This is a genomic window from Haloferax sp. KTX1 (genome assembly GCF_902410085.1).
Lineage (GTDB): Archaea > Halobacteriota > Halobacteria > Halobacteriales > Haloferacaceae > Haloferax > Haloferax massiliensis.
In genome coordinates this window covers 1-93339 of sequence record NZ_CABPRH010000014.1, presented here as the reverse complement: position 1 = coordinate 93339, position 93339 = coordinate 1, and the positions used below count along the sequence as shown (strand labels likewise).

Genomic DNA, 93339 nt, shown 5'->3' with positions numbered 1-93339 from the left:
CCCCACCGGGCGGCAGTCGTCGCGACGCCAGCACCACCGACGTAGGCTCCAGCAGCGACACCGCCGACGAGTGCTGCCCCTTTCGTAGCACCACCGACGACCTTGGCAGTCAGCGGAGTCGCGTATTTGAACGTCTTCCACGTGACATAGAGGGCAATCAGGGGTAGCGAGACTGCTACCAAGTACTTCAGAAACGCGCTATTTGGAGCAATTGCATCTTGCGAGTAGAGCAAATCGTATCCTTTGAACACTACTGCTGCCGGGAGGGGAAGAACTGCGAGCGGGACGAACCGTTTGGTAAATCCCATCGCGATATCGGAGAGAACCGGTATATTGCCGTAGCCAAGTGCGAACGCTATCGGCATTCCATACACGTAGACGTAGAGGAGAATCTCTCGAATGAAGTACAGTGCCTCCAGGGCCCACATCGAGAGACCGCCGAGAAGGGCGAATACGAGTGCAAGCCCGGGATTCGTCAGAGAGACTTCGAGGAAATTGAGCATCGCATCACCTAGTGAACTGAGACTCGGCATCAGAGCAATCGTGAATCCATCCACTATGTAGAGGCCCAGAATACTCACCCAGTACCAGCTGATGATAAGGAACGCTCCAACCCAGGCGGTCTTCTTCGTCCGTCTGGCTTCGTATGCATTCCCGAGATTGAAAATCCGGATCGTGTGCCGTCCTTGGACGCACATCAAAAGGAGGAGCAACGAAATTAGCATGATCTCACCGCCCACCAACGCATCTCGGATTGCCTGCCAGGGAGCGTTGATCGGGTCGCCGAAGACGAATGCCCCATCCGTCTTAGGCGTCGGCGTGCCAAACATTTCCTCTGTCAGGGTCTCGTAGCCAGCCGTCAGCCCCTCCATGAAGAGGCTAATAACCCAGTCGACGGCGTCTTTGAACCCTTCTAAGAAGACATCAATCAGGTCAACCATGGCTACGCCTCATTGATGGTGATATCACAGTTGTCAGACTCTGTTGAAGCCGAATACTGGATAGTGTACGTTTTCGAAACTTGATTTGCTCCAATCTGGGTTTCGAGGATGAGGTCGAACTCCCCGCTCTGTTGTTCGTCCGTGCAGGATGTCCCTCCGCCCGGGACGAAGGCGAACGGCGACCGAGAACTGTAGATCGTGATTTTCTCGCCTGCGGTTATGACAACTTCGTCAACCTCCGTATCCGCATTCGCATCGTATATCCCACTCACTTCCTCGTTGGCAGCATAGTTCGTGCCTTCTTCGTCTGAGGGATACGGCACGTCCCCAATGAAGAGTAGTTTCGTAATCGCCTCCGGACCACTGCCCTGATTCTCAACCGTCACGAATGCTTCTTCAGCTATTTCGTCGCTTGGCCCGTCCCACATCTTATCGGGCTGATTTCTTCCGATTCCCATCTCTACAATTCTAAGATCCGGCTGGATGGGAAGTGATGTTTCGACGATGGTCTCATCTCCCTTCAATGCGAGCACGCGGTACTCACCGGGTGCATAAGCGGTCCCAATTTCGAACGAAACCTGCTGGGAGCCTGTGGCGACTTCGCGCTGTCCGAACAGTTCCCCGTTCGGTTGAATGAGGTTGATCTGATCGACGTCGGCTTCCGCAGTGAGTTCGACGACGAGAGTTGTTCCATCGACGGCAACGCGCTTGAGCGTATTCTGGCCGTCTGGAGAGCCATTACCACCATTAGGCGTCTCGGAGTTCCCACCGTTGTCGAGACAACCGGCAACGCCAGCAAGCGCGGCGCCGGCGACTGTTCGAAGGGCGGTGCGTCTGCTGAGTGAGCTGTATCGAGTCATGGATTGCTGTCGAAGATGTCGTCTGGACCGAGCATCCGTAGGAGACGCTTGCCAGCGTAGAACATCACGATGAACGGGATGAGCTGCCAGCCCACCTCGAAGAGGAACGCAAACCAGCCGTCGATGGTTCCGAGCGAATGCCAGCGGGCAGTCGCTGTATCGCTCACGTACGCCGGGTCGTGCCCGATCCACGAACCCGGATGGTACCGAGCCGTGTAGATGCCTGGCTCGTCGAGGGTCACAATCGCCACCCCCGAGGCGTTGGTCTCGACGCGCTGGTCCGCGACCGTGATGTACCCGTTCCGGGTGGTGCCGCCGATTGGATATTGACGGCTATTGTCGAGCGTGATCGGCGCACCGGTTTGATTGTCGCGAAGTTCGACCCTGAGCGTCGCTTGCGACTGGTTCTGCTGGATGACCTCGGCAGTGAGATTGCTGCGGCGGAGCTGCCGCTCGGAGCCGGCGTCCGGCTCGGCGATTGACGCATTCACGCCCCGGACGATTCCCGCAACGTGGAGGGCCTCACGGTCGACGTTCTCGGCCCGAACGGCGACGCCGTACGTCGTCGTGTACGACTGGTTGACGATGTCGATGTTGATGTTCTCACCGATGGTGCCGACCGGTGACGGGCGGTCAGTCCCCCAGGTATCGATAAGTTCCGGCCCGTCTCGAACCGGCTCTGCACGCGGGCCGATCCGCGAGGGATACGCGTGAACGTAGACCGGAATCGCGTCCGACTGAACAGTAGCACTAGCAGTCCGATTCGACCGGACGAGCGTGTCCCAGTTGGTGTTCCGAGCCGTGTAGAACCGCCATATGCCACGGACCCGTGCCTCACCGTCCTCTGTGAGCGCATATCCCTGCCACGGCCGCGACTGGAAGATGGCCACGCCGGCGTCGCCGTTCGGATACTCAGCGTAGTAGGGGTACGCCGAGAGGTCGTAGATCTCGGCAGCGATTGAATCGGAGACGTTGCGTGAATCCGTCCGGTAGGTGACGTCGACGTCCGTCCGGTTACCCAGGTCGGTCCTGACAGTCTTCTTCAGCCGGACGCTAATCTCTGCTTCCAGTGTGAGATTCGCACTCCAGTCATCCTCGATTTGATAGTCGAGGGCAGGCGTATGGGCCCCGTCACGCTCGGCGATGGTCTCGCCGTCCTTCTTCAGCCGGACTTCTTCGATCTCGTGCTCCGTGAGCGACCACGAGATAGTCGTGTTGCCGGAGGAGCTCCCGTTGGGCACACGAACGCGGTAATCAACGAACCCGCGCATCGTCCCATTCGGCGCGATGTAGAGTGGGGTTTCACCGGACTCCAGGTGTCCACGGGTAGAGGGCTGGACCGCGAAGATCGTTGCGTGAGCATCTTCGATGAAGACGCCGTCCTCGAGATCCGCGTGCGACGGGTGCACGGACGTGTCTGCCCCACCGGCGTCGAGGTCCTCGAAGTCGTTCCGGGTCCACGTTGCCGCGGTCGCCGGCGGGCGTTTGAACGTGATGTCTGTCCCGTTCGCAACTTGGTGGATGGCGGAGCGATTCTCGCCGTACCGCTGGCGGTACGTTTCTTGGCTGATGTAGTTATCCGCATCGCGCGACCACAGCGTCGCCGACTCGTTCTCCGTGAGCCCGTTATCCTCCGTCCCTGGCCGCGGCGGCTCAGCAGCGACGATACCCGTGACTAAGCTCGTCACAAACAGGGCGGCCATGAGCACGGAGAGTTCTCGGTGATCCATAGGGCTCGCGTCGGTGACAGCAGGTGGTTTACCAGGGGACGAGGTCGACGCACTGTGCCAGCGGGAGGCCCATCATCGACCCTGCAACTGTGTACAGCGGGCCGAGGACGACGAGGACGACGGCGGACTTCATCGCCGAGCGCTTGTGGCGCTTGAGCCCCTTCTTCTGATCCGGAGTGATCGTAAACATCTCGATAAGGGAGTCAGCCTGCCACACGATAGCGAGACCGACAATTCCCAGCGTCGTCGTCAACTGGAAGAATCCCTCGATCATACTCGGAAGATTATCCGCGCTACAGACCGCATTACTCTGCGCGGCGACGGGCTGCACAGCAAACAGGCTCAACATGACCACGACAGTGGCTGCCTGTCGTATCACGGGCCGGTAAGACGATTCAACAGTCTCTTGATGGTCGTTGTCTGTCATTGGTGCGTCTCGTTGTGAGCGTTTTCACAGCTCTCGGTAGCTGATGTTTCTGACTGGGTGCCGTCTCTCGAATCGGCTGAGTTGACGACCAGTTCCTGGAGGTCACTCAATCGATTCGTTTCTTCGACGACTTCGTCGAACGAATATCCCCGCTCCTGTGCACGTTCGAGGAGATCACGGAACTCGTGTGGGTCGATATCACGAACATCCATCTCCTCTCGAAGCGCCTGCCGATACAGCGCGGAGGCGTTGATGTAGTCAAACCACTCCAGGAACAACTGATCGATCTCTTCGATAGTGACCTGTCGGGTTTTCATGTGTATGCGGGGTGATTCATATTGGTTGAATCGCGGTTCATAGCATACACCCCCGATTGTCAGGGTGGGTGGTTATACTCATCCGTGTTTACACTGTCAAAGGGTGTGAACACCGGACGCAGCCCTCAATACAGAGAAGGCGATATTAACGGGGAGACAGCTTCAGAGGGATACCTTCTTTTGACTGGGTAGTAACGCGAGGTTCGAGTTCGATATCCCGATTTTTCTCCCACTCAAACTCGAACTGCTGGCCAATCGTCGCGAGCACGACCTTGGCTTCCAAGAGAGCGAATTCTCGCCCGATACAGGTTCGCCGCCCCCCGCCGAAGGGGACGTACGCGAAATCATGGAGCTCTTCTTCAAATTCATCCGTCCATCGGTCGGGTCGGAACGATAACGGATCGTCGTAGAACTGGCCATCACGATGTACGTGGATCACGGATAGGTGAATCTCGTGATCCTCGGGGATTCGGAATCCGTTGACTTCGACGTCAGACTTCGTCCGGCGCGGGATCGTGTGAATCGGTGGGTATAGCCGAAGTGCCTCAGTGATGATGTTCTCCGTGAATTCGAGGTCTTGGAGATCGTCGTAGGTTGGGGGGAGATCACCGAGTACCGTCTCCAATTCCTCATCGAACCGCTCTCGGATGTCCGGGTGCGTGGCCAGCACGTACCACGTAAACGCAAGTGCGGTAGCTGTCGTTTCGTGGCCTGCAAAGACCATCGTGATAAGCTGATCTTCGATTTCTTCAGTCGTGAGCTGCTCACCGTCATCCGAGTTACGAATTCGCTGTAACTGTGTGAGTAGATCGGACGGGTCCATATTGCTGGATGAATCCTCAGGCCTCTGTTGACCGCCTCCAGCAACTCCATCGTCCGCAATTGATGGGCTGACCGACTGACTGCCTTCCTCCGCAAGGAGGCTCTGAACTTCCTGTCGAAGCCGCTCCTTTGAGTGGTCGAACCGACGGCGAGCTGGTGTCGGAATCCAGTGGGGGAGAATCCACGAGGAGGGAGTAAACCACTCGTTGAGACCATCAGCGGCATCGCGAAGCTCTTGATCCTCTCCAGGAACCAATTCACGACCGAACAAGGTTGCGAACAGAATTTCAAGAGTGAGGTCACGCATTTCCGTTTCCATATCCCGGGTGTCGCCCGCCTCCCACTGCTCAAGACGTCGTTCAGTACACGCCACCATCTGCTCTGTGTAGCCTTTGATCTGCTCGCGATAGAACAGTGGTTGCATCATCTCCCGTTGTCGTCGCCACTGCTGGTCCTCGACTGAGAGTAATCCGTTACCGAATGCTCGTCGATAATCCTCGGTTTTCCCGAACGCGTCGACGTCGGCCACCAGAACGCGATTGAAGTAATCCGGATGAGCCAACACGAAGACGTCGTCGACTGCTGGGAGATCCATGCGATAGATATCCCCGCACTCCGACGTTGCCTTGTCTACGAACTCGAACGGATCGCGAGCAAAATCGACTGCATGCTTGAACACCGGGTATCCGGATGGCGCTGGGGGGAGTTGCGAGGCCACAATACCCATACTTTGCGGGAACACGTGTAAAAAGTACTGTCGGAGGGTTCGAGTTCGCATTTCAGATAGGGAGTTGGAATGATGAGATGTTCGTTTCAATACCCGATCTCGTCGATATATTCATACCCTAGGCGACGCTATCTTAGAAAATGGGTGATCCTTGGTGACACGCCACGAGCGTGCGGTCACAAACCCACTCACGGACGAACGAATAATCGTCCGTGAGCTCATTAGTGACCTTGCTGGCTCTACCTGCCTGGATGTGTTACGTTCACTGGACGAACAGTCTATGACAGCGTCGGCAATCGAAGATCAGGGAGAGGTCACTCGACAGACTGCATCAAAACACCTTGCTCAACTCACCGAGAGAGGCCTGACGAACTCCACGGGTAATGGAGAGTATGCACTCACAGCCGGCGGCAAGATCGTTCTCGATGCGTTCGAAATCTGTCTTGCTGAGATTGATCGCAAGCGGCTTACCAAACTAACTCGCTCAAAACACTCCATTCCGCTGTTGCAAAGACTTTCAGATGGGCCTGTACGCCCAAGCGAACTCGCGGGGACGAACACAGGGGCACCCTCACGCGCAACTGTTCAGCGAGCATTACGGATGTACGAGACGGAGGAATGGAGCGAAGAGATCGACGGCAATCACCAGCTCATGCCCGACGGAGAGCGTATATTGGATGCGTACGAAGAATTAGCCATAACCATCGAACAGGTGATGGAGAAAGCACCCTGGTTTCAGCGGCTCAGTCCAACCCGAACAGACATTCCGGTACGAGCCCTCGCTGATGCAAAACTGTACGTCTCCTCCCCGCACTCCCCGGGAATCGTCCTCGCGACAGCCCTCAAACTCTGCGATCCGCGGCTTGATCACTTTCGGGTGTTGACGTCGATTTTCAATCCGACCCTCTTTACGGCGTACGATAAACTCCTCAAGCTCGGCCTCAAAGGGGAGGCCATCGTCGATGCGTCACTATATGACCGTCTCCACGAAGAGGACATGGAGTACTTTCTCGACGATTCCAATTACGGTAACTTTCGGATTATCTATCTCGAGGAGACATTGACGCTTGGGATCGGGATCTACGATGCGGAGCAAATCGCAATTGGGGCGTATAATGAAATGGGAGAGGGTGAACATATCGCAATGCTTCTCAGTTCTAACGAGGCAGTCGTCCAGTGGGGCGAGGATCTCTATAACCGCTATCGTGAACGGGCACGCCATCCTTCAGAGACGACGCAGTAGCGTGAATCCTGTGTATCCGCACTGATTCCTCGACCCAACGTGGATACTGGTGTTGTGGTATCTACCAGTCACCACCCCGAGATCACGATAAGAATTGTTCAATCTCTTACTCAGGTCGGGATACGGAGTATTGGTAATTTTGAGGAGGCGCTGACGGACTGGTGGGGTAAAATATAAGCGCCTAGACACTCATTTGAATACGTATTGCTATGGTGTTTCGCGGAGTCCTCGCAGGATACCTCCTGGGGTCAGCCTGCCGGCATCGATCACACCAACGTGATGCACTCCGTGACTCTGGGACGGATACGTATACTCTGAAGCCGGGCTATCTAGAGCCAACCCATATTCGACTGGATGCTGACGGTCGTATTCGCTACTCGATGGAGGTTCTCGACGGTCCACCCGTAGACTGCGTCCTGATGGACAACCGGAACTTCACGTACTATACCGACGGGCTTGAGTGCGAGTGCTACGAGCGGGGGACCGTTTACTGCGCAACAACAGCGGATATCTCTTTCCAGCTTCCAGCTGGGGACTACATCTTGATGGTGAGGCACGCACCGGAAACGGGCGAAGAGACTGCTGTTCCCGGTGATTCCCGGGTGGAGTTCGCCTACGATATCGACGCAACATAACGATGCAAGAGATCCACCGCAAACCAGCGCCCTCTCGAATCGCTCAAGCCGGTGAGTTTCTCGTCTACCTGCTGGCGATCGTCAGTGGTGTCGTCCTCATCGCCGTCGCGAGCCACGTGTTCATTCCAACGATGATGTGGGCTGCAGTACCGTTCACACTCGGCCTGTACGTCCTACATCGGATCAAAACGATCACCGATACCATAGAGGGGGCCGACAGTGCCAGACCTGGTATTCTCGAACAACCGGCGACGAGAGTCCTGATCGTCAGTACAGGCGTTGCGGCTCTGGGTGCTGGACTCGCGGTAACGGGAACGCCTACAATCGGCTCCCCAATAGTCCTCGTGGCGTTTCCGGTGGCCTTCCTCGCCTTCGGGATCAAACTCGACTGGGTGGCACAACGGACTCAACGTCGGTCTGTGCTCTGGTGGGATCTATTCGGGCGCGGCTCACTCCTCGCTTTCGGGGTCTGGATCGTGCTCGAGATGGTTCTCGTTGTTGCTGGCGCAGCGTCTCTCGGGATGCCCACGGGTGCAGGTGATATCCTAGCCATTGTCGGTATGACTGTTCCACTCATATACACGGTGTTGGAACGCCCCATCGTTCGCACTCCACTGCTCAAGATCGATGTCAGCCCTATCGCCACGATCGTCACCCAGGTTCCGGCGTCCGAATACTGGACACCGCCGGAACCACTAGATGGAGAAGCCCGGCGTCACGTAACGAAACCAGAAGACACCCCTACGATCGGGGACAACCCGTCCAACCGTAGATACAACTCAAACCGGTAGAATATGCTGTAACAGGTGCTAAACTCCCAGTTGATCCGGATTCTGTAAATCTCCACACAGAATTATACACGATCGGTAGCTACAGCGAGGTAGGTGACTCCATGACTCCCGACAACAAGGCAACTCAGGGAGGCGACTTCATAACGATCTTCAAAACCGGGTCGGTTGATCCTGAAGAGAACCCAGAACTCGCCGATCAGTTACTCAAGTCCCGGACACAAGTTGCGAGCGAAACTGGCTACATGATGAAATTCAGCGACCAGTCACATAGCGCCTTAACCCTCTTCGATATCGTCGCCCTTCCGGGACAGAGTTATCCCGTTCCAAGGAGTGCGCTCGAATCACTTCCACCGCACATCACTGCGACACTCGAACAGGACAGAGCAGTTCAAATCGTCGGACAGTATGATCCGGACTCAGGCGTCTATGAGGACGCTGCGATTGCATGGGAAGACCGAGATGAGGTTGACCGGATTGCAGAAATGATTGCCGGCGGAGACCTTTCTCTCCACGAAGCCGTCGACTGGGTGGTCGTTGAGGAGTCAGACCGATACACACCCAGACAGTGGGCCGCTATTCGAAAAGTAACTGAAGACGCGGTTCGATCAAATATGAGTGCGGCCCGAGAACGACTACTCCCCGAGGAAGAGAGCGACTCATCTGATTAGATCGTGAGACCATATTAACCAACAATAGGTGGGTACACCGGCTTTTGTTGGTTAAGATTGTAAGAAAATCGAACTACTTCTCGAGTCCCTGCGATTAAGACTGCGCAGGAGAACTACGGACGGCGCATTCTGACAGAACGTCATCGTCTACCTAATCGACACAGTCTCTGGTGAGTTCGTCGATTGCCTGGGCTGCGTGATGAATCGGTTTCCCGATACCGATCCCCGTGTTCGCGTTGAGTTTCAGAGCCTGTTCCAGCAGCTCCCCTGCTTCCGCCAATACACGCGCCTGTTTTTGCATGTCGACTCCCCGGTCGTGGATAAATCCAGTTCGCTCCGCTGACGCCTTTCGTACGTCCTGGAGTTCGCGAATGACTCGCTGAAACTCGTCGGGTTCGACGTACCGTTTGTAGGTGACGAGTCCAGCTGCTTCACCCGTGTCAGTATCGACGATCGGCCCCCCGGAGTTCCCTCCGTTAACTGCCCCGTCTATGTAGAACCCTGTTTGGCCGCGTCCGGAGACGTGGGCGTGGTGGACGAGTAAATCGCCGATCCCGTGAGGATAGCCGGCAAAGAGTACCTCGTCGCCGCGCTCCACGTCCGTAGTTCGGGGTTGAAGCGCAATCCTGTCGTCATTCAACTCCCCTTGGATTTCGAGGACCGCGTAGTCGTGGCCACCCGCTCGCGACGGAAGGGAGTGGGTGCGAACAGTTGCTTCTGCTTCGTCACCCGTTTCCGTGCGGACGATGACGGGAGCAGTCCCAGTCAGCGCCGGTTCAACAACGTGTGCGTTCGTTACGACGTATTCCCCGCTGTGGAGGTGGAACCCCGAGCCGGTACTGGGAGACGACGAGTCTCCACAACGGATCTGGACGGTTGCTGCCGGAAGGCGCTGAAACTGGGATGCCATAGGCAATCATCAGTAGGCTCAACAGATAGTTCGTCCGCCACAGAGCGCCAGTGCTGCCGACACTGTACTCTATTGACGTACTCGGATTTCAGTAGGCGAATTAGAGGTTGCGGGGTTGGACCGTTTTCCGGTCGTTCGCTTCGGCACGCCAGGCGGCGTCATCGAGCAGTTCGGCCACCTCCTCGTCGAGGGCGTCGTAAAAATCGGCGAGACATTGTGGTCCGAGAGTGCGTCCTTCACAGCCGGGTTTGACGATCAGGTTATACATTCCATCGCGGAGTTCTCCAGTCTATCAAATAAAGGTTCGAATTTTCTCACACGTGATTTTGACCATAGGGCTACCGATACGGACTCTGGACACCAGAGAGAACTTATTCAACCCGTGAAAAGTAGGGAAACAGACGGATGCACGATTTAACCGGATTCCAGCGGGACATCTTGTACGTGATCGCCGGGCTCGAGGAACCACACGGGCTCGCAGTCAAGGACGAACTCGACGATTACTACGAACAAGAGATCAATCACGGACGACTCTACCCGAACCTCGACGACCTCGTCGACAAAGGTCTCCTTGAAAAAGGAGAGCTCGACAAACGGACAAACGTGTACACGGTCACGAAACGTGGACTACGGGAGATCGAGGCACGACGAGAGTGGGAAAATCAGTATCTTGAGGATGAGCAAGTAGCCACGACGGCATAGAGCAAATCCAGTAGATTCCGATAGAAAAAGCAAGACTGCTTTACCGATACCCCGCGAAGATCGAGTGAAATGGACCGGCTCGTCTTCTATCATCATCCACAAGCCGAAAATTTCTCCCTCAAATTTAGTTCGGCGTCACTAGCAGATATCCGTTCTCTGCGAGAGCAGTCTGACGAGTCGGCCAAGCTGATCGGTTATCCGTTTGAAACAGCGGTCTATGTACTCTATGAGGGTGATACAGAGATTGAATCTGCCCAAGATGTTGACTTCGACAGGGAGTGGCTGAGTGAACGTATTCGTGACCTCCCTCGTGCTGGTCAAGTTGTCGCATTCCGACTGGTAGAATTGCTTGAGGCCGCTGTCGATGTTCGTGAAGCGGATGAGTTCCGGCTCTACAAGGAGTTCGAACCGCAGAAGATACAACAGGCACTCGACCACGTCTCGTGGGGAGCATCAGTTCCTGAAGTCGCCGGCGAAGTGATGTCGAATTTGATCCTCCGGCATTCCCTTCCGAACGCAAATCACCGAACCGGCATCGCGATGCTGCAATTCTGTATTGAGAGTGTAGATTCGGATTTTGCGATGCCACGGACTCACATCGACGATGATACTTGGCGCGAGTGGGTCGACCCCTACATCGTCGATTCCAAGCGCATCATCACCGTCCGTCGGAATAATCTCCGATTCAAGAAACTCGAGGAGCTCGACATTGACCTCGTTGAACGGAAAGACGGGATCCAAATCCGATTAGCCGAGTTCGAGTTGGATATGCACTGGCGAGACGCCCTCTCAGAGTACGCTGAGCAACACGAATCACACTGTACGGAGTTCGCTCAAGCCGTACTCAAACGTGCTGAACGGGATGATCTACTCGACCAGCAAGGGTCAACGAAACACGAGTTCATCACGTATCTGGAAGACGGACTCGTCGAACGGGACTTCAGAGAAATGTTCTGATCAGTCGCGCAGCTCTGCGACCGACTGACCGACCTCACGGACGTGCTCACTTCGCTCGAGGTCGAGTTCCTCGGCGAGGTAATCAACCGTCTCTTCGAGGCTCATACCAGAATGAAGTCCATCAAGCGGTATAAACCTAGTGCTGAACGCTCCAGCAGATCTAATTGTGATGAAAATGTTACTTCTACCGAACCCGCGAATATCGATAGCTGTCTTTGATTCGGCGATTGTGGTATTTTCCGTGAGAAAATGCCGACATTAGTCCTTGATAGATCCCCTTCGGAACGTTGTAGTATTGATAGACACGGCCACCATGAAATTCGATCTCTAGGGTATTCGAACTCTGGTCGTAGCCGACACTTCTGAGGTTACTCGATGAAACGGGAGTTCGGTTCATGGATATGGGATGTATTGGGCTACTTTGCTCCTGATACGAGCGAGCAGGCCACGCTGTTTGGACGGTGATTCATCACGTCTGGACCCAACCTGATCCTCAGCTATCTCTTTCTCAACAACAGCATCGAGACCAAGTTCTGCCACTATCCCTATCCCGACATTCGACGGCGTTGTCCGGTACAGTCCCGTCTTCGCTATTGGGACGCCACGATCGCCGGCAGCCGTGAACGCTCCATTACAGAACTGGCAGTCGGGAGCAGCCTCTGCGTCGCTCACAAGGCGGTCTGAAGTTGCGCTGTACGTGCCGGTTCGGAATCCGTGCCGGTCGGCAAGGAGTCCTGTGAGGAACCGGTGCAGCGCGAACGTCAACCGTTGTACCGGTTCCTGATTGATTGTGATGACCGACGGTTGCTCTCCTGCAACGAGTTCAAGCCCGTACTCGAGATTGTCTTCGTCTTCGCCTTCGGCGTCAATTCGATCTTCGTTAATCGCATCCAAGCAGTCCAGACACGCCCGGTTCGCGCCGGACACCTGGAAGCTGGTCGCAATGCTTCGGAGTCCAGCGTCGTCGTCAACGTCGATATCCGTGCCTGCGTTGAATAGTGGCCGAAGGTACTGCTGGGCGGCCTCCGACACGAATCGACGTGACGTGGCGGTATCGGTGCCAGTAACAATTACGTCTGCAGCGACGACCTGTTCCAGAGCTCTCGGAGCCTGTACTTCCTCGTGGATGCCGTGATAGTAGATCGACGGATCAATATCGGAGACAACGCGGCCCAGAACCTCGGCTTTGGGCGTTCCACAGCCGTCGATGGCCTCGGCCCACGCAGCTGGGACGACACCATCCTCGTCGGGCGTCCGTTCGGGATCACCAGCATCGGCTGGTCGCGCACCGACAATACGCGAGCGGTTCGATTCCTCCACGACGTCGGGATCGACGACTGTAATTTCGCCAACGCCGAGGTGAGCGAGTGTCTGGACGGTCGGTGCACCGAGTCCACCGGCACCGACTACGGCGACGTGAGCGTCCCGTAGCCGAGTGTTACCGCCGGCTCCGTGGAGCAACGCCTGCCGGTCGCGCATCTCGTCGCCGCCGTTTGAAACCGGAGAGAGTCGTGAATCCGTCGTCCGAATCCGCTCCAGTTCACGGTCGTGAATGACAACGAGTTCATCAATCGGCGACGCGGCGGCCGTAATCGGCTCATGCCTGATTGTCGGGACGTCAGAGAGCCATGCCCGGCCGGTCAGACCCCCTTGGCCAAAGATTAGGCTTCCATGCGGACCAGCAGTTCGACCGGTCAGCGACGCCATATGGGCCGGTTCGTTCTCGTCGTCGGTGCCCGAGTAGCATGGCTGGCTCGAACGGGGATGGCTATGGCACATTAGAAGTGCCATGCCGTCGAGATACCGATGATCCGTTTCGGTCGCCCGCATCATCGCCCGGATCGTCGTGTGATCGAATCGGACGATTCCGGTCGACTGATCGAGATATTCGTCCCGATCCAGCAGGTGAACCTCACGAACGAGATACTCGAAGACCTGCTGCCCACGATGAGTGTACTCCTGTGTACCGGCAACGAGATAGGCGGCATGCTCTTTCGGACACTTCTGCTCTGGACGCACGAGGTGCTCGCGCAGCCGCTGGTAGTCGGCGCCTCGGATCCGAACCCGTATCCGGTCAGCGACCGGCCACTCGTGATTAGGGTCTTCTAGCACGGAGCGAAGCCAGTGAGATACTCGCGACTTGCTCCCCGTCGCTCGCTCTCTGCTACCGTCAGTCTCATGTCCCTGCATAGATGTAATGTGGGAGGATTGATCGCCAGCGGGAGGGGTCGCGTCAGTCACCCTGTCGGAGTCGTCCGTTTGCGACGGTCTCCAGATACCACTCGAGATCGGTCTCGTAGGGTTCCCACTCGATACCGTCCAGTTTGTTGATGTGCCAGGAGAGAGCCAACCAGCCCCGGACTTGGTCGTCACGAGATTTCCGAAGCTCGCCGCCTCCTTCAAGCCGGAGATCCTCGTCGACGTAGACCCAGTCCGGAGCCTTCTGGGGGTAGTTCTCGTGGACGCGGATCATCACGTCCGTCGTGTTCGTATTGTAGGCATCCGACGGGATCTGGTAGTCCCGAACGATGACGTGGACGAACTGCGCCTCGGCCTCGGTATCGACATCGACATCGTGGTTTTCTTGAAGGGCTTCGATGTCCGCTGCGAGCACGTCGTCGAGCTGGGTGCTCCCGTAGGCGGTGTCAACGGGGATCGCGTCGAAGACGTTCTCTTCGGCGAGGTTGATGTCGCTGTCTTTGGGGACTCGCTCGTCCTCGTCGGGCGGGTAGAGGACGTACTGGTTGGGATCGTACTCGAACGTGCGCAGCAGTTCGATCGGCTCGATGTACTGCTGGTCGAGTACTTTTGTTTCCCCACTGACGGTCACCTCGTAGCCGTCAGTCTCCTCGTCGTCCTCATCACCGTCACCTTCATCAACAGCTTCGAGCGCCTCATCAAGGCCGTCCTCGATCTCTTCGATGGCCTCTTCGAGTGCTTCGAGTTCCTCGGCGTAGCTTACATCGAACCCAGCCGCGTCTTGGAGGGCGTCGATGTCGTCTTGTGCTGACTGAATGTAGTCGGCCGCCCGATGGAGCGCGTCGTAGCGGGATTGACCCTCGTCGGTATCTTGAGCCTCGTCGATGGCGTCCTCTGCGGCTTCGAGTGCGGCACGGAGGTCGTCTGCGGTCTCTTCGTCGAGAGACTCGAGCTGATCGCCCAGTCCTCGGTAGCGGTCTTGGGCATGCTGGGTTGCTTCCTCGAGATCAGTTGGTTGCATGCACTTTCGCCTAACGGCGCCTTCCCCTTAAGTACCACGCGGTCTCTACCATCAGTAGCAGCATTGAGCGCACAATCCGCACCAAACGCATAAATCACAGAATCCCCAACAGCGAGACATGCGCCCCAGTGAACGAGTCCATATCGCGCCGCTCGGGTTCGAGCGCGATCGTGTCGTCGAAGCCGCGAAGCAATTGAAAGCTGATCGATTAATCCTACTCGAATGGGGTGAGGGGGAACGGCCGCCATTTATCGAGGAGCTGTATGAGGATATCGAGGCAGCTGGGATTGGCCGAGAGATCCGATCCTGCAACATTTTCGATCTGTATGAGGTGGTCCGGGTCACAGCACGAGAAATACAACAGCACGCAGACGACGACGTGTTTGTGAACATTGCAACCGGGAGTAAAATATCCGCAATCGGTGGGATGATCGCGTGTATGGTAACCAACGCGGTGCCGTATTACGTCGAGCCAGAACGATATGGTGAAAAAGACGCTCAACGGGTCAAACCGGTTTCACACGGGGTGAAGAACATCAAGGAACTGCCGGCGTACCCAATAGATGCCCCCGAGACACAGCTCATCTACGTGATGGAGTACATTTACCGAAATGGTCCAGTCACGAAGAAGGAGCTAATCGAATTCGGCCAAGGTAACGGTAAATCAATCCCAGCAGGAACGCCCACGAAGGGGTTGCCCTTCATTACTGATCATGAGGCTGATTCGGACCGAGCCCGCTACCGATTACTCGAAACGCACGTACTACAACCACTGACCGAGAAAGGGTTTATACAAACCAAAGAGGTGGGGCGAAGGACCGACGTAGATCTCACCGAAGAAGGGGAAAATACACTTTCCGCGTTCAGACACCTCATAGAAACGTGACCGAGTCGCTCACCCGTCTACCGAATCGATTTCTTCGAGGGCTTCTGTAGCGACATCGCCCAATTCCCCGGCCTCAATATGTGAGTACCGCTCTCGAACCATCTCTTCAGAGTTATCGAGATATCGGGCCGCCACCGTGTACCCGAACGCGCGGACGAGTACCTCGCCCATCCCTCGACGACCGCCGTGCGGAGCAAGGTAATCGTGTTTTGGATGGTCGATATCGATCTCTGCGGTCTCCGAGAGCCGTTGGAGAATTGACCGTGCGCCGTCCGTCGTGATCGACGGCGGCTGAATGTCCTCATCGAGTGATAGCAGTAGGTCGCGAGCGTACTCCTCACGACGCTCAGTAATTGCTTTCGGGCGTTCCCCTCGTTCGGCTAGCTCTTCCTCGACGATTTCTGCAAGCGTCCGCTGGTCGAACGTGGGAAACACCGGCCAGCGCTCCGTCGGTGGGTCCATCAGCTGGCGGTAGCTCCGCAGCGGCGAGATCACCGGGTCGGGGAGACTCGCGGCGTCCCACTGCTGTTTCTTCCGGTAGACGTCCATACTCCCGTCGTCGAGGGACAGATCCTCCCAGCGGACACCGCGCCGGCGTGGATCGTTTGGGTCCCGAAGGAGTTCCCCAACGCGGACAGCTGTGTACGCGAGGACGAACACCAGCGCTCGGTCACGAGCCGCCTTCAGCGCCGCGTAGCGTGCTCGCTGCTTATCGATAGGGCCAGAATCCTCCGGGAGTGTCGTGTACGCCTCAACGGCGTCGCGGGCCCGTTCGTCGACGTGACGGGTGAGGGTGTGGCGCTGTTCGGACGTCCACGCCTGCTGGTCACCGGGTTTGCGGCCGTCGTCCTCGGGTAGCGGCGCCATCGCACTCGCCCGCTGCGCGTAGTGCGCCTCGAGATACCCTTCGTTGACGCACCAGCCACACCACGCAGAGATATAGCGGTAATAGGTTTGTACAGTGTTCTGCTTGAGTCCCCGATCTCCCCCGAGATGCCGGGCATACTCCCGGAAGACCCGTTCATCGAGATCGTCGAAGGTCGGTTCCCGATCGACGTCGTCGGGGACGATCCCGGTCCAGTCGTCGTCGCCGCGGTCGCCGGCGGCCCACTCGGCGAACCGCTCGAGCTCGCGTGCAGCGTTTCGTTGATAGTTCCCGCCGTCGCCACCGCGGCCTTTCCCCTTGTCCTGGAGGTAGCGCTCGAAGGAACTCGCAAGTGACTGATTAGTGCGTTCTCGAGGTGTCATCGTTCCTCGTTCGCGTACTGGTAAGTCGGACGGACGTCCTCGAGGAGCGCTTCGACGATTTCCCAGAGGATCAGGGAAGGAGTCTCGTGTTCAAATGTGAACCCCCAGCGGTCCTCCGTATTGGCGGCAGAGTACTGGAAATGCGCCCGTCCGAGATCGGGATGGTCCTCGTCCTGGTGCCAGCCGGCGTGAAAGCCCGTGTTCGGATCGGTGTAGTTGATACGGAACCAATCGTGTGGGTCCTGTCGATACCACTTGACGGTCAGTTCGGGTGAATCAGGGCCCGTTGGGGGATCAAGGCGGGCTGGATCAAAAACCGCCCGCAGCTGCTTGGCCTCGATATCGTCAGGAACGTACTCGACGGCCGTGATCTGGGGGACACGGTCGAGGACATCTCGCTTCAACTGGGCGTAGAGGTTCGCGTTCGGATCACCACCGGGATGCGGGACCGACATCCGTTAGCTGCTGGCCTCGGCGGGCTCTGTCGTCGGAGCAAGAAAGTCCCATTCGCGGATGGCGAAGCCAACGATCTGGATACGCCGTTGAAGGTGCTCCCACTCGCGGGCAATCTCACGGCGACGGTCTTCCTCGTCACCGTCAAGGGACTCGTCAGCGAGCGTTCCGCGAAGCTGGTTCGGTGACTCGACGCCGAATTCGTCCTCCCAGACGCGGATCTGGGTCTTCATATCGGCGAGCCGGTCCGTAAGTTCCTCGACAGTGTGTCCGCTGTCTCGAAGACGCATCGCCTCCTGCATCGCTTGGCGGCGGTAATCAGGGTAATACGTTCTGTGAGTACCGCTTCCGTCACGGTGGAGGATGCCGTCGTCAACGAGTCGCTCAAGGACGCGCTTAGTTGGTCCGTGTGACCAGCCCGCTTCGGAGGCGATCCAGTTGGCCGTCTGTGGCTCCGTCAGCTGCCGAGCAACCATCCGCACGCGGTCTTCACCCGTGGTCTGGCGTTCCATCAGGCCCTCGGAGTTCGATTCATCTTCGGTCATACAACATCGTTCGGGCTTTGTCTTAATATAGGTTGAGGTCATTAGTCCTATACCGAATCAACTTCTTCGCCATCGCCCCGATCTCAGCTGAGGGTAGTCAGAGCAAACTCGGAGCCCGGTCTTGGCGGCTCTACCCCGGGGGAAGCGGCGTCGTGAGGCGGTTGCATCGTTCGTGCTTACCCGACAGCGGCGGGGTACTTCAATCTGGTCGTGATTATTGGAGTAATCAGGACCAGTTGGTGATTCGGGTGTATTGGCCAAATTCTGTAGTTTCAGCCTATTAGACTCCCTTCTGCGCTATTATAAACCATATATGGCTATACCATTTGTCCAAGCTTGGAAGTTGAGACTACAGGGGGTATAGCGGGCTTGTGATGCGTGAATTTGGTCGAATCGAAGAGCGGAAACTGCTTCAGATCGCTCTCCAAACGGGCGTTCTTGTTGTACTATCAACTATATAGCCGAATTTCGGCGACTTTCGGTAAAGTTGCCACTCAGACGCCGCGCTAACACGGATAGAGTACCTCACTACCCGATTCCTGTTTCCTTCTTCAACAGCGTCAGCGTACTGTCCGCTGTAATCAGCGGCGAATGCTCGTATTCATCAGTCAGTTCGACTTGTACCAGCAGATCGACCGCTCGCCAGATCGAGTACAGCAGACACGCGAATGCGAAGTAGAAGAACCGCAGCCCGAAATTCTTCGACGTAGTGGCGGCCATAAACCGTTTAATCGACTTGTAGCCGCTCTCGATTTCCCAGCGGTAGCCGTACTCCGTGAGGTGTCCGCTCCCCCGATTCGTCATGAACACCGAGTACTGTCGGTGATCTTCGTGTTCGGAGTTCTCTTTCCGTCGGTAGATCAGCGTCGTCTCGTGCCATTTGTTCTTGCCGAGATGGAGCTTCCGGTCGGTCTCGTACCGGTCTTGGTTACGACGGAGCAACCGCTTGGCCTGGGCTTTCTCGCTGGTCTGCATCCGCTTCGGAACGACGTAGGAGAGCCCGCGCTGGCTGATCATCTCCAAGACGTGCTGGCTATCGAACTCCCGGTCCATTAGCACGTTATCGACGTGAACGAGGGCCTCAGCGGAGTTGAGCAGATCTTCGACGATTTCCTTCCGTGACTCGCCCCGTCGAACTGGCCGCGCATCGAGCACGAGTGGGACAGCGTTGCCGACCAACTGGACTGTCGCCCACTGATAGGCGTACTCGTCGGTGTTCTCTTTCGTCCCGATGATCTCGTCTTCGTGGCCAGTTCGGTCGCCTGTGAAGGGATCGGCTTCGGTGATATCGACCGCCACGATTCCCGCACGATAGAACTCCTCCGTCGCTGCTACCCCCTCTAAGAGGCGGCCCACTGCCTGCCGGTACATCTCTCGAATCTGTTCGATTGAGAGATCACGAAGATGGTCACGATGCGCGTGCCCCAGTGGGGTTCGGTCACGAGTCGACTCGTGGATGAAACTGCGAGCCCCCTCGTTCGCAGCGAGATTCTCTCGCAAACCAAGATACGTTTGCAAGTCCCAGTACGCATTCTCGTGAATCTCACAGCCCTCACTACGATTAAGCGAGAAAGCGGGGAAGATGATGCGGCTGACGTGGTTGGTGATCTCGCTCGCCTGTTCGAGAACGGTCCCATTGTCTAGGTCCGGCTGACCGGATTCGGTATCGTAGTGTCGAAGCGTTCGATCCGGTTCACGTGGGACCGTAACACCCGCATTCTGGGCGTTGATGAGAATCGTTCGAGCAACCGTCTCGATAGTCTTGCGGAGATCTTTCGTGAAGCGTATGTGCCAGCTTCGCCACAGCGTCGACTGATCGGGTATCGACCCAATGCCCAGTTGTTCACGGATGACAGATCGACGATCGAGGTACTCAACGAGTGCTGTCTCGTGGTCCCACCCGTGGAGTTCTTTCAGCACGAACACGCGAAAGAGCGTGGCCATCTCATAGCATGTCGAGTTTGCGTAGTGATCGTAAGGGTCGAACCGAAAGTAGGCCAACGGGCACGTACAGACGAACTGCTCGACGGAGGTATGGGCGTCGTGATCGAACCACGCTTCCGAAACAGTACGAACGTCCGACTCCAGTCCGGCTAGCGAACTCCGGTCATACAACGGCGTTGAGTCGTACTCCGGCCACTCGACGTGCGATTTTCGGGCGATCCGACGAAAGACACTCCGGCGAGACTCACAGGTTGGTGTCACTACGAGACGTTGGGCACGTCACGGCCAAGAACTCGTTCTCTTCGACAGACAGTCGAGAGAGCAGATTACAGGTGGCCGTATCCCTTGCGTTCGAGTTCCGCCTCCAGTTCGACGTGCATCGCTTCGACAGTCTCCTCGTCGAAATGCTGTCCCGTCATCGCTCCCGAGATCTCCGCGATTTCAGCGTGCCACTCGCGAACTGCGTCCGCAAGGGCCGCGAGGAGTTCTTCCTCCGTCTTGTCTGCTCCATCAACTTCCTCAACGACCTGCCACCCCGGCTGGAAGTTTTCGAGGACGTATCCCCTCTCTTCGAACTGAATCGCGAACCGCTCGCAGACCGCCCCAAAACCTGTTTCGAGACTGAGTAATGGAATGATGTGGGCGACATCATCACGCTTCTCCAACTCACGAAGATCCGCGACAGGAACTGCGGTTTCAGGAAGCACCGAATAGAGTGGATCAGGGAGTGGCGAATCGCTTTCAGTGGTTCCTGGCGCGTCGTACTGGTCGTCGATGGACTCGCCTTTCTCTTTCACGACCTCCGGTGGTTTGTCGCTCGGCTTGTCGCTGAGAATTTCCTTCAAGATGGCGTAGAACCGCCATTCGTCGCCGTAGTCGTAGAGATAGCAGATGCGATCGTACTGTTCGAGTCCGAGCTGGCGGGTCATCTCACCGACCGTCACGTCGCCTGCGTTCTCGATCCGCTCGGTACGCAATACCGGATCGCCACCAGGCGACTCCTCGTACTCCTGCGAACACTGGTATTTGACAGCGCTGTCCCAGTAGTCCTCGTCGTCGCCGACGAACCAGAGGTGGCTCTGATCGAGCCCGACCGCAGGGTTGATCGCCGACTGGAACTCGGCGATCGTTCTGTCCGCGCCGACGACGATATCCCGCCACAGTGATGTCGGGTCGGGATCGAACTTGACGCGAAAGCGGTAGGCAGTCATCCTTGCATCTCCGTACCTGTGCGGAAACTGGTGAGGTCGTCAATACGCTGTTCGAGCTCCTCGATCTCCGCTCGGAGCTGGTTCGCCTCATCGTCCTCGCTGGCAGCGAGGCGGTCTTTCAACCCCTGGAGCCGGGACTCTTTCACGTCTTCATCGACCTCTGCCTTGCGGACGTACTCGCTTTCTTGGACCTCGTACACATCGGATTCGGAGAGCGTGGTGACCTCAAGTGCTTCATCGACTTTCGAGCGGTCGACACTCAGGACACGTTCGCGGTCGATGCCAGCGTTCTCGAGGTGTTTCAGCACCTCGTCGTCGTCTTTGAGCGAGCGGTTGCGGCGACTCGTCCGTTGGACGGAGCCATATTGCCCGGAGACTGGACGGTCGTGATGGAGTCGAGCGAGGAGGACGTCCGCGACCTCCTTGCGGAATTCGTTAGCATCTCGCTGGACATCCGAAAGTAGTGTGTAGAGATTCACCAACGCGTTCGTCTCCAGTTCAGAGAGGTCAGTCACATCGTGACGTTCGAGTGCATCGATGAGGAGGAGCGCGTCCGAGTAGACATCCAATCCGTCGGGTTCAGTTCGTTCCTCGTCCGTTGATTCCTGCTCGATACCCATCACCTGCGTTGCCGTCGCAACCTCTGATTGTGTGATGATGCCAGCGTCCTCATCGACCTCGAATCGTGGATGGACACTCCACACCGCCGGGTATGGATCGGCATCTGCCGGGAGACGGTCAAGGTCAAATCCGCCCGGAGCGTCCTTGATTCGTCGATAGAGCGTTTCAAACTGGTCGCGCTGGAGCGGCCGGGTCTCGTCTCTATCTTCAAACTGAATGATGACGCGAGCGTCCTGCACGTCAGCAATATGAAATCGCCGATGAGAGAGCGGCGTAATGAGCGTCGCACTCTCGGGGAGGTCGTCGAGCTCCTCGAGAAGCGTGTGCCAGCTGGCGGTGAAAGACATATACTGTGGTTGTACGCCAGTCCGACTAAATCTTGTTCACGACGCGGCCCTGGCAGGCAGTCTCTGTAACAGACAGTCTGATACGTGGCTCTTCAGAACTACCGATATGGCTGAGACGTACGCACTCCGTGTTCAGGTCGAATCACACGAGTACGGCGACGAGTTCTATCTTATCGGTGAAGGATACGGGACCCCAGCGGACGTGTTGGACAACGTCGCTGCCGACCATCTCTTGCGAATTGCGAATGCGCGACGTATCGAAGAGTACCTGCTCGATGTGCTGAAGCACGGAGAGAATACAAGTGAAGTCGAGTATGAGGCGACAGACAGTGACATCGAATGCTGGATTCACGTCGACGTCTCCTATCAGAGATACGCCTTCGGTGTCGGGGACAGAGTATTCGAGTTCTCCGGCGAACCGACCAAAAGCGAAATCGCATCGACTGTCACGCAACTCCAGTCGTAGCTGTGGACTCTCGTTCAGGGATCGAAGTGGTAGATGTAGGGATGATTAGCCTTACCAGCGGGCATAATCTCTTCGAGTAGCTTGCGAACCTCGGATTCGGAGGGGGCACTAGTGATGATCCGATCGTCGTAGATCGCTACATAGGCTTCGTTGAGTTCCAACTCGCGCAGTTCGCGACCCAAACTTCGAGCTCGTGCCTTCCCCATCTCCTGGTGGTAAATCCGCTCTAGTTCGTCGGTTTTCTCCCGCAACTGATCGATCTCCGACACGTATCGCTCTCGGTTGCGCTTGTTCTTCATGTAGAAACGCAACTTCTCGGCGTCCGTCTTATCGTCTTCCTCAGGTACTGGAAGCGAGTCGATGATGCCGAAGCGATGTTTAGCCTCCTCGTATTCGTCGTCGATGTCAGCGCTGAGCGAGCCCCCGAAGATGGTGTTCTTGACCCCGATCCACCCGTCGTAGACGATCTGATCCTCAAACGGCAATAGGACGACACTCGAAACCGGGACTGGAAGTGCAGATTCATCCCACAGTTCGGCGAACAGAAGCCGAGCCGGGCGGACTGCGTAGGCTTGCGGCGGTTCTGTCCAATCGAGGAAGATCGCGTCGTCCTCGCGATAGCGGACGACGACGAACTCACCGGCGACGAAGTCAGTCCACGCTGCGATTTGTTCGAGATCAGCCTCCGACAGGTCGGGAGGATTCTCTTCAACGAAGTCTTCTATCAGGTCCGTCGTCGACTCGTTGTACAGCGTGTTTCGGAGCGGGAGGAGCTTGTCAGTATAGTGCTGTTCAAGATCAGCGACCGTTTCGATCTCTTCGATGACATCGAATCGGTCGTTGACATACACCAATAGATGAGCGTACAGATCCAGAAACCGTTGTTCGCTCTCTTCGGACATCCGTCTGTCGGCTTCACTCATTGGTAATAGACGTGTTCACGGGCACACTAATCAGGCGTTTCGAACTCCGAGCAAGCCCGTCATCGATACTCCGAGATCGTTCGATACGGGACGTAGTAGCCAATCTCATCGATCCACGTCGACAGCCACTCGTCAGCAGTGGCTGCATCGATCTTCCCAGCATCGATTGCAGCCAACAGAACGCCAACCGACCCGACAACGGTCACACCCTGGTCTTTCGCAAACGACCGGGCATCTCCGTCGTCTGTCAGCAGTCGACCGTCGTGTGCGTCGGCAAGGGCGAACGCCTGTGCTTCCCCGGGGTCGAGATGCCCACCAACAACGGCTTCTCTGTTTGCGACAGTATCCGAAATCGTCGCAACTGGGATTTCGTCATCAAGCGTATCGAGTGCTTCCTGGAGATATGGGTGATTATCGACGCCGTGTTCGAGTTCCTCACGAACGACTGGTACCGTACAGATTCCAGAGAGGCCAGCAACTACCCACAGCTGATCGATGTACGCAAAATTCGAGAGGACAGTCGTGTTCAAGACGCTCGGGTTCGCTGGGAGATCGTTACCTGTCATTTAACACGTGACTCCTCATCATCGAATTCGAGTTCACGTGCTGCCTCTACCTCGTAGGCTGCGTCGTCTTCGTCAACGAGCCCGAGGCGAAGTTCAACACCGTGCTCACGGAGGATGTCACGCATCGTCCAGCGGTCGACATCAGCGAGTCTCGCGGCATCACCGAGTGTGATCCGCTCGCGTTCGTAAAGGGCGACCGCAGCTGCAATACGTTCGTTCTCGTGGTCCTCAAAGTATTCACGCACGAACTCGCGCAACGCATCGCTCTTGCCCCCGAACACACCAGCCTCGACAGCCCCCTCAATGAGGAGGTCGAGGTCATCTGGGTAGGAGCCAGTAATTCGTGCCATTGTTCTGTCCGAGACTACGGCTTCATACTATTTATGAACTGCGTCAGAATGCCATATGCATTGAGACCATTAGTCTCAACTACTGTGGGGCCACCGATCGAGCCCAATCCTGAGAATAATCGGAAGACGGCAACCGAATGAGTTCGTACACAATCTACATTATGTACAATATGCCCGAAACTCAGATAATGGAAACAATCAACTACGACCGTTATTAGTCGTTCGTCGCTTGATCGCTCAGCATCTCTACAACTTCTTGAACACGTTCCTCATCAGCTTCGATACTCCGCTCCCGAAGAACCTGGAGTGCGACCTCGTCACCGTGGTCCGCAATCACCCGGAGACACGCATCTTGGAACTCTCTCCCCTCAAACTCAGGGACATCAAACATGGAGCATGCCGCAGTCACCGATGACCGCATCCGAGTGACGCCATCCCACGTCTCCTCCCGGACGTAGAAGCCATGCATATCTGTTTCGTCGAATGAGAAGGCGGGCCCACCGGTAGGCTCGTCAACATCTTCCCCCTCATCCTGATCAGGAGTGGACTCAGGCTCCGGCTCTGGGTCCTCAGTAGCTGTCTCATCAGTCGACTGTGGTTCATCCTCCGTAGCAGTACTTTCGTCGTCCTCCAGTTCTGCTCCTTCTTCTGTTTGTTTGAGCTGTTCAGCCACGTCACCGAATCGGTCGTCCTCATTAGGCATGGCTGCGTTCCTCCACAAGATCCGCTAAGCAGTCGAAATTCGGGATCTGATCGCAATCTTCGTCGAACTCCGAGACAGGCATTCCCTGCTTGAAGGCGCGAGAAATCGCGGTCCGTTCGCGAATCCCTGGCTTCGGGATACTGTTGACGTTGTGTCCTGAATCATCGAGGGCATCGAAGATTTCGGAGTCAACGCGTGCATATTCAGGGACAAACGAACCGAACTCTCGGTTGAGGTTCTCGACGAGAGTCCGATGCTCGTTGTGTTGCCCCATTGTTTCTCGAATCATATTTGGGGTGACTGCGAGGATTTCTAACCCGATATTCTGCCGAATTGGAGAAATCTGGCGTTCAATCATCTTATTGAGGCCGTTAATCGAGCCAGCACGCGGAATCAGCGGGACTATGACGCGCTGGACGGCGATGAGGGCGTTATCGGAGAGTTTCCCACGGCCGCCTGCGGCATCAATTATCACATAGTCGTATCCGTTTTGGATGAGCGGATCGACGACGTTCCGCCGAAGCTTCACGTCCGCGAACCGTTCATCCTTCAGCCTCGTCTCAACGTTCTCGAGCTCGTTGCTCGACGGGAGAAGGTGAACACCGAAATCCGTCTCAATAAGCAGGTCTTCGGGGTCCTCACCATCGATGAGAGCATCACCGAGGTTAGCATCTCGGTCGTACGCATCGTCGTATCCAAGCTGGGTCGTCATGTGCCCGTCCTTATCCAGATCCAGTAGTACCGTCTCATGGCCGCGAGCAGCAAGTCTATCAGCGATGTTGAGTGCTATCGTGGATTTCCCTACGCCGCCCTTGAGCAGCGAGACAGCTGCTCCAGGGAGCCCTTCAAACTCGTCAGCACTCATGGGTCAGCACCCCGCAATAGATGAATTTTGCACATTTTGTAACCAATTTGCATTGTGTGGATATTGAAGATTGTGGACGTTCCGTTGATAATGTAGGTTTTGTCCTGCTCATACGCGCCTAATGAAGCTCACCCACCATAATTCTGTGCCAGACGGATTGGGTGCGCCATCTACGTAATCTACATTTTGTACATTATGCATATTATTTCCGCAATCCCCATTAGCTACAATCGCCACCCAATATAGGTTACCTACACAATTTGCATTTTCTGCATTTTATACGCATTCACCACAATTACCGCCATCCACATCAACCGTCGATTAACGCAACCCACGCAATCAACATTATTTACATCATTCACATTATGAAGGTTGCCTATGATATATACATAGTCCAGACATTCAATAGGAGATACCTGAGTGGTGTAACTCAGCCAGAGCCGCTCTAACCGAGCTTCCAGTAAGACTTTTAACTGTTACCGGATTATTGGTAACTACCAGATGTACGAGATACTGGACGACACGGCGGCGCAAGTCATCCTCGCCATCGAGAGTGGTGACTCCATCCGTCGTGTCGCTCAGCACCTCCACACGCCCTACGAAACGGTCAGGCAGGCTGTCAACCGCCTCGAAGAGGCAGGCTACATCCACTATGACGATGGCCTTGACGTCGTCGACGACCGCGTGCGGAGCACAGCGCGTGAGCTGGTAGCCGCAAGTGCCGGCGTCAGTCCGCCATCCATCGACGAAGCCTACGTCATCCCGCAGTTCGGTGACTGGGCATTCGCGTTCACTCGGATCGACGCCGTCTACGTGTGGACTCAGGGCGGCTACCAAGTTGGTCGCGACCCCGAGGACTATCCATTGTTCCTCGCCGTTCGTGAGCAGGACGTCGACGCCTGGGAGGTGTTCTTTGAGTCGTTCGACATCCCGACCGCGTTCGAGCGCCAGCCCAGCGAGAAGTTTGCAGGCTCGCTGCAGATCGTCCTAGATCCACAACCGACGCTCGATATCGAATACGTCGAAGGCTACCCGGTAATCCCGCGAGAAGAGACGATCGCCTACATGCGCGAACACTACGCGACATTCGAGTCAGCACTCGCCATGCTCGACCGCATGTACGAGGAGCTGGATTTTGATGTCGCCTACCGTGAAACCGAGCGCATCCAGTCGTGAATGGAGATCGTGCAAGACGTTTTACGTTGATAGAGCCTCAATTTGGGTAACCCATGAGTCTGGACGAAGCGGTTGACGAAGCTCTCGCAACATACGGGATGTCGCGGAGTAAGGAGGCCGAGGAGACAGGCCGAACAGTCGCGACGCTCCAAGACTAGCGCACGCTACGCGAGACTAGTCATCTGTCATCTCCCCCGCTCGAGTTCAGTGCGTTGTGTCCGCAGAAATTCGATCAGCGAATCCACGTCATCGACCGGTACCTCTCCCTGTTGGAACACACCCTTGAACGAGTCCGTGAAGCCATCATTCTCGAGTTGTTCCAAGATACCCTTGATCTGCGCAGCGAGGGCATCCGAACTTCCTCTGTGGATGTGTCGCTCGATTCGGTCGAAGTCCGCATTCGAACTAATCACCACAAGGTCGCGTGCATCTGCTAACCGTCCGCTATGGAGTTTGAGCGCGAACAGGAGGGCAGGCTCCGGAATCCTCGCAGTCAGATCGTCCGCCACAGTGAGTGATTCGATGAGACTGTGCTCTTCGAGGTAGCGGTACGACCACTCGGCATCAGTCTGTCGGCAGCGCAACGCGCCGACCATTGCATCGAACTCAACGGTGTTCTCACCGACTGGTTTCTCGTACCGGACAATCCGCCCCTCGTAGATGTTCGCCACATCATTGTCGAACTCCTTGGTGTAGCCGGCGTTGGTGAGAAGAGCGTCGTATTCATCGAGCGATGTCTCTGGGAGCACCATGTCGACATCGGTGGTGAACCGCGCCTGGAAGGCGGATACCGCCCAACCGCCGACGAGCACGTATGGCAGACCGGCATCCTGTATCGCACGATGTGTATCGATTAGTTCGGATTGGCGTTCGGGAAGGCTCATGGGTGAATCGTTTTTCAGTCCGCAGTCATCCGGTCGTGGTGGCTCGCGTCGATATCCATGTCGTACTCCTCGTCGATGATCTCCAACGCTGGTTCGTACGCCGGTCGATTGTCCATCATCTGCTCGACCGTCTCATCCAATGGGATGACCGGGTTACCGTCAACCCACTCTGTTTCAATACCGCCTGCTGTGGGGAACAAGACGTAGTAGATATCTCCCTCGACGTCGCTGGCATCGGAGCGTTCGTCGATCGCGGTGTCGATCCCGTATTGTTCGAAGAACGCGATCCAGCGGTCGACGTCTTGGTCGTGAACGTCGATGAATACGGGATAGTCGTCGTGGCTGCGCGCGATCTGATAACCGCCGTGTGTCCACACGTAGGCCGCGTCGATCTCCGTGTACGCGAACTCCATCCCCGCAAAGTGAGGAATGATATAGGCGTCCTCCTGCGAGATACAGTCACGACGGTACAACGCGCCCATCATCTCATCATAGTGGCGGCGCATTTCGTGGTCGACGATCTGGATTCCATCATCAGTATTTGCGATAAAATCCGCGCCGTCCAACCGCTCGATCCAGTCGTATATCCACGAGTACGAAATATCGACCTTCTCCGCAATTCGGTTGATTGAATCCCCACGCTGTGCTGCCAAGACAATTTTCGCAGCGGTGGGATCCATGAATTCAGTCATCGACATGATGCGCTCGTAGTTATCTCTATCGAGATAGTCATACAAAAGCGCTCTGCATGTGACCAGCTAGACCCAAGAACCGAAACTCCTCGAAAAGCAGTATAGTCGCAATGTGTGTAGCTTGCTAAACGCTCTTCCGCCCTTGAACCGGAGGTTCTCAGCTAGCCCTGGCGTATTCCAAGCTCACGAGCAAGGACACGAAAGAGATTCTGATTGAACAGTAGAATCAGGACTTCGCCGGACCGAGCGTATTCAGGTCGACGTTGATCCGGAGACGATACTCGCTATCGTAGGTCCCCTGCTCGCTCCGCGTTGGGTCGAGCAGCGAGTAGCCGCTCGTGAATGACTCAACGAGCGTCTCACGCGTCGGGAGGTCGATACCTAGCTCGTCGGCAAGGTAGACGATTCGCTTGGTCGCCGCGCCGTTGTCGAGCCGCTGGAGGTACTCGCCGACCGTCGCCCACGAACAGTCCTGATCGTCCGCCGCGACCATCGCCTTTGCGAGTTCGCGGATGCCACCACAGTACTCGGGATGGTCAGTACAGTCGACGAGCGTCTTCTCCAGGTCGGCAACGTTCACGGCGGTTCCCTCGATAGACGTCAGCTCATAGCCGAAGAACTTCCGCTCGGTGACCGTCGCGACTTGGTAGGGAACGCCGTGAATCTCACGACTCTGTGCTCGCGTCGGGGTGACGACGTACACGGTCCGCGGAACCTGCTCGGTCAGCCCGTGATGGCTGAGGGCGCTGTAGTAGCCGATGTACATCGGCTCGACGACGTGCGACGCGATGAGATACTCGTGAGTCGTATACACAGCCTCCTCGCCGGCAGCGAGCGGGATGATGAGATATCGGCCAGGGAGAAGCCGGTCAAGCCACCCTTTCTCGGTGAGTCGGGAAGCGATCTCTCGGGCGGCGTTAGGCGCGACCTCGAGCGTCGCCTCGACGTCGTCGATCGAGATGATTTGGTGACCTTCAGCAGCGAGATGCGAGAGGAGTCGGCTCTCACGGGTCGAAAGTCCCTGCCGTATAGTTTGGACCTCTTGTGTGGAACTCATACCTGCGTTTCGCACATAGAATATGAAGGCCGGCAGGCTTCAAAGTTGCGCTTCACCACCCCATATGATCGACGCCGTCTACGTCTGGCCCCGAGGCGGTTACCAAGTCAACCGCGACCCCGAGGACTATCCGTTGTTCATCGCTGTTCGCGGGCAGGAGGTCTCGGTGTGGGAAGCGTTCTTTGAATCGTTCAGTTTCCCTGCTGAGTTCGAGCACCAGCCGAGAGATGAGTTTGCAGGATCGTTACAGATCGTTCTCGATCCACCGCCAGCGCTTGATATCGAACACATCGAAGGGTATCCGGTAATCCCGTGAGCGGAGACGATTGACTATATGCGCGAGCACTAGGCGCAGTTCCAATCGGCCCTCGCGATGCTGGATCGGATGTACGAGGATCTCGATCTGGGTGTCGCCTACCGGGAAGCTGAGCGAGTTCAATCATGAGCTTCAATAATCGGAGTAACGCACTCATCGAACTCCTTGAGGAACTCAACGAGGGTGGCCTCCAGTATGTCCTTGCCGGTGGATATGCCGTCTCAGCGTTCAATGCTCGCTTCTCGACGGATCTCGATATCGTCGTTGCGCCCGACAACAAGGATGGGTTCGTGGAGTTTCTCGAGGACCATGGATTCGAGGAAACCGACAGCCACGCGAAGCAATGGTTCTACGACACGGAGGTCATCGAGTACGAAAAACGCCTTGCTCCGCAGCAACCGATTTGATTCGATCTCTTGGTGAACGGGCTTGGCTGTCGGCAGACCGAGGCGCAGTGGTCGTTTGACTATCTGCATAACCACAGTACGGAACGGGAGGTGACCGGCGGGACGGTGACGACGACCGCCCGAGCCATTGATGGGGCGGTACTGGTGGCTGCGAAACTCCACAGTGGGCGTGAGACGGATCTCCGAGACGTCCTTGCGGTCGCAGAAGAGATCGACCTCGGCACTGTGACACCGCACCTACGCCGGGGAGATGAGGATGCTCTTCGGGCGCAGCTTGAGCGTGGGCTCGAGATTCTCGATAGCGAGGACCTGAAGCACGGCTATCGGAGTGATTTCGGGGCGTCAGCAGTCTCAACAGAGACAGTTACTGCCCTCGAGCACTATCTTTCTGAGCAGGTAGAGGAGCTGCGCTGACAGCAGGTTAGAGTGCTCGTGGATCGTTATTGACGACGCTTGCAAACGCGACATTCTCCTGGACCTGTTCGATTTCGACGGTCGGTTCGTCACCAGGTTGGGCACCAGGTACGATAACGACGTATCCGCGTTCGACTTTTGCGATTCCGTCGCCTTGGTCGCCGACCGTCTCGATCGCCACGTCGCGAACCTCGCCTTCATTGACCGGTGGAGTAGGCGGTTCAGATCCTCCTTTGGTAGAAGACGACGGCGATCGTGTTGTGCGCTCGTCAGTGGCCTCCGTCGACGACAGCTGTTGCGTGAGTACACCGATTCGGTAAGTTTCACCAGGAGTGAGAGCACCGTGATCAATCTCGGTTTGCGGAACTTCGAAAGTATACGTCTCTCCTCGTTTCTCTACGGTTGCACTAAACATACTATGGAGCGACTCTGGAACCTCAACCATACGCCGACCTACAGCCCCTAGTAGTTAATCGGTTATCTTCCAAAGGTAGCTCGCACGTCGTGAAGACAAAAAGTGTCATCGAATCAAATCATCTAACTCCTCCACGAGATTCCCGCCAGTAAGCGACTTTGCCAATACCTCATGTCGGACTTCACTATTGTACGCAGTTTCCAATGCTCGATGGTAAGCTGATGCAGAACGCCGGTCGTTGATATTTTCCTCGATACAGTGCAGCATCAATTCAGTGTACTGCCACGGTAAGGTGTCTTCATCGTGTTTCCGAAGATCGACACAGCATTGGAAGATGATGTTGGTGATGTACTCTTTGAACTGGTCCGGAATCTCTTCGGTTGTCATAATTCGCCGATGACAGGAAAACAAACAGATGACAGTTGATTTCGGGATATTCGTACCTCGATGGGTGTCAATCGAGTCTAGCCGGATGAAGTCTGCATATCGCGCGTCGTTCGCCACATCTGTATCCTCCTGTCCTTTGTTCTCGTCATCCCTCTCTACATCGGGTTTGACCATTACGTCGCACTCGTCCTCTAGCACCATCTTCTCCATCGCCTTCAACCAGTCAGTCATATTGCTCACCATCTCGTAGAGAAACCGTGAGTAGTCGTTCGGCCACTCTGCAACTGGATCACTCTCGTCCGTGATCTCGTAGTTCTCACAGATCAGGCGCGTGAAAGAGTCATAATTGTACAGAAACATATGCCATGAAATTCGCTGATAGAGCGACTCACTGACCATTATATCAAAAAACGTAATCGCAACGTAGACCGGATCACTAAAGATATAGTTATCAGAATTATTTGATGTCGTTAACTGCTGGTCGTGATACTTATCATGGTCCTGCTTGCCTTGGTCGCGAAGAATTTTCTTCGTAGTAGCTCCGATCGGGTTGTACACATCAAGCTCCTCTGCACGCGAACAGTCCGATAACAACGAATAGATCAGGCGGTTGTCCGGATCGATCCTGTATCTGTAGACTCCCCGCCCACCCATATTGTTCTCGATATCCCGGTAGAGAAGACTGTTCTCCGTATTTAGCATCGTCGTGAGATACTGATTGGTGAATTCCCGTCGGTGAAAGCCCTCAAGCGAATCGTCAGAAATGACGTCAATCCCGAGTTCAGGGTTAAGAATCGGATGTTTCGCGGCGAACTCTGGGCTCAAAAGTAATGATTCGGTATAGCCCGTCGCATCTTCTGCCGTGTCAGATAGCCGATACCGTAATCGTGAAAACCAATACTCCGCTTGCTGGCGTTTGAAACTCACCATCTCTCGCGCGCGGTCTAGCTGGCCATCAGGCGCTCTGTCTTCAGCTTCTTCAATGACGTACTCTAGGACCGGTGACCGACGATCAGCCGCCTCTCCTTCCTCGATTTCTTCAACAGAAGACAGCACCTCAGCCCATGATTCATTCCCTGGCGCCGTTGGCTTTGCAGGATGATCAATGAGGGGAACGTAATTGTCCCGAATGACATCGACCAACGTCCCGTATTCGTCTCGGTTGTAGAGATCACGGAGAGTAGAGAGAAGATATTGCTCATTCCGAATGCGGACATTCTCGCGTACAAATACCCCGACAAAGATACCAACAATAGCCAGAACAGCACTTAATTGGGCAATTTCGACTGTTAGCCGCGTTATCTCGATAGAGATGTATCCCGTGTTCAGAGTCCCGAGAGTTTCTCTATCTGTATTTTGTAGGATAAGTCCGCCAACATATCCTAACAGGATAACGGCACCGAAGATGCTGAGAACACCGATACCGAGTTTGTTCCCGAGGCAGTATCCGACGCGGTGTTGTCGGTACTTGGGGAGCACACCATAGATAGCGACAATGGTCGCGAGAAGAGTGAAGACGAAAAGTTCCGCCATTGTCGGGTCGATTGTATGCGATTCTTATAGTTCTATATCTCTGTCTTTCGAGGGCCCTTGCTTTTCACAGGAACGAGACGAGGGATGTCCCCGAGATGCCCCTCCACCAGCTTATTCTACATCGGCCTGACGTCCCGCCACCGCAAATCTACGGTTTCACCATCGGCTATCTCAACTCGATACAGTATAGAGTCACGCTCATCCCCTGTCGACTGGCCAGCATCATCCTCTATTAAATCCACAATCTCACCAGTTCGCCCATGTAGGCGCTCAAAGTCAGGGTCGTCCTGGTTTGGGATATCTACTCGGACGCGCTCCCCAATACTGAACCGATTCATCACTCCTCGTCCGACATTGCCTTCGGCCTGACTGGTGTCGTCGGCGTCTTCACAGTCTCCTTGATGTACTCACGCGTCTCATCGTCAATACCGTACAGTTCGTACACTTCGTCATTAAGGTCATTTTCGAGGTCCTTGATATCCTGTTCAATAGTGTCGAGACTGCCAGCGGCATTGTCGTATTGCTGGACAAAGGTTTGTAGAGCACCCTCAGTACGAGGGAGTTGGGCTTTAGAAATGTCCTCCACAGCCTCGAACTTCAGGATCTCTACTGCACGCTCGAACATCTCCGCAACATCCTTAGAGGTGAATGTGATGGAATCCTGTACGTTCAGCTGAAGCGTAGCACCGTCCGTGTACGGGTCCGTGATATCACCATCGGACAGGTTCATACTGTCCACATACCCAGCTAAGGACAACGATTCCTGATCAATCTCTTCCCGTTCGAACACCAGCGCCGGATTCTCCTCGATATCTTTTGCCTTGTGATACTCCGTAACCCGGTCCTGCAGATCTGACGCCAATAATTCTACATCAGAGACCGTCTCGTTATCGCACTCGTCCGGATTCGGGACCGGGATTTTCTTCAAATACCCACTCTTGTACCGAAGGAACTCGTCCTTGTATGTCGGTGCAATACGACGGTAATAGAATTGCACCGCATCACTATTGAGGACTCCAAGTAGATACCATTCACTTGCCTCGCCCTCACTTAGGACGTAATATGTGGTGTCCAAACAGTAAAATTTCTTGCTTTCGTCAAGCCAGAAGTTATTGTAGAGGACGATGTCCGGCGTCACGATCTTTTCGCGTTCGAACATCTCCGGTGACTTCGTCTTATCTATTGCAAACCACGGCTCACCACCCTCCTCCACACACCACCGGTCTTTCAGACTCTCTTTGTGCTCCAACAGATACTCCTTGATGTTCGGGAACTCGTTGATCGGTGTGTCGTTCCGCGTATAAATGACATATCGATCCTCCCACGGAGAATACCACCGCTCAACCTGCTTCCCACCAACTAACGGATGAACCAACTCATCTTCCAAATCGTACTCGTCGATGGTAGCTTCATCGACGATTAGCACGTCGTTATCTCCCGTTCGAAGACCACGCTCAACGTTATCATCTTCGCAGTACGTTTTAAGTTGCTGTCCCCCCGCTTCAACAGCCTTCATTGCCGCCTCTTCACGCGCACTCACGAACCGCCAATCGCCATCACTAATCATCTCCGAAGACACCGGATACACATCTATTGGAAGAGTCGGATTAAACTGTGAGGAGTCGATACTGAGGCTATTGATGGCCTCGCTTGTGTCTGGTGCAGTGTCACCAGGTGTGTCTGGCACAACACTATTAAGAAAATCTGGAATCGTCGGCGAGTCATCCATCTCACCATTATCGTCTACGTCATCCCACCCACGAGCCAACTGACGCTCTAACAGCTCCGGGAACACTTCTGCATCTATAGAGCCGAAAGTGAAGCGATAATCCTCGGCCAACACGAACTCGTCCGCACTCCGCTCGCCTTCCCCCTTATTAATTCGCTTCGCTGTGAAGATGAGTGGGAAAGCCTTCGCAGACCGAAATACATCCACGCTGCCAAAGTCAATCAGCGTCTTCAACTGGTAATTCATCGGCACCCACTCACGTAACTTCTCCCCATACCGAGACTGAACGAACTTATTTGAGATGATGAATCCGAGTTGGCTGTCCTCATCCAACCATCCCGCTGCCCGCTCAACGAATAGACAGTAGAGGTCATAGTTGTAGTGAGAACTGTAGTATTCGTCATAGTCGTCACGAGCAGGGCCTTCCGGGAGATTCTGCATCCGAACGTACGGCGGATTCCCCACAACAAACCCGTAGTCCTCTCTGTCCTTCGTTCGATGTGCTCTCTGCTTCTCTTCCTGATACTTCCGCTGAAGGGCACTACTGTGGAGTGAAGCGAGATTTGTTTGTGTCTCTGACCGGAGACTATCGGTTTGATAGATCTCGAAGCGGTCAAGTGTATAGTCCTCATCCACTTCTTTCACCTCCCGGTAGAGGTCGATCACCTGGAACAGAAGATTCATCTCCGCGATGTGGGTCGCGAATGGATTGATGTCGAGACCGTAAATCCGATTCTGAATAATGCGGAGCGACTCCTTCGCGCCAACACCTTTGTTGTCGAGGCGCTTGCGAAGCCGGGCTGTCGCTCGGACCAAGAACGTCCCGCTCCCGCATGCTGGATCAAGTAAATCGTATTCCGGGAGTTCAATTGGTTCATCTGCCGTGTACCCGACCTGATCCAGGATGAAATCGACAATCGATGTTGGGGTGTAGAATTCCCCGAGTTCCTTTCGTTCCTGCGGATCAAGGTGTTCCTCGTAGAGATGGCCGAGGACGTCACGGCTAACGTAAGAAAAGTTAAAGTGGTTCAAATGCCACAACGTCTTCTGTAGCACTTCATCTAGTTCCTCACCGTCTTCAAGCGGCCAGTCGAAAATTTGCTGTGTGTAGAGATGGTCGTAGACTTCACTGAGTTCCTGGCTTGCGAAGTTGAATAGATCGGAGTAATCGTGTTCTGTGTACCGACTATAGTTGTCCCAGAAATCGAAGTATTCGGTGACGCCGCCGTTGCTAATCATCTGATTTGTAAGGCCCTGGTCCTCAGCAATTCGAATCAGGAGAATTTTATTAATTTGGACGTAGACAGATTCTCGACAGAAGATTCGCTTGTTGTCCTCTTTCTCATTTTCCTGTCGCTGGCTGAGGTTCACCCACGTCTCGTAGTCACTGTGGAACTCCCGGTACTGCGAATACTCCTCTCGCAAATTCCCTAACTCGACCTCGAGTTCAGCGATTTCGCTGTCCTCATGTCCTTCACCGCGTAAAAATTCTATCTGCTGTTCGAGGTCATCCGCCTGCGACCGGAACTCTTCATACCGGTCTTCATACTCGTCGAAAGCCGCCAACGTGTATGGCATGAGGTATTCGTCCAGACACGTTGAAAGTGACTGAATGAGATTCTGGAAGCCTTCATCCGAAGAAACGTCTTGTCGATCGTGAATCTCGAAATCATCGTATCGGCCTGGGTCACTAATTTCCTGTTCGCGCAGCTGCATCAACTGCTGAATTGACTGTCGTTCATCCAACGATAGCTCATCAGTAATCCCTTTCCCCGATACTTTATTCACGATTCCCTCGAACTCGATGTCAGCAATCAGTTTCGCGCTGACACCGTGCCTAGTTTCGTCTGCCTCGGACTCGTCACACCGCCGATACACCAACATCTTATCGACGTTGGTGGCGATAAGATAGCGAACGTAGGTTGTGGATGATGCATAGCGGAAGGCTTGGTCGATGCCATCCTCTGCATCTACATCCCGTTTCTTCCCCTCAACGACGATGACTGGCTTACGTTCGTCGTCGTAGAAACGAACGTCATTCCAGTCATCCTCCTGCTCGTAATCTGACGGACTGAATCCAAGTGCGTCAAGAAACAAGTGCCGGACAAGGCGTGGCATCAAATCATGTTCCATCCGTTCCCCGGTTTCAATTTCATCATAGAGATCCTGATAAGACGAGAATACTTGTTCGACGAATTTATCGCCGGGAGAGGAGGACGAAGATGCCGTGTCGCTCATGAATACCGCGACCTTCTTACTCAACCCATATAAATGCAAAACACACCCACTTGAGCCGACCACGTTACAAGAACTGTATTTCGTCCTTTCGGGAAGGATCGGTTTCCCTGAATTTCCGGAAAGAAATCAGCCCGGATTTCAGCAGAATTGTCGCACAGAGATACGGCATCCAACCGGCGACCAGTTACTGGAACTTGCTTTCCGGAAGCGACCCGGTCACGTATTTATGGCCTGACGCAGAACCACTCCGTTACCAACATCATGATACGCGATGCTCGGGTGCTCCGCGCCGGGTTCGTCCCTCGGGAAGTCGAGCATCGCGACGCCGAAGTCAACCACCTCTCCAGCGTCCTTGAGCCCATCACGAACGGCGAGCCCGCCGACACCGCCATCGTGACCGGGCCCAGCGGCACTGGGAAAACCTGTATCTCACAGTTCGTCACCGAGCGCCTTCGCGAGGAAGTCCTGGACGTCGAAGCTACCTATGTCAACTGCTGGCGCAACTATACGCGCTATCGGACACTCTACCAGATTCTCGACGATTTCGGCGAAACCATCGATATCCACCGCCAGTCGACACCCCACGACGAACTCATCGACCGACTCCAACAGTACGACGGGCCACGGACAGTCATCATCCTCGACGAGGTCGACCAGCTCGAAGATCCGGGCGTTATCTATGACCTCCACAGCCTCCCACAATTCGCGGTAATCTGTATCGCCAACAAAGAAGAGGATCTCTTCAGCCGCGTCGACGACCGTCTCGTGAGTCGACTCCGCTCCAGCGAGCACGTCCGAATGGACAAGTACCACGATGAGCAACTCCACGACATCCTCGCTGCTCGCGTGAAGGGAGGGCTCGACCAGGACGTCGTCACGGACAACCAACTCCACCGCATCGCCGACGCCGCCGCCGGCGATGCTCGTCTCGCCATTGGGATTCTCCGGACCGCCGCGAGCAAAGCCGACCGCGAGAGCAGAGAGCGAATCACCGATGATATCCTCCTCAACGCTGCGGAAGACGCTCGCGCTCAGATCAAGCAGAAGAATCTCGACTCACTCACGCCGCACCAGCGGATTGTCTACGACGTTGTCCGGGAACACGGGCCCCTCGGGCCGAGCGAGATCCACGAGTACTATCAGCAAAACGTCGATGACCCCCGGACGAAACGGACAGTGCGCACATATCTGTCGAAGATGACCCAGTATAACGTCCTTGAGGCGGAGGGCACGAGTCGAGATCGAGAGTACTCGCTCGTCGATTCGGCAGCTGCGTCACCGATGCAGTGACCGTGGCGCCGTCACCTATCCGGAACTGAACTCACCGAGGCCCGATTGCTCGTGGTCCAGCGGCTCGATGACCTGCGGATCGTCGTTTCCAGGGTTGTTGACCCGCGTGGAGATCTCGTAGGCGTCCAGATCGTCCTTCGGGTACGGGCGACACAGCTCCTTGCGAGCGTCGGGCCCGGCAGAGAGCCATTCGGACTCGGCATCCCGTGACAGGACAACCGGCATCCGGTCGTGAATGGACGTCATGAGATCGTTCGGGTCCGTCGTCAAGATCGTCACGCACGAGATTGTCTCGTCCTTACCCTCCCAAACGTCCCAGAGCCCAGCCATCGCGAAGGCTGAATCATCCTCGCAGTGAATTCGGTACGGCTGTTTCGTCCCGCCGTTCGGTGATTTCACTCGTAGAACCCCGACGAGAGGACGAGACAGGGCTGTGATTCCCACGCCTGTTCGAAGACGCGTTTCTCGTCGGCGGTCTCGGAGCGGGCGTTGATGGTTCCCTCCTCAGGCTCATCTGCCCAGAACGGGATCAAGCCCCAGTGGTAACGGTCGATTTCGTCGGGGGCCTCGTTCGTGATGATGTGTAAGTCGTCGCCGGGCGCGATGTTGTATCGCGGTGTATAGCCTCCGTCCGTGGCGACCTCGGCGTCGAAGTGCTTCTTGAGGTCCTCCTGGGTGGCGAATAGCGCGTTTCGCCCGCACATATCTCTCGTCTCGGAGTGAATGAGTATCAATGGATCGTGTTTAGACGCTAAAAAGTAGGCCGACATCCCGCTATCAGGAGGAAGCGGAGTGGAACGCGTGAGAGCTGTCGTCTACGATATTGATCAGGTACTCACGAACACCCACAGTCCCCAGCACACCCGCACCCCGATTGATGCACCAAATTTGGTACCCACAGGTAGAGTAAAGCTCCGGTAACGAGCCCGATGCCGCCAACTATGATCCCAGATACCGGCCCGACAACGGGGAGCAAAATAGCGTCCGGAGGCACTAACGCCCCGATACTGAGTCCCACGATGATCGCGGCGACTACCTTCACGAGCTTCGGACTGACGACTGCGTTCTGGCGCACATTCATGACTGACTGGTCGCAGAGAACCGGCATAACGATTTTGCGAACGCCAATTCTGTCCGAATACTGACAATATCCACAGTCACAACACAAAGCCTTCAGCCCTCAATTCGCTCTGACTTGACGACTTGGAGATCGTCATCGAGGACGATGCGGAGGCGGTCACCGTCGATTTCGAACACCATCGCAACAGCCCGCGGGTCTTTGCCAATAACTTCGATCCCCTCTCTGGCGGCGACGATAGGGTCGTCCCACCAGCGGGCGAGGACAACGTCGCGGTTCTGGTCGGCGAAAAACCCGACGACAGCGGGGGCCGTCAGTGCGATATTGGCCGGGTGACCGACGAGACTTGTGTTGCAGCCCGTACACGCCAAGACTGCGTACGTCTCTAGGCCGGCCATCTCCTCGACGGAGGCGGACCCGTAGGTGATTGATGCTGAGGGCTGGAGTGCGCGCTCGACGACGCCGCCGCAACCGAGACAGACGCCCCGACGCATTGTCTCGACCTTTGCATGGCGGCGCTGGTAGGCCGCGTCCAGTAACTTCCGGTTCGAGCGGTCTGCAAGCCCACGCGACGGGAAATGCACTGCATCGAAGAGCATCTGACAGCTGACACACTCGACGGTGAGGAGGTGATCTGGATGGTACGCCGCAGAGAGCTGGCCGTCACAATCGGGGCAGTCGCCGACTGGAAATCGCTCGATGGTCCGACGGTCGGTCAGCGTCCCGGCGACGACCGCCTGGTAGATCAACTGCCCGGGCAGTCGGAGTGCGTACCCTTCATCGCTTTTCTTGACGAACGTCCCGACGAGCTTGTCGAGATGATAGTTGAACCGGCCACTATCCTCGACATCCACTCGCTTCATCAGGTCCGAGAAACGGAGGCTGTTCGGCGCGGCAGGATCAGTCGTCCGCGCCTCGCCGAGCGCGATGATGATATTCGCTCGCGTGTGCTCGCCGATGATTGAGAGCGCCTCGTCTAGTGACAGGGGATCTATCACCTCGATATCGATGTGACGTTCCGTCCCTCCGTCGTGGTCTGCCCCCTTGTCAGGCATACCTCACTGTTCGTGGGTTCCCCTCTTAGGTATTCGACTGGAAGCCTATCCCCCAGAACCGCCTCCGTCGCCCTTCTTGATAGCCAGCGATAGGTTCACCAGTGATGGCGCTTTTCGACAGCGATACAAGTTGATCCGTGGCGCAGATGAATCAAGAGAGGAAATGTTGGTTTTCACTCTTAACCAACAGGTGAAGTTCTCTCTGCGTGGTGTTGGTTAAGGCGGCTGCCGTGTAATCCTCATTCGGATTCCTGAAACATTCCGGAAGCGCGATTTCACAGCGCCAGAATCCGAATGCGGCACGGACTTCTGACCTACCAATACGACCCTTCTCTGAAACGTGGAAACGACACGCCACGCCTTATCGGATACCTCTCCGTCTAGTGAGGTATGCCCGAGGGATCTCCATCGAGGTCGCAATCGACGAGTAGCCAGCTGACTGTGAACCAGCCGACGCGTGGCGCAGACCGCAATCAACATCGCTCACTGAGACGGCCGACCATCCACCTGATGACTCCTTATTCCCCTCACTTAATGACGGAATCACGCTCCTCGATATCGAGGGAGGGCGTGGCGTCCCAATTCTCCAGTCGCTCGTGCTCGACCATCTCTTGCTGAGCGACGGGCCGGCCTTCTGGGTCGACGCCCACGGCCACGCGACAACCACCTCACTCGCCCGCCTCACGCCCAGCCAGCGCTTACTCGACCGGATTCACGTCGCCCGCGGCTTCACCGCGTACCAGCACTACGGCGCGCTCTGTGACCTCCCGACCGCCGTCAACCAATTCGTCCAGCAGGCCACGGCCGCGGACGCCGTCGCGACGCGCCGCGAACGGCAGAACCACGAGCAGGAGACTTCGCCACACACGCCGTCGCTCATTGTTGTTCCTGCACTCGATGCCCAGTACCGGGGCGACGATACCTTGGGGGAAGAACACGCGCAGACGCTCCAGGCACGTGCTCTCGTTCGCCTCAGCACCTATGCACGGGGCTACGACGTTCCCGTCCTCGTCACGCGCACGACCGACGACGAGTTTTCGGATTCGATTCAGACGGTCGCCGTTCAGCACCTATGCTGTGAACAAACCTCGATGGGGCCACGTTTCGTCGGTGACGAATTCGAGACCCTCGTCTATCCCGTCGACGGCGGCGCGTACTACCAGACGACGTTCGCGTACTGGCGGCAGATGCTCACTGCCCGTGCCGACCAGGTGGGCCTCCAGCCGGCGTCACCCCCCTCCCCAGGGGATGCTGGCGGAACTACCGATGTCGGGACCGGCGTCATGGCCGACGGTACGAATACGACACTCACCACGAATCCGCTGCTCGACGCGTGGGCTAACACAGGAGGTCGGTGACGGTGGGGCGGACGAATCCGACGTTCCGGGATGCGCTTCGCGCTATCGAAGAGCGGTGGGGAGAGTATCGCCGTGCGCTCCGGCGCCGCGACCAACCTCGGTTCGACCAGCTGTTCACGTACGCCCGCGAGCACGCCGACGCGAGCGGGCTGTTGAACCACCAGAACCCCATGCTTCCGTCGCTTCTCAGCGTCGATCTCGAACAGGAGTCACGCCTCGACGCACATGACGAGCGCCTCGACGATCGCGAGGATGCAATCGGGGCGTTGCGGGAGCAGCACGACGAGATGGACGACCAGAGACAGCCAGCTGACGACTGATACCGATGCCGTTCAAAATCGATTTCCTCGACGACCGCGTCCTGGAATGGGAGGTGACAACCGACGGCGCCGTGGCCACTGAGCGCCGGGACTACACACCGCGGTTCTACGTTGCACCACGCTCGCCAGAGACTGACGTCGATCTCTCTGGACTCCAAGCCTTCTACGAGCGTCATCCGGACATCGTCGCGACCGAGTACGTCGACCGTCGTCCTGGGTTTCGTCGCGACCTGGAGCGGGTCCTTGCCGTCGACGTCTCACACGTCGATCGGGTGACTGCGCTCGCCCGCCAGACGCGCCAGCTCTCGGAGTACCCCATCGGCGATATCGCCTGTTTCAACGTGGACTTCTCGCGCGAGTTCCGCTACTGTCTAGAGAACGATATCGATCCGACACCGGCAAGCGAGCTGTCGACGCTCCGCCTCAGTATCCCGGTGACCGAGACGAACAGTGACACCTACGCCGAACTCGGCGTTAACGGCGAGACCGTCACGGGCCCGCCGGAGGATCTCCTCGCTGCTGTGCAGGATGCGCTCGACGTACGCGACCCGGATGTCCTCGTGTGCTCGACGAGCGAGATAATCCCGACGCTCTACACGATGGCTCGCGACGCCGGCGTCGACGAGTTCGAAGTAAGTCGTCGCCCCAGTGTGGGCTACCAGCAGCTCGCCGGTCGGTCGACGTATTCGAGTTACGGCCGGGTGGGACATTCGCCTTCCCGGTACAACGTGCCGGGCCGGGCGATCATCGACGAATCGAATACGTTCTTCTTCGGTGAGACGAACCTCGACGGCATTCTCGACCTCGTCGCGCGGTCGAAAAAGCCAGTTCAAGAACTCGCCTGGGCGTCGATCGGGAACGTCCTTACCGCCATCCAGATCTGTGAAGCCCACAAGCACGATGTACTGACGCCGTGGAACTCCTGGCGTCACGAGTTCTACAAGCCGATGACCACGCTCCACGATGCCGACCGTGGTGGCTTCATCTTCGCGCCCGAAGTAGGGGTACACGAGGACGTCCACGAACTCGACTTTTCGAGTCTCTATCCGAATATCATCTGCACGCGGAACGTCTCGCCCGACGTCATTCGGTGTGATTGCCACAGTGATCGCGAGGACGTTCCCGGCCTCGGCTACTCGATTTGCGATGAGCGGGGTTACCTCGTCGACGTCCTCCAACCGCTAGTCGACGATCGCGATGAGATCAAGACCGACATTCGTCGCGAACAGCAGCGAGAGGTGCCTGACCAAAACCGTCTCGACGAACTGGAGGGGCGGTCGGCCGCGCTGAAGTGGATCCTCGTCGCCTGCTTCGGGTATCAGGGATTCAGCAACGCGAAGTTCGGGCGGATCGAGTGCCACGAAGCGATCAACGCGTTCGCTCGCGAGATTCTGTTGACGGCGAAACAGCGGCTGGAAGCCGGCGGCTGGCGGGTCGTCCACGGCATCGTCGACTCCATCTGGGTGACCCCGGACCCTGACGTCGACGGCGATGACCGCGAGGACCTCGAGGCACTCGCGACGGCGATCACCGAGCGCGTCGAGATTCGGCTCGAACACGAAGCCCACTACGACTGGGTGGCGTTCGTGCCGCAGCGCGAGAGCAACGCTGGCGCGTTAACGAAGTACTTCGGGAAGGTCGCTGGCGAAGACGAATTCAAAATCAGAGGCATCGAAGCCCGGCAACGCTCGACCCCGTCGTTCATCGAGGACGTCCAGCGGGACTGTCTCGACCGACTCGATGCCACGCGGTCCCCAGACGCGGTACTCGGACGTCTCGAACGAGCGATCAAGGAACTGCACTCGGGTACTGTTGCAGCGGAACAGCTCGTCGAACGGAATCGTGTCTCCAAGCCGTTGGAAGGTTATACGCAGAATACTCAGAACGTGGCGGCCTTGAAACGGGCTCGTGACCAAGACCTCGCTGTCCACCCGGGGCAGGATATCGAGTACGTGGTCGTCGACGACGAGAAGTCCTCGCGAGAACGGGTCGCGTTGGCCCACGAAGCGATCGAGACCTACGACGCCTCGTACTACGAGACACAGCTGGTTCGAGCGATTGAGAGCGTGCTGTTGCCGCTGGGGTGGGATCGTACAGACATTCGACGGAGACTCGCAGAGACACGAGAGGTGGAGCTGACGGAGTTTACAGCAGCCCGGAACGGATGAGTAGTCTCAGATGGCACTTGCGGCGAGCAAACCACAAGTGGGCGACGAGGTTGATCCCATTCACACTCCGGGGGGTCCTGCTCTCTGAAACACCCCCCGGAGTGTGAATGGAGGCAAATCAATCACACCGAGGGTGGGCAACCTATATGTGAATGGGGCGAATTGGTCCGCTCATGCCAAACAACGATTCCACGCAAACAACCGTCGACGAGATATTAAATGTCGACGAGGGGGATAGCGAAGACGAATCGGATATTTTTGAAAAACCGTGGTTGCTCGAGATCGATAACGTTCCTGACGCCAATCGAATTGTCGGACGAGACGACCATATCACGTTCTTGGCCAAGAATCTCCGGAAGATGCGGACAAATAGCGTCCCGGATAACGTCCTGGAGTGGGGCGAAACCGGGACGGGGAAGACACTAGTTGCAAGACACGTCTGCGAGCGGCTCGAAGCAGCAACTGCAGGAACGGACTCCCCGATCGTTACTGCTTACATTAATCCGGATCCCATCTCTACGTATACCTCCACCTTTCGAAAGATCGCAGAGCAGGTGAACGCAAAAGCAGAGAACCCGCTTGATGTCCCCTATCAGGGCCTCTCAGCCGAGCATTATCGGGATCAGAAATTGTGGCCCGTCATTCAGCGAGAGTTTTCTGGCGGTCTTGTCGTCATCATCGATGAAATCGACAAGCACGGAGAAGTCAACGAGGTCCTCTACACGCTATCACGGACACAATCAAAAGACGACGTTGACTTCCCAGTCCTTACAATCGGGATTTCGAACGACATCGAATTCAAAGGAGAAATCGAGTCGCGGGTCCAATCGACTCTCCAGCCAGAACACCGAACGTTCACGCCGTACGAAGAGGATCAGCTTATCGCAATCCTCGAAAATCGGCGAGACGCATTTTACGATGGAGTCCTAGATGAGGAGGTGATTCCAACCACAGCTGAACTCGCAGCTGAAGAACACGGTGACGCTCGACGTGCTGTCCGATTGTTCCGGAATGCAGGCGAAATCGCCGACGAAGAAGGTGACGACATCGTGACAGCGAATCACGTGCTAGAGGCTGACGAACTCGTTGAAGTTGAGCTCTTTATGGAGATGGTGAAAGGGACTCCGTTGTCCGGGAAGTTACTCCTGTTTGCTCTTACACGGCTTGACCGGAATAATCCGGAGAAAGAATGGTTCCGAACGTCAGAGATCCACGAGGTATACCAAACAGTAGCACGGGACGTCGAGGTGGAGCCGAAGGGGTACAATCGTGCGCTCGAACTGCTGAACAAGCACGTGACGACAGGAGTTCTCGAATCGAAAAAGAAGGAAGGCGGAGATCAGGGGAAGTTCAGGTCGTATTCGCTCCAAGGAGACGTCGAGAGTACACGAACTGGACTGATCAACTCAACGCCGGAACTCCAGACGTTGATGGGATGGTGACACCCCCACCCCTCGGTGTGAATGGTCCCCCATAGGTCACGACTGTTGTAATGACGGAGCCGGACTCGACCCGTAGAAGCTGTGTCGTCCGTCTGAGGTACCATTACGGCACGGAGAGCAGCTTACACGTTCTGCCACGGTAGCTGACCCGGTCCGCTACTGCACCGCACCGCAGTTGTAGTTATCTTTATTATACTACAGTCTAAACAGCCCTCCGAGTAGACGTATTCTGAAAGGCGAGGCCTTGTGCCGAAGCCGAAGCTTCGCCACTGAGGCGAGAACCCTCCCTACTGCGAGAGGACTTCTGCTGTTAAGGGCTTCTTAATCGCGGTACCCTGGGTGGTGGACCATTCACACTGAGGGGTGTGGGGGTAAACGAGGCGTAATCTATCCATGTGTTTCTATGGCTTCTATCGACGTGAAGTCCCGTCAGAGAGTACCCGTTGGTAGCCCATTCACACCGAGGGGTGTGGGGTAAACCGATCCCATTCACACTCTGGGGGGTGTCATCTGCTACGCTAAGAATCACGTTAAAACGAACATCTGAATACAGCTTAATCTCGTCTACTCGTCGGGATTCACCGGTCCTTTGTATTTCGACTTCACTGAATCGCCTTCCCGCCACTGCCAGTAGTAGTAGCGATTGTCGTTGATCTCCTTGATCGTGATCGTCGCTTTGGCAGGGACGTCGTCCGGGAGATCGTTTGGTCGCTCTTCGACCTCTTCTTGATCTGCCGACTCCTCGAGACGGGCCTCTCGTTCCTTGTATTCGGCCAACGCCTCGGCGTAACTGGCAACGTCCCGAAGATGCTCCGATGTGGCTTCGTTGAGCGTGTTGACGATCTCCGTCGGGAGGTTCGCCGGTGGGGTCGGGGGTTCGTAGGACATCGGCTACTCTCGTGTTAACCAACACGGCCCACAAATCCATAGTTGTGTTGGTTAAGACGGTGGAGACGGCTCCCGTGCTTGCTGGATGTAACACTACTCGAAACTTCTTTATATACATGTTTCGTACTATGTTACACCGTGCTCCGGCGCATCGAACTCGAGGTCCTCGCCACGGTCGACCGCGGCGACACGATCTCCGAACTCGCGACGAAGCTCGACCACAGCGAGAGTTACCTCTCTCGTGCCGTCGCCGACCTCGTCGAGAAGGGGCTCGTCTACACGGAACGCGATGGCCGGCGAAAACGAGTCGTCCCGTCGGATGCTCGCGCCGTCGAACTCTTTCGGGACCTCGTCCGCCAGCACTCCCACATCGAGTTCTCCGAGCTGCTGACCGGGAAGGCACTCCAGGTGCTGTACCACCTCGACCAGCCGCGAACCGTCTCCGAGATCGCCGACCGGAGCGACAACTACCGCAACACGGTCAACCGCGTCCTCAAGCGGTTTCGTGACCGTGGTCTTGTCGGGACGGCCGACGGCCGCTATGACTTCAACGCCGATTTCGACCGCCTCCACGAGTTCGCCCGTGAACTCGCACACCATCTGCATCGTCAACGCCTCGAAGCCGTCGCCCCGAAGGGCACGATTCTCTGGGAGGACTACGACGAATTCCTCACCCAGACCGAGACGGGGATCGACGCGGAGGCGTTCCACGAAACAGGCCTCGCTCGATTCGCGGCCTTCGACCTCCAGTTTCTGCTCACCGGCCACCGCTACTACTTCTACTCCGAGGAACTCGACGTAGTCACGCCGGCGGAGCTCTGCTGTCACACGCTCTTGATCGACGACGGGAGTCGCCACCGCTCGTACTGTCTCCTTCTACTCAGTCACGTCGACGTCGATGAGGAGGATCTCCGAGAGCAGGCGGCGAAGTATGGCCTCGAAGACGAAATCGACGCCTTGCTCCGCTACCTCGAGACCCACGGCGAGGTCGACGACGACCGGCTCCCGGAGTGGGACGAGTTCCAAGAGCTGGCGGCTGACTACGAGGTGCCACTACCACCATGAGACCAACATTCGGACGTGAGTACATCGAGAACGAATTCCAGCGAATCGCGGATGGCCTCACAGCCCCGCTTACGGTCTACCTGATCGGTGGTGGCGCGATGTCGCTACGCGACCTCAAGGGGGCGACGAAAGATATCGACCTAGTCGTCCCGGATGGCGACGCATACGGTCAGCTGTGGGCCGTCCTGATGAACCTCGGGTATGCGGAGGTACAATCGCTGGATCCAGATTACCGGGCGCTGGGGGCGACGAGCTGCGTCGAGAACGACGATGGGTGTCGCCTCGACATCTTCAACCAGCAGGTCGCGAACAAGCTCGTGCTCACCGACGGCATGCAAGAGCGCAGCGAGCCGTTCCTCAACACGGATCAACTGACGGTCCGGCTGGTCAGCAACGAGGATATCTTCCTGTTCAAACTGATAGCAGGCCGCGACGACGACATCGAGGATATGAATATGCTCGTGCAGGCCGGCCTCGATTACGACGTCGTCCGGGATGAACTCGAAGCCCAGATCGAACGCCTGGGTGACGATCAGTTCGCCACGTTCGCGAACGAGGCCCTGGTTGAACTCGAGGAGCAGTACGGGGTGACCACGCCGATCGAGGACCGCGTCCAGGAGCTCACGAATAGGTACTACCGGGGGCTCGAAGTCCTCCAAGCACTCGACGAGCCGATGACCGTCGACGAACTGGCCGCCGATCTTGGAATAAACATCGATGAAGTCCGAGCCAGGATCGCGTATCTTGCGGAATTCGACCGGGTACGCCAAGATGGCGACACAGTCCGTCCGGTGGAGTAGTCCAGTCTCCACCCCTACTCAGAGGGAAGGCGACCATCTGGGCGGGGAACACGTCCCCGTTTGATCTCGTGATCCACTCGACGCATATGTTTACAGCCACCCTCGGGTGTTCGCTGCTGCCAGTCGGGGCAGGTACACGACTCGTCGACGACGTCGACTTCGTACCGATTTCCGGACGCGGACTGCACCTCGTATCGACCACCTTTCGAGAGGAGCGAGACGTCCATCGATTCGTCGACGGCGCGCTGGGTACGTGGTTCGAGGTCGTCCTGCGGGTGTGGGTTATCGTCGACGACCAGCCGGTCGCGGACGTCGCCGGTTCGTCCACCGTCCGGGGCGACGGCTTCCTCAGGGCTAGCGAGGCGCTCGTGGAGAAGCTCCTCGACTGGATGGCCTTCCGGCCAAAGGTAGTGGACTTCGTGGCGCTCGCGATGGTCGTAGGACCCGCACGCGGCAGCGCTCCCAGTCCAGACTCGCCAGGCACCGAGAGCCGCCATCACGTCGACGATGACCCGTGGTACGGTCTGCTGGTCGTCCGGGAAGAACACCCGAAAGCGGGTACACGCGTCCTGCGGCGGGACTGTCTCCCACCACTCTTCGCTGGAACCCCAGCTGTCGAACATTGCTTCGTCCGTCCCGTAGCCGACAGTCAGGCCGTCGATCGGCGGCACGTTTTCTGCTGTCGCATCAGGCTCGCCTTCGAGTACCCGGAGGATGGCGTACCGAAGATACTCGTGTGCAGGATGGTCTGTCGACCGGGCGACTTGGTCGTGATGTTCTGCAACTCGTTCCGCCTCCTCGAGGACGGCGGTCAGATACTGGTCAATCATGGTTCGGTGGAGACGGGAATGCGCCTCCGCCCCTCGGCGGGCGCTGATAAACTTAACCAACAAATAGAGCGGATTACATCCGACTGTTGGTTAAGATTGAATGAACGATGATTCAGTCTTCGACAACCTTCCCGATGAGCTCCTCAGCAGTCGACCCGATTCGACCAAGCCGCTCTTGAATCGCGTCTGCGTCATCGTCCTGCCACGCGGCCAGGTAGAACGCGGACCCGCTCGTATCCAACTCGAAATACCGCCCGACGATGTACGCGACTGCTTCGGCCTCAACCTCGCGTTTCGATCGCTCGGTCTCGTCCGTGACGTCTGAGTGGAGGGTTGCGTGAGCAAACTCATGAATAAGCGTCGCTGCGAGATCGGCTTGATTCCTGCGGGCTTTCGCCTCAACGACTGGTTGGAGATCACGTTGATTCTGGTATTTGCAGACGCCCTTTGCGTCGCCATGCTCCCACTCGTCAGCGTCGACGATCCGAACTGTCACGCCGATATCAGCGGCTGCATCCTCGAGTGCGGGCACGAGGTCGTCGGCATCGCCAGTCGCCTCAGTCTCCAGCTCTGGAAGCGGCTCACCCTCGGTCTGGGAGACGTCGAAGACAGACGTGGGTTTGAAGCCGACAAGCCCTTTCGACCACTCGTCGGGCGGCGTCTCGTCGTATTCACAGTTGCTTCGCTCGTGGTAGCTGGGCGAATTCTTGCATTCCGGGCACTGCGTGGTGATGATCGGAGCCCAGATCCAGATGGCCTGCTCGCCCTCCTGGACGTGCCGGTCGAACTCATTCCGCCAGGTGTTGTAGCCGGCGACCTTCGTCGCCTCGAGACACTGGAGATTGATGAGGAGCGTGTTTCGATGGGAGTAGTCGTGGAACCGGCTTTGGACGTCGAGCCATTCCTGGAAGTCCTGGCTGGCCTTCGCGTCGTTGACGTCGTCGACGAGCTCGTCGATCCAAGCTTCGATGGTACTGTGCATCTCGTCACGTCGGGCGTCAGTCTCCTCGAACGAGACCGACGAGTTGTTGGTCGTAGCCATGGGTTTCAGAAAATCGAGTTTACGGCGATTGCGTCAGTTCGGATCGCGCCGCACCCTTCGGGGCGCAAAAAAATGCGCGCCGGCGGTCACCGGAGAGCTGCTTTCTCGTCAGCGAGGCCGACCGCGACGAGGTACTCGAGGAACTCGTCGAACAGCTCCACATCGCTGGGCGTGTCGGTCGCGAGATGTCGTGCCCACTCGATAGCCCACTTGAACGCGGAATCGGTTCCGCCCTTCCCGTGGATGTACCACCAGCGAGCCGCCTTCAGGACTACTAGTGGATTTGTCGGCGGCTGCTCGCTTGCAAGTCCACGAGTGATCGACTGGATCTCCTCAGGTATCTCGGCGGGATCGACCGCTCCTGATTGGGTGTTCGCAATATCGACTGGAATCGCATCGATCGAGACGTCGTTCGCACGCTGTTGTTGACTCATTGAAAATCACCAACTCGGAGGGCTCTCTGGAGCCCCCGCCCTCTCTGGAGGGCGCGAAAAACCGTTCGTGGCGTCACGCAGGTGGGAAGTAGACACTCTCCTTGCCAGCGAGCTCTTCGAGGTCATTTCGATGGCGGTGGGTGAAGTAACAGTCGTAGCTGCAGTACCCACAGAGAGCGCCGGTGCCGTACTCGGCGACGAAGGGACCGCGCCGGGTCATCCATACGTTCGCCCCGCATTCGGTACAGGCAGCACTATCGAGATCACCCGGTGACGGCCCCTCGTACTCGATATCGAGGGTGTCGTCTTGTGGTGTCGAGTCAGGCCAGACGCCCTGGGACTTCCAGAACGCCTTGAGACGGCTGAGGCTGTGGCGCACAGTCTTGCGAACCGTCACATGATCGGCGTCGCGACCGCTGTCGTCCCAGCCGTCGGGCGTCCAGAACTCACCGAACTGTGCTCCCCGATGCAGGCCGTTCCAGTCAAGGCCGACGATATCGGCGGGTGGCTCACCCGTCAGCGTTGGGCGAGTAAGCTGGTCGATCACGTTGAGTTGCTTGGGTGGACTCCCACCGAGAATATGGATACGACGTCCACGCCAGTCTACTGGGTCGGAGAACTCGTGTGCGAGTCGATCAGCGTACCCTCGCGAGTAACCGACGATGAGATCATCGGGGATCGCGTGAATCGCTGCACGGCACTTCGGGACGATCACGAGGTCCGCCGCTGGATAACTGCCCTGAATCTCGCGTGCGGCGGCAACGTATTCGTCGACCTCGTCGACATCGTAGGCGTCACCGATCACGCCGACCTGCGGTTCGTACTCGAAGAAGCGCTCGACGTATCGATCGAGGTCGGGATTGCGAAAGTCGTTGTCGAGCATCCCGACCGGCAGCTCCAGATCTGGGAATTGTTGCTGTTGGTAGGTGCAATCCTCGCGAAAGCCTGTGAGAAAACCGAGTCGGAATGCGTCAATCGCGAAGGGAACGCGGTGGAGGAACGCTACGTGGTCGGCTTTCCTGGCTGCCGTAATTTCGTCGGCGATGCTGCTGGTCGGACGTGCTGAGAGCGCCATCTCGAATCACCCAGAAGACGCGGGGTTGATCGCCCCGCGCCCGCTCTCGGGGCGAGATAAACTAGTAGTGAACGTCGATCTTAACCAACAACACAGCCGACCGTTCCTGATGTTGGTTAACTCATTGTTGGTATCGTGCCTCGCGTGGCTCGATCTGTCCTGCGTGGACGAGACTCGCCTGTGGGTCTGGCTCTCCGTGGAGTAGATCGACGAGCGCAAACTGCGCACAGGCAGTAAATGAACACTCCTCATTCGAGCACCAGACGTCGGCGTAGGCGATATCGGAATTCTCACCAGCGTAGACGGGTTTTCCGATTCCCAGTTGAGAGTCGCAGTCGTCACGGGGGCAGACCGGCTCGATACGCGTGAACGTGGGCGTGTCTTCCATCGAATTCATCAGTAGGGAGAATAATTCGGCGTGATATCGCCGGTCAGGACGCTGCTCTCGACGGCATTGCTCTCGCTACCCTCGAGGTCGACGATTCGATAGACGGCGTCGCCGCTCCATTCGCAGTCCTCATCGGAACACATCGCACTCGCGTACGCGCCGTTCTCATTGTTCAGATGGACACTCAGGAGATCGAGACGCTCGCTGCAGAGTGGGCATTCTGCCGGCACCTGTGCATAGCGATAGCCCGTTCCGACCGTGATATCGTCCCGGTCGACCTCGACTCCGTGGCGCTCCATGAATCGGTCTCGGACAGCTACGCGAAGATCGTCGAGGAGTGCATGGCGCATTTCCTCATCAACGGGTAGATCGACGCCGTCGATGGTGATCGTCAGCCGGTACGCTGTCGTCTGGTCTGCATCTCCCATTGTAGTCACCTCGGAGCGCGTGTTCGATCGCGCCCGCGCCCCTCCCGGGCGCTACAAAATCACCCTCGCTCGGTATCTCCCGTCGAGGACTGCTGCTCGTCGCGTAATTCCGTCGCCTTTCGGGCGAGTCGCTTGAGGATCAGGGTTCGATTCTGGTGGGTATTCTCGTAGGCGACACACTCACGAAGCGTCTCCATATCGCGAATCGTCGTGATTCCTGCGTCGATCAGTCGGGTATTGGTGGCTTCAAGTCGTTTCTCGGGCGGGAACTCAGTGGTCCCGTCGGGTGGGTTCGCTGGCTCAGCCATTCAGATGCGCCTCTGCCCCTCGGCGGCGCGAAAAAACGCGTCTTAGCTCATCGCCTGCTGGAACCGCTCACGAAGCGCATCCTCACGCGAATCGAATTGCTCTGCTTTCGACTGGAGGGACTCGCTGACGCGCTCGATCTGGGCGAGCCCGTGTTCGCCGGCGAGCGCAGCCTGCGTCTCCTCGGCGTCACCATCCGCCTCGAGCTGGTGCTCGTAGGCCTGTTCGACGCGCTCGACCGTGCCCTCTGGATTGAACAGGATGTCGTTCGCGATGCGGACGTACTGATCGAGCGATGCTCCCTCCTTCCCTTTGAAGAAGTGGGTGAGCGCGTACGTAGCGCCGGAGTGGAGCGTCCACATATCGATCTCAAACGGGGTGGCCGCGTTCGCTTCAGCGTCACCGGCCGCTCGTTCGGCGAGGTACGACGGGAAGCCCAGCAGCTCGTAGAATTCCTCACCCATGAACGGCATCACAGTGAAATCGATCTCGATCTCCTGGGCATCCCGGATGAACTCGAAGAGGTCGTCCGCGACGAGTTCAACTTGGGCGAGGATGTGCTCCCACCACGTCCGGAAGTCCTTGACGTCGCCGACGTGCTTGATCACCTCCTTATCCGTGAGCGAGCGCATCGTATTTGAACAGAACCCGTCCTGGGCGAATCCCTCGACGTAGACCGCGTGCCCACCGAAGAAGTCGTACCCTGAGGTCACACCCATCGTGATCGGGTCCGACCGTCCGGGCAGGCGGACGTCGAGACCGTCGAACATCACGTCCATGTGGACCTCACCGCCGGCGCGATACTGGCGAATTTCGCCGAACATCACCTCCCCGAGCGGTGTCTCGTCGACCGCTTCCTCGCGGAGGACTTCCTCGAGTGGTCCGTACACGTCGACGGGATTGAGGATCGTGTATGAGTCCGACGGCACGTGGAAGAGTGGATCTGTCTCGGCGTCGCCCATCGCGTGCTTGCGGAGCCGCGACGGCTCCACGACCGCGTTGAACCGCTCGGTTTCGACCCACTCATTAGTGTACGGATTCTGGTACGCGACCGTCGTTTCGACTGCTCGAGGCAGGTTGCGAATCGCCTCCGCGAACGATGCGGGGTCGTCGATCCCTTTCTTCGTGGCGTACCACTCGGGGAGCTGTGCATCAGTGCGACCGTCGACGCCGGCGAAGACGGTCCGGCAAGCTGGCTCTTTCATTCAATGTCACCTCAAATCGGTCAGTCTCGTCATCGGTCGACGCATCTCGCGCGCCCTGCACCCGTGTAGGGCGCAAAAAACAGATCCAGCGTATCCCCTCACCTAGTTCGTCACCACGACGATTCGCCGTGGTTTCAGTGATTTTCTCGAATTACAAGTTCTCCTGTTGCGTGTACATCCACCAGTAGTTGCTCTAACTCGAATGAGACAGTCCCGTGCTCCGTCTGATCGAAGAGGGCATTGAGTGCATCTGGATCGATGACCTCGGCTAGCGGCTGGATTTCGAGTGGATCGACTCCCCGTACATAGGCAATGGCCTCGATGACCGCTGCCGCTCGGGAGTTATCCGTGGTGAAGTGATAGACGTCCCCCGAATCCTCCGTTTCGCAGTCGTCGTCTGAACACATGCTATTTCGTTGGCGGTATATAGGCCTCGCCGTCCAAAAAGACTAGCTTCCAACGTACTCGTTTCAACACGCACGTTAGAGATAGTCTTGTTTTAGCCATAATGTCAGCATAAGGACCGTTCTATCCTATGTCGGCTTGAAGCATGGCTGATGAAGAACGCAGTGGGCCATTCGAAAAACGATTTAGTGATGAGGAGCTTCTCGAATTCGTTCGCGACGAAGAGGTGGTTACGACGAAGGAAGTCGCCGAGCACTTTGACTACCATCTCCAGACGGCACGGCGCCGGCTCAAACATCTCCAACAGGAAGGTCGACTCCACCAGAAAGATGTTGGGAAACGGTTCGTCTGGTGGCTCCCTCGTAACCACGCCGAGCGGTAACGATCTCCCGTCAGACGAGCGAATTCGCGATACCGGTCAATTATCTTCCTTCTCGTCGATTGTGTCGGTTGAATCGCCCGGCGCAACGTAAGGTACTTCAAATAGTGTGTTGTTAGAGCAAACGTGTGAGGTATGGAAAAACAGAATGGTCCAAATGACGGGATCACGAAATCGAACCGTTCGGCGAGTGTTCAGCTTCCAGTCCCGGCACCCAATCCGGAGTTATTCCGGCATAAAGCCACGAACGATATCCTCCGCCTGCTCCTCGACAACCCGTACGAGACGTTCACGATTCGGGAGTTGAGTCGGCTCACGGAGCACTCGACGTACGCTATCAAGAGCGCCGTCGACGTCCTCCAGGATAATGGCCTCGTCACCGCGGAGTCCGAAGGTAACCGTCGTCCCGTCGGAATCGATCGAACCCGTGTGAGCAAGCCGGACGATCCCGTCCTCCGGATTCCACAACCGGAGTTCCACGAGCCCGTCCGAACGGCACTCGATCGACTCCACACTGAGCTGGACGACGTCCGAGGTATCCTCGTCTTCGGAAGCATCGCCCGAGGACAGGCGGACAGGCAGAGCGATATTGATCTGTGGGTATTGGTGGCGGATTCACGCGGCGAGCAGCATCGAGCCAACGAGATCGCGACGGAACTTGGACAGGAACGGTTCGACGGTGAACGATACGAGTTCCAGGTGATGGTTGAAACAGTCGAGTCCGCGCATGGGTATGCCGACCGCCTGGAGGACATCTTCACCGACGCTATCACGCTCGAGGAGAGCGAGGTGCTCCGAGATCTCAAGGAGGAGGTGTTGGGTAATGCCTGAGGACTCGTCGGTGGTTCTCGACGCGCTCGATCGAGCCGAGGACGCGTTCGGCGGCTACACGACCGGCGCACCCGAATACGAGGAATCACTCGATCCGGAGGCGAACCAGCCGCCGATCATTCAGCTCCGAAAGGCGTGCCGACTCCTCGACGCATGCCGGACGCTCCGTGAACACGATGGCTACCACACGAGCGTCATCGAGATGTCGTTCGCCGCCATCGAGCGGACCCTTGAATTCTACGCCTTGTCGGCGTCGAACGACTCGATCGACAACTTTCAGAACCATACGCGCGCCTACGACCGCGCCGCAGCGCTCAGTGTCTTCTCCGAGCAGACCGCTCGCCGTCTCAAAACGCTCTACACCGATAATCGATCGGCAGCATATTATCGTGATACGGTGGCGACCACAGAGCAAGCGGAGATGATGTTCAGTCTCGCCGTGACGATCCACGACCACGTGAAGGATTTCAGTCAGCAGTCCTATGAGTGTCGCTGCGATGAGTGACGCATCGCAGAGCTACTGCTGATCGTTGGCTTGCCCGATCTGTTTACTCGTCGTCCTGTTCGGGCTGAATCGCCCGGCAGTCTGCTGCCAGTTCGTGGATATACTCTCGGAGTGTCTCCATGTCCTCGCGCGCATCGGCGAGGGTCTTGCCTTTCGCCTTCGCGATCACCTCGTCCTGATCTCGGGTACCGGTTCCCCGCTTGAGCTTCACGGTGAGCGACACACCGACATCGCTTCGTTCGATGTATTCAGCGCGCTCGCCAGGATTATCACTCGTCGGCGGTTCGGCACGGTCGTCAGATTGTGATTCTGTCTCGGCCATGTGTTGCACCGAGGACGAGTCTTCTCGCCCTCGCACCCCTAAGAGGGTGAAAAACTGATCGCTACACGCGGTCGCCTTTCTCACGATGACGTAGCTGCTCCTCGTCGATAACCGTCCCCTCTTGCGACACTTCGAGGATGAGCCGCGGATGGTCGTTCTCGCGGGTCGTATCGAGGCCGACGATTTCGGCGACGATGTCGTGTTCGACGAGGCGCTTGCGCAGCGCCGAGAACGGATAGTATTCCCCGGAGATCACGTCCAGCCGGACGCCGACGTAGGTGACGGTCGCGCCCGTGCCGATATCCTCGACGGAGAATAGCGGCGGCCAGCCCCGGAGCGCCACACCGACGTATCGCACGAGGGCGGGACGACCATCAGAACTACTCGTCGCCGACTCGGATTCAGCCATCGTGGTATTCCTCCTGGATCTCCGTGATTGCGTTCTCGATTGTCTCGCCGGTCAGCTCCCAGCGACCGTCGGCGCCGTCACATCCCAGCGTGCTCACGACCTCGGCTTTGAACTGCATGTAATACCGCCGGGCGGTGGCCTCGTCGTCGTAGTAATCGAGCAACAGTGCCAGCGCAAGCTGGGCAGGCCCACTCCCTGCATAGCCCCACTCGAAGCCCGTCGGACTGTGGTTCACTACCTCTAAACTCCGATCAGGCGTTAGTCGCGTCTCTTCTTGTTCTCTGACTACGACGGGCGTGCCGTGCTGGCGGATACCGACGTAGGTGACGGGTGACTCCTCGTGGACTGTACGGGCGGCTGCACGCGACTCAGGGATGCCTCTGAGCGGGTGTATTGATTCAGACATCGTCTACTCACGGGAGGCCCATTGAACGCCCCCGCACCCGACAGGGGGCGATAAACGTTCTCGCCTGTTTCACGCGTGGGAACCGATGCTCGCTACGCTTCAGTTCATCAGGAATCGTCGTTCGCACCGCCGTCTTCGAAGAGACACTGCCCGGTAGCCTGCTCGCCGGAGAGCGTTCGCTGGTCGTCGTTGGCGTCGACGAACAGTGGTTCTTGTTCGCCTCCATCGGCCCGCGTTACTTCTGGTCGATCGTCGATACCGAACTCGCTTGCTTCGGGACGATCAAGCCGACTCTCTCGCTCGCGATGATCGACGTCTGCCCCGAAATCGTCGAGCGAGGTCTCGACGGCGACGGATTCCGTTTCGAGGTCGCCTGTTTCTGTGAACGTTGCTTGTCGTTCGATCGTGATATCTGGATTGTCGCTCATGGATGTCTCTCGTATCGCTCGTCGTTCCGAGGGCAGCGACCAGCGGCCCTGCCCTTAGCTTAACCAACGACGCCGACCGAGATCGATCAGCCGTTGGTTAACAAACATCGACGCAGCACCGATGCATTTTCTCACTATGATGACCACCGTTGGATTCAGCACGTACTCAGAATAGTCACCGTTCAGCACCATAGACGATCTCCGAGCGGCTTTCATAGCCGCAGTCTCGGCAGTCGAACCACCGTTGTACCTTCGCCCCGTCAGCTGCTTTCTGGCCGACGATGACGTCGTCGTTCAGGCAGTCGGGACAGATCAATTTGGGATTCGAACGGTTTCGGAGTTCATCGCGAAGGGCTTTGGCGTCTTTCGTCTCGAACCCACGCGACCACACTGGGTAGCCGTCGACGAGGATCGCGGCCCGCCACTTGTACACGTAGGAGTTCGGCGCTCGGTGGAGCACTGCGCGGGCTCCAGTCTCTGTGTTTCGATACGTCAGGCTCGGCGTTCGGCTCTCTCGCGTCCAGTTAGTGATTCGTGGCATGGATGACTCTTCTCAGAAGTGGACGTCGGCCGGCACGATCCAGAGATCGTCACTCTCGTCGAGAATCCGATCAAGCTGTCCTCGATGCCGGATACCGCTTCCATGTTCGTCGTACAGGAAGACAGATGGCCCGTCGTACGCGCCGACCTGGTGGAAGGCGTGCCGGGCGAGGTTTTCGTCGCGCATTATCTCCTCGTCGCTGAGCTCGTCGAGCCCCTCTTTCACGCGGTCGAGATTCCGCTGGAACTCGTCTTTGGTCGCGGTCCAGCCGCGTTCGAGGAGCGCTTGTCCGTCGTCGGATTCCACAGTGGCTGCAACTGGGAGTTCACCCCAGCGGGCGGTTCCAGCGACTGTCGTCTCGTCTACGTCGAACGTCACATAGTAATCGAAGACAGCGCCGGCGTGTGGTACGGCGCCGACGAGTTTATCAAACACCGTCTTTCCGGTGGCGAGTGCGTCGTCTCGTGTCGATGCCTCTACGAGCGTGTAAATGACCATGTGCATCGGGTTTCACCTTCGTCTGCCGACGCACGCGACTGCACCCTGCCTCGCTACGTGATGCGCCGGCACCCATCGCCGGCGTTCAAAAAACTCGCGCTGGCGGTCGGCTCTCAGGATTCGTCTGCTCGGTCGACGGTGATGGTCGGATCCCCGGACTCGTAGTCCGCTTCGAAGTCGACGGTGTACGCATCTGAATCGTAGGAGGCGTGGTAGGTGCGGTGACGCTCGAGGGATCGGGTGGCCTTAAACGCCCGTTTCACTCCGTGGACCAATCCTCCAAGGACTTCCGCACTGTCAACACAGGCTGTTCAGAGCGACGGACAACGGTGGCTGCCACGCTGCCCATGACCAACCGATCCAGCCCTGTCTTTCCCTGTGTTCCGATGACAATGAGGTCGGCGTTGCAGTCGGCTGCGGCCGCCAAGATTTCATCGGCTGGCTTCCCTTCCCGGGTCATCGGAGTGACGTGGATTCCTGCTTGAGCACCACTCGCCTGCAGTTCCTTCAGAACCCGCTCACCTTCCTTCGACAGCAACGTGTGGAGTGATCCTGAGCTTCCGAAGCGACTCTCCACGACGTAGAGCCCACGGACGGACGCGTCAAATGCTGTGGCAATGTCGAACGCGAACTCACTGGCCCGGAGGGCACTCTCGCTGCCGTCTGTTGCCAACAGAATCTGCTGGAGATCCACTGGCTCCGGGTCCTCAGCTTCCCAAACCGAAAATACTGGGGCCGGTGACTGTTGGGTGATCTGTTCCACGATAGAGTCCCGCAGGAATCGTGCGAGACGTCCCGGCGTGTGCGTCCCGAGAACGACCAAGTCGATCCCGTTCTCGGTGACATACGTAAGAATCTCTTCCACAGGGGCTCCGCTCCTAATGGAGTCGATGACAGAGACGTCTGCTCGTTCACCTGCTTCAATGACCGACGAAATCGCCTCGTTCGCTGTCGGCCGAACGTCTATCTCGAGCAGATCGTCGATCGACGCATCGTCACCGTCTTCAGGTACGTCACTGGAGTCGAGGACAGCGAGTGCGTGAATCTCCCCGCCGTATGTTTCTGCAAGGAGAAGTGCGTACTCGCGTGCCCGCTCACTCGCTGCACTTCCATCCACGGGGAGCAGTATGCGGTCGAACATAGTACTCGGTTAGATCCCCCAGAACAAGGCAATTCCGAGCACCGTAACCGTCGAGAGAATCAGCTGGAGCGGCGCACCCACGCGAGCGTAGTCAGTGAACTTGTACCCGCCAGGACCGTACACGAACAGGTTGGTCTGGTACCCGACCGGCCCGAGGAATGCCGTCGAAGCGGCGAACGTCACCGCGAGCACGAACGCGAACGGATTCGCGTTGATTGCTGTAGCGGCAGCCGCTGCGACGGGGATCATCAACACCACGCTGGCGTTGTTGCTGATGACCTCCGTGATGAGCCCGGTGGCGATGTAGAACAGCCACAGGACGAGGAGTACAGGAAGGAAGTCCGCGGCAGTGGCGACCAAATTCCCGAGCAGCATCGCTGCCCCAGTCTGTTCGAGCGCGATCCCCAGCGGGATGACGCCCGCCAGGAGGAAGATGACGTCCCAATCAACCGAATCGTACAGCTCGTTCGGCTTCAGCACTCCTGCGACGACCATGGCGACGACGCCAGCGAGTGCGGTGACGAGAATCGGCTGCTGGAGGCCTGCGAGCATGGTGAGTTGTTCGATGCCGGTCAGCGACGCAAGTGCGTTGCCAAGGAACGGCCACGGGATTGCCACGAGTCCGACGACACCGAACATGATGGCGATTGCGTGTGGAATCTTGTCCGTTCGATAGTCCGGGTCCTCGGCCTCGTGTCCGAGAACGAAGTCGCGGTTCTGCGCTAGCCGGTCGATACTGTCGGACTCGGCCTGCACGAGGAGTGTGTCACCCGCCCGGATCGTGATCTCGTTCATGCGGTCACGGATGACTTCACCGCGACTCCGGAGCGCGAGCACGTTGCCGTCGTAGCGCTGTCGGAAGGTCGAACTCGTCAGCGTCTCCCCGACGAGGAACGAGCGCGACGGGATGACGACCTCGACGATGGACTGGTCGTCACTTGCCTCTGGGTCGAGTTCTTCGTCCGTATCAACCGACCCAGCGATGGCGAGGTCGTCGGCCACAGCGAGTTGCTCGAGCGTGTCCCTGCTCGCTCGAATGAGCAGGGTGTCGCCGGCGTGGATTTGTTTGCGGGCCAGTGGTTCAGTGAACCGTTCACCATCACGGATGAGTTGAAGAATGTCGGCGTCCGTCTCAGCCTCCTCGATGGCTGTTTCGACGGTTTGCCCGACGATTGGTGATCCCTCGCGGACCACCACTTCTGCGAGATAGTCCGCGATATCGTATTCTTCGACGTAATCCTCTTCGACTGGCACACGTTCGGGCAGCAGTCGGTGCCCGATAGTGAGGAGATAGGCCGAGCCGGTGATGAGGACGATGACGCCGAGGATAGTGAATTCGAAGAAATCGAACGCGTGAAGCGCGGGGTACTCACCCGAGAGACGGGCTGCCGTGTCGCTGGCGAGAATGTTCGTCGAGGTGCCGATGAGCGTGAGCATTCCTCCGAACTGCGAGGCGTAGGAGAGGGGTATGAGAAGTTTTGATGGGGACGTTTTGCCTTTGTGTGCCACGTCGGAGATGACCGGCACGAGGATGGCGACGACCGGCGTGTTGTTGATGAATCCGGATACCGGGCCGGTCACGCCGATCGTGGCGAGGAGCTGTTTGTTGAGGCTTTCCCCTGCAAACCCCGAGATTTTCCGGCCGATGATCTGGACGACACCAGTCTGACTGATTCCTGCGCTCAGGATGAGCATCGCCAGAACGGTAATCGTCGCCGAACTGGAGAATCCAGAGATACCCTCCGCAGGGGTGATTTGCGTCCACGGTTCGAGGACGATGAGCGTGACCATGATGGCGATGGCAGTCACGTCGATGGGTAACCATTCAGTGATGAACAGGACGATGGCTCCAAGAATCACGAGAAAGACGACGAGCATCTCAGTCGTCACGCCGGAAACAGACCCCGCTTGTGTCGCAAGCGGCAGGAGCGCCTCGCCGGGAGAGAGTAGACCCGCCATGTTACACCTGGAAGAAGCCGACAAACGCCGCGACCTTGAAAACAACGAACGCGAGGACGAACGCGACCGTGGGCGAGAGCATCCAGGTGGTCACGACGTGCCGAGTCGTATCCGGATCGAACAGGTGGGGGCTGTCAGCTTCGACGCGTGCCTCTTCGTCTTCGCTCAAGCCTTCGAGGCCGGCTGCTGCCTCGACAGGCACGTGGCGTGTGGCTCGTCCCCAGCCGAGTCCGATGACGCACGTGATGGCCGTGATGGCGAGACTCGCCGGAATACCGGCCCAGCTCAGTCCCGTGATGATGGTCGCGGCGATGATCTCGACGATGAGTGCGCCTTCCAGTGTGAGGTTGGTCAGGTCGTTGCCGACGGTGGTCATCGTACGCGGGCCGATGTAGAACGATCCGATAGCCATGGCCCCTGCGCCGAGGAGCACGGCCACGTCCATCGAACTCAGCATGGCCATCGACGGCATGACGCCGGCTCCGACGAGTGGGGCAACAGCGTTGGCAACGTTCGATGCTCCCGCTGAGAACCCCATGTAACAGGCGATGGCGATGACGAGGATCTTCCCGATAGTCGAACGTGAGTCGCTTGAGAGGTCGAGAGTTGATTCGATTCGGTCATAGAAGTAGCGCCCGACGACTCCGGAGATCCAGAAGGCGACGATGGGCGAGACGACCCACCATGAAACGACGACGCCGACTGTCTCCCAGTTGAGCACGCCCAGCGCTGCGCCGAGGCCAGCGACGGCTCCGACTGCGGTCTCGCTCGTGCTTACGGAGACTTCACGGAGGTTTCCAAGTAAGATACCGAACCCGGTGAACAGGAGGACGCCGATTGCAGCGGGTAAGGTGAAGTATTGAGAGGGGACGAAGCCGTGTCCGAGGGTTTCGATGACGTGCCGGCCGACGAACCAGCCGCCGAAGACGACGCTGACCGACATCAGGACAGCGGCAGTCCGCACGGTAAGGACGTCGCTGCCGACGGAGGGGCCGAAGGATTCGCCAATCGCGGAGCCGCCGGTGTTGATCCCAGCGAACACCGCCACGACGAGGCCGAGACCAAGCAGTGCACCGATCATTGCCGATCACCTCTCTGTCGATCTGACTGATTCGTCGGCGATGCGGCGATGTGTCGAGGTAGGTATGTGGCGTTCATAGTTGCAGGTACGGGTTTCTATGAGGGCGATTCGACCGCGTGACGGACTTCCAGACTAGCTAAGGGATTGGCGGGCGTCTGAAGAGGCCGTCGGCGACGAGAACACCGCTCACGAGGGCACCGGTGGCAATTGCAGAGCCTGTGGTACCGAAGAATTGCGTGGCGATGAGGTAGGTGAACAGGAAGGTGACAGGTATTCCTGTGAGAACGAGGTCGTACCGTGAGGGACTGCCAAACAGGTCAGCACGTCCTTCAAAGGCTGATTCGGTCCTGTCCGATGGTTCGACATTCGTCATCATTGCACCTCCACGTACAGAGTAGTGAGCCAGCTCGTAATAAAACCTCGGCAAACGTACTTTCGACCTATTCCTGAACACAGGCATAAGTTATGAAGTAGTTATCCAGAGAAACAGCTTTGTCCGAGACTTCCGAATACGGTAGTATGAAGCCTATAGAAACGTCGATTCTGGCATCCGTGATTTTGGGGTTCGGAATTAGTGGAGTCCTCTGGTGGTCACTCCGGCGACGGGGACGGACTGTGGACGGTGCTATTCGGTTCTATACAGCGGCGAGTACACTCCTCGGGTTAGGACTGGTAAGTAGCCTCTTCATCGCGTATACGTCGTGGTTCGTGTCCGGTCTTCTCATCGGACTCGGAGTGTTTGGTTCACAGTTGCTTCACGCAGTAACAGTCAAGCAGGTCCTTCAGAGTGAGGTGGCAAACACGCAGTTGCTACGGCTCTTCCTCGGAGCACCATCCGTAGCAACTACTGACAGGCACGTCGAATCTGAGCCTCGTTCCGGACCTGGCAGGCGGCAGAGCCGTTATGAGTGCTTCCCGCGTACTGAGAGTCAATGATTTCGCGTGTTCTCGTGCCGATGGACGACTCAGAAATGGCTGAAAGAGCCCTCAAATACGCGCTTGAAGCGCATTCAGACGCAGAAATCACCGTCTTACACGTCGTGGGCGAACCGTCCCCGATGATGGGAAAAGCAGTGAGTCTCGCATTAGAGAACGACATTGAGCAGGCTGCCGAAGAACATGCATCGGAAGTTCTCCAGCGTGCCCGCGACATTGCGGGAGAGTACGATACAGAGATTTTGACGGATGTCACGTGGGGACACCCAGCGAAAGCGATCATCAAGCGAGCAGAGAACTTTGATACTGTTGTCATCGGGAGTCACGGGGGAACATTAGCAGAGCGACTCTTCGTCGGCAACGTGGCAGAACGGATCTTCCGACGGTCGCCAGTTCCCGTGACCATAGTTCGATAATCTCGATTAGTACTGGTCGCGTCTGTTCATTCGGCAAGTCACTAGAATTCGTTTTGGACGTCAACGGACTAGGTCGACCTACGCGGGGCTGAAGGTCCCGCTGTTGAACGGTGGCTCACCGGTCGGGATGAGCAGCTCCTGTCGGTCTCCGACCCGCTCAGCGAGCTTTCGTTTCAGATACTGCCTCGCCGTCGACGGTGTGAAGACGCCTTTGTCGAGCATGTCGCCGACGACGTCTTTGAGGGCCGCGAACTGTCCCTGCAGGTGGCCATCCCCGACCGGCTCGCCGTCGTACCAGCGCACCGTCGCGAGCGCGCCGTTCCCGACCGTCTCTCCCTGTTCGACTGTCTCCGAATCGTACTGCAGCCCGAACCACAGCGTCCGATAGACGGTCACCTCGAACGTCGTCGACGCCACGACGAACGCCTCGTGGTGGAGAAAGTCGAGATGGTCTGCGACGATCTCGTCGAGTGTGAGCCCGGTGGCGCGGGGCTTCGGCTCGACGACCGTCGACGGTCGATCCTCGCCGGCGAGGTAGCCCTCGACGGCATCTGCCTCGAGGCCATCGACCAGTTCCGCCAGTAGCTGTTTCGCCCACGTGGAATTGGTATCCTCGCCACCGAACGGGGTTTCGGCTGTGATGCGGTGCTTCAGTTTCAGGTCTGCAGCACCCCAATGAGAGTAGTGGAGCGTGTACTGTCCGTCGGTTCGTTCGTACGCAACAAGTGCGCGGTGGCCCATTGAACAATCACCTCGCAGGGCGACGACGACTGGATCGCCCCGCACCCCTCCTGGGGGACGAACAACGCTACTCGTCGATCGGCTCGGGGGAACTGAGGTCCGCGTACAGCACCTCACCGTTGCGGATGACGTACCGTTTCGCCAGCACGGGAAACCGGCACTTGGTAAATCCGGCTGTCTGGATGTCGAATTCTTCGTCCGGTTCGAGATACTCCGCGAGCGACCGGAGGAACTCGTGGGTGACGATCCCACCGTCGTAGTCAGGAAGACCGTTCTCTCTCGTCTCGTACACTTCGAAGCTGTCGTAGCCCCAGATAACGAGCTCGCCGTCGTCGTCCACCTCCCAGTTGAGGGTCCCGAAGCAGTGGTTCTCACAGAGTTCTCGGACTGCCTGTGGATCCGATACAATCGCGCCGGTTGATGTCGTCGCAGCTTGGAGTGTTGCCATGGGTTGTCCTCGGGAGCGTTCTCGCGCCCCCGCACCCCTTCAGGGGGTAAACAACTGCTCAGGCTGTGGCGGCCACAGGACGCCGCGTTGCCGACACCTGGTGTTGTCAGGACTCACCTCGGACGTCGCCGTCCTCTGTCGCATCCGGTCGACTAAGGAGACCCATCTGCTCGAGGAGCGTCACTGCTGTGCTGAGCCGCTCTCGGTCGCCCGGCTCTAATTGCTCGCCGTCGATACTGGTGAGATTGTTGAGCGCGCGGTGCAGCCTGTAGCCGGGTGTGTCTCGTGGCTCCATATGTGCGCCTTCGCCGATTCTCGGGGTCGAAAAACACCGGCGGGCAGTCAGCAGGGTAGCCCGAAGGTGGTCGCAAGCTGGCTTCTGTTAACCAACAAAACCGAGGTGAGACCAGAGTTGTTGGTTAATTTGACGCCGTCTTTACTGACTGGCTTCGGGTTCGGGCCCGTAGCGGGGCGTCCCGCACCGCTGACAGCCCCACAGTGGCTGGCCGGTCCAGTCGTTGTTGGGCACGGCTTCAAACTCACGAAACCGATGTTCGGTCTCCCGACCGCACTCCCGGCACTCGAGATGGGTTCTGTTCGCTCGCTCGTGTCGTGAGTATTCGTTACTGGTCTCTGCGTCGGATCGCTAGAGCGCAATCGCTGGCACCAGCCAGAGGTCGTCGTCTGCGTCCTCACGACGGCTTGTGAGGCTCTCTTTGGCGCGAATCCCGCTCCCGGTTTCGTCGTAGAGAAACGTCGCGTGCTCGTCGTTATGACGTGACGAAATCGACTCTGTCCATGATGTCCGCTCACTTGCGGCCGCGAGTAACTGCTCACCACATTCAGATGTGACCCGTGTCGCCGAGGGGAGCGAGGGCCATTGGTCGGCAAGCTGTGGAGCCGGCTCCTCGTCGAGATCGTAGATCAACTGGCAGTCATCGACTCCTGGGTCACCATCTGCCTTCGCGAGGAGCGTGGCCGCAGCGGCACCCTTCGCGATGGCAGCGTAGAACGTCGACGCCTCGACGAGTACCTGGACGACGTGGAGGAGTGTCCGTTCGGCATTCGACGTGCCCTGCTCGTCGGCTGCTTCGAGATGGTTCGTGAGACAGAACCGGCACTTCGACTGGCCAGCGGGAATTGACGCTCCACAGGAAGCGCACTCGCTCTCATCTGCTGTCGGGCCGTCTGGATAGTCCGCGTCGACGCCACCAGAGCGTTGCCGCCGGGGCTCACCACTACTACTGGCGAGTTGGTCGTCGGGAACGTGGGTCGCTTCGCCGAGCGGTCGGAGGGCTTTGTAGTCAGCGTACCGGTCAGTCATAGCGTAGTCTGGCCGTATCATGCTTCGTCTTCGGGTTTAAACAATGGCTCTCACATCAATCAGCCTACAGACATACAACCGAAAATCAGCAGTGTGGGCTCTACACAGCCAGTTCGTCCAGCGCGTCGCGGTGGGTTCGCACGGTGACCACCGAGACGTTCGCAACGTCAGCGATTTCCGACTGGGTGAGCCACCGCCCCTGTTCGCGTCCGGCCTTGTACAGACAGGCTGCGGCGAATCCGGATGGCCGAACCCCCGTGATTGCTCCGGTCGATTCGGATGCTTCCGCCAACTGCCGAGCCCGCTGCCGGATCTGATCGGAGACGTCGAGCTCCGAGGCCAACCGCGGAACGAACGCACTCGGCGTCACGGGTTGGGCTGGCAGGCCAAGTTCCGTATTCAGCGTCGTGTATGCGTTCGTCACCCGCGATTGCTCGACGCGCGCCGACTCGGTGATGTCGTCGAGCGTTCGCGGCCGCCCATTACACCGACACGCGCCGTAGACACTCGCGGCGGCCATCGCCTCGATCGACCGGCCCTGCAGGAGGTCCTCGTTCTGAGCGCTGCGGAATAGCTGGCAGGCCTGGTCACGGATCGTCTCGGATAGTTCGAGCGCACTACTGATCCGGCGGACTTCACTAAGCCCGTGTGCAAGGTTGCGTTCGGCTTTCGACTGAAACCTTCCACGGGTCTGTTCACGCCGCATCCGAGCGAGCCGCCGTCGCTTCTGTCCTGAGAGTTCGTTCCCGTTCGCATCGGTCCCGCGGCCGATCTCCGTCGACAACCCTCGATCGTGTCGTGCCGCCGTCAACGGAGCGCCCGTGCGCTCCCGTTCGTCTTCGTCGAACCCTCGCCACTCTGGCCCGTGGTCGATCCGCTGCTCGTCGATGACGAGCCCACACTCCTCGCAGATGGTTTCGACTGCGTTGGTAGTGACCCGCCCGTCGCACTCGGGACACTGGTTAGGGTTCGACTCCGTCTGGACGTCCTCGTCGAAGTCAGTTTCGTAGATGTCTCTGATTGCCATGGTTCTCACCGTGTTCAGGGAACCCGCCAGTACGGCGAGCCCCTCACCCATTGAGGGGACAATAGACTCTATGCTGGACTGAAGTGCCTACACAGGGAGTCGGGGGAACTTCGATGCCTGCCGTAAGAACGGCAAGAAGTGGAACAAGGTCCGCGACTGGGGCTACGACGAAATGTCACTAGACCTCCTGTACTCCAGATCGAGTCCTTTCTCATAGGATATGATGGGGCAGGACTAATCGTCCCGCTTCAGTGCTGCGTAGTACGGCACGCCCATCCTCACCGCGCCAATGAGTCTGTAGATGCCGTAGACGGCGCCAAGGGAGATACCGACGGTTACAGCTCCGAACTCCATCCCGAGCTCTATCAACATCGTCACACGCGGCAGCACACGACTGAGCAACGGGACGGATTGCAGGAAGAGGCCTGAGTCGAGAACGAATGGTGTACCACCGTAGACGGCGAGCAGGACGGCGTCCTTGAACTTCAGCACGCCAAAGAGGAGTAGCAGGCACACGCCACTGTAGATCCATTCGAGGTTCTCTAGAACGGCCTCCCGACCCACAGCGATAGAGGTGTCCTTGTTACCGGAGAAGTCACCTCGGATCTTGTTGATGGTCTGATGGAGGTCGTCGAACACTGTCGGATAATCAGACTGTTCCAGCATAGGTCTTGTTCCGGGTTCCACTTTCACTTCGCTTGGATCGAACTTTTGAACGTATACTCCGTTATTACACTTGGAGCCTGGAATACAGTGTCACACGCTCCAGCGCTCCATCCCCCATGTCGTCGGAACAATCGATCCTCGGAACCTGTCCGGCTTGCGACACCGGGATACCCGCAGGTATGCTCCTCATCGAGTACGAGAAGGACGACCACCGAGCGGTCTACGCGGAGTGTCCATTATGCGAGGATCCAGTTCATCCCCGGTGAGTTTCTACCCACATCCGCCCCATCGTCGAGAGCTGCGTTTCGAGACTATTTCCGACCTTCTCGCGGTCCACATACCCCTTTTCGTCGAGTTTCGAGACGTTGTACTGGACGCGGCTGCGGAACGACTCGTCGTACTCCTCACCCTCTTCTTCAGCCAGCTGTTCGGCGAGCGCCGACGTCGACGCAATCGGATCCTTCCCAAAGAGGAAGTTCAGAATGGTCTTCTCGAAATCCTCAACGTCACTGCCAGGCGACGACGGGAACTCGACGTACATCTGCCCGTCGAGGTCTCGGGCACCCTCCGTCACACCGCTTTCGTTGATTCGGTCGAGAAGCTGCACGATCTCCTCGTACTGGCTGTGCACGGTCAGATCCTCGTACTGCTTCAGATCATCGAGCGTGTCCGCGGCGTTCTCCAGAACCTCCATCATCCGGTGCACGAGATATTCCTCCGGCGAGACGTAGTAGGTGTGGAGCCGGTCTCGAATCTCATCCATATCCTCCTGGAACTCGGCGATTATCGAGTCGGCCGCAGTGGCGAAGGCGAAGGCGACTGTGCGAGGCATCGAAGAGATGTTGACGAAAACCTCGTTATCAGCCTTCAGTTCGTCGAGGATGTAGTCGTAGGCCATCGGATAGAGAGTCTCATAGTCAAACATACCCTCGATTTCGATGGATTCGCGCTGGACCTCGACGTCAATCAGTTTGAACGAATCTTCCAATCGGCGAGTCATATTCGATGCGAGTTGCGCGGCCTTACTCGTTGCCTCATCGTCTGGATCGCCTTCGTGCGTGATGAGCACGACTCGGTCGGCCTCCATCTGTCCCTGCGAAATTGGGTAGATGAGACGCTCGAAGTCGAATCCAACTGGGATAATATGGACTCGTTCGGTCATAGTTCCCTCTGTCTGCGGTTTAGGCTAAAGACCTTCGTTATACGCTTCGTATGTGGGACAAGTTATGTTCCTGCTGGACAGTATGTGTTTTGGAAAGACTAAGAAATAGAGGTCGTGCGAATAAAAGCGAACAAGACTTATCCCTGTGCGGTGAGTAGTGTCACGACAGGCGCCACCGAGACACAACCGCGCCTGAGAGATCCGACATGCCCGGCGACCGATTCCCGCACGAGTTCGTACCGAAGACCAAACCTGGGGCTTCCACCGATAGACGCCTTTTCGGCTACAACGTCGAGGAGTTCCCGGCCCTCCAAGCACCGTTCCGCCGGTCGACTTGGTTCGTAAACCAACCACGAGAGGCGTTCATGCATCCCGACCAGATGCTCATCATCAACTCGATGGAGCAGAACGAGTTCCTGGTCGGTCGTACTCCTGAGGACGAGTTCGAGCGGCTACAGGAACTGGACGGGATCGTCGACGTCTACTTCCCAGGCGACCGCTGGGTCATGGACAGCGACGATATGGACCGTCGCGAACTCCTGAGCGAGATTGAGCGATCGGTCGAGGGGCAGAAGGCGCTCTACCGTATGGTTGAGGATGCCGAACTCGACGTCGAACTCTATCCCATCATCGTGGGGTGGGAACCGTGGCACTACGAGCACTGCCGGGAGCTGTTCGAGGTCTTCGGCACGAAGTCGTGTGCCTTCGACGGGACCGAGTACAACTCGAAGTTCAACCTCTGGGATGACCTGGAGGCCCTGGTCGAGACGCTCGGCCCGGATCGGATCTACCTCAACGGTCGGGTCTCACACGAACACCTCCTCCACGCCCCAGACGAGGTCGTTGCGTTCTCCGGGAAGACGTCGATCCTGGACGAGTGCAGGCAACCAAACGGGGAACACAACCCCGAACGGTTGACCGAGACTATCAACTGGAGGATCGAGGCCCTGCACAGCTCGCAAACAGCACTTGACGAATTCATGGTGATCAACTAATGCCACGCAAAGGCGGCGGACCACCTGACGGACGTACCGACGAAGAACAATGGCAGCCTCCGGGACGCGAGGAACCACTCCAACGGTCACTCGATATGGCCTTGGAACTTGAACTGGACGATGAGGAGGAAGACCCGGATTTCATCTACGGCGATATTGTCCACGATACTGAGGCCGACGAACCGATCGCCTTGGTTGTCGTAAACATTCCTGGACTCGAACTCGACGAGTGGGAGTTCGAGGACGGGGACACGCTGGCCGACAAGACTCCGAAGTACCCGGATGACGACGAGATCATCGTAGTTACTCCACTCGATGTGCTCGAACAGCACATCCCGAGATGGGGCGACCGGGAAGCTGCAATCCCACTCGAAGACCTCGTCGAGGAGGAAATTCCCTTCGCACCGTTCCCGTCCCTCCAACTGGTCCGGGTCGAAGACTCCCACCTTCGAGACTGAGATGGCCGACGAACTGTGGCCGTTCTTGGTCTTGCTTGCCCTCTTGGTCCTCACCGGAACGCTCGGGACCGTTATGGGCGCGTTCGGAGACGTTGTGCATCTCCTGTGTCCCGACCCGTCGAGCCCATTCAGTGTCTGGTGGTGTTAGGTGTCCTGCGTAGTCTCTGACCGAGATCCCCTCCTGCAGGTGCATCGGCGGTAGGTCTTCCCAGGCGTCCAGTGCGGCGGCTAACTGTGCTTCGACGATCGGTGAGCCGGTCGTCCGGTGAGCTTCGCGGAGGTGAATGCGAAGCCGTTCGCGGGCTGTGAGAGTATGTTCCTTGGACATCGTTGCTCAGGGCACGTTGTCTGTGTCCCCCTGCCCCTCTGGGTACACACAAATACCTCCTCTCTCAATCCCGGACAGCTGTCTCACCGCGCTCCTCTCAAGGGTAGGAGCCAGGTCGTGGCTGCCGGCCGACCAGCGGGAGGCCGGGAGCGGAGGGTGGGGTGGCGGGGTCTGGGCTGGTCCGGCACACAACAAAAAAGAAGGCTGCGCTAACTGGCTATTCTTCCCACCACCGACCGCGATCCGGGAACTCGATCCTGCTCCAGCCCGTGATAGCGAGACTGCACCGGCCCTGGTACCAGTTCTTCTTGACCGCTCTGAACCTGACCGTCTGACCCTCTCGAACCACTGTTTTCCCGCTCTTCTCCCAGACCGTGAATTTCGTGCGCCCGCTATCGTCCTCGATGAGCCCGACTTGTTGAATCGAGTTGTCACTTGGAGCCCAGAGTTCGGTAATTTCACCTTGGACTGTCACCTCACCGACTGGGACATCTGGCACATCCGCGATGGGCACGATTGCACCGGGGACCGCCTTCTGCTCTTCCAACGTCTCCAGCACCGCCTTCGTCACGTCCTGGCCGCGCTGCACCTTCTCGGCCAACTGCTTCGCGACGACTGACCTCGACCAGCCGCCATCGACTTCCTCTTTGATCCGCATCGCCTGCGTGTTCACCGCTCCGAGTTCTTCCTGCGTTAGCTTCTCTCGGGGATCCGTGCGCTCCACCGGTTCGGGCTCGTCACGGCCACACTGCTCGACGACGACCTCCCGCGTCCGCTCCGCCCGACCGTCCTGGCCACCGAGTTCCGCCTGGGCACTGATGTGCTCCAGCTCGGCTTCCCGGGCCTCGATACGCTCCTCCTGTTCGAGAGTCTTCCCGAACATGTGATCCGGGCCCTCCTCGACCCGCGCATCTGGGTGGTTGGAATCGACTTTCGCCTGTACTTCCATGTCGACCGTCGCTCGGAACTCCGGGGTCTCGTCGACGACCTCGAACCCATCCTCGTCGACCTCAGCTTCATCGTGTTTCTCGAAAGCCTGTTCATCGACCGAAACTACTTCACTGGAGACGTTCTTACTTGACATTGGAACTCACTGGTTCCTGAAGGCGCTCACGCGCCCGACACCGCGATGCTCCTACATCGCGGATTTCCTCGACGACAACGACCGACAGACTCGTCTGCGCGCTCTCGCTCGCGCCTTCGCGAGCGCCCCTTGGGGCGCGAGCGAGAGCGCGCCATAGGGAAGCCATCCAACCAGCACCGCGCGCCGACCCGCCCGGAGCGAGCGGCCAGCTTTAAGCCGTTTCTCGTGTCCGGCCCGGACTGCGGGTCCGTGTCCAGAGCGACGGTCGTGAGCACGGCGAGACGCGGTGTGACTCGCCGCGCGGAACGGCCCAAAGCGCTGGAACGCGAAAGCCCGCGAGGGGCGCAACCGAAAACGCGCTTAATGCTGGCGTCGAGACCAGATTCACTTTAGCCCGGAACGGGCGCGGGCGGTGCGGAGAGCGCCCGCACGCCCGGAATGGTCGGTCGCGAGCGACGCGGAGGGCGGAACGCGGCGAGCGGGGCGTGCCGTTCGCCGCACACCAGCCAGCCGATTGAGATCGCTGACCCAGCAATAGATCCCGGGTGGGACTGAAAGGGGCCGGACGCTTGACGTACCTCGACGACGCAAGCACCGCAGGAACGAGGCGCACAGCGAGTCGCGGCCGGCGAGCGTCCGGGGGCTTTCGAGGTACCCGCACCAGACGCTAGCAACTGTTTGTCTCTCTAGAAGAACCTGTGGTAACGGTCGTTTCAGCCAGCGTTCTGGATAAAGAATCCGTACTGCCAACTACTGTAATAGGGTTCTAAATCTCACTCCGACTTATCCGTCAAAGAATCAAACGTTGGCCTACTGGTAAAGAGTAATGTTAGGTCAAGCACTATAGTGCCGTATGTCGGCCCTCCATCGGTGGTTCTCGGTGTCGGAAACATGGAAGCGTCCTCTCGCTATCAGTATCGCAGTCACCGTCCTCTATTCACTCGGTGTGTTCGCGTATAGCCTCCTTCCAACCTCGAATGTTTCAATCTCAGGAACGCTTTGGGACGCACTTGCGCTATCTATGGCGTTTGGGTTGGTAACAATAGGGATTCCCGTTTTTCTCTGGCTTCGATATGAAATCCGTAGCCCGGGGGCACTATTGGTAGGTATCCTCGTTTTCTGGCATATACTCGTGTATATCCCACCAATTGGAAGTGGACAAGGGGATTCGCCCGGGTTCCTCTTTGTGTTTGTGTGGGCACCATTTTATCTCGTTGCCTATGGGATTCTAGCGTCGGTAGAATACTGGCTCCGTGGTCGTAAATTCTCGCAGACTAGTACGACTGGCTGATTGGGAGATATACATGATCTCCCTTTAGACCAACTTCGGAGGGGCCATGTTATGTCGCTGACGACGATGAATCTTGCCGGCGTACGGAAGGAGGACGCTCCAAACAGGTTTAGAATACTCGTTTGACTAAACGACCACAAAGGTGTGCGACAGTCCCAATCGCAAGGAGCCCCCCGGTAAAAGCGAGAAATATGAGCCATGTCGGAGAGTCAGTACTCGGAGGCAAGACGAGGTGATACCCGATTAAATATACGAAGAGTCCGGCAACCGGCCCTAACGAGAGGAGAATTGCCGTTCTGATGTCGTGACCGGTTACTGACGCGTAGAAGGCACTCATCCCGACGACAAGGAGGACACCACCCATCACATACGCGGGTAGTTCTCCAAGTGATTGACCAGCCGATTCATTCAGGAACCGTTCAGTCCCGAATGTTGCTAGCGTTACAACTCCCAAGATTGCAGAGAGCCCACGATAGCCGATTCGAGGGGGTTTGCCTGCTTTGTGGAGGTTTTTCAGGGCGTTCATATACCAAAGATTCCACTCGTAGGACTATATTCCTTCGGGTCATCCAGGCTGACTCCTCAAGGCCGCCGGTTTAAGCAACCCACTAGATATCGGTGCCACTCTTCCGTCAAAGAACCAAACATAGACCGTTGGGGAGCGCTATCGGCTGGGCAGCGTGCCGTTCCCGAGAAGGCCAGTATCACGCGCCTGCAGCTCGGTGTTTACGACGATATTCCAGTCTTCCTGTGAAACCTGCAAGAGCGACGACGCCGACCCAGAGTAGGATGTACAGAGCGAATGGTGTCGGCACAGCAGATGGTGGACGAACTGGGCCCGCCAGCCACGACCCGAATCCTGAAAGGAGCAGGAATACAGCGACGATGATCGCGGGTGAGATGACCTTCTTACCCACGTAAAACAGGACTGGGACGAATCCAAGGAGGAACATTCCAAGGAGGATATACACTCCGTTGAGTGGTTTGGTCATGAGCAGTTCCCACAGGTTATCGAACCAACGATTCCAGAGCAACACAGCCACACCTGCGTGGACCAGTCCACCAACCAAGCCGCCAATAATTGAGGTTCTTGTTACGATTGACTGCGTGGAGGTACGTGCCATACTCGTCAGTTGACCACCAGGGCCCTTAGTACGATGTTTGGGCCAAAATTAATTTTGACAGACGAGGAGGTCGACCATCTATCTGTTCCGGGCCCACCACAGGACGACCAGTCCAAGGACGAACAGTCCCCCGAGGAGGAACTCCAGTCCCGGGAATGAGAGTAGTTCCAGTATTGTCGGCGTATCACCTGCACCACCAGGCTGTCCAAATGCCTGAAAGACGAACAGGAAGGCGGAGACGAGAAACAGAAGCCCCGTCGCGCCGACGAGTCGCTTCAGTAGGTCGAGGAGTCCCGTTTTACGTTCCGTGGTTCCGACGAAGACGACAACGGGATCGTCTGCGGGTGCATATACGTTCATCTCTTTGCCCTTCTCGGAGTACCGGGTATCAGCCACCCGGACCACGCCTACTTCTTCGAGGTTGTCGAGGTGGTAGGAGACGTTCTGAAGGGACAGATCGAGTCGGGCAGAAAGTTCAGAGGGGGGTGCTGGATCGTCGTAGATTGCAGTCAGGATACGCCGGGCCGTCTCCGACGAAAGGGCCTCAAACACGTTTGCTGTCTCATCTTCATCCACACCAAGAACTCGTATGTCGCCCTCTTGCTCGGCAGTCACGTCGTCAGTGGAGGGCAACAGAGACATGCTCTCTTATCCATCTCGTACTGTCATAAGTCCATTGTGTCCGCGTGATACAGCATTCTCTAGTCAGTAGCCTTATTCTGGAGAGCTGTACTTGGAGTACGTCCGAGTAATGCAAGCGTCCAGCGGGTCGACATCCACTCCATTCGTAGGAGCGTCCGCTCGCTAGCGTCGATGACGCTACGGCGGCACCTTGCGGGTTTGTGCGCTATTCGTTGGGCAACACTGCGGCACCCTCAACGGGAAACCACTGGTGATCGTCCCACTGGAACCGCACGGGCCGTGCCGTCGGCCTGACTGTTGTGTTCGTTGCTCGTTCGAGCAATGTTCTCGAAGCAACGAGGTCGGCGTGGCCGTCGAAACCACACGGACAGGTGAGCGTCTCTCGATGCCGGCGTGTTCGGTCCCGTTCGCCACATTCTGGACAGGTCTGGGACGTCCACGCCTCCGAGATTGCTTCTACGTCGATTCCGTACTCTTCACAGACTGATCCGAGTCTATCAATACACTGCCGATGCGCCCAGAAGGTCCGTGCTTTGAGATTCGCCTCCACCGACCAGTACTCACCGAGCACTCCGGTGAGATCGCCGTGGTAGAGCGTTGTAACACCAGCTTCGTCTAACCGTTCAACTACGTCACGGAGGAGCGCGTTCACCGCATGATCGCGCCGTCGAGAGCGCTTGCGATAGAGACGCTTGATTCGCTGACTGGAGTGTTGTCCGTCGGGGAGTTTCGCTTGGGCGTTGGCGATAGCGTTAGTCGTCTCTCGGAACTGCTCGAACGGTTGGTGGCCACTATAGAGATACTGCCTACCGGTTGTTGTCGTACAGGCAACGAGCACGTTTGCGCCGAGATCGAGTGCAGCGGCCTCAAAGCCATCTGATCTGCTCTCTTCGACGCCTTCGATGGTTACGGATTGATGCACACGGTACGTCTCTTCGACCGAGTCGTACGAGATTTCGAGTCGACCACCGTCACCACACCACTTCGGATTGCCCCGAACCGGTAACCGAAGCCGTTCGTACATTCCGAATCCGTACTCGTCTTTGAGATCCATGCCGATGCGGATTTCCAGTCGGGACCGCCTATTCCACTGAATGGTGTACGAATCGTTTCGAATGTAGGTTCGGAGCTCTCGGCCATCGTCTTGATTCCCCCAGTAGCCGGGGGGACTCGGATCGTACTCAGGATCACCGAGAAGTTCGAAGAAGGATCGCCACGCAGTATCGTTCACGCGAGCGATCTGTTGGGTCGTCGCTCCGCTTAGCACGTCGACGTACTCGTCGTAGTAGCCATCGCACTCCCAGACACTTTCGCCATCGAAGAACTGCTGGCGGCGGTCGTAGGTGAGTTTATTCCAGAGGCTTGCCGACGCGTCCAGCACTCGCGTAAGAATCTCTTCTGTTGTTTCAGAGTCGGGAGCGATATCGAACGTATTCGTTCGTTTCATGGCTCTGAACGATACTGCATCCAGGGCACGCCTTCGCCGATTCCAGTTGACTGCACGATTCTCGGAAAACTACTGTCGGATTTGGGCTGGCAACGTCGTCTCATTTTCAATTCCTCTCTAGTGAAGGCACGATCACGTCGCGCCTCCGCCCGTTCCGGGCGCGAAAAACCAACACCAGCAAGTCGAGTTGGGGTCACATCATCGGTCGCTGTGGCCCCACATCCGTGGGACATAGCCGAGATGCTCGATGTCGTCAGCGTAGTCACGAAGGAGCCCGATAAGGACGACTTCAGGAACCCCGGATTCGGCTTGGTCGACCAGCCAGTCTTCCAGTTCGTCTTCGGCCTGCTCAATCCCGTTAAGATCAACGGACATCCGGCCAGTCCCCCACTGATTGACGATACACCTGTCGCTGGTGGCGTTGTTCCATCAGAAATCACCTAGTCCTATGCAGGCGTGTTCAAGTCGCGCCTGCACCCATTGCAGGCGCTAAAAACCCTATCGGCGTGGTCAGTAGAGGGCAGGTCAGATATCGATATGCCCGCTCGTGTCCGGCCCGATGTGCGGGTCCGTGTCCAGGGCGACTGTCGCCGAGAACGCGCGCCGCGGTGTGGCGCGCGACAGCGCAGGCGGCACAAAGCGCTGGAACGCGAAAGCCCGCAAGGGGCGCAACCGACGGGGATACCCGCTGGCGCCGAGGGCACATCCATTTTAGCCCGGAACGGGCGCGGGCGGTGCGGAGAGCGCCCGCATGCCCGGAATGGTCGGTCGCGAGCGACGCGGAGGGCGGAACGCGGCGAGCGGGGCGGGCCATAACGGACACACCTGTCTAGCCGGCTACGTCGCTCGGTGAGGCATCTACCGTCCTGGTGGACTCAGAAAGGGCGAGGCCGCCTCGGTCGTCCCCCGACCCCGCAAGCACCGCAGGCACGAGGCGCGCTGCGGTGGTCGCGGGATGCCGAGCGGCCGAGGGCTTTCGAATAACCAGTCGGAATCGAATTGACCCTATGTCACTGACCATTGGGAGAGACCGGACTCCGAGCGGGAGAGACCAGCTTCTGACCGTATATATACACCTCTCGGATTTCGTGCTTAGAGCGGCGTCGATGCGGACTGCACACCAGAAATCTCGAAGCGGGCACCACCATCCGTGCCGTCGGTGACCTTGATGTCCCAGCCGTGGGCCTCGACGATCCGACTGACGATTGCGAGCCCGAAGCCTGTCCCGTTCTGGTTTGTCGTGTAGCCACTTTCGAACACGTCCTTACGTTCGGTTTCAGGAATACCCGGCCCTGTATCTTCGATATAGAACCCATCGCCAGCATCGAGCACGCCGACGTGGATCGTGACGGCGTCGACACCGTGCTCAATTGCGTTTCGATAGAGGTTCTCGAACATTTGGACGAGACGACTGCGATCTCCGTCGAAGTGGAGGTCCGCTTCTATCTCGAGTGTTGCGGCGTCGGTCGCGACGTTCTCCCAAGCCTGTGTAGCGAGGGCGTCGAGGGCAATTGTCGCCGTCTCGCCGACGGCATCCCCCTGCCGGGCGAGTGTCAACATATCATCGATGAGTCGTTCCATCCGATCCAACGCTCGCTCGACGGCGTTGAGATGTCCATCATCGTCTGGGACCTCGATGAAATCTAGGCGCCCCTGAGCGACGTTCAAAGGGTTCCGCAGGTCGTGGGACAGGATGCTGGCGAACTCCTCGAGTCGGTCGCGTTCCCGTCGGATCGTCGCCCCCGCGGACAATCGTTCCAGGGCCGTCACCACGTGGGTCGCCAGCATCTCCGCGACGTCCTCGTCGCGCTCGGCGAAGCCGTCCGAGTCCGATGAAAACACCTGTAGCACACCGTATTCCCCCAGCGGGATACTCAATAGTGCACGTGGATCGGCGCTCGTTTGTGGATCGGGCTGTGCACCGCCGTCCTGAATCGGCGACGTGGCCGCCGACCGGGTAAATTCGAGACCGTCAACCCGGAGCACCGTCCCTGACTGGTAAGTCTCTCCCGCGTAACCGAAGGAGGTGGGCACCGGGTCACGATCGTCGACCGTCCCAGATCCCGAACTGGCGGCCGGAACCAGCTGATTCCCTTCTACCACGGAAAGACGGGCGATATCGGCATCGAATAGGTCGACAGCACCGTCAGCAGTATGCTGGTAGATCGTTTCCGCCGAGTCGGCCCCGGTAATATCGGTCGCAAGGTCGTGAAGCTGTGTGACCTTCGCCGTGTGAGTCCGGAGCTGCCGCTCTGCCTCCTTTCGACCCGAGATGTCCTGAATGACGCCCGTAAAGAGATGGTCGTCGTCAACGACATACTCCCCGAAGCTGATCTCGATTGGGAACTCTTCGCCATCAGCCCTCTGTCCGCGTATCTCGATGCCGTCCCAGTCGATGGTTCGATCTCCTGCTGAGAGATACTGCGTCACCCCGTCCCGATGCGCGCCCTGGAGCTGCTCCGGCATCAGTTTCGTTAGTGTGTCACCGACCAGGGCTGCACTCGAATACCCGAACAGGTCCTTCACGGCGTCGTTCGCGTACTGGATCGTACTCGTCTCATCGATTGTTACCACGGCAAACGACGAGTTCTCCGTCAACGCACGGAACCGCGATTCGGACTCGGCCAGTTCCTGTTCGCGCTGCTGCAACCCAGTCGCGTAATACCCCAGCAGGACGCTTGCCGCCATGAAGATACCTGCGTCGTTGAGCGTGAGTGGGATCGGTTCGCCAGCTGGCATATGTTCAAGCGAAATGACAAATCTGTTCCAGACGTTGACGGCGACACCCGTTATCGCCCCACCAGCTGTCCAAAGTGATAGTCTACTGACACGTAGTGCCTGATGAGTCCGAGCGAGCCAGACCCCGCCGATGAGGAAACTGATCCCGACGAGAGCTGGCAGACTCACTTCGATGAGGTCGACGAGGGCATCATCTCCGTCAAAAAGCACCCAGCCAAGCGTACAGGAGAAAAGCAGCAACCCGGAGAGGGCAACCGACCACTCCGTTATCGTTCGATACAAATTCCTCATCTGCAACTAATATTCGGGAAGAGATACTTAATGCGCTTGATTTGGATACTAGGTGTCATTTCTCACTATTGGGTGGTGAGGGGCGAGACGGTCACCGTCTTACGGTGCTGACTATCCTATGACCCATCCGCCTCTGGAGAACTCTCCACCAGGACTTGAACCTCGTTAGGCGTCGTGACGAGCTGTACGCCTCGAACGGTGAATCGAACCGAGATGTCCCCATTCGACGAGGCGAGAAGTTGTTCAAGTGCCTCGATGTCCACCCAGTCCTGTAACTGGTAGTCATCGTGATCGAGGCCACACGTCTCCAACGTCTCGATGATGTCGACGAGCAGGTCGCTCGGTGGCTGGGGGGAAGCCGGTGCTGAATTATGCATCTGAACGCTCGGGGCTAAGAGTGGCAGGCCTTTAAAACGTTAGGAGTCAACCACAGAAGCTCAACGCTTCGCTACTTGACTTAGCGCGTTCGGGATAGCGTCGGCGCAACCACAAGCGATTATGCGCTTTGACGCCGACTGGATGTCGCGCGCCGATGACCGCATTCTGGAGCATCTCTCTGAAGCCGGCCCCGACACCCCGAAGGAGATGGCGGACAGCGATCGCGTGCGCTTCTCCCGTCAACACATCAATGCCCGGTGCAAGACGCTCGTCAAATACGGTCTCCTCGTCCACCTCGGCAACGGCGTCTACGATATCACGAGAACGGGAGAGCAGTATCTCGCCGGCGACCTCGACGCTCGTGACCTCGACCCCGAATAGCGTCAGCTGTCACCGGTGACCAGGTCCTCGATGAACCGGAAGCCGTTCACGAACGTCACCGAGTCACCGTACCCCTCGCTCGCGAGGACGGTTTCGGCCCCTTCGCCGGCCGCGATATCGGTCGTGTAGATGTACACCTCGGTCGCCGTCCCCGCGCTGAGATGCTGGGCAGCGAGGGCGGCGAGGGCAGCGTCCGCCCGTTCAACTTCGTCTGCGGGCCGGTCGTCGGCGTTCGCGATGTACCGCTGGACGCCGTCCATCGACCGGGAGACGACAGGCTCGGAGAACTCGAGCGGTGACGCAACCGTCGCCCAGCCCTCGTCGATCGCGGTGTCGACGGGTGGCGCCTCGACGTTGGGGTCGTCGACGGTCAGTTCCTCGTACACCCGTTCGGGCAGGACGAATGTAACGTCGTTCCGGCGAGCGAACCGCCGAACGGCCTGGTACCGACGGTTCGACGGCTGCCCCATCGCGACGAACAGGCCGGTGTCGGCGATGTGGAGCCGGCTCACGCGTCGTCAGCCGCGTCGCCGTCGTCGATATCCAACTCGTCGAGTCCTGCCCCTGCCTCCTCGATGTCGTAGTGTTCGTGGACGACGGGCCGGAGCGCCTGGAGGATCATCTCCGCAGCTAGCGGCGAGATGTCCAGATCCTCGGCCATCAGGTGGTGGGTCACCTCGCCGCGCTCGCGGGCGACGGCGTAGGTGAGCGCGGTCGCGAGGCCGGCGACGCCGTGGCGGTCGATGTAGGTGTCGATGTCGGCGTCCGTCTCGCGGCGTCCGACGGCGTCGATCAGCGCCGGCGTAATCGTGTACTCACGGTCGCCTGCGGCGGTCGTCACGGTCAGGTCGATCTCCCGGGCGGCGTACCGGCGCGGCTGCTCGTCGTCGGTGACGTCGACGATGCCGGCGTCGACGAGCCGGTTGACGTAGCTGTAGGCCGTTCCCTGTGCGAGCTCGAGGTCCTCCATCACGTCCTGGACGGTCGCCTCCCCCTCCCGAGCGAGGTACGCGTACAGCTGGGCGAGCTGTGGCTCCTCGAGGAGGTCAGCGACCGACAGGAAGTCTTGGACGATGTCGCCGTCGGCGCGGTGTGAGGTGCGTGACACGGGTCGTTCTTGATTACAGTTTACAGCGAATCAGTAAAGAGTGTTTGGGTCACTCCGCCGGCGTCGCGACGAGATGTTCCTCGAGGTCGCGCGTCCAGTACGTCGCGAGCCCGCCCGGACTACAGCGGGCGCACAGCTGCAACGGGCCTTCCAGATGCCCGAGCTCGACACGGAATCGCGTGAGCGCTGCGAGCGTGTCGACGACCAGCCCACAGCCGTCACAGGCGACGTGATCGCGCTCGTCGGGATCCGGCTCCGCCTGAATCGCGCAGTCGACACAGATTGGGTTGGTGACCCGTTCGTCTTGCCCCCAGGTATGGGCCTCGCCAGTCTCGGTGCCGGGCGGGGCGTCGCAGAACGCACAGCCGACGAGGGTCTGCTGCATCACTCGCCCTCCCCGTCGGCGTCGCGTGCGGCCGTCCAGCCACGGTGGAAGACGGCCAGCTGCGTCGATGAGTCGAACGCGGTACCGCTCGGCTCGTGAACCAGAACTTGGTCCTCGGGAACCGGAGTGACGACGTCCGCGTCGACGAGATCGTTGATCAGGTTCTGGGCCGTCCTGTCGTCGACGTCCGCCGTGTCGACACCGGTGGCGTCGCGGTCCTGTGCGAGCTGTTCCTTCTCGAACTGTTCGTGGTCGCTACTCGTGTCGTCGTGAGGATCGGGACCAGGCATGGTGAGTCACGCAGCGCACGCTGTTGCGCGCTGCACGCCTTCCGGCGCCGACAAACAACTCATAGCGTACAGATTCGGTACCTCCTCGGATCGCCCGGCCGCCAGGATACACTAACTCGAGGAGTCGGGCGGAGGGTGGGGGCAAGGGAGTGGATCCACCCCCAGCGTTAACCAACACCGTGTCGGTATCGACCGAGAATGTTGGTTAAGTCTAGCTGCTACGGCGTTCGGAGCTCTCGAACTGGCTTCACGACGAAGGTGTCTGGCTCGCTGGCTGCTCCTTCACCTGACCGCTCCGTCGGCGTCGAGGGCGACCGCATGAGCTGGGTGATGAGCTCGTCGCGAACGGTTCGGCGAGGGACGGTGGTCTCGTGCCAGCCCAGCCGGTCGTCGAAGTGCCGCTTCTGAAACTGCTCGCCGACGTCGTCGCCGGCGACGTACTGCGTCCGCGTTGACCGCCCGACCTGGCGGGAGACGAAGACGGCGCCCACGGCCTCGTGCGTGAGCTCGACGAGAGCACACTCCACGAGGGCGACGACCGACGCGTGATCCCGGTCATTCGGTATCGTCACCACGAGGTCCGCCCACGGGGCCTCGCTGTCGGAGGTGATTGCTGCTTGCTGTACCGTCTGTGTCTGGGTCGTGTGTTCCGAAGCCATCGTCTATCGGGGGATGTGATGCACCCCGCCACCCCCTGGCGGGGGCGACAGACGTACCGTTGCGGTTGCGACGCTACTCGGACCGACCGCCGAATAACCGACTCAACAGAGAGGATGACTCTGACTCACCTCTGTTCTCACTCGCAGTAGAGACGTGCTCGCTCTGAGAATCCTCCTTCTGGCTACGGGTGGCAAGTTCGTCAGTGAGTCGCTCGACCTCCGCTTCGAGAGCGTCGATGCGCTCGGTTTTCTCCGCGAGTGTCGCCTCGAGTTCGTCGACGCGGTCGCTCAGTAGCCGGTTCTTCTCGGCTAGATATGCGCTACTCCGCTCCGAGTCAGCAGCGCCGACGTCTGGAGACGATCCGCCGGGGGTCTCGTCCGCGGTATCGTCGCCGACGTTCGGGTCGTAGAACTCCGACGTGGTCGCAATCGCACGCTCGATAGTCTTCTCCCCATACGTCGACCCATCAGCGTAGTGGACCTCGTCCCACTTCTCCCGAAGCAATCCCGACTGCCGGAACAGGTGATCCATCTGCGTCCGGTCGCCGCCGGTCCAGAACGCCAGCAAACAGCACAGCGCCATGTCGGCCTCGGACTGACTGTCGTAGCCGACCGTATTCCCGTTCCAAAGCCGCTCGAACTTCTCGCCGTTCGACGCGTTCCGGGCTTTCTCGAGGAGTTCCTCATCCTCGAGGTCGACATCGACGCCGGCTGCACCGGTTGTCGGTGACTCGTTGTCAGCGCCACCACGCTGTTCGGACTCGGATGCTGTGTCACGCTCGGTGTCCACGTACTCACGGTGAATCGCTCTGAGCGCGTCCTGACGGCGTGCAACGCGCGTTGGTGTCTGCTCGACGTGGTCGCCAGTGACGGTGAAAAAGCGTGCCGTGTCGTACAGTTCGACGCTCCCACGACGGTTCCGCCCGTCGGGAAGCTCTCCAGTGATCAGGACGTGATAGCCGGTACCTGACGGTGACACCTCCGTATAGGAGTCGAGGCGTTCGATGATGTCCAACGCCGCGTCGTCGACGTCGTCTGTTTCGAGATCGCGACAGTCGTCCAGGTCGACGCCGACGATGGGATCGTCGTCGGTAAACACGAATCCGACGCCATCAGCGTGCTCTGTCTCGGTGTATTCGAGTGCTGCCTCGAAACTCGCCCAGGTCTCCGACTCTGTTGATGACGCGAACCCCCCAGCCCCTGGTGTCACCGGAATCTTCGTCGGTTTGCCGTCCCGCTCCTCTTCTCGCCAGCACACCCACTGGTCGCGTTCGCGTAACGTCTCCGGAATCACCTCCGGCTCGTCGATCATAGGTTCACTCATCCTCACGTAGCACCTCGCATGGCTCTCACTGGCTCTGAGCCAGCACAGAACGCTCTCTGCTGTACGTCGCGATCCAATCCCTTGGTCCCAACGGGGACCCCCCGTTCTATCCTAGTTGGTTGTTGGGTGGAACACTCGCTATAGATGGTTGAAAATCGCTGGACGTGAGTGTGTTCCACCCATTTCGGTCGGTTCGTTGGTGTTCCACCCATTGGGAATTTGGGTGGAACATGCCGTCGTCGGGTGATTGCCGACCTGCGAGTTTGATCGGATGAGGTCATGGTTCTGCGTGGGTGGAACAGCTGCCGAGAACTTGCGATAAAATCGGGAATTGGACTGTGTACCTCCATTTCATGGCTGAGAACCCTCCTCGGAGCGAATGCGGACTCCAGTGTAATGCCGTACGGGTTCCCCGTCGATTCGCTTCTTCGTGGAGTCTACCTCGATGTGGGTATTGAGCTTCCGTGTGAACCAGCTCTTATTCAACGGATCGTCGATGCCATGTGCCTCGGCCCAGTCGTTATAGAAACCGAATACGTCATCTTTCGGCACGGCTCCATCTGCGTCTTCGACAAGAAATTCGTCGACGAACGATTCGAACGACGGTGGCGATGGGTCTTTCTGCTCTTTCTCAATCGTGCTATCTGGCTGGTGGGTCTGGTCAGCTGGTTCGTCAGCGGCCGCTGATTCGGGCGATGCCGGACGGAGCGACCCATCGGTGATTGCCGAGAGTGGCTGCTTCTCACCGTCTTCATACACGACCGATTCCGCTCCATCGTGAAGGATAACGATGCCGTACGTCGAACGTGTGTAGTCTGGTACGGGGAGTTCGGCTTCGGGGACGAATGGCTTCTTGACACGCACCCAGTCGTCCTCGAACGCCGATTTCGTCTGGTAGATGTGTTGCTCACCGTGCTCGTATACGGCATACTCCTCGGCCGCGTGATCGTAGCTGTAGATGGCTGGAACACGGTCCTTCGAGAGTCTTCCAAGCGATGGGAGGCGGATGTGTTCCGTCCCGTTGGCATCACGAAGGACGATCTCGTCGCCATCACGCCACCAGATGTTCTGGGTCCCGTTCTCGTCGTCGCTCGCCGGTCGCACGGCCGTCACCCCACCTTCTTCGGTCGCTCCGCCGTTGAACGTGAGATTCGAGTCAGTCGTGTAGAACCGCGTCTCGTCATTCTGGAGGGTGCGAACGGGTGGTGTGAGAATGCCGTCAACGCGCTTGGCCCACTCAGTTTCGTCGTTTCCTGGTCGAACGACAAACAGCGGGATATCCCCTGCTGCTTGGGCTTTCCGGAGGTTCGTGAGTACCTTTGCGGGATTCTCGGGTGTCGTCGTTTCGACTTCGATGGCGAATCGGTCGGCAACGTCGGGGTGGCTCGCCCTCGCGTCAGGTTTCTCGCTGCCATCCTGTGCGAGAATCGAGACGGTGAAACCGAGTGCGGTGAGCTCTTCTTCGATCTGGAGGAGTGCTGCGTCGTGAGCACTCCCACCAGCGGCCTGCACGCCACCGGTATCGGGTGTCGAGACATCCTCTCCGGCTTCAGTGAGCCGGATGCGGAGCTCGTCGGCGTCGATATCGACGGTCGTATCGAGGTATCGTGATCGTTCTCGAATGTCCGCGAGTGCATCATACGATGGCGGCTCGGCGTCGACGTCGTCAAAGAGTCGTCTGAGTTCGTCATCAACTGCTTCAACGGCCACCCAGCCGTTCTCCTCGCGGCAGCCCTCTCGAAGCTGCAGACTCCGAATCACGTTCGCAATCGCGACGTCCAGGTCGTCGCTCCCGATATGGAGCACCTCGTGTTCGTTGGTCGGTGTTCTCGTTGTTGAGGCGTCTGTTGCGGCCGGCACGCCGTGTTCGTCACTGATGTGCTCGTGCATCGAGGAGAGTGTCTCGGTGAACTGCTCCTCTTCACGCTCAGTGAGCGGGGATTCGCTCTCGGGGTGGCCCGGTGGAATCGGGAGTGGTTCGAGACTGAACGGATACGGCCCCGTTTCACCGAACGTCGGGCTTGGCAGGCTGGCGATCCACTCCCCTCGTGGCAACGAACGAATCCGATTGGCGAAATCCGCGGGGTCCATCTCTTCGTGGGCCATCGCTCGCGCCAGTTCCCGGTCGACGTTGATTTTCCCGATGAGCGAACTGCCGATGTTGTTCAGAGCATTCAGGTAGATCTTCCGCCCACCTTCAGCCTCCATCTGTTCGGGGAACTGCATCGACAGGCCGACAGAGAGGCGAAAGCCCCGCCCTTTCTCGAGGAGATCGTTCATGATGTCGGAGACCACGACTGATGCTGCTTCGTCGACGACCAAGTTCACGACGTAGTCGTCCGGGTGCTGGGAGAGGGCCTGTTTGCGGTCCTTGAGGGCTGCATCGAGATTCGTCAGGATCACACCGGTCATGATCCGGGCGGCGTCGTCGCGCAGGTCGCCGAGGTCGAAGAGGATGACCGTATCCTCGTCGAGGACATCCCGAAAGTCGAACTGGTTCTCGGTATTGTTGAAGATCTGCCGCAGGTGCGTATCCTGCGAGATGTACGCAAGGCGGTTTCCGACACCGCCCATCACGTTCGCGAAGGTGTTCGGATCTAACTGGAGCTGCCGTCGAATCGTCCGGGTGATCTCCTCGTCGCTCGACCGCGGGGCGTCGCCGATGTTCTCGTTCGGTGGCCCGGCCTCCCAAAGCTGGTCGACGACGTGTTCGAGCTGTCGGTGGGCGAAGTAGTCCGTCGACGCTCGGTAGAGCCCGTTCTCACGGCCGTATTCCTCGTCGAACAGTGCCTTGATGAGCGTCTTGATGAGAGTCGGGGCCACAGTCGCCCGCTCGTAGCGGTCGGTTCCCATCACGAGCTTCAAAATCTCTTCGTAGTGGTCGGCCTTCCGTTGGACGGCGTCTTCGCGGCGCCGTCCGCTCTCCATCGACGGTTCGAGATCGAAAAACGAGAACCCGGGGAGCACGTCCGGGATCGGGAAGTGGACGACGTTCTCTTCGAGGTCGGTCATTCCGAACCGACGCGCGTGAGCCCGCATATAATTCTGGGCCATATCGTCGTTCTTCGGGATGATGAGGATCGTCGGCCCCTCGGTGTTGTCGTACAGCGACAGCAGGTCGTTGATGAGGGCTTTCGACTTCCCAGAGCCGGTTGTTCCGAACCGGCCGTAATGAGTGGGCAGCAGTCCGGGTGGAATGTGTGTCGGCACATCTTCGGCCTCGCCGGTGTCGTCGAGGGCATACCCGATTGCCATCCCGTCTCGGAACTCACCCATGAGGTCCTGGTGAGGACGGGGCAACGGATTCCGACTCTGCTGTTCCGCACGCGTCCCACGTGTCCCCTCGACAGTAAGCTGTTCCGAGGAAGGGACGAGTACGAAGTTCGCGAGTTCTCGGCCACTCAGGACGAACTCCGGTCGGGTCGTCCCACGGCCGGTCGTGATCTCACGATCCCAGAGCCGCTGAAGCGCCGCTCGGGCGTTTCGTTCTTTCGTGGCTGCCCGAAAGCCGCTGTCGCGTATCCGTTCGGCCGTAACCTCGTAGTACGGTCCGTCAAGCGGGTCGAATACCGGGACAAGTGATTGCATTCGCTCATCGAGTTCACCGCGAACGTCGTCCCTGGATGGAATCCCGATTGCTCGGATGTTCGCGGTGAACGACCGCTTCGGATTTTTCGCCTCGATTGCCTCGATGCGTTTTGCAACTGCGTCGCTAAGCTGGTTTCTGTCCCGGTTCTCCGACTGGCTGTCGAGTTCGAAGAGGGAGCCAATAATCTCCTGGGCGAGTGTGTCCCGCCCGTCGATGACGTCCTCCTTGCGAAGATCGGCATCGGACTGCCAGCTCTCGCGTCGCTGGAAGGCGACCTGGAACGCCACTGGTGCTGTCGCCTCCATCAGATGGTCGACGAGCGACGCGAGCGCACCCCCTGGCTGATCGACGGCTGAGAGTTCAGCTTCGTCGTCGTCGGTGAATGGCGAGAGTGAGGTCATCCAGTCCTGCTTCCGAGTAGCCGACCCCTGCCACCGTACGCCGAGTGGGGAGACGGTCTCGGTCGCTGGCCGGGCGAGTATCGTCCCCTCTGCTGTGACCGTTGGTTTGGCAAGCGTGGTGAGTGGCTCATCCTCGGGGATCGCATCTGGTGAAGCGAGTTCGAGGGCAGTGTCTCCGAACTCGATGATGTGGTCAGCAGACTGGTCGCCGACCGTTCCTCCATCCGCGACTGATTCGGCGTCTGCTGGCCTCGCTTGACCGTTGTCGTCAGTGCCACGTTCGTATTGCTCGTCAGGACCGAACTCGTACGTTAGCTCGCCCGACTCATAGTGCTCGACGAATGTCTCTCGGTCGAATTCGACAGGCTGCACGAGTCGCGATGCGACGTCGATCTCGGTACGCTCGATGTCGAACGTCTCGGGATAGATCGACCGGAGCCGTTTCTCCAGGGTATCCAGATGGTCGTCGGCACCGTAGTAGAATTCGACGGGGTCGTCTGCCCCCTCGCTGAGCGCGAGGAATTCGAATCGGAGCGGTGTTTCGCTATGTAGCGGATTGAGTTTGTCAGCTAGCCCCGTCGAGTCCGTTGAGGTCAGTTTGTGGAGGCTTTCCAATGCCTGCGGCAGCCGCTCCGGATTGAGGCGTTCGGAGGTTGGCGTCACGCGGAGATACTCACGCATCGTCACCACCTCCCGTTTCACCGCCATCAGTCTCTGTTGGCGTCCGCTCAGGTGGGTGGTGTCCGTTGTCGGTCGCTCGGCTTTCAATATCGTCCTGGAACGCCTGCACGTCCGCGTCCATCGGGTTCTCGCCAGTACCGGGGAGCGAGGATCGCCGTTGCTCGGTTGGCTCGAAGTCGATGACCTGCTTCTCCTTGGGCATCGCTTTGACCTTGATCCCGCGCCACTCGCCGTCGACGCCCACCAGAGCCTCGGAGAAGCCGGCGTCCTCGTTGCCGGGGACAGCGTCCTGGACGAACCGCATCTGCGCGTAGTTCAGCCCGAATTCATCGGCCCACTCCGCGTCCATCCCGTCAAGGCGATGGAACTGCTTGACCGCACACTGGTCCAGGATCGCCTCGCTTTCGGCGTGCTCGAAGAACTCATCGACGGTCTGCGTGACCAGCCGAATCGAGAGATCGTGGTGGCGGTGGTGCCGGAACACCGTCTCGAGGAACGCCAGGCTCGCAGCGTCCTGCATGATGTAGCGCGCCTCGTCGATGTAGAACACGACCTCCTTGTCCGAGACCTTCGCCCGTTCGTACACGAGCGAGATGAGCAGCTGCATCGTCAGCGCCGTGCTGCTGTCGACGCTCCCCTCCTGCTGGGCCAGATCGAGGTAGATGACCTTCTCGTCCCGGATGTCAAAGTCCGACGCTTGACCGAGGTTAGCGTGGCGGCCGTCGTCCTCGAAGGGGCGAAGCTGATCGAGCAACCACGTTGCGTCGTCCTTGATTTTCCCTGCCTCCTCGTCGGACCGCACGACGAACTCCTCGGGCTCGTCGACCATGTCCTCGAAGACGTCCATCATATCCCGAATGGTCGGACTCGGGTTGTCGTGCGTAGAGATGTCGTCGGTAATCCCCTTGCGTTTGTAGGCGCGTTTGAGCCCGAGTTCGAGCGTCGTCCGGCGGTCGCCCAGCGAGATGCCGCGGAGCGCGAAGAAATTGGTGAGGAAGCTCATCGCGTCGTCGAGCTTCTCGTTGAACGGGCTCGCGTCCTCGCCCATCGCCCGCTGGACGTGCTCGGGCGTCTCGCGAATTTCCAGAGGGTTCAGGCCGAGTGTCCCGCCGACCGTGATTCGCTTGGCGGCGAGCGCCTCTGAGACGCCGGCCCAGTTGTTCAACGGTTCGAGGATGATGCCGATACGGTCCTTGCTCTGCTCGATAGAGCGGATGAAGTTTTGTTTGGAGCTGAACGACTTTCCGGAGCCCGTGTCGCCGACGGTGAACATCGCGTAGCCGTTGTCTCGGGAGAATGGGTCGATGACGACGGGGCTCTGGTTGTCTTTGTGAATGCCGAACTCGACGCCGCCCTCCTCGAGGATCGTCGCATTGTGCGGCGAGGACAGTAACGCGCCGACGGCGCCACCGAGCGCGATCGATGTCCGGCCGAACTCGTTGTCGCCGATCGGGGCTGCGGACTGTAGCGCGAGATCCTGCCGACAGATCGCCGTTTTCGGTGTGAGGTTCGCGGGGTCGTCACGGAGCGCACTCTTGACCTTCTGGACGGCGTCCCGGAGTTCCTCCTTCTCGTCGGCCCGGACGGTGATGAACATCCCCTGGTCGAAGACGTTCGCGCCATTCTCGACGGCCTTGTACGTCGCTGCGGCCTCGTTCGCTCGCTCCTGGAGATAGGCGCTACGGACGCTCTGTTCGATATCGGCGTCGACCTGCAGGTCGTCCGCGATGTCCTGCAATTCGTTCCGGGCTCGCTGCTGATTCTTCGGCGTGATGTGAGCCGTGAGATCGAACTCGACGTCGGTCATCTCGAAGAGGTCGCTCAGATAGCCATCGCTGGGATAGTCGGCGTAGTCGGCGATGTACAGCGTCGTCGTCCACTGCTCGCCGACGTGGGCTGCTCGCGTCTCCCACTCAATGGCTGCCGGCGCAGTTACCGTCTTGTGCGATTCTGAGATGTCGTCCAGGATCTGCCCTTCTGCGTTGCCTTCCTCCAGCGTCTCCTCGTCGAGGACATCCGAGAAATCGACTTCCTCCTCGTCGTTGGTGCTGTGATATCGACCCCACAGAAGCTTGCCAGCGACGCCAAGAATGACGGCTAGAAGGACGTAGAGTGCTGCGCCTTCGGTCGACGTTGGATTCAGTAACCACTCGGCGGCCTGGTCGGTTGCCCCCCCACCGGCCTGGAGAAGGACGTTAAGCATCGGACTCGTCCTCCCGGCGCGAATGGCCGACGACCGATTGCTCGCGAACGACGCGCTCTGCGTCGTCGTAGTCGTGTTCCCGGCCGTTCCAGAAGTCCATGTTCAGCACGAACAGCTCAACCGTACTAAGGCGACGAGCGGACCAGCCAGAGGATTGCTGGATGAACTCGGCCCGCAGGTCGTTGACGCGACTGTCGAGCTTCTCAAACATCTGGGTACGTCGCTCGACGTCGGTGAGGTCCTCTCGTCGTGTTACGAACGGGTTGAACAGGAACCCGATAACGGGGAACTTAGTGAGCTTCTCAGCAGGTGTTCCCTCGTCTCGGTAGCGATCGTAAACCTCCAGGGGGCTGACCTCGACACCGATGTAGTACCGGACCTGCTGAATTCCCCGGTCGCGCATTTCCTTCGGGCGCGTCTCCCGGTATTCCTCGAGCAACTCATGGAATATCGGGTTCTGGTTGACGTCTTCGTCGGAGAGACGGTTTTCGATATTCTCGATGATTTGTTCGACCGGGAACGAGCGAGTTGTAGCGTGGACTTTGAGCTTAGAGTCGAGTTCCTTATTAGCGAATTCCTCTCCAGCCTCCTGGAGCTGTGCCCAGTCGTCGGACATGGCGAAATCCATGTTCCCCGGCTGGATCTCGACGAACGCCTCCATCGTCCCGTCCGCCCGCTGGATGGTACCAACGCCGGGCCACGCCCGCTTGACGTTCGTGAGGTCCTGGGTTCGTTCGTCGGGTTTGAATGGCGTATAGTTGGCGAACCCGCCCTCATTCCGTGTCGTCTCATTCGTGCCACTCTCCGCGTTGTCCGGGGCGCTGAACGTAATCTGTGGTCGCTTGACGTACCGATAGACGTCTTTCGTCCACGTCCAGGCGTTCAAGTGATTCGGTGAGACGTAGATGACGGCCACGCCGAACCCCAAGCCGCCAGCTACGAACGGGAGAGCAAGTGACTCGATACCGGTGAGGCCGGCCACGAACAACCCGATAATGGGGAAGGCAATGAGAACGCCGACATCACCCTCCTCGATGTTGAGGTACGGGATACGACCTTCCTCTCCGAACTGATTCATAATTCGCCGTGCAGCTGCGTCTTTATCGCTTGACATAATTACTGGATCCCTCGATCAAACTCCATACCGCGTTTGTCATTCGATGTGTTCGCTGTAGGCCCGCCCGGGTCATTCTCGGTTCTGCGGTACGACGGCTTACCGCTGCCCTGATCTCCATTGTCTCCTCGGGCGGCTGCTTTCTGGGCGACAGCTTGCCCTGCGGCCGCTTTCGGCCCCCACCGGGCGGCAGTCGTCGCGACGCCAGCACCACCGACGTAGGCTCCAGCAGCGACACCGCCGACGAGTGCTGCCCCTTTCGTAGCACCACCGACGACCTTGGCAGTCAGCGGAGTCGCGTATT

93 protein-coding genes and 7 pseudogenes are annotated in these 93339 nt (G+C 58.1%); 25 read left to right on the top strand and 75 right to left on the bottom strand.

Going from position 1 to position 93339, the window contains the following annotated elements; all coding sequences use genetic code 11:
- From FY251_RS18140 to FY251_RS18115, 6 genes are all read right to left on the bottom strand, one after another.
- Positions 1-941 (bottom strand): hypothetical protein (locus tag FY251_RS18140; protein WP_148416435.1); only part of this gene is annotated, 941 nt, incomplete at its 3' end.
- A gap of 2 nt (positions 942-943) precedes the next feature.
- Positions 944-1801 (bottom strand): hypothetical protein, encoded by an 858-nt coding sequence (locus FY251_RS18135; RefSeq protein ID WP_148416434.1) that lies wholly within the window; start codon positions 1799-1801, stop codon positions 944-946.
- Complete coding sequence (locus FY251_RS18130) at positions 1798-3531, bottom strand: hypothetical protein (protein ID WP_187367443.1); 1734 nt, start codon at positions 3529-3531, stop codon at positions 1798-1800. Before FY251_RS18130 ends, FY251_RS18135 begins: the two co-directional genes overlap by 4 nt.
- Before the next feature lie 28 nt (positions 3532-3559).
- Positions 3560-3958, bottom strand: coding sequence for a hypothetical protein (locus FY251_RS18125; RefSeq protein WP_148416433.1), 399 nt, complete (start codon positions 3956-3958; stop codon positions 3560-3562).
- The gene (locus FY251_RS18120; protein WP_148416432.1) at positions 3955-4275 is read right to left on the bottom strand and encodes a hypothetical protein; all 321 of its coding nucleotides are present in this window, start codon (positions 4273-4275) and stop codon (positions 3955-3957) included. The genes FY251_RS18125 and FY251_RS18120 overlap by 4 nt, the downstream gene beginning before the upstream one ends.
- Positions 4276-4420: 145 nt before the next feature.
- Positions 4421-5815 (bottom strand): cytochrome P450, encoded by a 1395-nt coding sequence (locus tag FY251_RS18115; protein WP_222847840.1) that lies wholly within the window; start codon positions 5813-5815, stop codon positions 4421-4423.
- Positions 5816-5978: 163 nt separating this feature from the next.
- Here FY251_RS18115 and FY251_RS18110 point away from each other — a divergent pair, with 163 nt between their 5' ends.
- The 4 genes from FY251_RS18110 to FY251_RS18095 all read left to right on the top strand — a co-directional run bounded on the left by FY251_RS18110 (position 5979) and on the right by FY251_RS18095 (position 9161).
- The gene (locus tag FY251_RS18110; RefSeq protein ID WP_187367442.1) at positions 5979-7067 is read left to right on the top strand and encodes a helix-turn-helix domain-containing protein; all 1089 of its coding nucleotides are present in this window, start codon (positions 5979-5981) and stop codon (positions 7065-7067) included.
- A 380-nt stretch (positions 7068-7447) separates the two neighbouring features.
- Complete coding sequence (locus tag FY251_RS18105; RefSeq protein WP_148416429.1) at positions 7448-7702, top strand: hypothetical protein; 255 nt, start codon at positions 7448-7450, stop codon at positions 7700-7702.
- Positions 7703-7704: 2 nt separating this feature from the next.
- Positions 7705-8493: a hypothetical protein gene (locus FY251_RS18100; protein WP_148416428.1), complete on the top strand. Its 789-nt coding sequence runs from the start codon at positions 7705-7707 to the stop codon at positions 8491-8493.
- 101 nt (positions 8494-8594) lie between these two features.
- Complete coding sequence (locus FY251_RS18095; protein WP_148416427.1) at positions 8595-9161, top strand: hypothetical protein; 567 nt, start codon at positions 8595-8597, stop codon at positions 9159-9161.
- Positions 9162-9312: 151 nt separating this feature from the next.
- Here FY251_RS18095 and FY251_RS18090 read toward each other — a convergent pair whose 3' ends face one another.
- Together FY251_RS18090 and FY251_RS18085 are read right to left on the bottom strand one after the other, a co-directional pair.
- A complete protein-coding gene (locus FY251_RS18090; protein WP_148416426.1) occupies positions 9313-10071 on the bottom strand; it encodes a serine protease in 759 nt (252 codons plus the stop codon).
- A gap of 100 nt (positions 10072-10171) precedes the next feature.
- Positions 10172-10339, bottom strand: a pseudogene (locus tag FY251_RS18085) (DUF1931 domain-containing protein).
- Between the two features lie 137 nt (positions 10340-10476).
- Here FY251_RS18085 and FY251_RS18080 point away from each other — a divergent pair.
- Entirely contained in the window at positions 10477-10773 is a 297-nt protein-coding gene (locus FY251_RS18080) for a helix-turn-helix transcriptional regulator (RefSeq protein ID WP_148416424.1), read from the top strand.
- Between the two features lie 69 nt (positions 10774-10842).
- Positions 10843-11730 carry a hypothetical protein gene (locus tag FY251_RS18075; protein ID WP_148416423.1) on the top strand — a complete coding sequence of 296 codons (888 nt, stop codon included), beginning with the start codon at positions 10843-10845 and terminating at the stop codon, positions 11728-11730.
- Positions 11731-11914: 184 nt separating this feature from the next.
- Here the strand turns inward: FY251_RS18075 and FY251_RS18070 are convergent, their stop codons facing one another.
- From FY251_RS18070 to FY251_RS18060, 3 genes are all read right to left on the bottom strand, one after another.
- Positions 11915-12127 carry a KTSC domain-containing protein gene (locus FY251_RS18070; protein WP_148416422.1) on the bottom strand — a complete coding sequence of 71 codons (213 nt, stop codon included), beginning with the start codon at positions 12125-12127 and terminating at the stop codon, positions 11915-11917.
- The gene (locus FY251_RS18065) at positions 12124-13842 is read right to left on the bottom strand and encodes a ThiF family adenylyltransferase (protein WP_187367441.1); all 1719 of its coding nucleotides are present in this window, start codon (positions 13840-13842) and stop codon (positions 12124-12126) included. Before FY251_RS18065 ends, FY251_RS18070 begins: the two co-directional genes overlap by 4 nt.
- A 121-nt stretch (positions 13843-13963) precedes the next feature.
- Positions 13964-14950, bottom strand: coding sequence for an E2/UBC family protein (locus FY251_RS18060; protein ID WP_148416420.1), 987 nt, complete (start codon positions 14948-14950; stop codon positions 13964-13966).
- 118 nt (positions 14951-15068) lie between these two features.
- Here FY251_RS18060 and FY251_RS18055 point away from each other — a divergent pair, with 118 nt between their 5' ends.
- Positions 15069-15836, top strand: coding sequence for a DUF6293 family protein (locus FY251_RS18055; RefSeq protein ID WP_148416419.1), 768 nt, complete (start codon positions 15069-15071; stop codon positions 15834-15836).
- A 9-nt stretch (positions 15837-15845) separates the two neighbouring features.
- On the opposite strand, the gene FY251_RS18050 is transcribed toward FY251_RS18055, so the two are convergent.
- The 6 genes from FY251_RS18050 to FY251_RS18025 form a co-directional block, all read right to left on the bottom strand.
- Positions 15846-17084: a phage integrase SAM-like domain-containing protein gene (locus FY251_RS18050; RefSeq protein WP_148416418.1), complete on the bottom strand. Its 1239-nt coding sequence runs from the start codon at positions 17082-17084 to the stop codon at positions 15846-15848.
- Complete coding sequence (locus FY251_RS18045; RefSeq protein WP_148416417.1) at positions 17081-17539, bottom strand: hypothetical protein; 459 nt, start codon at positions 17537-17539, stop codon at positions 17081-17083. The genes FY251_RS18050 and FY251_RS18045 overlap by 4 nt, the downstream gene beginning before the upstream one ends.
- Before the next feature lie 3 nt (positions 17540-17542).
- Positions 17543-18124: a hypothetical protein gene (locus FY251_RS18040; protein ID WP_148416416.1), complete on the bottom strand. Its 582-nt coding sequence runs from the start codon at positions 18122-18124 to the stop codon at positions 17543-17545.
- 486 nt (positions 18125-18610) lie between these two features.
- Positions 18611-20287 carry a transposase gene (locus FY251_RS18035; protein ID WP_148416415.1) on the bottom strand — a complete coding sequence of 559 codons (1677 nt, stop codon included), beginning with the start codon at positions 20285-20287 and terminating at the stop codon, positions 18611-18613.
- A 65-nt stretch (positions 20288-20352) separates the two neighbouring features.
- Positions 20353-21237: a plasmid pRiA4b ORF-3 family protein gene (locus FY251_RS18030; RefSeq protein ID WP_148416414.1), complete on the bottom strand. Its 885-nt coding sequence runs from the start codon at positions 21235-21237 to the stop codon at positions 20353-20355.
- Positions 21234-22205 (bottom strand): hypothetical protein, encoded by a 972-nt coding sequence (locus FY251_RS18025; RefSeq protein ID WP_148416413.1) that lies wholly within the window; start codon positions 22203-22205, stop codon positions 21234-21236. Before FY251_RS18025 ends, FY251_RS18030 begins: the two co-directional genes overlap by 4 nt.
- 106 nt (positions 22206-22311) lie before the next feature.
- Between FY251_RS18025 and FY251_RS18020 the strand changes: the two genes are divergently transcribed.
- Positions 22312-22671, top strand: coding sequence for a hypothetical protein (locus tag FY251_RS18020; protein WP_148416412.1), 360 nt, complete (start codon positions 22312-22314; stop codon positions 22669-22671).
- A gap of 14 nt (positions 22672-22685) precedes the next feature.
- Here FY251_RS18020 and FY251_RS18015 read toward each other — a convergent pair whose 3' ends face one another.
- The 5 genes from FY251_RS18015 to FY251_RS17995 all read right to left on the bottom strand — a co-directional run bounded on the left by FY251_RS18015 (position 22686) and on the right by FY251_RS17995 (position 26078).
- Entirely contained in the window at positions 22686-23573 is an 888-nt protein-coding gene (locus FY251_RS18015; RefSeq protein WP_255516744.1) for a hypothetical protein, read from the bottom strand.
- Positions 23574-23653: 80 nt separating this feature from the next.
- Complete coding sequence (locus tag FY251_RS18010) at positions 23654-24160, bottom strand: twitching motility protein PilT (RefSeq protein WP_148416410.1); 507 nt, start codon at positions 24158-24160, stop codon at positions 23654-23656.
- Entirely contained in the window at positions 24157-24510 is a 354-nt protein-coding gene (locus tag FY251_RS18005; RefSeq protein ID WP_148416409.1) for a UPF0175 family protein, read from the bottom strand. Before FY251_RS18005 ends, FY251_RS18010 begins: the two co-directional genes overlap by 4 nt.
- Positions 24511-24724: 214 nt before the next feature.
- Complete coding sequence (locus FY251_RS18000) at positions 24725-25213, bottom strand: hypothetical protein (RefSeq protein ID WP_148416408.1); 489 nt, start codon at positions 25211-25213, stop codon at positions 24725-24727.
- Complete coding sequence (locus tag FY251_RS17995; protein ID WP_148416407.1) at positions 25206-26078, bottom strand: ParA family protein; 873 nt, start codon at positions 26076-26078, stop codon at positions 25206-25208. The genes FY251_RS18000 and FY251_RS17995 overlap by 8 nt, the downstream gene beginning before the upstream one ends.
- Positions 26079-26579: 501 nt before the next feature.
- Here FY251_RS17995 and FY251_RS17990 point away from each other — a divergent pair.
- Positions 26580-27254: a helix-turn-helix domain-containing protein gene (locus FY251_RS17990; RefSeq protein WP_148416406.1), complete on the top strand. Its 675-nt coding sequence runs from the start codon at positions 26580-26582 to the stop codon at positions 27252-27254.
- 185 nt (positions 27255-27439) lie between these two features.
- Here the strand turns inward: FY251_RS17990 and FY251_RS17985 are convergent, their stop codons facing one another.
- The 3 genes from FY251_RS17985 to FY251_RS17975 all read right to left on the bottom strand — a co-directional run bounded on the left by FY251_RS17985 (position 27440) and on the right by FY251_RS17975 (position 29887).
- Positions 27440-28138: a hypothetical protein gene (locus FY251_RS17985; protein WP_148416405.1), complete on the bottom strand. Its 699-nt coding sequence runs from the start codon at positions 28136-28138 to the stop codon at positions 27440-27442.
- Between the two features lie 14 nt (positions 28139-28152).
- Complete coding sequence (locus FY251_RS17980) at positions 28153-28818, bottom strand: helix-turn-helix domain-containing protein (protein ID WP_148416404.1); 666 nt, start codon at positions 28816-28818, stop codon at positions 28153-28155.
- 238 nt (positions 28819-29056) lie between these two features.
- Positions 29057-29887, bottom strand: coding sequence for a type IV toxin-antitoxin system AbiEi family antitoxin (locus tag FY251_RS17975; protein WP_148416403.1), 831 nt, complete (start codon positions 29885-29887; stop codon positions 29057-29059).
- 67 nt (positions 29888-29954) lie between these two features.
- On the opposite strand from FY251_RS17975, the pseudogene FY251_RS17970 reads away from it, so the two are divergent.
- Both FY251_RS17970 and FY251_RS23430 read left to right on the top strand, forming a co-directional pair.
- Positions 29955-30332 (top strand): annotated as a pseudogene (locus FY251_RS17970) (RNA polymerase subunit sigma-70); the annotation flags it as partial.
- Positions 30329-31024: pseudogene (locus tag FY251_RS23430) on the top strand (nucleotidyltransferase domain-containing protein). The pseudogenes FY251_RS17970 and FY251_RS23430, both read left to right, overlap by 4 nt.
- Positions 31025-31031: 7 nt before the next feature.
- Here FY251_RS23430 and FY251_RS17960 read toward each other — a convergent pair.
- The 3 genes from FY251_RS17960 to FY251_RS17945 all read right to left on the bottom strand — a co-directional run bounded on the left by FY251_RS17960 (position 31032) and on the right by FY251_RS17945 (position 37326).
- Entirely contained in the window at positions 31032-31469 is a 438-nt protein-coding gene (locus FY251_RS17960; RefSeq protein WP_148416402.1) for a TRAM domain-containing protein, read from the bottom strand.
- A gap of 75 nt (positions 31470-31544) precedes the next feature.
- On the bottom strand, positions 31545-33359 hold the full coding sequence (locus tag FY251_RS17955) for a hypothetical protein (RefSeq protein WP_148416401.1): 1815 nt from the start codon (positions 33357-33359) through the stop codon (positions 31545-31547).
- Between the two features lie 337 nt (positions 33360-33696).
- A complete protein-coding gene (locus FY251_RS17945) occupies positions 33697-37326 on the bottom strand; it encodes an Eco57I restriction-modification methylase domain-containing protein (RefSeq protein WP_148416399.1) in 3630 nt (1209 codons plus the stop codon).
- 261 nt (positions 37327-37587) lie between these two features.
- Between FY251_RS17945 and FY251_RS17940 the strand changes: the two genes are divergently transcribed.
- Positions 37588-38616, top strand: coding sequence for a Cdc6/Cdc18 family protein (locus tag FY251_RS17940; protein WP_148416398.1), 1029 nt, complete (start codon positions 37588-37590; stop codon positions 38614-38616).
- Positions 38617-38631: 15 nt separating this feature from the next.
- On the opposite strand, the pseudogene FY251_RS23345 reads toward FY251_RS17940, so the two are convergent.
- Both FY251_RS23345 and FY251_RS17925 read right to left on the bottom strand, forming a co-directional pair.
- Positions 38632-39320 (bottom strand): annotated as a pseudogene (locus FY251_RS23345) (SOS response-associated peptidase).
- Between the two features lie 469 nt (positions 39321-39789).
- Entirely contained in the window at positions 39790-40749 is a 960-nt protein-coding gene (locus tag FY251_RS17925) for a hypothetical protein (protein WP_148416396.1), read from the bottom strand.
- Positions 40750-41139: 390 nt separating this feature from the next.
- Between FY251_RS17925 and FY251_RS17920 the strand changes: the two are divergent.
- The 4 genes and pseudogenes from FY251_RS17920 (at position 41140) to FY251_RS17905 (ending at position 46037) form a co-directional block, all read left to right on the top strand.
- Positions 41140-42107: pseudogene (locus FY251_RS17920) on the top strand (hypothetical protein).
- 2 nt (positions 42108-42109) lie between these two features.
- Complete coding sequence (locus FY251_RS17915; RefSeq protein WP_148416394.1) at positions 42110-42427, top strand: hypothetical protein; 318 nt, start codon at positions 42110-42112, stop codon at positions 42425-42427.
- A gap of 5 nt (positions 42428-42432) precedes the next feature.
- A complete protein-coding gene (locus tag FY251_RS17910) occupies positions 42433-44595 on the top strand; it encodes a type B DNA-directed DNA polymerase (protein WP_187367440.1) in 2163 nt (720 codons plus the stop codon).
- Positions 44596-44768: 173 nt separating this feature from the next.
- Positions 44769-46037: an orc1/cdc6 family replication initiation protein gene (locus FY251_RS17905; RefSeq protein ID WP_148416392.1), complete on the top strand. Its 1269-nt coding sequence runs from the start codon at positions 44769-44771 to the stop codon at positions 46035-46037.
- Between the two features lie 564 nt (positions 46038-46601).
- On the opposite strand, the gene FY251_RS17900 is transcribed toward FY251_RS17905, so the two are convergent.
- Positions 46602-46925, bottom strand: coding sequence for a hypothetical protein (locus FY251_RS17900; protein ID WP_148416391.1), 324 nt, complete (start codon positions 46923-46925; stop codon positions 46602-46604).
- 138 nt (positions 46926-47063) lie between these two features.
- Between FY251_RS17900 and FY251_RS17895 the strand changes: the two genes are divergently transcribed.
- Positions 47064-47990, top strand: coding sequence for a MarR family transcriptional regulator (locus tag FY251_RS17895; protein WP_148416390.1), 927 nt, complete (start codon positions 47064-47066; stop codon positions 47988-47990).
- Positions 47987-48790, top strand: a complete 804-nt coding sequence (locus FY251_RS17890) for a DUF6036 family nucleotidyltransferase (RefSeq protein WP_148416389.1) — start codon at positions 47987-47989, stop codon at positions 48788-48790. Before FY251_RS17895 ends, FY251_RS17890 begins: the two co-directional genes overlap by 4 nt.
- 14 nt (positions 48791-48804) lie before the next feature.
- On the opposite strand, the gene FY251_RS17885 is transcribed toward FY251_RS17890, so the two are convergent.
- The 9 genes from FY251_RS17885 to FY251_RS17845 all read right to left on the bottom strand — a co-directional run bounded on the left by FY251_RS17885 (position 48805) and on the right by FY251_RS17845 (position 54905).
- Positions 48805-49620, bottom strand: coding sequence for a hypothetical protein (locus tag FY251_RS17885; protein WP_148416388.1), 816 nt, complete (start codon positions 49618-49620; stop codon positions 48805-48807).
- 112 nt (positions 49621-49732) lie between these two features.
- Entirely contained in the window at positions 49733-50662 is a 930-nt protein-coding gene (locus FY251_RS17880; RefSeq protein ID WP_148416387.1) for an ArdC-like ssDNA-binding domain-containing protein, read from the bottom strand.
- 86 nt (positions 50663-50748) lie between these two features.
- Positions 50749-51096, bottom strand: a complete 348-nt coding sequence (locus FY251_RS17875) for a hypothetical protein (RefSeq protein WP_148416386.1) — start codon at positions 51094-51096, stop codon at positions 50749-50751.
- A gap of 73 nt (positions 51097-51169) precedes the next feature.
- Positions 51170-52171 carry a DUF6610 family protein gene (locus FY251_RS17870; RefSeq protein WP_148416385.1) on the bottom strand — a complete coding sequence of 334 codons (1002 nt, stop codon included), beginning with the start codon at positions 52169-52171 and terminating at the stop codon, positions 51170-51172.
- Positions 52172-52292: 121 nt separating this feature from the next.
- Entirely contained in the window at positions 52293-52559 is a 267-nt protein-coding gene (locus FY251_RS17865; protein ID WP_255516738.1) for a hypothetical protein, read from the bottom strand.
- 8 nt (positions 52560-52567) lie between these two features.
- Positions 52568-52987, bottom strand: a complete 420-nt coding sequence (locus FY251_RS17860) for a hypothetical protein (RefSeq protein ID WP_148416383.1) — start codon at positions 52985-52987, stop codon at positions 52568-52570.
- A gap of 59 nt (positions 52988-53046) precedes the next feature.
- Positions 53047-53295 carry a hypothetical protein gene (locus FY251_RS17855; protein WP_148416382.1) on the bottom strand — a complete coding sequence of 83 codons (249 nt, stop codon included), beginning with the start codon at positions 53293-53295 and terminating at the stop codon, positions 53047-53049.
- A 42-nt stretch (positions 53296-53337) separates the two neighbouring features.
- Entirely contained in the window at positions 53338-54498 is a 1161-nt protein-coding gene (locus tag FY251_RS17850; RefSeq protein ID WP_148416381.1) for a hypothetical protein, read from the bottom strand.
- A gap of 134 nt (positions 54499-54632) precedes the next feature.
- The gene (locus tag FY251_RS17845) at positions 54633-54905 is read right to left on the bottom strand and encodes a HalOD1 output domain-containing protein (RefSeq protein WP_148416380.1); all 273 of its coding nucleotides are present in this window, start codon (positions 54903-54905) and stop codon (positions 54633-54635) included.
- A gap of 143 nt (positions 54906-55048) precedes the next feature.
- On the opposite strand from FY251_RS17845, the gene FY251_RS17840 reads away from it, so the two are divergent.
- From FY251_RS17840 to FY251_RS17830, 3 genes are all read left to right on the top strand, one after another.
- Positions 55049-55285: a DeoR family transcriptional regulator gene (locus FY251_RS17840; RefSeq protein ID WP_148416379.1), complete on the top strand. Its 237-nt coding sequence runs from the start codon at positions 55049-55051 to the stop codon at positions 55283-55285.
- 132 nt (positions 55286-55417) lie between these two features.
- Positions 55418-56113 (top strand): nucleotidyltransferase domain-containing protein, encoded by a 696-nt coding sequence (locus FY251_RS17835; RefSeq protein WP_148416378.1) that lies wholly within the window; start codon positions 55418-55420, stop codon positions 56111-56113.
- On the top strand, positions 56106-56618 hold the full coding sequence (locus FY251_RS17830; RefSeq protein ID WP_148416377.1) for a DNA-binding protein: 513 nt from the start codon (positions 56106-56108) through the stop codon (positions 56616-56618). Before FY251_RS17835 ends, FY251_RS17830 begins: the two co-directional genes overlap by 8 nt.
- Positions 56619-56661: 43 nt before the next feature.
- Here the strand turns inward: FY251_RS17830 and FY251_RS17825 are convergent, their stop codons facing one another.
- From FY251_RS17825 to FY251_RS17780, 10 genes are all read right to left on the bottom strand, one after another.
- Entirely contained in the window at positions 56662-56940 is a 279-nt protein-coding gene (locus FY251_RS17825) for a hypothetical protein (RefSeq protein ID WP_148416376.1), read from the bottom strand.
- A gap of 61 nt (positions 56941-57001) precedes the next feature.
- Positions 57002-57349 carry a hypothetical protein gene (locus tag FY251_RS17820; RefSeq protein WP_148416375.1) on the bottom strand — a complete coding sequence of 116 codons (348 nt, stop codon included), beginning with the start codon at positions 57347-57349 and terminating at the stop codon, positions 57002-57004.
- Positions 57342-57755: a DUF6166 domain-containing protein gene (locus FY251_RS17815; protein ID WP_222847839.1), complete on the bottom strand. Its 414-nt coding sequence runs from the start codon at positions 57753-57755 to the stop codon at positions 57342-57344. Before FY251_RS17815 ends, FY251_RS17820 begins: the two co-directional genes overlap by 8 nt.
- Before the next feature lie 107 nt (positions 57756-57862).
- The gene (locus FY251_RS17810) at positions 57863-58183 is read right to left on the bottom strand and encodes a hypothetical protein (RefSeq protein ID WP_148416374.1); all 321 of its coding nucleotides are present in this window, start codon (positions 58181-58183) and stop codon (positions 57863-57865) included.
- 175 nt (positions 58184-58358) lie between these two features.
- On the bottom strand, positions 58359-58724 hold the full coding sequence (locus FY251_RS17805) for a hypothetical protein (protein WP_148416373.1): 366 nt from the start codon (positions 58722-58724) through the stop codon (positions 58359-58361).
- A 12-nt stretch (positions 58725-58736) separates the two neighbouring features.
- Complete coding sequence (locus tag FY251_RS17800) at positions 58737-59228, bottom strand: hypothetical protein (RefSeq protein WP_148416372.1); 492 nt, start codon at positions 59226-59228, stop codon at positions 58737-58739.
- 253 nt (positions 59229-59481) lie between these two features.
- Complete coding sequence (locus FY251_RS17795) at positions 59482-60363, bottom strand: universal stress protein (RefSeq protein ID WP_148416371.1); 882 nt, start codon at positions 60361-60363, stop codon at positions 59482-59484.
- A gap of 9 nt (positions 60364-60372) precedes the next feature.
- Positions 60373-62322: an SLC13 family permease gene (locus tag FY251_RS17790; RefSeq protein ID WP_187367439.1), complete on the bottom strand. Its 1950-nt coding sequence runs from the start codon at positions 62320-62322 to the stop codon at positions 60373-60375.
- A 1-nt stretch (position 62323) separates the two neighbouring features.
- A complete protein-coding gene (locus FY251_RS17785; protein ID WP_148416370.1) occupies positions 62324-63403 on the bottom strand; it encodes an inorganic phosphate transporter in 1080 nt (359 codons plus the stop codon).
- 136 nt (positions 63404-63539) lie between these two features.
- Positions 63540-63776 (bottom strand): hypothetical protein, encoded by a 237-nt coding sequence (locus tag FY251_RS17780; RefSeq protein WP_187367438.1) that lies wholly within the window; start codon positions 63774-63776, stop codon positions 63540-63542.
- 559 nt (positions 63777-64335) lie between these two features.
- On the opposite strand from FY251_RS17780, the gene FY251_RS17775 reads away from it, so the two are divergent.
- Positions 64336-64755, top strand: a complete 420-nt coding sequence (locus tag FY251_RS17775; RefSeq protein WP_148416368.1) for a universal stress protein — start codon at positions 64336-64338, stop codon at positions 64753-64755.
- A 78-nt stretch (positions 64756-64833) separates the two neighbouring features.
- On the opposite strand, the gene FY251_RS17770 is transcribed toward FY251_RS17775, so the two are convergent.
- The 7 genes and pseudogenes from FY251_RS17770 to FY251_RS17740 all read right to left on the bottom strand — a co-directional run bounded on the left by FY251_RS17770 (position 64834) and on the right by FY251_RS17740 (position 70123).
- The gene (locus FY251_RS17770) at positions 64834-65496 is read right to left on the bottom strand and encodes a DUF6735 family protein (RefSeq protein ID WP_148416367.1); all 663 of its coding nucleotides are present in this window, start codon (positions 65494-65496) and stop codon (positions 64834-64836) included.
- 67 nt (positions 65497-65563) lie between these two features.
- Positions 65564-65944 (bottom strand): hypothetical protein, encoded by a 381-nt coding sequence (locus FY251_RS17765; protein ID WP_148416366.1) that lies wholly within the window; start codon positions 65942-65944, stop codon positions 65564-65566.
- A 106-nt stretch (positions 65945-66050) separates the two neighbouring features.
- Positions 66051-66239: a hypothetical protein gene (locus FY251_RS23420; protein WP_148416365.1), complete on the bottom strand. Its 189-nt coding sequence runs from the start codon at positions 66237-66239 to the stop codon at positions 66051-66053.
- A 141-nt stretch (positions 66240-66380) separates the two neighbouring features.
- Positions 66381-67268: pseudogene (locus tag FY251_RS17755) on the bottom strand (hypothetical protein).
- A 100-nt stretch (positions 67269-67368) separates the two neighbouring features.
- On the bottom strand, positions 67369-68295 hold the full coding sequence (locus FY251_RS17750; protein ID WP_148416438.1) for a transcription initiation factor IIB family protein: 927 nt from the start codon (positions 68293-68295) through the stop codon (positions 67369-67371).
- Between the two features lie 234 nt (positions 68296-68529).
- Positions 68530-68934 (bottom strand): hypothetical protein, encoded by a 405-nt coding sequence (locus tag FY251_RS17745; protein ID WP_137685129.1) that lies wholly within the window; start codon positions 68932-68934, stop codon positions 68530-68532.
- A gap of 280 nt (positions 68935-69214) precedes the next feature.
- Positions 69215-70123, bottom strand: a complete 909-nt coding sequence (locus FY251_RS17740; protein ID WP_137685128.1) for a DUF6293 family protein — start codon at positions 70121-70123, stop codon at positions 69215-69217.
- A gap of 206 nt (positions 70124-70329) precedes the next feature.
- Here FY251_RS17740 and FY251_RS17735 point away from each other — a divergent pair, with 206 nt between their 5' ends.
- Both FY251_RS17735 and FY251_RS17730 read left to right on the top strand, forming a co-directional pair.
- Entirely contained in the window at positions 70330-71118 is a 789-nt protein-coding gene (locus FY251_RS17735) for a hypothetical protein (RefSeq protein WP_148416364.1), read from the top strand.
- A gap of 95 nt (positions 71119-71213) precedes the next feature.
- The gene (locus tag FY251_RS17730) at positions 71214-71576 is read left to right on the top strand and encodes a hypothetical protein (RefSeq protein WP_148416437.1); all 363 of its coding nucleotides are present in this window, start codon (positions 71214-71216) and stop codon (positions 71574-71576) included.
- Between the two features lie 545 nt (positions 71577-72121).
- Here the strand turns inward: FY251_RS17730 and FY251_RS17725 are convergent.
- From FY251_RS17725 to FY251_RS17685, 8 genes are all read right to left on the bottom strand, one after another.
- Positions 72122-72988 (bottom strand): DNA-binding protein, encoded by an 867-nt coding sequence (locus tag FY251_RS17725; protein WP_148416363.1) that lies wholly within the window; start codon positions 72986-72988, stop codon positions 72122-72124.
- A gap of 1400 nt (positions 72989-74388) precedes the next feature.
- Positions 74389-74805 (bottom strand): hypothetical protein, encoded by a 417-nt coding sequence (locus FY251_RS17715; protein WP_148416362.1) that lies wholly within the window; start codon positions 74803-74805, stop codon positions 74389-74391.
- Positions 74806-74983: 178 nt separating this feature from the next.
- Positions 74984-75403 carry a hypothetical protein gene (locus FY251_RS17710; protein WP_148416361.1) on the bottom strand — a complete coding sequence of 140 codons (420 nt, stop codon included), beginning with the start codon at positions 75401-75403 and terminating at the stop codon, positions 74984-74986.
- A 78-nt stretch (positions 75404-75481) separates the two neighbouring features.
- Positions 75482-76045 (bottom strand): helix-turn-helix domain-containing protein, encoded by a 564-nt coding sequence (locus FY251_RS17705; RefSeq protein ID WP_148416360.1) that lies wholly within the window; start codon positions 76043-76045, stop codon positions 75482-75484.
- 205 nt (positions 76046-76250) lie between these two features.
- Positions 76251-77492, bottom strand: a complete 1242-nt coding sequence (locus tag FY251_RS17700; protein WP_148416359.1) for an RNA-guided endonuclease TnpB family protein — start codon at positions 77490-77492, stop codon at positions 76251-76253.
- Between the two features lie 198 nt (positions 77493-77690).
- On the bottom strand, positions 77691-77867 hold the full coding sequence (locus FY251_RS22670) for a hypothetical protein (RefSeq protein WP_187367437.1): 177 nt from the start codon (positions 77865-77867) through the stop codon (positions 77691-77693).
- A 717-nt stretch (positions 77868-78584) separates the two neighbouring features.
- Positions 78585-80522: a PAS domain-containing sensor histidine kinase gene (locus tag FY251_RS17690; protein ID WP_148416358.1), complete on the bottom strand. Its 1938-nt coding sequence runs from the start codon at positions 80520-80522 to the stop codon at positions 78585-78587.
- Between the two features lie 116 nt (positions 80523-80638).
- Positions 80639-80899, bottom strand: a complete 261-nt coding sequence (locus tag FY251_RS17685) for a HalOD1 output domain-containing protein (RefSeq protein ID WP_148416357.1) — start codon at positions 80897-80899, stop codon at positions 80639-80641.
- Positions 80900-81020: 121 nt separating this feature from the next.
- On the opposite strand from FY251_RS17685, the gene FY251_RS17680 reads away from it, so the two are divergent.
- Positions 81021-81281 (top strand): helix-turn-helix domain-containing protein, encoded by a 261-nt coding sequence (locus tag FY251_RS17680; RefSeq protein WP_058365419.1) that lies wholly within the window; start codon positions 81021-81023, stop codon positions 81279-81281.
- A 2-nt stretch (positions 81282-81283) separates the two neighbouring features.
- Here FY251_RS17680 and FY251_RS17675 read toward each other — a convergent pair whose 3' ends face one another.
- The 10 genes and pseudogenes from FY251_RS17675 to FY251_RS22840 form a co-directional block, all read right to left on the bottom strand.
- Complete coding sequence (locus tag FY251_RS17675) at positions 81284-81793, bottom strand: hypothetical protein (protein ID WP_148416356.1); 510 nt, start codon at positions 81791-81793, stop codon at positions 81284-81286.
- Positions 81790-82389, bottom strand: coding sequence for a helix-turn-helix domain-containing protein (locus tag FY251_RS17670; protein ID WP_148416355.1), 600 nt, complete (start codon positions 82387-82389; stop codon positions 81790-81792). The genes FY251_RS17675 and FY251_RS17670 overlap by 4 nt, the downstream gene beginning before the upstream one ends.
- 49 nt (positions 82390-82438) lie before the next feature.
- Positions 82439-82774, bottom strand: coding sequence for a hypothetical protein (locus FY251_RS17665; protein WP_148416354.1), 336 nt, complete (start codon positions 82772-82774; stop codon positions 82439-82441).
- Positions 82774-83064: a hypothetical protein gene (locus FY251_RS17660; RefSeq protein WP_148416353.1), complete on the bottom strand. Its 291-nt coding sequence runs from the start codon at positions 83062-83064 to the stop codon at positions 82774-82776. The genes FY251_RS17665 and FY251_RS17660 overlap by 1 nt, the downstream gene beginning before the upstream one ends.
- Before the next feature lie 218 nt (positions 83065-83282).
- The gene (locus FY251_RS17655) at positions 83283-83723 is read right to left on the bottom strand and encodes a hypothetical protein (protein ID WP_148416352.1); all 441 of its coding nucleotides are present in this window, start codon (positions 83721-83723) and stop codon (positions 83283-83285) included.
- A gap of 73 nt (positions 83724-83796) precedes the next feature.
- Complete coding sequence (locus tag FY251_RS17650; protein ID WP_222847838.1) at positions 83797-85035, bottom strand: hypothetical protein; 1239 nt, start codon at positions 85033-85035, stop codon at positions 83797-83799.
- A 363-nt stretch (positions 85036-85398) separates the two neighbouring features.
- Positions 85399-89745 carry a primase-like DNA-binding domain-containing protein gene (locus FY251_RS17645; protein WP_148416350.1) on the bottom strand — a complete coding sequence of 1449 codons (4347 nt, stop codon included), beginning with the start codon at positions 89743-89745 and terminating at the stop codon, positions 85399-85401.
- Positions 89711-91921 (bottom strand): VirB4 family type IV secretion system protein, encoded by a 2211-nt coding sequence (locus FY251_RS17640; protein ID WP_148416349.1) that lies wholly within the window; start codon positions 91919-91921, stop codon positions 89711-89713. Before FY251_RS17640 ends, FY251_RS17645 begins: the two co-directional genes overlap by 35 nt.
- Entirely contained in the window at positions 91914-93035 is a 1122-nt protein-coding gene (locus FY251_RS17635) for a hypothetical protein (RefSeq protein ID WP_148416348.1), read from the bottom strand. The genes FY251_RS17640 and FY251_RS17635 overlap by 8 nt, the downstream gene beginning before the upstream one ends.
- A gap of 2 nt (positions 93036-93037) precedes the next feature.
- A pseudogene (locus tag FY251_RS22840) lies at positions 93038-93339 on the bottom strand (hypothetical protein); the annotation flags it as partial.

Bases quoted from the DNA above. Each gene is read 5' to 3' on its own strand.
- FY251_RS18135 (WP_148416434.1), bottom strand. From the start codon at position 1,801: ATGACTCGATACAGCTCACTCAGCAGACGCACCGCCCTTCGAACAGTC.
- FY251_RS18130 (WP_187367443.1), bottom strand. From the start codon at position 3,531: ATGGATCACCGAGAACTCTCCGTGCTCATGGCCGCCCTGTTTGTGACG.
- FY251_RS18125 (WP_148416433.1), bottom strand. From the start codon at position 3,958: ATGACAGACAACGACCATCAAGAGACTGTTGAATCGTCTTACCGGCCC.
- FY251_RS18120 (WP_148416432.1), bottom strand. From the start codon at position 4,275: ATGAAAACCCGACAGGTCACTATCGAAGAGATCGATCAGTTGTTCCTG.
- FY251_RS18105 (WP_148416429.1), top strand. From the start codon at position 7,448: ATGGAGGTTCTCGACGGTCCACCCGTAGACTGCGTCCTGATGGACAAC.
- FY251_RS18100 (WP_148416428.1), top strand. From the start codon at position 7,705: ATGCAAGAGATCCACCGCAAACCAGCGCCCTCTCGAATCGCTCAAGCC.
- FY251_RS18095 (WP_148416427.1), top strand. From the start codon at position 8,595: ATGACTCCCGACAACAAGGCAACTCAGGGAGGCGACTTCATAACGATC.
- FY251_RS18090 (WP_148416426.1), bottom strand. From the start codon at position 10,071: ATGGCATCCCAGTTTCAGCGCCTTCCGGCAGCAACCGTCCAGATCCGT.
- FY251_RS18080 (WP_148416424.1), top strand. From the start codon at position 10,477: ATGCACGATTTAACCGGATTCCAGCGGGACATCTTGTACGTGATCGCC.
- FY251_RS18075 (WP_148416423.1), top strand. From the start codon at position 10,843: ATGGACCGGCTCGTCTTCTATCATCATCCACAAGCCGAAAATTTCTCC.
- FY251_RS18070 (WP_148416422.1), bottom strand. From the start codon at position 12,127: ATGAACCGAACTCCCGTTTCATCGAGTAACCTCAGAAGTGTCGGCTAC.
- FY251_RS18060 (WP_148416420.1), bottom strand. From the start codon at position 14,950: ATGCAACCAACTGATCTCGAGGAAGCAACCCAGCATGCCCAAGACCGC.
- FY251_RS18055 (WP_148416419.1), top strand. From the start codon at position 15,069: ATGCGCCCCAGTGAACGAGTCCATATCGCGCCGCTCGGGTTCGAGCGC.
- FY251_RS18050 (WP_148416418.1), bottom strand. From the start codon at position 17,084: ATGACACCTCGAGAACGCACTAATCAGTCACTTGCGAGTTCCTTCGAG.
- FY251_RS18045 (WP_148416417.1), bottom strand. From the start codon at position 17,539: ATGTCGGTCCCGCATCCCGGTGGTGATCCGAACGCGAACCTCTACGCC.
- FY251_RS18040 (WP_148416416.1), bottom strand. From the start codon at position 18,124: ATGACCTCAACCTATATTAAGACAAAGCCCGAACGATGTTGTATGACC.
- FY251_RS18030 (WP_148416414.1), bottom strand. From the start codon at position 21,237: ATGACTGCCTACCGCTTTCGCGTCAAGTTCGATCCCGACCCGACATCA.
- FY251_RS18025 (WP_148416413.1), bottom strand. From the start codon at position 22,205: ATGTCTTTCACCGCCAGCTGGCACACGCTTCTCGAGGAGCTCGACGAC.
- FY251_RS18020 (WP_148416412.1), top strand. From the start codon at position 22,312: ATGGCTGAGACGTACGCACTCCGTGTTCAGGTCGAATCACACGAGTAC.
- FY251_RS18015 (WP_255516744.1), bottom strand. From the start codon at position 23,573: ATGTCCGAAGAGAGCGAACAACGGTTTCTGGATCTGTACGCTCATCTA.
- FY251_RS18010 (WP_148416410.1), bottom strand. From the start codon at position 24,160: ATGACAGGTAACGATCTCCCAGCGAACCCGAGCGTCTTGAACACGACT.
- FY251_RS18005 (WP_148416409.1), bottom strand. From the start codon at position 24,510: ATGGCACGAATTACTGGCTCCTACCCAGATGACCTCGACCTCCTCATT.
- FY251_RS18000 (WP_148416408.1), bottom strand. From the start codon at position 25,213: ATGCCTAATGAGGACGACCGATTCGGTGACGTGGCTGAACAGCTCAAA.
- FY251_RS17995 (WP_148416407.1), bottom strand. From the start codon at position 26,078: ATGAGTGCTGACGAGTTTGAAGGGCTCCCTGGAGCAGCTGTCTCGCTG.
- FY251_RS17990 (WP_148416406.1), top strand. From the start codon at position 26,580: ATGTACGAGATACTGGACGACACGGCGGCGCAAGTCATCCTCGCCATC.
- FY251_RS17985 (WP_148416405.1), bottom strand. From the start codon at position 28,138: ATGAGCCTTCCCGAACGCCAATCCGAACTAATCGATACACATCGTGCG.
- FY251_RS17980 (WP_148416404.1), bottom strand. From the start codon at position 28,818: ATGGATCCCACCGCTGCGAAAATTGTCTTGGCAGCACAGCGTGGGGAT.
- FY251_RS17975 (WP_148416403.1), bottom strand. From the start codon at position 29,887: ATGAGTTCCACACAAGAGGTCCAAACTATACGGCAGGGACTTTCGACC.
- FY251_RS17960 (WP_148416402.1), bottom strand. From the start codon at position 31,469: ATGGTTGAGGTTCCAGAGTCGCTCCATAGTATGTTTAGTGCAACCGTA.
- FY251_RS17955 (WP_148416401.1), bottom strand. From the start codon at position 33,359: ATGGCGGAACTTTTCGTCTTCACTCTTCTCGCGACCATTGTCGCTATC.
- FY251_RS17945 (WP_148416399.1), bottom strand. From the start codon at position 37,326: ATGAGCGACACGGCATCTTCGTCCTCCTCTCCCGGCGATAAATTCGTC.
- FY251_RS17940 (WP_148416398.1), top strand. From the start codon at position 37,588: ATGATACGCGATGCTCGGGTGCTCCGCGCCGGGTTCGTCCCTCGGGAA.
- FY251_RS17925 (WP_148416396.1), bottom strand. From the start codon at position 40,749: ATGCCTGACAAGGGGGCAGACCACGACGGAGGGACGGAACGTCACATC.
- FY251_RS17910 (WP_187367440.1), top strand. From the start codon at position 42,433: ATGCCGTTCAAAATCGATTTCCTCGACGACCGCGTCCTGGAATGGGAG.
- FY251_RS17905 (WP_148416392.1), top strand. From the start codon at position 44,769: ATGCCAAACAACGATTCCACGCAAACAACCGTCGACGAGATATTAAAT.
- FY251_RS17900 (WP_148416391.1), bottom strand. From the start codon at position 46,925: ATGTCCTACGAACCCCCGACCCCACCGGCGAACCTCCCGACGGAGATC.
- FY251_RS17890 (WP_148416389.1), top strand. From the start codon at position 47,987: ATGAGACCAACATTCGGACGTGAGTACATCGAGAACGAATTCCAGCGA.
- FY251_RS17885 (WP_148416388.1), bottom strand. From the start codon at position 49,620: ATGATTGACCAGTATCTGACCGCCGTCCTCGAGGAGGCGGAACGAGTT.
- FY251_RS17880 (WP_148416387.1), bottom strand. From the start codon at position 50,662: ATGGCTACGACCAACAACTCGTCGGTCTCGTTCGAGGAGACTGACGCC.
- FY251_RS17875 (WP_148416386.1), bottom strand. From the start codon at position 51,096: ATGAGTCAACAACAGCGTGCGAACGACGTCTCGATCGATGCGATTCCA.
- FY251_RS17870 (WP_148416385.1), bottom strand. From the start codon at position 52,171: ATGGCGCTCTCAGCACGTCCGACCAGCAGCATCGCCGACGAAATTACG.
- FY251_RS17865 (WP_255516738.1), bottom strand. From the start codon at position 52,559: ATGGAAGACACGCCCACGTTCACGCGTATCGAGCCGGTCTGCCCCCGT.
- FY251_RS17860 (WP_148416383.1), bottom strand. From the start codon at position 52,987: ATGGGAGATGCAGACCAGACGACAGCGTACCGGCTGACGATCACCATC.
- FY251_RS17855 (WP_148416382.1), bottom strand. From the start codon at position 53,295: ATGGCTGAGCCAGCGAACCCACCCGACGGGACCACTGAGTTCCCGCCC.
- FY251_RS17850 (WP_148416381.1), bottom strand. From the start codon at position 54,498: ATGAAAGAGCCAGCTTGCCGGACCGTCTTCGCCGGCGTCGACGGTCGC.
- FY251_RS17845 (WP_148416380.1), bottom strand. From the start codon at position 54,905: ATGTGTTCAGACGACGACTGCGAAACGGAGGATTCGGGGGACGTCTAT.
- FY251_RS17840 (WP_148416379.1), top strand. From the start codon at position 55,049: ATGGCTGATGAAGAACGCAGTGGGCCATTCGAAAAACGATTTAGTGAT.
- FY251_RS17835 (WP_148416378.1), top strand. From the start codon at position 55,418: ATGGAAAAACAGAATGGTCCAAATGACGGGATCACGAAATCGAACCGT.
- FY251_RS17830 (WP_148416377.1), top strand. From the start codon at position 56,106: ATGCCTGAGGACTCGTCGGTGGTTCTCGACGCGCTCGATCGAGCCGAG.
- FY251_RS17825 (WP_148416376.1), bottom strand. From the start codon at position 56,940: ATGGCCGAGACAGAATCACAATCTGACGACCGTGCCGAACCGCCGACG.
- FY251_RS17820 (WP_148416375.1), bottom strand. From the start codon at position 57,349: ATGGCTGAATCCGAGTCGGCGACGAGTAGTTCTGATGGTCGTCCCGCC.
- FY251_RS17815 (WP_222847839.1), bottom strand. From the start codon at position 57,755: ATGTCTGAATCAATACACCCGCTCAGAGGCATCCCTGAGTCGCGTGCA.
- FY251_RS17810 (WP_148416374.1), bottom strand. From the start codon at position 58,183: ATGAGCGACAATCCAGATATCACGATCGAACGACAAGCAACGTTCACA.
- FY251_RS17805 (WP_148416373.1), bottom strand. From the start codon at position 58,724: ATGCCACGAATCACTAACTGGACGCGAGAGAGCCGAACGCCGAGCCTG.
- FY251_RS17800 (WP_148416372.1), bottom strand. From the start codon at position 59,228: ATGCACATGGTCATTTACACGCTCGTAGAGGCATCGACACGAGACGAC.
- FY251_RS17795 (WP_148416371.1), bottom strand. From the start codon at position 60,363: ATGTTCGACCGCATACTGCTCCCCGTGGATGGAAGTGCAGCGAGTGAG.
- FY251_RS17790 (WP_187367439.1), bottom strand. From the start codon at position 62,322: ATGGCGGGTCTACTCTCTCCCGGCGAGGCGCTCCTGCCGCTTGCGACA.
- FY251_RS17785 (WP_148416370.1), bottom strand. From the start codon at position 63,403: ATGATCGGTGCACTGCTTGGTCTCGGCCTCGTCGTGGCGGTGTTCGCT.
- FY251_RS17780 (WP_187367438.1), bottom strand. From the start codon at position 63,776: ATGACGAATGTCGAACCATCGGACAGGACCGAATCAGCCTTTGAAGGA.
- FY251_RS17775 (WP_148416368.1), top strand. From the start codon at position 64,336: ATGATTTCGCGTGTTCTCGTGCCGATGGACGACTCAGAAATGGCTGAA.
- FY251_RS17770 (WP_148416367.1), bottom strand. From the start codon at position 65,496: ATGGGCCACCGCGCACTTGTTGCGTACGAACGAACCGACGGACAGTAC.
- FY251_RS17765 (WP_148416366.1), bottom strand. From the start codon at position 65,944: ATGGCAACACTCCAAGCTGCGACGACATCAACCGGCGCGATTGTATCG.
- FY251_RS23420 (WP_148416365.1), bottom strand. From the start codon at position 66,239: ATGGAGCCACGAGACACACCCGGCTACAGGCTGCACCGCGCGCTCAAC.
- FY251_RS17750 (WP_148416438.1), bottom strand. From the start codon at position 68,295: ATGGCAATCAGAGACATCTACGAAACTGACTTCGACGAGGACGTCCAG.
- FY251_RS17740 (WP_137685128.1), bottom strand. From the start codon at position 70,123: ATGACCGAACGAGTCCATATTATCCCAGTTGGATTCGACTTCGAGCGT.
- FY251_RS17735 (WP_148416364.1), top strand. From the start codon at position 70,330: ATGCCCGGCGACCGATTCCCGCACGAGTTCGTACCGAAGACCAAACCT.
- FY251_RS17730 (WP_148416437.1), top strand. From the start codon at position 71,214: ATGGCCTTGGAACTTGAACTGGACGATGAGGAGGAAGACCCGGATTTC.
- FY251_RS17725 (WP_148416363.1), bottom strand. From the start codon at position 72,988: ATGTCAAGTAAGAACGTCTCCAGTGAAGTAGTTTCGGTCGATGAACAG.
- FY251_RS17715 (WP_148416362.1), bottom strand. From the start codon at position 74,805: ATGAACGCCCTGAAAAACCTCCACAAAGCAGGCAAACCCCCTCGAATC.
- FY251_RS17710 (WP_148416361.1), bottom strand. From the start codon at position 75,403: ATGGCACGTACCTCCACGCAGTCAATCGTAACAAGAACCTCAATTATT.
- FY251_RS17705 (WP_148416360.1), bottom strand. From the start codon at position 76,045: ATGTCTCTGTTGCCCTCCACTGACGACGTGACTGCCGAGCAAGAGGGC.
- FY251_RS17700 (WP_148416359.1), bottom strand. From the start codon at position 77,492: ATGAAACGAACGAATACGTTCGATATCGCTCCCGACTCTGAAACAACA.
- FY251_RS22670 (WP_187367437.1), bottom strand. From the start codon at position 77,867: ATGTCCGTTGATCTTAACGGGATTGAGCAGGCCGAAGACGAACTGGAA.
- FY251_RS17690 (WP_148416358.1), bottom strand. From the start codon at position 80,522: ATGAGGAATTTGTATCGAACGATAACGGAGTGGTCGGTTGCCCTCTCC.
- FY251_RS17685 (WP_148416357.1), bottom strand. From the start codon at position 80,899: ATGCATAATTCAGCACCGGCTTCCCCCCAGCCACCGAGCGACCTGCTC.
- FY251_RS17680 (WP_058365419.1), top strand. From the start codon at position 81,021: ATGCGCTTTGACGCCGACTGGATGTCGCGCGCCGATGACCGCATTCTG.
- FY251_RS17665 (WP_148416354.1), bottom strand. From the start codon at position 82,774: ATGCAGCAGACCCTCGTCGGCTGTGCGTTCTGCGACGCCCCGCCCGGC.
- FY251_RS17660 (WP_148416353.1), bottom strand. From the start codon at position 83,064: ATGCCTGGTCCCGATCCTCACGACGACACGAGTAGCGACCACGAACAG.
- FY251_RS17655 (WP_148416352.1), bottom strand. From the start codon at position 83,723: ATGGCTTCGGAACACACGACCCAGACACAGACGGTACAGCAAGCAGCA.
- FY251_RS17650 (WP_222847838.1), bottom strand. From the start codon at position 85,035: ATGATCGACGAGCCGGAGGTGATTCCGGAGACGTTACGCGAACGCGAC.
- FY251_RS17645 (WP_148416350.1), bottom strand. From the start codon at position 89,745: ATGGCGGTGAAACGGGAGGTGGTGACGATGCGTGAGTATCTCCGCGTG.
- FY251_RS17640 (WP_148416349.1), bottom strand. From the start codon at position 91,921: ATGCTTAACGTCCTTCTCCAGGCCGGTGGGGGGGCAACCGACCAGGCC.
- FY251_RS17635 (WP_148416348.1), bottom strand. From the start codon at position 93,035: ATGTCAAGCGATAAAGACGCAGCTGCACGGCGAATTATGAATCAGTTC.